The organism is Serratia silvae, assembly GCF_023282985.1.
Lineage (GTDB): Bacteria > Pseudomonadota > Gammaproteobacteria > Enterobacterales > Enterobacteriaceae > Chania > Chania silvae.
The window spans coordinates 114891-230233 of the sequence record NZ_JAGQDC010000002.1 but is presented as its reverse complement, the minus strand read 5'-3'; the positions used below and the strand labels follow the sequence as shown (position 1 = coordinate 230233).

The following is a 115343-nucleotide window of genomic DNA, read 5'->3' as shown; positions in this document are numbered from 1 at the left end:
AGTGAAAAACCAGCAGTTGGTCAACAGCAAAACCGGTAAACCCTTTACCTTTGAGCTGATGCTGTGGAGCGGCAGTAATTTTCAGTACGTACTGCCTTTCCAGCACAACCTGAAGCGGTTGGGGATTGATATGCAGATCCGTGAGATTGACGTCAGCCAATTCACCCGCCGCATGCGCGAACGTGACTTTGATATGATGCCGACAGTGTACCCTGCAATGCCTTTTCCCAGCACCTCACTACAAACCCGTTGGGATTCAGATTATATCACCTCGAGTTGGAATACCCCCGGCGTCAGCGATCCAGCTGTAGACGACCTAGTGCGTAAAATAGTTAAGCATCAAGGAGATGAAAAATCGTTGCTGTCCCTTGGCCGTGCGCTGGATCGGGTGTTGACCTGGAACATGTATATGCTGCCGATGTGGTACTCCAATCACGACCGTTACGCCTATTGGGACAAATTCTCTTCGCCAGCGGTACGCCCGGCCTATTCGATCGGGTTCGACAACTGGTGGTTCGACGTCAACAAGGCGGCACGCTTGCCGGCGCAACGGCAATAAGGAGCCTCAGGTGGCCGCTTATCTGATACGCAGATTACTGCTGGTGATCCCCACGCTGTGGGCAATCATCACCATTAACTTTTTCATTGTGCAAATCGCCCCCGGTGGGCCGGTCGATCAGGCCATTGCCTCTATTGAGATGGGGCAAACCAGCGGTTTTGGCGGTGGTGGCGCGGGTGAAGGCCTTGGGCATATGAAGGCTGGCGCGGGCAACGTGGCCGAAGGCCAATACCGTGGCTCACGCGGCCTGGATCCCGAAGTGATCGCCGAGATCACCAAACGCTATGGGTTCGACAAGCCGCTGCACGAACGCTATTTCACCATGCTGTGGAACTACATGCGCCTCGATTTCGGCGACAGCCTGTTCCGCGGTGCCTCAGTGATGCAGCTGATCGGCCAAAGCCTGCCAGTCTCCGCGTCCCTGGGGCTGTGGAGTACGCTGATCATCTATCTGGTGTCGATTCCCCTGGGGATCCGCAAGGCCATCCACAACGGCAACGCCTTTGACACCTGGAGCAGCACGCTGATTATCATCGGCTACGCCATTCCAGCGTTCCTGTTCGCCATTCTGATGATCGTGCTATTCGCCGGTGGTAGCTATCTGGACTGGTTCCCGCTGCGCGGGCTGGTTTCCAGCAATTTCGACACGCTGCCGTGGTACGGTAAAATCACCGATTATCTGTGGCACATTACCCTGCCAGTGCTGGCTACGGTGATCGGTGGCTTTGCCACCCTGACCATGCTGACCAAAAACTCGTTCCTTGATGAGATCCGTAAACAATACGTGGTCACTGCCCGTGCCAAAGGGCTGGACGAGAAGAAGATCCTGTACCGCCACGTGTTCCGTAACGCCATGCTGTTGGTGATCGCCGGTTTCCCGGCCACCTTTATCAGCGTGTTTTTCACCGGTTCGTTGCTGATCGAAGTGATGTTCTCGCTCAACGGCCTTGGGCTACTGGGCTACGATGCCACCCTGCAACGCGACTATCCGGTGATGTTCGGAACGCTCTACATATTTACCCTGATCGGCCTGCTGCTGAATATCATCAGCGATATCACCTATACCCTGGTCGATCCGCGCATTGATTTCGAGGCCCGTCAATGAGCCGCTTAAGCCCCATCAATCAGGCCCGCTGGGCACGTTTTCGCAGCAACCGCCGTGGTTACTGGTCGCTGTGGATTTTTCTGGTGGCCTTTGCGCTCAGCCTGGCCGCCAACCTGATCGCTAACGACCGGCCCTTGCTGGTGCGCTATGAAGGCCGCCTATATGTGCCCTTTATGGTCAACTACAGCGAAACGACCTTCGGTGGGGAACTGAATACCATCACCGATTTTCAGGATCCTTTTGTCATCAAGCAGATTGAGCAACACGGCTGGGCTATCTGGGCCCCAATCCGCTTTAGCTACAACACGATCAACTTTGCCACCGAAGTCCCCTTCCCGTCGCCACCGTCACGCCAGAACCTGCTGGGCACCGACAGTAACGGCAGCGATGTGCTGGCCCGGGTGCTGTACGGTTTCCGTATCTCGATGCTGTTTGGGCTGGCGCTAACGCTGTGTTCCAGCGTGATTGGTATCTGTGCAGGAGCGACGCAGGGCTATTACGGCGGCCGATTCGATCTTTGGGGGCAGCGGCTGATCGAGGTTTGGTCGGGGATGCCGACGCTGTTCCTGATCATCCTGCTGTCCAGCATCATCCAACCCAATTTCTGGTGGCTGTTGGGCATCACCATCCTGTTTGGCTGGATGAGCCTGGTGGGCGTAGTGCGTGCAGAATTCCTGCGTACCCGTAATTACGACTACATTCGTGCCGCCAGAGCGATGGGCGTGCCGGATCGCGTGATTATGTATCGCCATATGCTGCCTAACGCCATGGTCGCCACGCTGACCTTCCTGCCGTTTATTCTGTGTGGTTCGATTACCACCCTCACCTCTCTCGACTTCCTCGGCTTCGGCTTGCCGATCGGTTCGCCTTCGTTGGGTGAGCTACTTTTACAGGGCAAAAACAACCTGCAAGCACCGTGGTTAGGCATTACCGCCTTCCTGGTGCTGGCGGTGCTGCTCTCACTGTTAATCTTTATCGGCGAAGCGGTGCGCGACGCCTTCGACCCAAGCAAGGCGCATTAATATGACCACTCCTCTGCTCGCTATTCAGGATCTCAGCATCGCCTTCCGCCAGGGAGGCAGCTTGAATCAGGTGGTCAACGGCGTCTCGTTGCAGATTGAACAAGGGGAAACGCTGGCGTTGGTGGGTGAATCAGGCTCAGGCAAAAGCGTCACCGCCCTTTCCGTGCTGCGGCTATTGCCTTCCCCGCCAGTGGTGTATCCCGGTGGAGATATTCTGTTTAACGGCAACTCGCTGTTACACGCGCCAGAAGCCGAACTGCGCAAAGTGCGTGGCAACCAGATCTCGATGATTTTCCAGGAGCCGATGGTGTCGCTCAATCCACTGCACACCATCGAAAAGCAACTGGCCGAAGTGCTGATGCTCCACCGGGGCATGCGCCGTGACAGCGCCCGCGCCGAAATCATTCAATGTCTGGATCGGGTGGGAATACGTAACGCCAAAGGTCGTTTGAAGGATTATCCACATCAGCTCTCCGGTGGAGAACGTCAACGCGTGATGATCGCTATGGCGGTGCTGACCAAGCCCAAGCTGTTGATTGCCGACGAACCGACCACCGCGCTAGACGTGACCATCCAGGCGCAGATCCTGATGCTGCTGAAAGAATTAAAGCAGGAGTTGGGAATGGGGTTACTTTTCATCACCCACAACCTGAACATCGTTCGCCGGTTGGCAGATAACGTGGCGGTGATGCGCCAAGGATTGTGCGTAGAGCAAAATAGCCGTGACAGCCTGTTTAGCGCCCCCCAGCATGCCTATACCCGTCAGTTATTGGCTGCTGAAGACGTGGGCGAGCCTCTGCCGCTACCGGCTAGCGATAAGCCCATGCCACTGCTCAAAGTGGAAAACCTGCAGGTCAGCTTCCCGATCAAACGTGGCCTATTACGGCGCGTTGTCGATCAGAACTACGCGCTGAAAAATCTGAGCTTTGAGATACAGCCTGGAGAAAGCGTGGGCTTGGTGGGTGAATCGGGTTCCGGCAAGAGCACGACTGGTCTGGCGCTGCTGCGCTTGCTAAGTGCCAAAGGTGCAATCTGGTTTGATGGCCAACCGCTGCACCAGTTCAATAACCAGCAGATGTTGCCTTACCGCAGCCGAATGCAAATCGTGTTCCAGGATCCCTATTCCGCGCTGAACCCACGCCTGAACGTGCTGCAAATCATCGCTGAAGGGCTGGAGATCCACCAGCAATTGACCGCAGAGCAACGCGAACAGCGGGTGATTGAGGCGTTGGAGGAAGTCGGGTTGGATCCGGCCCTGCGCTACCGTTATCCCACAGAGTTTTCCGGTGGGCAGCGCCAGCGTATTGCCATTGCCCGCGCGCTGATCCTGCAGCCGCAGCTGTTGATCCTGGATGAACCGACGTCCTCGTTGGATAAATCGGTGCAGGCGCAAATCCTGACGCTGCTGAAATCACTTCAGCTCCGTCACCGGCTGGCCTATCTGTTCATCAGCCACGATTTGCAGGTGGTACGATCGTTGTGCCATCAGGTGATCGTACTGCGTCAGGGAGAAGTCGTGGAGCAAGGTGACTGCCAAACGATTTTCAACGCACCTGCTGCTGTCTATACGCAGCAGTTATTGCAGTTGGTTGATTAGCGGCATCATTCAGAAGGGGTACTGCGCGCTGAGCTGCTCGGCAATCGCCGCACCGACGTTTTTTAAGCGGCACATGGCAGCACTTTCATCACATTGATGAACGAACAGGCAAGGCTCGCCTTCCCATTCAACGATGGAACAGTTGACCTGGATCTCTTGCAGAGACAGGTTGAGCTGCTGCATGACCCGCCAGGCTTCACGCCCATCATGGCTGAGTAGCTTCAGGCCGATCAGATCGTTATCTTCGTCTATGCCGCTAAGCGGAATCGGTTCAACCTTGCTGCCGGTAAAACCTGATAGCCAACGATAACTTTGCGGCAAGCGATGCACTACCGAAAGCTGGAAACTATCCACATGAAATCCCTAGTATGAAAAGATGAAACACTTTTTACATCACAGGATGACTTAGTTATAGCCGGGATCATCCGACTTTGCCGCCCACAAATGTTGTTTTTAAGTAAAATTTGCAACAAACAATTAACCGCATCCTGCGCTTGCTGATATCACTCAGTTTTTTCCACCGTAGAAGGTTCTCTCACGGCGTTTTGCGACTCAGCTCGCATTTTTGCGTTATATGTAACCCTTTCCCGCCGCGATCTCAACATTTTTTTCTTGCAATGCAGTTACTTTACAATCGCTATAATTTTACATTGCGCAAACATATCGCTCAAATACCTAAAGCAGCTTAAATCAATAATCTTTTGATTTAAAACAATATTAGGCCAATTAACCGCGAAGAAAACGCCCCATCAGCCTGCGGGTTGCACCTTTGACAACCTGAGAAAATAATACCGCCATATTTAACAAAAAAACTACAGTTCGTTTGGTTGTCATTTAGTTAGTCTGCATATATTTAGCAACAAACTTAAACTTGCAAGAGGGGAAAACGAGGTCTGGTTGCGTTTGTCTCCCTCTCACCATTTGGGAGAGGGTCATAGTGAAGGGTAAATCAGGCAGGGTTATTACGAGGACGGCTGGCATAGAAATAGAACAACACCGCAACGATGCTGCACAACGCCATTGATGAAACCATCGGCCATGCGCTTTTGCCTGGGGCCATGGACAGTATTGCTCCGACCAGTGCGCCAATGCTGAAACGCAACGTCCCGGCCAGCGAAGAGGCGGTTCCCGCCATATGGGGGAAATCGTCCAGGATCACCGCCATCGCGTTAGACGAGATCATGGCGATACAACCGAGATAAACCGCCACCCCGAGCACCAATGCCCAGAAACCCAGTCCGCTGGCAGTGACGGCCAGCAACCATACGCCCATCGTCAATTGCACAAACAGCCCAAGACGGAACATTTTAACCGCCCCCAGGCGGCGCACATTGCGGCTATTGATCAGGGTCGTCAGGAACAGAAACACGATGTTCAGCGCAAAGTAATAGCCAAAATGCTGCGGTGAAACGTTATTCAGCTCGATATAAACAAACGGCCCGGCGCTGAGGAAAGAAAACATCCCGGCAAACGAGAAAGCACTGGCCAGCATATAGCTCAACACGCGCTTGTGGCGGAACAATGAGCCGAAATTCCTGAGCGTGGTGCGCAGATGGAATTTTTGCCGCCGCTCCTTAGGCAAAGTCTCCTTGATAAAGAACGCCACCAGTACCGAACCCAACAGTGCTGCCGCGCCCATGGTCCAGAAGATCGCGTGCCAGCTGAACCATAACAGCAGCACGCCACCGATCATCGGAGCCAGCAATGGCGCAATGGTCATCACCAGGATCACGAACGACATCATGCGTGAGAACTCGTCCTTGGTGAACATGTCACGCATCAGGGCGTTGATCACCACGCTTGCCGCCGCTGCGGCCAACCCATGCAGGAAGCGCAGATTGATCAGTTGCTCCACCGATTGGGCCATTGCACAGGCCCCACCCGCGATAGCAAAAATCAGCGTGCCCCACAGGATCACCGGTTTGCGACCGATGCTGTCGGACATCGGCCCATAGAACAGTTGGCCAACGGCAAAGCCTAGCATGTAGGCGCTGAGCGTCATCTGTACCCGGCCAGACTCCACGCCAAACTCCTGGGCGATTATCGGCATGCTGGGCAAGTACATGTCGATCGCCAACGGCATCAGCATCGACAGCAGGCCCAGAATAAAGATCAAGCCGAGGTGAGAGGTCCGGTTCTGTTGCACGTTCAACGACTCCTTGGTCGGTGGTAAAAATTAATCCAGCAGGTGCGGTGCGCCTACGCTGGCAATCTCTTCTTCGGTCAGCGGGCGGTATTCCCCCGGTGCCAAATCGTCATCCAACACAATGGCGCCAATGCGCTCACGGTGTAATTCGATGACCCGGTTACCCACGGCGGCAAACATGCGTTTCACCTGATGGTAACGCCCTTCGCTGATGGTAAGGCGCACCAGGGTATCTTCGATTTTTTCCAACTTCGCTGGCTTGGTCAGATTTTTTTCGTTATGCAGCTGCACGCCTTGCTCGAACTGCTGAGCGGTATCAGCGGCCAACGGATGTTCCAACGTCACCAGATAGGTTTTCTCACACTCGTGGCGCGGTGAGGTGATACGGTGCGACCACTGGCCGTCATCGGTCATCAGTACCAGGCCGGTGGTATCAATATCCAGCCGCCCTGCCGCATGCAGCTTGTACGCGACGGGTTCATCCAGGAAATAGAGCACGGTTGGATGATCCGGGTCGTCGGTCGAACACACATAACCCTGTGGCTTATTGAGCATGAAGTAACGTGGCCCGTTCAGCTGTGACAACACGTTGTCATCAAACCGCACTTCCTGTTCCGGAGCCAGCTTGAGCGCCCCGCTCTTGACCACTTCACCGTCTACGGTGACACGTTTTGCACGGAGTTCACGCGCTACCAGCGCACGGCTGATACCCAACTGCTGAGATAAAAACTTGTCCAGTCGCATTAAATCTGCTTTGCCTGTCGTTGTTATGATCGCATTGATCTGGTTGCTAAATATGACGCCCCGTTATCGCACCAGGTGCAAAAAACAGGTTCGAAGAGGATGTTCGCGTAGGGAAGCCGCTTAGTATAATGCCATAACAGGGGTAATTTCCATGCTTCTCGCACTGCGTAGCCGCAGAGGGCATAATAATAGAAATTTTTCCGCCGTCTGAGGAGCAAAATGTCACAATTTCAGTGGAGTGTTACAGCCCACTTCAGCGAGCGCTACTAACGCATGGCCTTTACCCTACGCCCGTACCAGTTGGAAGCGGTTGACGCCACCATCAAGCATTTCCGCCAGCATCCTGAACCGGCCCTGATCGTGCTACCAACCGGCGCTGGCAAAAGCCTGGTGATCGCCGAGTTGGCAAAACGCGCCCGTGGCCGGGTGTTAGTGCTGGCCCACGTCAAAGAGCTGGTGGCGCAAAACCACAGCAAATACTGCGCTTATGGCCTGGAGGCTGACATCTTCGCCGCCGGGCTACAGCAAAAAGAGAGCAGCGGCAAGGTGGTGTTCGGCAGCGTGCAATCGGTGGCACGTAATCTGTCGCTGTTCGACGGCGCATTTTCCCTGCTGATCGTCGACGAATGCCACCGCATCAGCGACGATGACGACAGCCAATACCAGCAAATTATTCAACATCTGCAAAAAACCAACCCGCAACTGCGCCTGCTTGGCCTGACGGCCACCCCTTATCGGCTAGGTAAAGGCTGGATTTATCAATATCACTACCACGGCATCACCCGTGGCGACGGCAACAGCCTGTTTCGCGACTGCATTTATGAACTGCCGTTGCGCTATATGATTAAACACGGCTTTCTGGTGCCGCCAGAACGGCTGGATATGCCGATCGTGCAGTACGATTTCAGCCGCCTGGAGGCCAGAAGCAACGGCTTGTTCAGCGAAGTGGATCTTAACCGCGAGCTGAAACAGCAAAACCGCATTACGCCACACATCATCAGCCAGATCGTCGAATACGCCGAAACCCGCAAAGGCGTGATGATTTTTGCCTCCACGGTGGAGCATGCCCGTGAAGTGCATGGGCTGTTGCCAAGCGGGGAAGCGGCGCTGGTCAGTGCCGAAACGCCGCCAGGCGAACGTGACGCGCTAATCGAAGCCTTCAAGCAACAGCAACTGCGCTACCTGGTCAACGTGGCGGTGCTGACGACGGGTTTCGATGCGCCGCATGTCGATCTGATCGCTATTTTGCGCCCCACCGAGTCCGTCAGCCTGTATCAGCAGATCGTCGGGCGCGGTTTACGGCTGGCCCCAGGCAAGACCGACTGCCTGATCCTGGACTATGCCGGCAATCCCCACGATTTGTTCACGCCGGAAGTGGGCGTTAGCAAACCCCACTCCGACAGCCAACCGGTACAGGTATTTTGCCCTGGCTGCGGTTTTGCCAACCTGTTTTGGGGCAAATGCACCGAGAACGGCGACATCATCGAGCACTACGGCCGTCGCTGTCAGGGCTGGCTGGAAGATGATGAGGGACATCGCGAGCAGTGTGACTACCGCTTCCGTTTCAAATGCTGCCCGCACTGCGGCGCAGAGAACGATATTGCGGCACGCCGCTGCCATCAGTGCCAGGAAGTATTGGTCGATCCGGACGATATGCTGAAGGCCGCATTGAAGCTGAAGGATGCGCTAGTCCTGCGCTGTGGCGGAATGGAACTGCAAAGCGGCAAGGACGACAAAGGGGAATGGCTGAAAGCCACCTATTATGACGAAGATGGCACCAGCACCAGCGAACGTTTCCGCCTGCAAACGCCCGCGCAACGCAAAGCCTTCGAGATGCTGTTCCTGCGCCCGCACCAACGGGCACCTGGCGTCCCCTTCGGTTGGCAAAACGCGGCGGACATTCTGGCTCAGCAGGCGCTGTTACGCCATCCCGATTTCGTCGTCGCGCGCAAACGCGGCCAGTTCTGGCAAATACGCGAAAAAGTTTTTGATTATCAGGGCCGCTTTCGCCGTGCCAATGAGCTGTATTAAGCCCGTGCGGCAGGTTTTCATTGCCCAGAGAGCGGCTTTCCGTTAAAATGCCGCCCGCTTTACCTGGGTTCGCCCAGTGTGAAAGCAGGTTATCGAGCCTGTTACTGGGTCGCCTGTAGCAGGGTAAATTTTCTTTTAAGAGAAAAAACAATGTTCACTATCAACGTACAAGTACGTAAAGACCAGGGTAAGGGTGCGAGCCGCCGCCTGCGTGCAGCAAACAAATTCCCAGCTATCATCTATGGTGGCGAAGAAGCTGCGATTGCTATCGAACTAGACCATGATTCTGTAAAGAACATGGAAGTTAAACCAGAATTCTACAGCGAAGCAGTAGTTTTGGTTGTCGACGGTAAAGAAACCAAAGTTAAGGTTCAGGCTGTACAGCGTCACCCGTTCAAGCCAAAACTGGCTCACATCGACTTCGTTCGCGTTTAATCGCCACGTTATCGATTTTCGGGACGCCGAAGTGAAAAACGCCGCAATTGCGGCGTTTTTTATTGGCTGTCATTCAGTGATGCTTACTTGCCGCCCGTGCGACGTTGCAACTGATCGCGCAGATTCGGTGGCGTACCTCTGATCGTCAGGGTATCGGTAGCCGCATCCCAGAAAATGCGCTCCCCCAGCAGCATCGCATCAAAGTTCAGGCTGATACCGCCGCCGCTGCCAGCAAATTTGGTCAGTTGGCGTAAGGTGCCGCGATCCGCCGGAAAACTATCCTCTAGCTCGTAACCCTGTTCACTGGAAAACTGCAGGAAATCCTTCTCGCCCACCGGGGCTATTTCTTTCGACAGCTCCTGCAACTCGATCTCTTCACCTGCCTGCAACTGCTCATTACAGTAGCTGTAAACCTGCTGACGTACCGTTTGGCGTTCATGTTTGCCTAGTTGGGCATCAGCACAGTAATCATCCACCGCCTGTAACAAGCCACGGTTTTGCGCTTTGGTGTCCAGCCCTTCCGCCGCCGCCAGGAAATCCATAAAGAAATCGGAAACCTTGCGCCCTACCCGCCCTTTGAGGAATGTCAGATAGCGAGTCGATTGCGGATTGGTTTCCCATTCGGTCAGATCGATACGCGCCACAATATCCGCATGGTTGATATCCAGATAGTGGGTGGTGCGGATATCCAACTCTTCATTGACGCGTGTACTGTTACAACTGTTCAGCACCGTGATCAACAAGTATTCCACCGCCAGATAACGGTAATGTGCGAACAGCACCACGCCACCGTCGGCAAACGGATATTTGGCCAGTTCGTCACGTAGACGGCCGGTGGCAGCACGGCTAAATGCGAGGAAGTCGTCATCACCCTTACGGCAGTTGCGCAACGCGTCCGCCAGTTCGCTCTGCTCGTTGAACAGACCGTAAGCCTTACTCTTGGCGCTGTAAACGCGATGCAGCTCTGCCATCATCTCTTCCACCGCCGCATTGGTGGTAAGAAGGGAATCGCGCAACACCACTTCCAGCGTCTGCTCATCGCGTTTTACCAACTGGTGCAGTGCAATCTGCTCGATATCCAGACTCATGATTATTCCTCCTGTTCTTTGAGCGCGTATTCAAGCACTGAAGAAGCCGAAAGACAACGGCCATGGCAATACCTTAACGAACTTCACGCTATAAAAGAGCGGAAAATCGCGGCTCTATACGTTAAGATATGGGACTTTGTCGAGCCTTGAGCACAATTTTTATGCCACAATCATCTCGTTATAGTGACGAACACGTTGAACAACTGCTCTCTGAGCTGGTCAACGTTCTGGAAAAACACCATACTCCCACCGATCTCTCTTTGATGGTGCTGGGCAACATGGTAACCAATTTGATCAACACCAGTATTGCTCCCGCACAGCGGAAGACACTGGCCAGATCGTTTGCTGAAGCCCTGCAGGCTTCTATCCATGAAGATAAAGCGCATTAATAATTACTTATGGTGACAAACCGTCAGCGTTATCGTGAAAAAGTCTCCCAGATGATTGGCTGGGGGCACTGGTTCGCCTTATTTAATATTCTGCTCAGTATCGGGTTGGGCAGTCGCTACCTGTTTGTTACCGACTGGCCGTCCTCACTGTTGGGGCGAGTCTATGCGTTGGTCAGCCTGATTGGGCAGTTCAGCTTTATTGTTTTTGCCGTCTACCTGCTGATCATCTTCCCGCTCACCTTTGTAGTGATGTCGCAGCGCCTGCTGCGATTTATTTCTGCGACGTTGGCCACCGCCGGGCTAACGTTGCTGCTGGTTGACGGCGAAGTCTTTACCCACTTCCACCTGCACCTGAATCCGGTGGTGTGGGAGTTGGTCGTCAACCCGGACCAGAGTGAACTGGCGCGCGACTGGCAGTTGGTGTTTATCGCCGTACCGGTGATATTCCTGATCGAAATGCTGTTTGCCACCTGGAGCTGGCAGAAACTGCGCAGCCTGAACCGGCGCAACTTCGGCAAGCCGCTGGCGGTGCTGTTCATCTGTTCGTTCTTTGCTTCGCACCTGATTTATATCTGGGCGGATGCCAATTTCTATCGGCCGATCACCATGCAGCGCGCCAACCTGCCGCTTTCTTACCCAATGACCGCTCGTAAGTTCCTGGAAAAGCACGGCCTGCTCGATCAGCAAGAATATGAGCGCCGCCTGATGCAACAGGGCAATCCAGAAGCGGCGGCCGTTGAATATCCGCTCAACAGCCTGAACTACAGCGATAAAGGCAGCGGCTACAACCTGCTGATGATCGTAGTGAACGGCGTGCGTACCCAGGATCTGGCGCAAGACATGCCCGGCCTGAGCCGCTTTGCCCAGGAAAATATCCGCTTCAGCGACCATTACAGCTCCGGTAACCATGCGGACACCGGCCTGTTTGGCCTGTTCTACGGTATTTCGCCTACCTATCTGGATGGTATTCTGGCCGGACGCAAACCGGCCGCGTTGATTAGCGCGCTGAGCGATCAAGGCTATCAGTTCGGCCTGTTCTCTTCAGACGGTTTCAACGCCAGGCTTTACCGCCAGGCGCTATTGACCGATTTCTCGCTACCGCCTGAACCGTTCGTACAAAGCGATGCCGCCACCACTCATCAGTGGCAGAGCTGGTTGGCCACTCAGAGCGGTAGTAGCCCTTGGTTCTCCTATATCAATTTCAGCGGAGCCAGGTTACCAGAGGGTGACAATAAGCTCGCACCTGAGGCCTTCACCCAACGTTATCGTACCGGCGCTAAAGACCTCGATGCGCAGATTGAGCAGGTGCTGGCTACGCTGAAAGAAAAAGGCCTGCTGGATAAAACCGTGGTGGTGATCACCGCCGAGCACGGCATAGAGTTCAACGATACCGGCAAAGGCAACTGGGGAGCGGGCAGCAGCTTTAACCGCAGCCAGTTGCAGGTTCCGTTGGTCATTCACTGGCCAGGCACGCCGGCACAAACCATCAATAAGCTGACCAATCATAACGATGTGATGCGCACGCTGATGCAACGTCTGCTGCATGTGAAAACACCGGCTAACGACTACTCGCAAGGCGAAGATCTGTTTGCCGCACAGCGTAAAAACAATTGGCTGGCCACCGGTGACGGCAGCCAGTTGGTGATCACCACGCCAACACAGACGCTGACATTGGATGTCAATGGCAACTACCGTGCCTACGATCAAGACGATAACGAGATCAAAGACGAGAAACCCCAGCTAGCCCTGCTGTTGCAGGTGCTGACCGATGTAAAACGCTTTATCGCCAACTAACTGCTTAAATCTAGAGCAATCGGTGAGGTAGCTGCTTGAATTTACATCTGAAAACGGTAGTATAGGGTTCTGCGTCGGCATGTAGCGCAGCCTGGTAGCGCACCGTCATGGGGTGTCGGGGGTCGGAGGTTCGAATCCTCTCATGCCGACCAACTATTTATAGAGAAACCAACCGCTTAGGGTTGGTTTTTTATTAACAAAACCTTCACATGGTAAAATGGTGGTAAAATTGCCGACAAGCCATCGCCTTTCAGCACTTAGGTTTCCCCTCTTGTTAGCCGTTAGATCGCCGTCTTAATTGCCGCTGTACGCTATTATTTCTCCCTGCACGGCTTTTACTCCCTGCTTAACGCCACACATCTTCTGCTCCTTATTCGGTTTCTATGGTCACAAAAAAGCCCCGGACTATGCCGAGGCTGGTTTTCTTGACTATTACTGTGGTAAAACCAGATGCCACCGATAATAGACACGCATGATGTTTATTTAATCGTAGATATAAAACATAGCATGACAAACAATGTTCGTTGGGACATTCGGATGCAGTAACTCCAAAGCCCTTACGCTAAAGTAAACTCTTTCAGTTTTGACAAGCTGTATGTTAAAACAAGCCAACCCAGGATAATTTATATATTCCCCGGTAACAGGATGTGACAGACTTCCACCGAGAGTTGTTTGAAAGGAAGTATCAGAGTGATTCAGAAAACCCGGGGAGCCAGAGGATGATACGATAATTTTTTTGCCAACATTTCGCACCGGGCTAGAAGCATCGGCTACGCAAACCTTGGACTCAAACCACGCTGATTTACCGGCCTTTACAGCCTCACTAACTTCTTTAGGTATGAAACCTTTTAAGGTATACCCATTCGCAACATCCATAGACTTGATAGTTTTGTAATAGTTTTGAAAAATCGCTTTCATAGTGAAATATCTCCTTTGTTGAATTTCACTACTAATTATATGGATATTCGCTTTTATTTCGCTCAATGCTCGTTGTGTGGTGAATAGCTAAACGAGTTACCTGAATTCCGTATTCCGCGGCCACTTAATCAGCCCCTCGATCCTTGAAGCACATATATCAAGCTCACTTGCAAGACCATAACGGCATCACTGAAAGTTTCCCCGGTGAACGGTGTCCGTCAAACTGCTGGAGGGTACACCTGGGCCGGTGCAGGCTTAGGTTTTTCTGTGCAAGATATCGATAGCAGAATCAGGCAAGCGCTGATTGCTACCGTCGCTATGCTCCAACGCCTGGCGTAACGTTCTGTTTTCAACGTCGGCCTTGTCTGCTGTTCAAGCTTTAACTGTTCGGTGGTGCGGCGCTCAGCACCAGCGGTATCTACCAACGCGGTGCTCGTTTCATCCCGATCCTTTAACGCCGCCGATCAGCACATCACCGCGCCACAATGAAACCAGGATCTCGCTGATGTCTGCCTAGCTATGAGGATTGTTTGGCATTCTTATTACCTCCCCTTGTCGGAGGCCTTGCCCGATCATCGGGTGATAAATGCTGCGGTAACACCAAATACTGATCTTCTCTGGGCAGTTGCCATTGGCTTTCGCTAAACCCGTGGCTAGCCATTTGACAGCCAGTTGCAGCGTTGGATTTCTTTGGCTGATACGTTCAGCGCCTGCCGTGCTGACCTGAAATAGTCGATCAGCGGCTTGAAGACGTTTTGCTTCAGCTTTGAGCACTTGGCAGTACGGCCGGTATCTTTTGGCTGGTATGGCCCAGCATAATGCCCCGCAAAGATGATCCGCTCGGTTGCCGGGAAGAAAGCATGTAAGCTCTCTTTGTTCTGGCACCTCCACGGCCCTGAGGGTTTAGCCCACACGATATGGCTCAACACGTCGAACCGATGGCGTACCAGCAGCTCAGTATCTGACGCTTAATTGTCTAATGCTTACAGATATCGCTTTCCCTCAATCCTCTAGCCAGCTCCTGGTTATGACCTTACCTCGGGGGAAAGTTCGGCAAAAACAAACCTCCTGTTTAGAAGATGACTGCTCTTGCCGTTGAGCTAATGGTGCATAATCAGCTCTGTGGGCAGGCCACCAGATAGAGATCGTGGACTGGCATACTCGCATCAAAACCACGCACTCTCTCTGGATCATCAATAGCTGGCTCAGCAAGTTGCTTGGCTACGTCGTCTACACTGACATCTTCAACATAAAAAGTCGCATCTGTCATTTTACTACAGTTAAAATAAGTCCCCATTAATACCATTTTCCCAGGGGTCGTATAGCTCTCTTGTTTATTGACCAGTGCCACAACGCCATCCGCTCGTTTAGCGACGACAACATAGTTGTCCTCTGAGCGATCAAAAACATAGGCATCATTTTCTGGGTAAGTCGACCATATAGTAGACTTTTCAGCAAACAACTCTGCCAAATTAATCGCTGTCTTTAGTGCATTTTTGTTATCAGCATTTTGGGCAACTGCCGAAGTCACCACACCGATGCAACCAACCGACAGCATACCTAAAAAGAGTAATGTTTTTTTCATGATATTAATTCCCTTTTGAAAAAGTTTAAATATGAAAGCTTAAATAATAACCTTATGACATGTAAAAAGAAGTATTGCACAACCGAGCATCTTTGCACTCAATTATGATGGGTGCATTCAAACGGGCGCACAAAGATCAATATGCATAATAAAAACCAACGTTTCATACCTTGACAAATAGTGTGTAATAGTAGTAGTGGCAGCAATAGAGCATACATCCCTCAAAATAGACCACGATAAAATTTTCCCCTCCCCCTCTTGCACTCACCCCGTCCCTTCGGTCAGAATAACTGTATACATAAACAGTAACGTTAGGGTTGGGCTATGTTCGTTGAATTGGTGTTTGATAAGCGTAATGTCGCAGGGATCCCTGGTGCCGATGAAATCATCAAGGCCGAGCTGACAAAACGGGTGCATCGCATCTTCCCGGATGCAGAGGTGAAGGTAAAACCCATGCAGGCCAACGGCCTCAACTCAGACGCCAGCAAAAGTGACCGCGAGAAATTAAACCGTATGCTGGAAGAGATGTTCGAAGAGTCTGACCAATGGCTGGCCACCGATATTTAAAGGGTCGTAAGGCGCGGTCATTTACTGCGCCGCATCATGGATGCCCAAAGACAAAAAACCCCAGCATCTCTACTGGGGTTTCTTATATGGTGCCGGCTACCGGAATCGAACTGGTGACCTACTGATTACAAGTCAGTTGCTCTACCTACTGAGCTAAGCCGGCGAAATCTGTCGGAAGTGCTACTGTTTCCGTGGAGCGCAATATAATACAGCCAGATTGGAACAATCAAGCATAATCAACAGATTATTTATCTTGTTGATTAAAAAACGGCTTATATGCCGAATTTCTCACCAATGGCCCGTTCTTCACAACTTAATGTCTGATTAAGATACTCGCAAAGATCCGCCAGAACCACTTGCCTTTCGGCTAATGGATGCTCCTTTCTCATCAACAACAAGACCAGTGCTGACCACGAAGCTGCCACCTCAACGCCCCGCTCTGGGTGCAAACTAAACTGCAGCACCGGTGGGGCTGTATATCCGCCGCCATGTGCATGAGCCGGCCAGCTTCGTACAGCAGCAGAAAGCATTTGCGTTCGGCTCCACTTTAAACTCTCTATGAAGCCATCAAATGATGGCCTCTTCATTGAGCGCCAGCAATGAGGGAGTGGTCTAGCCACCCACCAACACAGCGGCGTACCATTATCGGATAAAGGGAAACACACCTAAAAAATAAGCGCATTCCTATATTGCCTTGGTTTTTTCCCAACAAAAAACACGCAAAACAAACAACTGCCTATAGGCATTAATGCTGAAAATTTTGGTTTAATCCTCTAAGAGAAGCAGACTTAAAGTTAGATTTTTCCTAAGTAATTTCCCCAATCCATCTTGTGCAATTTAATTGATCTCAGTATCATGCGTTGATAAATTTCACGGCTAAAAACAGTGGGCGTTAATTAAAAAATTAAACCGCTCAGTTTTCTCTAGGTTGTAACCTGCTAACAAAAGGAAATTGTTTTATGAAAAACATCGTTAAATGGTGTGCTGCTCTTGCCGTCATCGCCACTCTGACCGGTTGTGTGCGTACCGCCCCAATACAACAAATCAACAGCACGGTCAGCACTGGTCATACCGAAGCACAAGTCAGAACTGCAATCCTGAAAGCAGGTGTGCAACGTGAATGGGTTATGACACAGGCTGGCCCTGGCGTCATTAATGGCCGCCTCCAGGCTCGCGATCATGTGGCTGAAATCCGCATCACCTATTCCGCAACAAGTTATTCCATCGACTACACCAGTAGCCTCAACCTGCTAGCCTCGGGTGGGAAAATTCATAAAAGCTACAACCGCTGGGTACACAATCTCGATAAAGATATCCAGTTAAATTTGTCGGCTGGTGCCGCGCTGTAATTTCCAACATTGATTAGATTATCGCCGGATACAAGCTGGCGTCGCTATTTTGTATCCGATTAAAGAGGCTGTACAACAAATGTATCAACAGGACACTCTCAGTGCACTTGATGCTATCACAGAGGCGCAACGGATTGCCTTTGCTCCAATGCTGTTTCAAACCGCCCTTTGTCTGCGTAATACGGGTGTATTAGCCTATCTGGATGAACAAGGAAAGCATGGCGCCCTGCTTGAGGACATCACTGCCAATAGCAGCATTAATGAATATGCCGTTAGTGTGCTGTTGGATATGGGGTTAAGTGGCCGTATTGTGACTCATCAAAACGGCTATTACTTCATTGCCAAAGTGGGGCACTTCCTACTCCACGATGCCATGACCCGTGTGAATATGGATTTCACGCAAGATGTTTGTTATCAGGGGCTGTTTTCTTTAGAACATGCGCTTAAGGAAGAGAAGCCCGCTGGTTTAAAAGTGTTTGGTGAATGGCCGACCATCTACCCTGCCTTATCGCAATTGCCCAAGGCTGCACGTGAAAGCTGGTTTGCTTTTGATCACTACTATTCAGATGCCGCATTTAATGCCGCACTACCCCATATATTTAACAATAAACCAACAACGCTTTATGATGTGGGCGGCAATACTGGAAAATGGGCGCTACGTTGTTGCCAGTACGATGATAACGTCAGCATTACCTTACTGGATCTGCCACAGCAAATTAGCCTGGCGCGTGAGAATGTCGAAAAAGCCGGGTTATCTCATCGCATAGATTTCCATGCGGTAGACATGCTAAGCGATGCACCGTTACCCAGTAGCGCAGATATCTGGTGGATGAGTCAGTTTCTTGACTGTTTTTCACCGGAGCAAATTATTACTATTCTGAAAAAAATCAAACGGGTGATGAAGCCTGACGCTCAGCTATGCATTATGGAGCTGTTCTGGGATGCGCAAAAATTTGAAGCGGCTTCGTTCAGCCTCAACGCCTCCTCACTCTATTTTACCTGCATGGCTAACGGTAACAGCCGCTTTTACAGCGCCGGTAAATTTTACAGTTTCCTCGAAACGGCAGGTTTCCGGGTAGAAAAACGCCTCGATAACCTTGGTATTGGACATACCTTGTTAGTATGCCGAAAGCAATAATGATGGGGCAGCGCTCATGCTACCTTGGAGATGACACAGTCCAAACCGAGTAACCGCGGAAGCACGTTGATGAATTTTGCATTGAACATCGTTGATTGGCAGGCCATGGCCCCCGGACTAAGCGACGCATCGCAATGGCGTCAATGGTCGCAGGAGCCCCATGGGATCATACCCTCAGCGCCGCAATCGAAGCTGACCGAACTTCCCATGATGACAGCACGCCGCCTGAGTTCAGGCAGTAGGCTGGCCGTGGAATGCGGTTTAGCCATGCTACGTCGTCAACCGGTGGATGCGGTCCTTTATACCAGTCGTCACGGTGAGTTGGAGCGTAATTACCGAATTTTGCAGGCCATAGCCACCCAGCAAGCGGTTTCCCCAACTGATTTCACCATGTCGGTACATAACTCAGCGGTGGGTCACTTGACCATCACGGCGCAAAATCCTCTGGTATCATCTTCACTTTCTGCTGGCCTAGACACCTTTCAGCAAGCGTTATGTGAGGTCGTGTGTTTACTCCAGGCGGGTTACCAGAGAGTATTAATGGTCGATTTTGATGGCTTGCTGCCCGAGTTTTACCACACCTACCTGCCAGAGCAGATGCCGACCTGGGCCTATGCGGTGGCGCTGGTGTTTGAACGCGGGAATACGTTAAGGTGCGAGAGCAAGCAGGAAGGCACAGGGGAAGAGCCCCTGCTACCGCAAAGTTTACAGTTTTTACAACACTACCTGGCCAAGGACCCAACGTTCGCCATTGCGGGTGAAAGGCTAAAGTGGTACTGGAGCCGTACATGAGCGGCCTATTCGCACATTTAAACTGGGCTTGGCGTCTGATAATGACCGGCTTTTGCTTTGTCCTGTTTGGCGTCGGCGGCCTGCTGCTATCGCTTGTCTGGTTTAATCTGCTGCTGGTACTGCAGCGCGATATTGCCAAGCGCCGCCGGGTAGCCCGGCGCAGTATTGCCGCCAGCTTCCGGCTGTTCTTATCGATAGCAAAAACGTTGGGTGTATTGGATTATCGCATCAAGGGGATTGATATATTACGCCAGGAGCGCGGTTGTTTGGTGGTCGCTAACCATCCGACACTGATTGATTACGTGCTTTTGGCATCCGTGATGCCCGAGACAGACTGCCTGGTAAAAAGCGCTCTGCTGCATAACCCCTTTGTGAGCGGAGTGATCCGGGCTGCGGATTATCTGGTCAATAGCCAGGCGGACACGCTACTTCCAGCCAGTCAGCAACGCCTGTCACAGGGCGACACCATACTTATTTTTCCAGAGGGAACGCGCACTCGCCCTGGTGAAAATATGACACTGCAGCGCGGTGCCGCCAATATTGCCGTACGATGCCGCCGTGACGTGCGTATAGCAGTGATCCACTGTAGCGAGCATCTGCTTGATAAACAGAGCAGATGGTATGACGTTCCACCCAGGAAACCCCTGTTCCAGGTAGAAGTACGTGAACGGGTACAGATAGAACATTTTTTTGATGCAGAATCGCAACAGCCAGCATTAGCCGCAAGGCAGCTAAACCGGCATCTTTTGCATCAGTTATCACCAGGCCTTATACCTTTGTCAGGAATTAATGATGCAAGCGCTCCACCTTGAAATTAAAAATCTCATAATAAATACACTGAATTTGGATGAACTGTCTGCGGACGATATCGACACCAATGCGGCGCTGTTTGGTGAAGGGCTTGGGCTGGACTCCATCGATGCTTTAGAGTTAGGGCTGATGGTGAAAAACCAGTATGGTGTCGTGCTTTCCGCCGAAAATGAAGAGATGCGCCAACATTTCTATTCAGTGGCAACACTGGCATCCTTTATCCAAGCTCAACGTGCCTGAGAAGAGCCCGCTATGACAGAACAACAAACCATTTATCAGGAAGTGTCCGCACTGCTGACCAAACTGTTCGATATCGACCCACAGGACATCAAACCTGAGGCCCGCTTGTATGAAGAGCTTGAGTTAGACAGTATCGATGCCGTTGACATGATCGTGCACCTGCAGAAGAAGACCGGGAAAAAAATCAAGCCGGAAACCTTTAAGCAGGTGCGTACCGTGCAAGATGTCGTTGATGCGGTAGAACAGCTATTGCAAGAAGCATAACCGTTTATGCGCGGCGCTCGATCCCTGAAAGGGATACAACTGGTGGCGGTACTTGCGCTACTGGCTTGGCCATTTCTTGTCTGGTTTGGCCTGACACGCAACAGCCTTCACTGGCTGCTGCCGATCATCGCCTTGTTGCTGGCCTTTCGCCTCTATCAGGTCAAAAGTCAGCGCGGCCCGATGCGCTATGTACTGCAAGCCGTGGCACTCGCGGGTCTCACATTATGCCTAATGAGCTATGTGCTAAAAACGCATCAGCTGCTGCTATTTTACCCAGTGGTAGTCAATCTGGTCATGCTCGGCGTATTTGGTAGTTCACTGTGGAGTTCGATGCCAATGGTGGAGCGCCTTGCCCGTTTGCAGGAGCCGGAGCTCCCTCTGTCAGGCGTGCGTTATACCCGCAAGGTCACCCAGATATGGTGTGTGTTTTTCATTCTGAACGGTTCGATGGCACTTTTCACCGTTCTGCTCGGTGATATTCGGTTATGGACGCTGTGGAACGGCATGATTGCCTATCTGTTGATGGGTGCACTGATGGCTGGCGAATGGCTGGTGCGTCGCAGGCGGATATTGCGAGACGCGGCATGAATCAGACACTCCCTCTGGCTCAGTGGCTGAGTGCTTCGCGTGCCAATGAAACCCCGATTGCCTGGCTTGATGGGCATATCTGGACGCTGGGGCAGCTGCGCCATGACGTAGCTGCACAGGTGAGCATCCTGCAACAACATGAGGGCGATCGCTGGGCGCTGTGTTTTGAAAACAGCTATCTGTTTATCGTCGGGCTATTGGCAACATTGCATGCGGGCAAAACACCCGTAGTTCCCGGGCATAGTCGTGTTTCTCTGCTGGAAGAACAACGGGCGCTGTTTAACGGCGTACTGACCGACCAGGCACTGGCCTGGAGCGGTTCGCTGATCCAGATCCAATCAACCGATCAAAGTAGCGAGAACCAGCCACCGCTACCCACTATCGATCCGGCCAGCCATATCGAACTATTTACCTCCGGCTCGACAGGGCAACCACGCCGCATCATAAAGCCCATTGCCAGCCTCGATCGCGAAGCCTCCTTACTGGCTGAACGTTTTGCCGACAGGCTCACCGGCTGCCATATTGTGGCCTCAGTGCCTCCGTTGCACCTTTACGGCCTCACCTTCCGTATCTTTTTACCCATGGCGCTAGGATTACCGCTGCATGCAGCAATGCTTCATTACACCGAGCAGTTGGCAACTCTGGCGAATCAACACCAATACGCCTTTATCAGCAGCCCGGCTTTTCTAAAACGCCTGGACCACCAGCTCACGCCACCTCCAGTGAATATGGTCATCTCCGCAGGGGGAGTGTTGCCTTGGGAAAGCGTTGCTCAGACCGCCAGTTGGTTAGGCGTCTGGCCAGACGAAATCTACGGTAGTACCGAGACTGGGATCCTCGCCTGGCGTCACCATCAGCAGCCTGATGTAACCTGGCAGCCCTTCCCTGGCGTGCGTATCATGGTTGACGCCGACGAGATCCGCGCTATCTCTCCGCTTATCAGCGATAGGCACGGCCTGCTCCTCGACGATATTTTGCAATTTGACGATAGCGGACGCTTCCAGATAACAGGCCGCCGCGACCGGGTGGTGAAAATTGAAGAGAAACGCATTTCACTTTGCGAGATCGAGCAACGGCTGCTGGAACTCGAAGGCGTACGCGAAGCCGCAGCGCTACCGGTAACACGCGGAGGGCGCCAAGGTATTGGCGCATTGCTGGTGCTTGAAGACCACGCTCGGCAGCAGTGGCAACAAATGGGCGGCAAAGCACTGGAAATATCATGGCGTCGTGCGCTGCGCCCGTGGCTGGAACCTGTCACTATCCCTCGTTACTGGCGTATCGTCGACGAGATGCCCGTCAACAGCATGAACAAGCGCGTCTATGCGCAATTACAGGAATTGTTTCATGAGACCCCATGAGATGGCTCGCCATCAGACGCAGCAGCAGGCCGAGATCGTGTTACGGCTGGACGCGGCTTCATTCTGGTTTAAAGGCCACTTCGCAGTACAGCCTCTGCTACCCGGCGTGACGCAACTAGACTGGGTGATGCACTACGCCACCTCACTACTGGTACCCGATTTTCGCTTTCACAGTATTCAAAGTGTCAAATTCCAACAGCCCTTATTGCCGGATAACATCGTCACGCTGACGCTTGACTGGCAGGAAGAGCGGCAAATCATGGTTTTCCGCTATCAACGCCATGATGGTGAGACTCGTAGCACAGCCAGCAGCGGGAAGATCCGATTATGTCGCTGAATAGCGCCACGTTTAACCCTTGTGTGGTGATCCCCTGCTATAACCACGGAGCCATGATGGCAAGCGTGCTCGCGCGCCTGCAACCCTTTGGCTTGGCCTGTCTGGTGGTGGACGATGGCAGCGATCAGGCCACCCAGCAGGAACTTGAGCGCCTAGCCACCATTCACGCGGATGTCACCTTAGTACGCCTTGCACACAATTCAGGAAAAGGCACGGCGGTTGTTCGCGGATTGGAAGAGGCTCAACGCAGAGGATTTAGCCATGCGATACAGGTCGATGCGGACGGCCAACATGCCATTGAAGATATTCCCAAGCTGATTGCCCTGGCACAGCTTCATCCCCAGGATTTAGTTTCCGGGCAACCGGTTTACGACGACTCCATACCAGCGTCGCGGCGCTATGGCCGCTGGGTAACTCACGTCTGGGTGTGGATTGAGACACTCTCTCTCCAGCTCAAAGACAGCATGTGCGGTTTCCGGGTTTACCCAATAGCTCCCACCCTGCAGTTGGCGCATAAAACGGCGCTAGGCAAACGCATGGACTTCGATACGGAAGTAATGGTTCGCCTCTACTGGCAAGGGAACACCAGTTACTTTGTGCCGACGCGCGTTACCTACCCCCAGGATGGGTTGTCACACTTTGATGCTTTGAAGGATAACGTGCGCATTTCACTGATGCATACCCGCCTTTTCTTCGGCATGTTGCCGCGCATCCCTACCCTGCTTTTTCGTCGCTCCAACCCACACTGGGCACGTCAGAAAGAAATCAAGGGGTTGTGGGGAATGCGCATCATGCTTGCTATCTGGCGCTTACTGGGTAGAAAGGCCATTGCTCCACTGCTCTATCCGGTGGTGGCGGTTTACTGGCTTGGCGCACATCAGGCCCGTCAGGCTTCACAAGCCTGGCTGAAGCGGGTACGCAACGAGTTGACTTCACGTTCGCTCCCCATTCCTGCGCATCTCAACAGCTATCACCATTTTTTACGTTTTGCAGATGCCATGCTGGATAAAATCGCCAGTTGGCGTGGGGAAATGCGGCTAGGGCAGGATGTTGTCTTCGCCCCCAATGCCGAAGCCACGCTGGATATTGGCTCCCCGCAAGGCAAATTGCTGCTGGCCTCCCATTTGGGAGATATCGAAGCTTGCCGGGCGTTGGCACAACTACAGGTGAGTAAAACCATCAATGCGCTGGTGTTCAACGACAACGCCCAGCGTTTCAAACAGATTATGGCGGAGATAGCGCCCCAGGCAGGGCTCAACCTGTTGCCCGTGACCGATATCGGCCCGGATACCGCCATATTGCTCAAAGACAAGCTGGATCGCGGCGAATGGGTGGCGATCGTTGGCGATCGCATCGCGGTCAAACCGCAGCGAGGAGATAGCTGCCGGGTTATCTGGAGCCGCTTTATGGGCCATCCTGCCCCATTCCCTCAAGGGCCGTTTATTCTGGCTTCGATATTGCGTTGCCCTGTGTTGCTGATCTATGCCCTGCGCCAGCAGGGAAAACTGCATTTGCACTGCGAGCCGTTTGCCGACCCTCTGCTGTTACCGCGGGCCGATCGTCAAGCTGCCTTGCAACAGGCGGTTGATCAGTATGCTGAGCGTCTTGAACACTACGCGTTGCAGGCACCGCTCGATTGGTTCAACTTTTTCAATTTTTGGCAACTGCCTGACCAACAGGCCAACACCACAGACAGGAGCAAAGGGTGCTAAACGATCCCTGTTTCACCAGCGAGATAGAACTGACCATTCCCTTTCATGATATTGATATGATGGGAGTCGTGTGGCACGGCAATTATTTCCGTTACTTTGAAATTGCCCGCGAAGCCCTGCTGAACCAATTCAACTACGGCTATCGGCAGATGAAAGAGTCGGGGTATGTTTGGCCAGTGGTGGATACCCGCGTGAAATACCGCGATACGCTGACCTTTGAACAGCGTATTCGCGTCCGCGCCACGCTGGAAGAATACGAAAATCGCCTGCGCATTGCCTACCAGATTTTTGACGCCGACAGCGGCAAACGCACCACAACCGGTTACACCATCCAGGTAGCGGTAGAGGAAAAAAGCCGTGAGATGTGCTTTGTCTGCCCGGACATACTGTTCGAACGCCTGGGGGTGCAGCCATGAAAGCCTGGCCTCTGCTGTTCCTGCTGATCAGTCCATGGGTCAATGCCATCACGTTGGATGAATTACAGCAGCGTTTTACCGAACAACCGGTAGTGCGAGCCCATTTTGCCCAGGCTCGAACCATTAAAGATCTGCCACAGCCACTGCGTTCTCAAGGCGAAATGGTGATCGCCCGCGATCAGGGTTTACTGTGGCAGCAGCAAACCCCCTTTGCCATGACGTTGATGCTCAACGACTCACGGATGGTGCAAATCATCAATAACCAGCAACCGCAGGTTATTACCGCACAAAACAACCCGCAGATGTTTCAGTTCAATCATCTGCTGCGTGCGCTATTCCAGGCCGATCGTCAGGTGCTGGAGAAAAACTTCCGCATTGATTTCCAGGAGCAAGGTGAGAGTCGCTGGACGCTATCCTTAACCCCACAGACCACCCCTCTGGATCGAATTTTTGCCACTATAGTGCTGAGTGGACAAACCTATCTGGAAACCATCCATTTAAACGATAAACAGGGCGATGTGACTGAAATCACTTTCTCTCAACACCGGCTGCTACCCGCAGCTTTGACCGATGAAGAGCGACAACGTTTTGCCGCCTACTAATGCCAAGCGCCTCGCGCTGTTATGGGGAGCCACATGCCTGATATTAGCTGGCGTGCTGCTTGCCCTATTGCCACAGGCCCGGATCAATAGCAGCGTGTTGGCGATGTTGCCCAAGCAGGCATTGGGTGCCATTCCTCCCGCGCTGAACGATGGTTTTATGCAGCGCCTGGACAAGCAGTTGGTCTGGCTGGTCAGCCCCGGTAAACAGGCAGACCCGCAGGTAGCGCAATACTGGCTCACCCAGTTGCAAAAATCCGGGATAGCAGAAACGGTGAAAGGCCCGATGGGCGCCGCAGACCAGCAAGCCTGGGGCGATTTTTTCTGGCAGCATCGTAATGGTCTGATCGACAGCGCAACGCGTGAACGCCTGCAAAACGGTGGCGAAGCCCAGGCACAGTGGATCCTATCCCAGCTCTATTCGGCATTCTCTGGCGTCAGCGGCAAAGAGTTACGCAACGATCCGCTAATGTTGATGCGCGGCTCACAGCTGGCTCTGGCCCAGAGCAGCCAGCGTTTGCGGCTGATGGACGGCTGGTTGGTTACTCAAGATGAACTGGGGAACTACTGGTATTTTCTGCATGGCGAATTGACGGGATCGTCATTTGATATGCAACAAACCCACCGCGTCGTCACTACGCTCGCCGCGCTGGAGGAGCAACTTACATCACGTTATCCCCAGGCCAAGCTCCTCTCGCGTGGGACGCTGTTTTACAGTGATTATGCCAGCCAACAGGCAAAACAGGACATATCTACGCTGGGGGTCGCCACCATCCTGGGCGTAATATTGCTGATCGTGGTAGTTTTCCGTTCGCTGCGCCCGCTGCTGCTGTGCCTGATTTCCGTTGGCATCGGCGCACTGGCCGGAACAGCGGCTACGTTGCTGCTCTTCGGTGAGCTTCACCTGATGACACTGGTGATGAGCATGAGCATCATTGGGATCTCTGCCGACTACACGCTTTACTACCTCACTGAACGCATGGTGCACGGTAACGAAATATCGCCATGGCAAAGTCTGCTCAAAGTGCGCAATGCTCTATTATTGGCGTTGCTGACTACCGTCGCGGCATATCTGATCATGATGCTTGCGCCCTTCCCTGGGATCCGGCAAATGGCGGTGTTTGCCGCTGTGGGCCTGAGCGCCTCATGCCTTACGGTGATCTTTTGGCATCCGTGGTTATGTCGCAATTTACCGGTACGCCCTATTCCTGCCGCGCTCTCCTTACTGCGCTGGCTTGCGGCCTGGCGGCATAGCCGCAAACTGTCGCTGGGGCTACCTGTCGTATTGGCTTTGGTTTCTCTTGCGGGGATAGCGACATTACGCGTCGATGATGATATTGCCCAGTTACAGGCGCTGCCGCAGGATATCCTGGCGCAGGAAAAAACCATTACACAGCTCACCGGGCAAAGCGTCGATCAAAAATGGTTTGTGGTCTACGGCAACACTCCTCAGCAAACCCTGGAGCGGCTTGAAGGCTTCACGCCGGCACTGGAACAGGCCCGTCAGACGGGTGTTATCAGCGCTTTTCGCACGATCCCGTTAAACTCGCTCGCACGCCAGAGACAGGATCTCGCCCTGTTGCAGGGAGCCGCTCCTACAGTCATTCGTGCATTGCAAAATACAGGGTTAACGGACGTCACACCCGATCTGCAAACCACACCTGCAACGTTGGAGGATTGGCTCAACAGTCCAGCCAGCGAAGGTTGGCGCTTAATGTGGTTGACGTTGCCCAATGGCAAAAGCGGCGTGCTGGTACCTGTAGAAGACGTTAACGACAGCACGGCTTTGAGCACACTAGCGGAAAAACAACCGGGCGTAGTGTGGGTAGATCGCAAGAGTACATTCAACGAATTATTCGCCCTCTATCGCACCATACTTACCGGCCTGCTGCTGGTCGCACTGGCGGTGATCGCTTGCAGTGCAGTGTTCCGTCTCGGTTGGCGTAAGGGATTAATCAGCCTGGTGCCTTCGCTGTTGTCGCTGAGCATCGGACTGGCCACCCTATCCTTTAGCGGACATGCGGTGAACCTATTTTCGCTACTGGCGCTGGTACTGGTGCTGGGGATCGGCATTAACTATACGCTGTTCTTTAGCAATCCACGCGGCACACCACTGACATCGTTGTTGGCGATCGCGCTGGCAATGATGACAACGTTGTTAACCCTGGGCATGCTGGTCTTTAGCAGCACTCAAGCTATCAGCAGTTTTGGGATTGTACTGGTCAGTGGGATCTTTACCGCTTTCTTGCTCTCCCCACTCGCCATGCCTGACCGTAAGCAGAGAAAAAAATGACAAATTGCGACTTCTGGCGCGCGGTTCCCCTGTTGGCCGTGCTATTGATTACCGGCTGTAGCCACTCATCGCATAATGAGGATGGCTCCCACCCGCAAGCCTGGCTTGAACCCGGCGTACGCGTCACGCTACCGGCTCCTGGTATCACTGAGAATATCCAGTCCCAGCAATTATTGACCGGCAGCTTTAACGGCAAAACCCAATCGTTGTTGGTCATTCTAAATGCGGATAGCAATGCACTCACCTTGGCCGGGCTGTCTTCGTTAGGTATCCGCTTATTTCTCGTTACCTATGACGATAAAGGCATTCATACCGAGCAGTCGATCGTGGTGCCACAACTGCCGCCAGCCAGTCAGGTATTGGCCGATGTGATGCTCGGCCACTGGCCGATTACCGCCTGGCAAGATCGGTTGCCGCAGGGCTGGACGCTAATCGATAAGGGCGACAAACGAGAATTACGCAACGCGGGCGGCAAACTGATAACGGAGATCACGTACCTGCAACGTAAAGATCGACGTGAACCTATCAGCATTGAGCAACACGCGTTTAAATACCACATCACCATTCAATATCTGGATGACTGATATGATTTACATTTCTGCTATCGGCATGATTAACGCTTTGGGCCAATCGACAGAAGAGATTGCAGCCAATCTAACCCAAGGAACAGCGCCCGGCATGCGCAAGCGTGAGCATTGGTTACAGAACCAACAGGACACGGTATTAGGCGGCGTCGACGGTGAATTACCCGCTATTCCAGACAGTTTTGCCGCACATCGCAGCCGCAATAACCAATTATTATTAGCCACTCTGTCGCAAATTCAGCCCGTGGTAGATGACGCGCTGCTTCGCTTTGGTGCCGACCGCATCGCCGTAGTGCTCGGTACCAGCACCTCTGGGCTGGATGAAGGCGATCGACATGTTAGCCATATCACTAACCATGAAGCGAGCCCGAGCTGGCAATATCCACAGCAGGAGCTGGGCGACCCGTCACGCTTCCTCGCCGCTTGGTTGGGCCTGAATGGCCCTGCGTTTACTCTTTCCACCGCGTGTTCTTCCAGTGCCCGCGCGATCATCAGCGGGCGCCGTCTTATTGAAGCTGGCCTGGCGGATATCGCGATTGTTGGCGGTGCCGATACCTTAAGCCGTATGCCTATCAACGGATTTAATAGCCTAGAGTCTCTTTCCACTACGCTTTGCCAACCGTTTGGCCGCGACCGCTGTGGGATCACCATTGGTGAAGGAGCCGCACTGATGGTACTGACCCGCGAGCCGCACCCCATCGCGCTACTGGGTGTGGGTGAGTCAAGCGATGCATACCATATTTCGGCACCACATCCGCAGGGTGCCGGTGCCTTGCGAGCCATCGAACAGGCATTGCAAGACGCTGGGCTTAACCCCGAAGAGGTGGGTTACATCAACCTGCATGGAACTGCCACCTTGCTCAACGATCAGATCGAATCCAAAGTGGTTCACGATCTGTTCGGTGAAAGCGTGCCCTGCAGCTCCACCAAACATTTAACCGGGCATACCCTGGGGGCTGCGGGCATCACCGAGGCGGCTCTCAGCGCACTTATTCTGCTCTACGACTTGCCACTGCCAGCGCAGGACTTCAGCCGTTCTCCGGCGGATCCGACATTACCGCCTTGTGGTTTACTGCATGCGGCTGAACCGCTGATGCGGCCGGTCATTCTGTCTAACTCTTTCGCCTTTGGCGGTAATAACGCCAGCATCCTGCTGGGGAGGATGGCATGAGCCATTACTTATCACCGGCGGAATATCTGCCACACGACGCCCCAATGCTGCTGTTGGCAGAGGTGATCAGCGTGACGGAAGACAGTGCACATTGCCGGGTTGAGGTCAGGAGCGACAGCGTGCTGGCGCCGTTCCTCAACGTGCAAGGCGAGCTGCCTGGTTGGTACGCACTGGAATTGATGGCGCAAACCATCGGCGTTTGGTCCGGTTGGCATCGTCATCAGCGAGGAGAACAGCGGATCGCCCTCGGTATGGTGCTTGGAGCCAGGGAATTGGTCTGTGCTGCGGGTTACCTACCAGCAGATGCAATGCTAGACATCCAAATCAAGCTGCTGATGCATGATGACCGTTTCGGGAGTTTTGACTGTGTTATTGGCGCGCAAGGTGACACGCTGGCCACAGGCCGCGTCAATACCTTTCAACCCACACCAGAAGAATCAACAATGCTTTTTAATCAGGGATCTACTGCATGAGTCGTTCAATTCTCATCACCGGAGCCAGCAAAGGTATCGGACGCGCTATTGCCAGCCAATTAGCCGCTGACGGTTTCATCGTTGGGATACACTATCACCAGGATGAAGCTGGCGCACAACAAACGCTGGCCGCAATTACCGCTGCCGGAGGACAAGGCCGCCTGCTCTGTTTCGACATTAGCAATCGTCAGCAGTGCCGGGAGGTCCTCGAGCAAGATCTGGCAGAGAATGGGGCATGGTACGGCATCGTCAGCAATGCCGGGATCGCACGCGATGCCGCCTTCCCTGCATTGAGCGATGATGATTGGGATGAGGTGATCCACACCAACCTGGACAGTTTCTACAACGTGATCCAGCCCTGCATCATGCCAATGATTGCCGAACGTCAAGGTGGCCGCATCCTTACACTGTCTTCCGTTTCTGGCATCATGGGGAATCGGGGCCAGGTGAACTACAGTGCGGCCAAGGCAGGGATTATTGGCGCAACCAAAGCGTTGGCGATCGAACTGGCAAAACGCAAGATCACCGTCAACTGCATTGCCCCTGGGCTGATCGATACCGGCATGATAAAAATGGAAGAGGCAGCGTTAAAGGAAGCTATGTCGATGATCCCGATGAAACGGATGGGCCAGGCGCAGGAAGTCGCTGGGCTTGCCAGCTATTTGATGTCAGATATAGCCGGTTACGTGACTCGTCAGGTCATTTCTATCAACGGAGGGATGCAATGATTCGTCGGGTAGTTATTACAGGTATGGGCGGTATTACCGCCTTCGGTGAAAACTGGCAGGCGGTATCCGCTCAATTGCTGGCCTATAAAAACGCCGTACGCCATATGCCTGAATGGCAAATCTATGACGGCCTGCACACCCTGCTGGGCGCCCCAATCGATGACTTCGTGCTGCCAGAACACTATACCCGTAAGCGCATACGCTCAATGGGGCGGGTGTCGCTAATGTCGACCCGCGCAACGGAATTGGCTCTGGAGCAGGCCGGGCTTATTGGCAACCCGGTGCTAACCAACGGCCAGACCGGTATCGCTTATGGCTCATCCACCGGCAGTACTGGCCCGGTGAGCGAATTCGCCACCATGCTGACCGAGAAGCACACCAATAACATCACGGGCACCACCTATGTGCAGATGATGCCTCATACTACCGCGGTCAATACCGGGTTATTCTTCGGCCTGCGCGGGCGTGTGATCCCGACATCCAGCGCCTGTACCTCAGGCAGCCAAGCCATTGGCTATGCCTGGGAGGCAATTCGCCACGGTTATCAGACCCTGATGGTTGCCGGTGGGGCAGAAGAACTGTGTCCTTCCGAGGCCGCCGTGTTCGACACGTTATTTGCCACCAGCCAACGTAATGATGAACCGCGTGCCACCCCTTCCCCATTTGATCAGAACCGCGATGGTTTGGTGATTGGTGAAGGTGCTTGTACGCTGATCCTTGAAGAGCTGGAGCATGCGAAAGCACGCGGCGCAACCATCTACGGGGAAATCGTCAGCTTTGCCACCAATTGTGATGCGGCACATATCACACAGCCGCAACGTGAAACCATGCAGATCTGCATGGAGCAGTCGTTGAGGATGGCCGGTCTGCAAGCGAGTGATATCGGCTATATTTCTGCCCACGGAACCGCCACCGATCGGGGAGATATTGCCGAAAGCCAGGCAACCGCCGCAATCTACGGTGATAGCGTGCCGATCTCGTCGTTGAAAAGTTACTTCGGCCACACCTTGGGGGCTTGTGGAGCACTGGAAGCCTGGTTGAGCCTGCAGATGATGCGTGAAGGCTGGTTCGCACCGACGCTAAATTTGCGTACCCCTGATGAACAATGCGGCGCACTTGATTACATCATGGGAGAAGCTCGTCATATCGACTGCGAGTTTCTGCAAACCAATAACTTTGCCTTTGGCGGTATCAACACCTCGATTGTTATCAAACGCTGGGCATAACCAAACCTAAACTGGGTACGCTGACTAGCGCCTCTAATCAAGATATAGGCGCTATTTTCAGCTTAAAAACTCCAGGGGATAAACATATTGACCGCGCCCGACACGGCGAGCCATGGACCAAAGGCTAACGGTTGATTAAGATCTTGTTTCGCCAACCCTCGCTGTATCAGCGTAAACAGCAGCCCACTGGCCGCAGCCACCAAAATCACCTGTGGCAATGCTTGCCAACCTAACCAGGCGCCTAACGCCGACAGTAATTTAAAATCACCATAGCCGAGAGCCTCTTTACCGGTTGCCAGCTTGAATAGCCAGAACACGCTCCATAGGCAGAGATAACCCGCCACTGCGCCAATCGTCGCCTGTTCCAACGAGGCAAAATGCCCCTGAATATTGAATAAAAGTCCGATCCACAGCAGTGGCAACGTCAGCACATCTGGCAACAGTTGTCTGTGATGGTCAATCACTGCCAGCGTCAGCAAAAAGGAGAGCAATATCCAAGCGCCCAGCAAGGGGAACCCTGGCGGGAATATAAGCGCCGTCAGCACAAACATCATAGCCGTTGCCACCTCAACCAGCGGATAGCGCCTTGGGATACGCTCACCACAGCAACGAGTCTTACCTTTTAACAACAGAAAACTCAGCAGGGGTATATTGTCCCTGACCGCAATAGGATGCTGGCAATGCGGGCAACAGGAATGCGGTAATAGCAGATCAAAGCGCGGTATGGATTCAGGTAAAGGCAGCGCCAGTTGCACGAGCGCCTCACGCTGCCATTGCTTTTCCAGCATCACCGGTAATCGATAAATCACCACGTTCAGAAAGCTACCCACTATGGCCCCAAATATCCCCACGACACACAGCCAGAGGAGGGGAAATGCAACAGTAAAATCCAGTAATAAACTCAAAAAAACCTCCCCACAGTCAGTCAAGTACCTACCCAACCCTTTTAAGACAGCCAAGTGCCGTTTAAAGCAACCGCCCCTGAACCTGCCAGACTATCTGCCCCTGATCGTTGGCCCTGCCTAACTGATTTATCAGTGGCCTCATCGCCTCAGGTAATACCGGCCCTCGTCGCACCTGACCGTTGAACTGATAGCGCCCGTCAAATCCGACGGTGCCACGCCCCGTCAGGCTCAGATGAGAGGAGTCTTGCTTCAACACCAACACCAGAGCCCCGCTTCCATCACAGCTCAATTGGCCTTGCACGTTGGCCAGTTCCAACGCCCCCAACGGGGTCGCCAACTGTGCGTGCTGCCAGTTGGCAACACCGCCGCCAAGACTCCGGCAACCAGCGGAACTGAATTCTCCTTGTTGCAACCGCAGTTGCAGCTCTCCCTGGGCGGTTATTGGCAAAGGCAACGACAACTGTTGCCGCACAACATCTGCAGGAACAGAGAGTTGCCACTCATGCAGTTGAAGATTCTGCCAACCACGCAGGATACCGGCTCCCTGCAAGCCTTGCGGATCCCATAGTTCAATCTTTAAGGCTGGTAGCCAAGAGGATAAAGTGAACTGCCAGTTTAGTTTTGCCAGCACAATGTTACGCCAGCTTAACTGGTGCAAACTGCCCTGCCACAGGGAACCTGAAAAGCCACCGACCTTCATATCTGCGGGTATAAAAGCCTGTAATACCCGTGCTGGCGCGTTTCCTCCCAGCAATAGGAGATAACAAGCCAACAAAAGCACGGCCTTTTTGGCTTTAGCGCCCATCGCTGCGCTCCAGCATCAGTTTGTTTACCGTCACCCATCCTGGTTTATCGGGACGTATCGCCACTTCAAGCGCCACAATGCGAACGCTATAACGCTTTTCCAACTGTGTGAGCCAAAGCATCAGGGCATTAAAATCGCCAGGTTCCAGCGTGACCGCCAGCCGCTCTCCCTGAGGCTGCATACGGGTAATGTTCATATTTTGAGCTGCAGCACTCTGTGCCACCCTGGCCGACAAGCTTAGGGAGGTCTCCTGTATGGGTTGTGTCTCCTGTTGGCGCAAGCGCGGAGCCTGTTGCAACATCCATTCCACCGTGTTTTGTTCACGGGCGATAGTACGCTGCCATTGGCTAGCCTGTTGTTGCCAGGGCAGCCACAGTGCGTAGTAGCACAAGCTCACGATAACCAATACGCCACAGCCCAATACCAATCCTCGTTCCCGAAGGCTGAGCTGTAGCCAGCGGTGCTTGAGTTCATTCATCCTTTATCCCCAGAGTCAGTCGGCCCTCTACCCCTGTTGGATTCTGCTTGATTTCGCCAGGTTGCACCTGATAACGCTGCCCGGCAGCAACCTGAAACTGTTCCAACGCCTGAAAAGAGGCCGCCTGTATATCGACTTTCAGCTCTTTACGGCCAGCGTCATAAGACAGCGCCTGGAACCGGATTGCCGAGTTCTCCGCCATCAGCTGTTGCAATTGGCGCATCTGTGCGACCACACCGGCTTGCTCGATAGGCTGTAATTGCTGCAAGTGCTGCTGCATCTGCACGCGCGGATTAACCACCTTTTTATCTGCCGGGAACAGCTGTTGGTAGATCCGCACACTTTCCTGCCGCCAGTGTTCAGCCTGTTGCCAAAGCCGGTAATGAGACAGCCCGGTGCTCACACACAGCAGCAGTAAATACCCCGTTAATGCCATCATCACGGTTCGCCAAGGGCGTAATCGTGCACGCCAGGGACTCGAGCGGGTGAATTCGCCCTGGCGCAGATCGGCTCCGCTATCGTGCACACCTTCTGCCGCCAGTTGCAGTAAATCCCGCGGTGGTTGAACACGCCATTCCGGAGGGCTAGCGGTTGATGCTGGTGGTGCGGAGTAGCTTTCAATTATCGGCGGTGCCCACACGGCCAAAAACTCCGATAACCAGGAGGATTCAACAATCATGCCGGCATGCTTTTCCCGGCGAAACAACCATTGATCATTGAGACTGACCGCACTCCAACCGTCGGCGGCCAAGGGTAACGCCAGCACGTCTGGCAACATTGCCTGCACCTGCCCCCCGAGACGTTCACAACGGGCAATCCACTGATGCATCAAGCTTTTATCAACTACCGCAACATCACACACATCACCACTTTGCTGCAAAATGGCAAAATGCAGCCGTTCAACATCCGTTGCCAGTTGCTCCTCCAGCATAAACGGCAACACTTGCAGACGCTGACGCCTGGCACGACGAGGCAGCGTCACACGATGGAAAACCAACTCGCTCGCAGGCACCAATACCCAGGCAGGATATCTGGCAAGCAGGCTCACCAATTGCTCATCGTTCTCCCCCCCTTGCTGATGGCCGTCTGCTGAAGCGAAATACCACCACACTGGCTGCGTTTCATCGCTGGGTAAGCGCAATATCAACCTGGCTTGTTCACGGGGCTTTCTGTTAGGCATCAAGGCTCCACCATCATGCTTAATCCATATTGCCGCTGTACCACCTGGAAACTGTTACCGGCTTTGCGCAACAGGCTGCGCTGGCTATAGTGAGTTTCCCCCATCAGCACGGTGAAGCTGGCTAAAAACAGCTCACTCTTTACCGTCAACAGCGGTCTGACCGTTGAGATATTGATGTCCTTCAGGGCAACCTGTGCCAAAAATGCCGTCGTACTGCTCCACCCTTCACGTGGACGCTGTTGTAACAATCGAGTCGCCATGGCTGAATCAAGCTCCTTGAGAAATAGCGCCGCCAGTAATGGCCCTTGAGACTCACTCAGGGTATTAACGTTTACCAACAGCGTCTGGGTTGGCAGCGCACAAACGTAAGGCAAAAGACGCCGATAAAGGCTGGCATCAACCCCAAAGATGGTGCGCAACTCGCTGACATCCTGCATGGGTTGATTGGCGGGCAAGTAAGCCACCACCTGGGCCATATAGACCTCATCTTCGGCCCCATCAATGCCCGGCTCCCTGTCACTGTCTATCCAGTCACGCAGTGCTGCGGTTATCTGCGCAGCACGCAGGGGATCTTCACCCAGGTTGGTTAACAACTGTCTAAAAACCAGGGTAGGATAAGGCAATGTCGACTGCATACCCTCACTGGCTGCCCCTTGATTAATGGCATTGAGATTAAAGCAGGCCTGACCATCAACAATCTGCCCAAACACCTCCCCGCCTTCAACGGGGAAACGGCGCTGTTCTTGCGCCCAGTTTTGCGCCAAATGCGTTTTATTAGGTGAGTCCAGCGCATCTCGTTGCAAAATTTTCACCGCCAGTGCCTCTGCCGAGCGGGCATACCATTTTGCCTGCTGGCGATCCAAATGAGCCGCTGTGCGCAGATAGGTGCGCCCGTTTCGCTCGGCAATGGTCGCTGCAATCGTCACCATCAGCGCCAGGATCAGCAGCACCACCAGCAGGGCAACGCCCTTTTGCCGCGCCCTCATTCTTGCCCCACCGCCGTGATCAAAAACAGACGGGTCAATTCACCCACGCCAGCAACCACTAATGTCACTTCAATCCCCTGCGGCAAAACCGACGCGTTGTCCCAACTTTCCCGCCACATCCCCTCGGCAAAAAAGCGCAGACGAAAGACACTCACCTCATTGAGCAAGACCTTGACCACCGGCGCTTCCCCAACGAGCGGATCCGCATGGGCATAGCTCAACCGCTCTAACTGCTGATGGCGCAGACGATATCCCACTGGTTGTAACTCGGCGCGGGGCAACATTCCCATCGGGTTTTGCCAACCGTTGCGCATGAAAGAGACGCCCCAGTCCTCACTTTGTAATTGATAGCGCGCCGCGGAAAACACGCGTTCATTCCCTCTGTGATGGCGAGGGATAATCTGACCGAAATCCCCTTCCAGCTGAACAAAGGCACGTTGAAGCTCAGCCAACCGCTGTGCCTTACGCTGCGAAATCTCATCATTGCGCATCACCCCCTGCAACACCTGGAAGGCGCTGATGCTCAACGCAGCAAAAATCGCCAATGCCAACAGCATCTCAAGCAACGTGAAGCCCCGCTGGCTACGGCAATTCATTCCCGCACCACGTAGCTGCGTAAAGAAACCACTGGCGCAGCGTCTTCTTTATGACGCCGCACCTCAACATCCAATGCCCGTAATTGACCCAGTTCGGTATCAACTCCCTGCCAGCGTAGAGACCATTCCTCGCCAGCATAGGTCACCGTGGTGCCGATCCAGCGCTTTTCCGGCCAGGTTTTATCAAGGTGTAACCTGACCTGTTGATTATCCGCCAACCAACTTGCCAGTATTTTTTCCTCCATACGGCCAATGCTGCCAGCCTGCTGTGCCGTGGTTTGCAGCACGGCTAACCCCGCCAAGGCGAAAACGATCAGTGCCACCAGCACTTCCAGCAACGTCATCCCTCTTTGGGAGGTCATTGTGCTGCTCCATTTGCTGACGAATCGATCACGCCTGCTGCATCTACCCGCAGCCATACCAATGGTTGGCTACCGGCCTCACTGAACACCAGCTCAAACGGTGTAATCTCCCCGCCAGGTAACAGCAGAATATCGGGTTCCGGTGGCGACTCTGCAGCACGCGGCCACTCCTGCCGATTGGGGAAATGCAGCTTGAGCCGGATATCATCAGGCATTTGGCTCCCTAACGCCGCCTGACGGGGTTGCCAATTCTGCCAGACGTAACCTTGCCAACTATCCGAGCCAGATACTGCCCCGCGTTTTTCAGCGGCCTGACGCCGTAGCATTTGAAATTGCCAGCCGTCTGGTCGAACCCTAATCCCCAGCAACTGGTCATTTTGCACCGCGGCATCCATGGCAAACGCCAACTGAGCCTGAAAACGTTTCAGCTGTAGCTGCGGGTTATTTTGTTGCATGGCCGGAAATGACATGATCACCAAACTGGCTGCACTCCCGATCAGCAGCACAACCAACATCATTTCCAACAACGTAAAGCCGCGTTGGCGCACTACTTCTTACCAATCGTCCAGTTACCGATATCATCCTCGGTGTCCGGTATGCCATCTGGGCCATAAGAGAAAACGTCTAACTGACCGTGTTGGCCCGGGCTAAGCAACTGATAATCTGCCCCCCAGGGATCTTGCGGTAAACGGCGAATATAGCCACCTTGGGGATAACTGCGCGGTTCCGGTTGTGCCGAGGGCTTGGTCACCAGTGCTTGCAACCCTTGTTCGGTGGTGGGATATCGACTGTTATCCAGCTTGTACATATCCAACGCGCTCTCCAGCGCGACAATATCGCTGACGACCTTCTGATGGTCCGCCTTCTCTTTATTTCCCATCAGATTAGGCACCACCAGACTCGCCAGGATGCCCAGGATCACAATCACCACCATAATTTCCAGCAGGGTAAAACCTCGCTGACGCTGTTGCCGCATTTTTCTCTCCGTTATTTGCAGATTGAATTTACATACTCATCAAGGTATTTAATTGCAGGATTGGCTGCAGGATCGCCAAAACGATAAACAGCACCACGCCCGCCATACTCACCACCAACAAGGGTTCAAAAAGCCCCAATGCCAATTGCATTTGGGCAGTAAACTCCCGATCCTGATTGTCTGCCGCACGTTCCAGCATGCTGTCCAGTTCCCCACTACGTTCACCGCTGGCGATCATGTGCCGCATCATCGGGGGAAACAGCGCAGTGATTTCCAGAGCCCGATGCAGGCTCCCCCCCTCGCGCACCGATTCCGTTGCCAATGACAACTGGCGGCGTGCATATTCATTGGTTAATACCTCTCCGCTGATGCGCATCGCTTGCAGCAATGGCACTGCGCTGGCATTGAGAATGCTCAACGTTCTGGCGTAACGGGCAGTATTGAGCCCTCGTGCGATGCGTCCGATCACCGGGAGGCGCAGCAACTGCCGATGAAAAGCAATGCGCCGCGCTTCTTGGCGCAGCAACAGACGCATCAGCATCGGCGCCAATAACATCAACAGCAGCACCCAAGGGCCAAAGGCTCGAACTCCGTCACTCAGCCCCATCAGCAAACGCGTTGAAAACGGAAGTGCCTGCTTCATGTGAATAAACTGTTCCACCACCTTGGGCACGACAGCGGAAAGTAAAATGGCGATCACGCTGATGGCTACCACCGTCAGCACGCAGGGGTAGATCATCGCCTGCAGGATACGAGCTCGCATTTGCTGGCGCTGCTCGGTGTAATCCGCCAACCGGTTCAGAACCAGATCCAGATGACCAGAGGCTTCACCTGCGGCCACCATCGCACAATACAGTCGCTCAAAACTGGTGGGATAACCGCTCATGGCCTCCGCCAAGGAATGCCCCTCCAGTACTTTGGTGCGCACTGCGGCCATCAGGCTGCGCTGACGGGGTTTTTCACTCTGTTTTGCCACGGCATCAAGCGCCTCCTCCAAGGGTAAGGAAGCGGCGACCAAGGTCGCCAGCTGACGAGTCAACAACGCCAGATCGGCACTGCTAATCCCCCGCCCCCAGGAAAAACGACGCCCGCTTTGGGCCTGCTGGCGCTCATCCTGCCCTTCGTCCAGGCTTACAGGGACCAATCCTTGTTCCCGTAAAAGTTGACGGGCGTGGCGGGCTGAATCCGCTTCCTGTACTCCCCGCCGTTTTTTACCGCGCTCGTCTAACGCCTGATAATGGAATAGAGCCATGTCATTCCTCTTCCAGAGACTGGCTTTCGGTCACGCGGATCACCTCTTCCCAGCTGGTCTCACCCGTCAACACTTTTTCCAATCCCCCCTGGCGCAGCGTCTTATATTCGTGACGTAATTGACGAGCAATCGTGAATTCACTCTCTCCCTGGTGGATCGCCGTACGCACTCGGTCATCAATCAGCAGCAGCTCATGAATACCAGTACGCCCACGGTAACCGGTAAAATTACACTGCGAACATCCTTTCGGCTGCCATAATGGGGTGCCGGGTAAAATCCCCATCTGATCGGCCAAGGCCGGATCGGCGGCGTAAGTTTGACGACAATCGGGGCAGAGTGTGCGAACCAGTCGCTGTGCCAACACGGCCAGTAATGAGGTGGAAAGCAAAAAAGGCTCGATGCCCATATCCTGCAGCCGCGATAAGGCCCCCAGCGCGCTGTTGGTGTGCAGCGTGGAGAGTACCAGGTGCCCCGTCAGTGATGCCTGAACCGCAATTTGAGCGGTTTCGCTGTCGCGGATCTCCCCAACCAGCACCACATCAGGATCCTGACGCAGAATGGCTCGCAAACCGCGAGCAAATGTCATATCTACCTTGGGGTTTACCTGCGTCTGGCCGATACCCTCGAGTTCATACTCGATCGGGTCTTCGACCGTCATGATATTGCGTTCGCTGGCATTGAGGCGGCTCAATGCTGCATAGAGGGTGGTGCTCTTACCCGAACCTGTAGGACCGGTGACGAGGATAATGCCATGTGGCCGCTGGATCAGTTCATCGATCTGCCGCTGATTATGCGAAGACATACCAAGCGCGGCGAGATCCAGACTGACGCTGTTTTTATCCAGTAAACGCAGAACAATTCGTTCACCATAATTAGACGGTAAGGTCGAAACCCGCACATCAATGGCTCGACCACCGATTCGCAGTGCCATGCGCCCATCTTGGGGGATCCGCTTTTCGGCAATATCCAGCCGTGCCATGACCTTGATACGTGATATCAATAAAGAGGCCAACCGCCGCTGAGGGCGCAGAATTTCACGCAATACACCATCAACCCGGAAACGGATCTGCAAATGGCGTTCATAGGTTTCAATGTGGATATCCGATGCTTTATCCTTGATGGCTTCAGTCAGCATCGCATTGATCAGGCGGATAATAGGGGCATCATCATCGGCATCCAGCAAATCGTCGCTGTCGGGTAGCTCTTCTGCCAAGGTATAAAAATCCATTTCATTGCCGATATCGGTCATCAAGCGTCGCGCCTCTTTCGAATCGCGCTGGTAGCTGATCACCAGTTGTTTCTCAAACTCTTCACCCGACACCGTACTGATAGTCAGCCCACACCCGGCAACCCTACGCGCTTCAAGCAATGCTGTGGCGGTGGTTTCCGCCAGACGGAGCACACGGCACCCAGCATGATCCCGCAACAGCAAAATGCGTTGCGCACGCGCATAGGCAAATGGCAACTGCGGGCGTAATTCACTCAGGCCCTCGGGGAGGCTGTTCATCGTCCCTCCGTTGAATAGAATGCGCTGATGGCGGCATTAACCTGGCGGAAAGTGGCACCATTTTGATCGGGTGGCAACTTCAATACCTCGTTGTTCAGCGTGGCTACGCTCCCTTGTTTGCCACGCTGCTGGTCTTGTTCCTGATTAAAAGCCTGATACTTTTCTGAGGAGGCACGGCGATACTGGTCACGATCCCGGATGATCGACGGGCGGATGAACAGCATCAGGTTGCGCTTGGAAACCTGTTTGCTGTTGGAGCGGAACAGATAGCCCAGCACCGGGATATCCCCCAGCACCGGAACCTTGTCCGTGCTGTCGCGAACGGTTTTATCCAGCAATCCACCCACCACCACGGTTTCGCCGCTGCCCACCAGCACCGCGTTATTGACCGTGCGGGTATTAAAGGTCGCCCCCAGATTAGCACTGCTGCTGGAAGCGGCATCAGCCACACTGGAAACCTCCTGCTCGATCTCCAGCAGCACGGAGTCCCCTTCGTTGATCTGCGGTTTGACCTTCAGCTTAATGCCGACGGTTTTACGCTCCACCGTGTTGAAGATATTATCGCCCGATGTCGTTTGCGAGCCGGAGAGGACAGGAACTTCCTGGCCGACATTGAACGTCGCCTCCATGTTGTCAAGCGTGACAATGCTCGGCGTCGCCAGAATGTCATTCTTGCTACTGCTGGAAAGCGCGGTCAGCAGCATTGCCCAATTGCCCTGATAAAAACCGGCAGCAATACCGTTAAAACTGCTGAGAGCGCTGGCCAGGGTACTATTCACCGTCCCGTCCTGATTGTATTGATTGGCGCCGGCAATCGCCGTGGTGATAGGCAAACCGGTATTGGTGAACTGCGTCACTCCGGCATTCTTGTTAGCCCACTGGATCCCCAGGTTCAAGCCATCGGCGTCTTGTACCTCTGCGATAATCGCCTCTACCAGTACCTGTGCACGGCGAATATCCAACTGGGCTATCACCTTTTCCAGATCTCGCATGACATCCGGGGCCGCCGTCAGTATCAGTGAATTGGTTTGCTCATGGGCTTTGATGGTGATGTCTTTACGCAGTGCTTCCGCCGGCTTGGCATTCTGTTGCTCACTTTGAATACTGGTACTGACGCCAGTCAACACCTCAACCAGATCGGTGGCTTTGGCATACTTCAGGTAAATCACTTTGGTATTGCCTTGTACGGCCTGCTCACGATCCAGTTGCTTGATCATGGCGATAATCCGCTGGCGGGAGTTGGGTTCTCCGCTGACCAAGACCGAGTTGGTTCGTTCATCCGCAACAAGATTGGCTACCATCAGGCTTGGCATCGCTGATTTGCTGGCATCCTTGGTTAATTCTGTAACCAGTTTGACGACCTCAGCAGCAGACGCATAGGCCAGCGGGACCGTTACCACACTACGGTCCCCCACCTTGTCAACCCGTTCAACAATCGCCATCAAACGTTTGATGACCGCCGCACGCCCGGTCATCAGCAACACGTTGGAAGGCTCATAATGCACAACACTGCCAGCCCCGGCGTTATCGTTCAATTGACGGAGTAACGGGGCAAGATCGCGAGCCGCCACGTTATTGACCGGCACGACGCGTGTCACCACTTCATCGCCCTCTCCCGGCTGGGCATCGCTGGCTACCGGCACCGCAGCGGTTTTCGCATCCTTGGAACGCACCACTTTCAACACGCCGTTACGCATATCCACCACGGCAAAGCCATAAACGTCCAGCACGCTGAGGAAGAACTGGTAATACTGTTCTTCATTGAGCATGTCATAACTGCGTACGGTGATAGTGCCGCGCACGGCAGGATCGATAATCACCGTTTTATTCAGATTCTTGCTGACCGTATTAATAAACTCCTGAATATCCGTACCCTTGAAGCTGGCAGAAAACTCGGCACTCCAGCCCTGCCGAGTACCAAGCAGCATCACCGCCAGTAGCACGATGCGTAAGCTCCTGATTATTTTTGCATTCAACAATTAGTCATCTCCAAGAGCAAAATAGATATCCTGTAACTGACCGCCACGCTCAACGGTAAGATTCAGTTCACTGAGTTCTGAAAGCTGTTTCAATGCCTGTTGAGCCTGCTGAGCATCGCGCAGATCCAGGCCATTAAGCGCTATGGCAAGATCGTTTTCATGCAGCCCGACCTTGCGGAATAACTCCCCTTCTTTGCCCGGATTGAGTCGATAGCCGATGAGTTTGTCATCCTCCATCACCGGTGAGATATTCAGGTAATTGAGAACGCTTTGCGGCTGCTTTTGCAGCTGTGCCTTGAGCTGCAACGCTGAGATTTTTTTTTCACTTTTAGCGGCTTCAGGTTGCTCGCTGAACAACAACAGCGATTCATAATTCCCCTGATAAGAGATAACGATACGATCGGCAAAAATTGACACAATTCGGGCGTCATAACCGGGCACACGTTCCCCCACGACAAGGCTGAACTGTTTGCTATCTTTAGCAATAATGGCGATGGAACGCTCTGAACTGGGGCTGGCGACAATGCCGGTCAGGTTTAGCTTGAGAGAAGAAGACGGTGCGTTACGCAGGGTTTGCTCAGAGACCGAATGCCCAGTGGCGGAAGATGAGGGTACCGAAGTACCAAAGAGGGTGAAGCGGTAACGTTCAGACTCACCTCCACCGTCCGTTTTTACAGGTATGAAGTCTGCTTTGGATAAGCGTACGGGGGACATTTCAGGGGGCAGAAGCCCGTGCCAGGTTAGCAAGGCGAGTTGATTGCAAATCAACAGCGACAGCACGCATAAGGCCCAACGCGGCGTTAACAGCTTGAAAGTAGCCTCTCGGCACACCGATAACATTACAGAAAATCGCATCTTGCCATCCTTTGCCTGCTTCTCTGTTTACGCCAGCTAGAAGTTCACCAATATCAGTCAATCGGTGGGCATATCGTTGAGGGCATTGCTGTATGAGAATATGTTAGGTTGTGACTGAAACCTTACAACTCAGTACCTCTGTCAGCCCTTACGTTTCTGAATACATCCTCTCAGAAACGTTTACTTTATACATACTCCCCTAAATAAGAAATCATTATTTTTACTTATCGAAATAATTTATCCTTATGTTTTTATAGTTATTTATTTCTTAATCTCGCTAGCATAAAAGCGGTTCAACCGGTTTTACCCCCCTCCTCTAAACTTCGCTTCCTCCTTCCACCTACGCCCCTTCTCCTCCTCATACGGGAGGATGCTCCTCCTCATCATGCAATATCTAATACCATCGATTTACACATTGATACCATTTTTTACTTTCTATAATGCAAGCCTGATAGGGAATTTAGAATGCTGAAAAATACCTGTAATGCCCTACTTTTCGGCTCGCTTGTCGTATTGAGCGGCTGTGATAATAATAACTCTTCAGACGTTAGCCCTGACACCAACAACCAAGAGCCGATTGCACGCCTGCCTGACATAGCCATACCTGGCGAAGCCGTCATGGCAGGTGAAAACCAGGCGGTAATTCATCTGGTCGATATTGCTGGTGTCACCAGCGGCTCCGCCGCTGATTACAGTACCAAGAACCTGTTTTTGTGGAATAACGACACCTGTGACGCCCTGGATAACCCCTCTGGGGACTGGAATGACACCAGCACAACACCGACAGGCAGCGACCGTTATGGCCCGTATTGGGTGCTACCACTGACCAAAACCACTGGATGCATCAACTTCATTCTGCGTGATGGCACCAATAAGCTGATTGATACGGATATGCGTTTATCGTTCAGTGATTTTCCGGACAGGACCGTTTCTACCCTTGCAGGTAGCAGCACGCTTTATGATACCCGTGCCGAAGCTTTCCGCGCGGCCTTCGGGGTGGCTCTGGCTGAAGCCCATTGGGTAGATAAACACACCCTGCTGTGGCCTGCCGGGGAAGGGAAACCTATCGTGCGTCTGTACTATAGCCACAGTGGCAAAGTGGCCGCCAACAGAGAAGGGAAATTTACCGATCGCTATATTTCTCTGACACCGACCAGCATCAGCCAGGAACTGGGTTCGCGTTTCCCTCACCTTTCGGGTTATACCGCCTTCAAGTTGCCGGATAATACAAAAGTAGACGAACTGCTTAGCGGCGAAACCATCGCCCTGGCCACCAATGAGGACGGCATTCTTATTTCAGCGACTCAGGTACAAACCGCTGGCGTTCTCGATGATCGCTTCTCAGCCGCAGCGGAAAACCTGGAATATGGTGCTCTGCTGACCGATTCTGGCGTCACTTTCCGCGTCTGGGCACCAACGGCTCAGCAGGCAGAACTGGTGATCTACAGTGCGGATAAAAAAGTCATTGGTAGCCATCCGATGACCAGAGATAACGATTCCGGTGCCTGGTCATATCAAGGCAGCCACGACCTTAAAGACGCTTTTTATCGTTACGCCCTGACCGTTTATCATCCGCAATCGCGCAAAGTGGAACAGTATGAAGTCACCGACCCTTACTCCCATAGCCTCTCCACGAACTCCGAATACAGCCAGGTCGTGGATCTCAATGACAGCGCGTTGAAACCTGAAGGCTGGGACAGCCTGACAATGCCACACCCACAGACCAGCCAGGCTGATATTGCCAAGATGGTCATCCATGAGTCGCATATCCGTGATCTTTCCGTCTGGGATCAGACCGTTCCTGAACAGGTACGGGGTAAATATCTGGCGTTGACTGCCAGTGACAGCAATATGGTGCAGCATCTCAGGCAGCTTGGACAAGCTGGCGTAACCCACATTGAATTGCTACCGGTGTTCGATCTGGCCACCGTTAATGAGTTCAACGACAAAGTGGCGGATCTCACCCATCCATTCAGTCGGCTTTGTGAACTGAACAGCGCCGTTAAGCAAAGCCGTTTTGCCAGCGACTGTGGGAGTTCAACCTCCATCGGTGATGTACTTGACGAACTGAAACAGAATGACAGCCAGGACAACCCGCAGGTGCAGGAACTGAATGGCTATGTGGCCCAGACTGACTCCTACAACTGGGGTTATGACCCGTTCCACTACACGGTGCCTGAAGGTTCTTACTCTACCAATCCCGAAGGCACTGCCCGCATCAAAGAGTTTCGTACCATGGTGCAGACCATCAAGCAGCAACTGGGCATGAACATCATCATGGACGTGGTTTATAACCACACCAATGCGGCTGGCCCAACGGAGCGTACCTCGGTGCTGGATAAAATCGTGCCCTGGTATTATCAACGTTTGAATGAAACTACGGGCAGTGTAGAGTCGGCCACCTGCTGTTCCGACTCGGCCCCCGAACACCGGATGTTTGCCAAACTGATTGAAGATTCTCTGGTGGTCTGGAGCCGAGACTACAAGATTGACGGATTCCGCTTTGACCTGATGGGCTATCATCCGAAAGCACAAATCCTGGCGGCCCGGGAGAAAGTAAAATCGGTGAACCCCAGCGTTTATTTCTTTGGTGAAGGTTGGAATTCTGGTCAGGAAGATCGCTTCGAAATCGCTTCGCAGATCACGTTAAAAGGCACCGGCATTGGCACATTCTCCGATCGGCTGCGTGATGCTGTTCGCGGAGGCGGCCCGTTTGACTCTGGTGATGCCTTGCGTCAAAACCAGGGGGTGGGTAACGGCGCTGGGGTATTGGCTAACGAATTAACCCAGCAAAATGAGGACACCGTGCGCCATCTGGCCGATCTGACACGTTTGGGCATGGCCGGCAACCTGGCTGAATTCCTGTTGATCGATAAAGACGGCTCCGTCAAGAAAGGCAACGAAATTGACTATAACGGGGCGATTGGGGGCTATGCCAACGATCCGACCGAAGTGGTCAACTATGTTTCCAAACACGACAACCAAACCTTATGGGATATGATCAGTTACAAAGCCGCACGTGAAGCCGATCTCACCACTCGCGTACGCATGCAGGCGGTGTCACTGGCCACTACGTTGTTGGGGCAAGGGCTGGCATTCGATCAACAAGGCTCAGAACTCTTGCGTTCCAAGTCATTTACCCGTGACTCATTTGATGCCGGGGACTGGTTTAACCGTGTGGATTACAGCTATCAAGACAACAACTTCAACGTTGGTATGCCACGCATCAGCGATGACGGTGATAACTACTCGCTGATCGCCAGCGTAAAAGATGCTGTTGCCACACCGGGGCAAACAGAGATCGCGCAGATGACCTCGTTCTATCAGGAACTCACCCAATTGCGCCAATCCTCGCCTCTGATTGCCTTGGGTAGTGGCCATGAAGTGATGAAGCGTGTCGATTTCCGTAACACGGGCGCAGAACAGCAACTGGGCTTACTGGTGATGACCATTGATGATGGGGTTCAGGCGGGCAACGATCTTGATCCACAAGCCGATGCGTTAGTCGTTATCATCAACGCAGCGCCGGAAGCCAGAACGCTTAATGACTTTACCGGTGAAAACCTCACCCTGAACGCGATCCAACAAAACCTAGGAGACCGATCACTCGCCTCCGGCATCAATATTACCGCAGAGGGCAGCGTTACAGTCCCAGCCTGGTCGGTGGCCTTGTTGGTCAAACAACAAGTCGCTGCTCAAGGTGCAGGTTTGCCTGTAAACAGTAAATAAAACGGTCCGTTTCGGGTCACCATCAGGTGGCCTGAAACGAGATGTTAAACCAACTGAATCACATCAATCCCGAATATAAGTACAATGCTATTGACCCAGGTTTTCTGTCAGGATATACCCTTCATACTTTGGCGTTGCCCTAGTATTGGCGACACGCCAATAAAACAACCTCTGGCTGTAGAAATCAGCGTTAATTAAAGGTTCAGGGATGTGAACAATAAATCGAGAGTAGAGCCAAAAGTCGGCGTTCAGCCCGCCAAGGGGCTGTTTATTCCCCGCTATCTGCTGCCAGTGTATGCATTGTTGTTAATAGCGATAGGTTGGTTTTCCGGACAGCACTGGCGTAACAACGAAGCTTTCGCTGCCCCCGCGTTGACTCAAGTTGTTCCCTCTGCCGCGGTAAAAACGGAGATGTCCAGGCATACGGTTGCCGACGCTGAGATAGAGACTGCGCACGATGAAAATAAACCGGCGCAACAAGTGGGATCAGATAAAAAAATCCCCCCCTCCTTAGCCAGTGATGAGTTAACCCCTTTAAGATACAGTGCACACGTTTACGCATCAGAAGATGAGAAGCGCAGCATCACACTGAACGGTCAGCGTTATCAGGAAGGAGACAGCCCGGCCCCCAACCTTACGATTGAGCAAATACAACAGGACGTGACTATCTTTAACTTCAATGGCGATGTGTTCACACTTGACGCATTAGCGGATTGGCCGGGCGGCAAGGTGGATAGAGAAAGCGCCGCCGAAGGATCAGAATAACTCTTACCGCTAGCCCGGACACTTGGCACAGGGCGTCAAGTTGGTGTCACTAACTGCTTCTTTCTGCACGCAGTTCGTCGGTAAAAGGTGCCAACAAGCTGTTAAAGCTGCTGCACTTGGTTTTCTCCGGCGTATTGTCTCTCATCAGACCTTGATAAATTTCCTCACTACGCTGCGGCAAAGCCCCGTAGCCAGTGCTATTCCAACCCCGTTGCTTGGCGACTTTGTAGGCAACCTTGTCAATGACCGCATCACTGGGTAAATCACTACGATTACACTTATATTTCAAATACTTGGTACTGGCAACTATCGAAGCCAGCTGTTCTATCTGTTCATTAAGGGCGACTGGATTCTTTTGCAGAGAAGAACGTGGTTGCTGACAACCCGCCGTTACCAGCAAAAACAACACAGGGACAAGACGAAAAACCAGATTTAACTGCATGATAATAATGATCTTATCTTGATTAAGTAGTTGCTATTTTAACAAATCACCCAGCACTGTCACTTGCTAGAGTGAAAAGTTTTCCTTATTGCGATCCCGCTTACAGATTCATTTTCAGGACTTTGCATTTTACTTCGTAGCCACACAAGCAGGGCACGGCACGATAGAATCAACGATATCTATGATTGAGCGGTGATTAATCCACGGCGTAAATGACTGACACTGAAAAATGGCTTCCACCCCTTTTTATTCAAGGTACTACATCGCCATATGAGTTAGCACTTATAGGACAGGCATAACAAAAACCCCAAGCTCTTACGAGCTTGGGGTCTGTATTTGGCGGAAGGACAGAGATTCGAACTCTGGGAGCTGTTACACTCGACGGTTTTCAAGACCGTTGCCTTAAACCACTCGGCCATCCTTCCAATGGGCGCAGATATTAACGGTACCGTTATGAAATGTCTATCGTTTTCGCGTAAAAAAATGCGTCAAAACGCTCGTTCGCTTAAATTTCAGGCCAATTGCGCTTAAAAAAACCAGAGCCCCGCATCAGCGAGGCTCTTTTCAGTCAATAAATAGGCGGTTATTTCGGTTGGGTATCGTACTCAGAACAGCTCTGATAGCCCTTGTTCATCACGTGGCCCGTGTCGTTGTAGCTGACAAAATAGGTCTGCACTTTGCCGTCCCGTGGTGCAACGGCATAGGTATCACAGGTCCCCTGCGCATAAACCAAGGTGGCAGAAGTCGATGGTGGCCCGGCAATTGCGCGCACTTGCTGTTTAGTCATCCCGACTTTTACATCGCTTACCACAGGCTCGTTCACATAGCTCGCGGCCCTGTCGTAAGTGGTACATCCAGTAAGTACGGTAAATACCGCCGCAGTGCATACGGCTAAAATCAATTTATTGGTCATAGTTTATCCTCTTAGCATGCTTATTGTTATCTAAGTGTAGAAGCGAAAAGGCTTTTCTACCAATAATGCTTTGTCTTCTAGTGCTAAACCACCACTCAACGACGACCAATGGGCAACTAATAATTAGCCCAGATGCCCGGCGTAACCAGTTCCAACAGGTGGCCATCTGGATCGCGGAAATAAATGCTCTCCGCGCCCTGTTCCCAACGCATACGCCCTTCTATCTCAACGCCGTGTTCGGCCAACTGCTGCTCCCACAGGGGTAACTGGGCCTTGCTCACGGCCAAACCAAGATGCTGTGGGCCACTGCCGTCATGAGGGGGAATATAACCTCCCGGATAATGAGCGCCGTTCAGCGAATCCCCGGCGACAAACAGCAGCAACACGCTTTGATCGGAGATGTTATAGGCCCGGAAGCGTTCATTCGCTACCATAGCTGGCAGTTGCAACACCTGCTGATAGAAGGCAGCGGCACGTTCGATATCGTTAACATACAGCACCGTCTCAATCACACGCTCAATCTTAAGTTCCATACCAACCTCCTGAATTATCAATTTATAAACAGGGTAGGCGTGTACAGACTCAGCAGAATAGCAATCAGTGCCGCGCGAAGATCAATCTGTGCGGCTGACTAACGGACAAAAAAAACGCGGCCCGAAGGCCGCGTGATCACATTCACAAAATTGCTTAGAACTGGTAAACCAGGCCTACAGCAACCACGTCGTCGGTATTGATACCGGCTTTGTCGGTAAATGTGTTGTCGTCCAGCAGGTTGATTTTGTAGTCAACGTAGGTGGACATGTTTTTGTTGAAGTAGTAGGTCGCACCCACATCAACATATTTCATCAGATCTTGATCGCCGTAACCGCCGCCGATGTCCTTGCCTTTAGACTGCAGGTAAGCCACGGAAGGACGCAGGCCGAAGTCGAACTGGTACTGCGCAACCACTTCGATGTTCTGTGCCTTGTTCGCGTAACCATACACAGAGCTATTGTTGCTGCCGAAGCGGGTCGCGTTGTAAGACTGGGTGTACATCGCTGCCAGGTAGACGTTGTTGGCGTCGTATTTCAGACCACCGCTATAGGCTTCGGCTTTGTCACCACGACCCAGGATGGGAGAGGTGCCGTTAGGACCGCCGTTCTGATCGTTGGTACGGTCAGAGCTGAAATAGGCCGCAGCGGCACTGATGCCATAACCCAGATCGTAGGAAGTAGACATGCCGTAACCGTCACCGTTCTGGTTCAGGACATCACGGCCATTGTTGCTTTCTTCACCGTTGCCGTTTTTACCCTGATACTGCAGGGCAAAGTTCAGGCCATCAACCAGACCGAAGAAGTTGTTGTTACGATAAGTCACAACACCGCTGGTACGTTGGAACAGGAAGTTGTCCGCGCCATAGGTATCGCCACCAAACTCAGGCAACACGTCGGTCCATGCGCCGATGTCATACATCACACCGTAGTTACGGCCGTAATCCAATGAGCCGTAATCGCCGAATTTCAGACCAGCGAAGCCCACACGGGTGAATGAGTCATTTTCGTCTTCAGTTTTGTTCAACTGAACCTGATATTCCCACTCACCATAACCGGTCAGCTGATCGTTGATCTGAGTTTCGCCACGCAGGCCAAAACGCATGTAAGACTTATCGCCGTCGGTTTTATCGTTGTCGGAAAAATAGTGAAGACCATCGATTTTACCGAACAAATCCAGTTTATTGCCGTCTTTGTTGTAGATTTCTGCTGCACCTGCTGTGCCTGCCATCAACAGAGCTGGGACGACCAGAGAGAGTACTCGAAGTTTCATCGTTATTATCCTCTTAATTATGTCGAGCTACGGCCACTGCTCTTCATGAGCATTATTAGCGCGACTGTGCATTACCATTCTGGTAACAAGGGCTATATTAATCCAGAAAGGAAATGATACCAAGTATCCGATAGTGTTTCACACCCATATTTAAAGGTTTCTAAATGTAAATTCCAGCGAACTTTAACAAAACATTACCGACAAAAGCAATAAAGCACCGAAAGATAAAAAAATAAATTAAACCTTATAAAACAAACAGATATACAAATATTTATAAAAATAAAGATAACAGTACAAAAGTATCCATTAATAAGCACATTGTGCCAAAAACCTTCTCCCACCTGGCGTTATAATCACCCCGCTATCATCATTATTTTCATTATTACCTTCATTATCCGTATGATAATTTTTGTAGTTACAACCGGCCTCTGGCCGGTTTTTTTATCCCCAAAACCGGCGCATTAATCGTTCCAATAAAGCATTTTATGCATAAGTTTAATTACAGAGAGATATCATAAACACTCTTAACTACCGCACTAATAGCTAAATTAACAGTGAAAAAACCGCCAGCAAATTAACCAATGAATAATTTACCGCCACTCATCGTTTAAATAACCCGCAACCACATACAAAATAATAATGAATCCCCCATCAATTCCCACGCTAATAAATTTATTACCTTGAGAAACTATTTCCCCTTCATCAGCGAGTGGCCTAAAACAGATTCTCCCCCTGATAGGCCACACCGTTGACGCGAATCCTTTCGACCCTGATCACAGATTGTGATAAAAACAGGGGTTCATTTAAGCCACTACCCAGAGCCGATCCCGATACCGACATGACAGTCACTTGCAACGAACAAAGTAAGCCCGGTGTGCCCGAGCAGAATGCCACCCGTCTGGCCTTTTTTATCGCTGGACTTGCGATGGCCACCTGGGCGCCGCTGGTGCCTTTTGCCAAAACACGTATCAATATAGATGACGGTTCATTAGGCCTGTTGCTCCTATGCATCGGGGTTGGATCGATCATGGCAATGCCGTTGACTGGTCTATTGACCGGCAAATTTGGCTGTCGTCGCGTGATCTTGTTGGCGGGGGTCGCCCTGTGCATCGATTTGCCGCTGCTGGTGCTGATGGATTCCACTCTGGGAATGGCATTAGCGTTACTGCTGTTCGGTGCGGCGATAGGTATGATTGACGTTGCCATGAACATTCAGGCCGTGGTGGTAGAACGCGCCAGCAATCGTGCCATGATGTCTGGCTTTCACGGTTTCTTCAGCGTTGGGGGGATCGCCGGTGCTGGTGGGGTCAGCGCTCTATTATGGCTGGGACTAGGCCCGCTGCAAGCCACTCTGATCGCCGTCGCCGCCATTCTGGCACTGTTGTTGATTGCCAGTAAAAACCTGCTGCGTGAAAGCGGCGGAGACAAAGAAGGCCCGATGTTCGTTCTGCCACGTGGCTGGGTGATGTTCATTGGCCTGCTGTGCTTTATCATGTTCCTGGCGGAAGGCTCAATGCTCGACTGGAGTGCGCTGTTCCTGACCACCCTGCGCGGGATGGATCATAACCAGGCTGGGTTGGGTTACGCTTTATTCTCCATTGCCATGACGATCGGCAGGCTAAATGGCGATCGAGTGGTGAATGCCTTGGGCAGATATCAGGTGCTGTTGCTGGGTAGCCTGTGTGCGGCCATCGGCCTGGCGCTAGCCATTGCCATAGACAGCGCCATAGCCTCTTTGATTGGTTTTATGCTGGTCGGCGTTGGGGCATCCAATGTGGTCCCTATTCTGTTTAGTGCTGCCGGGAACCAACGCGTCATGCCAGCCAACCTGGCCATCGCTTCGGTCACAACGGTGGGCTATGCCGGTATTCTGGCTGGCCCGGCAGTGATCGGGCTAATCGCCCAGATCTCCAGCCTGACGTTTGCCCTGGCCTGTGTCGCTGCATTACTGCTGATCGTCACTGCCAGCGCCAAAGCGGTCACTCGCTAATTTCAGGAATGCGTAGCCATGTTGCAAGATAGACAATTGACCATTAACTCCCGCTACATCACCCGCAGCTTCTGGCTGTTTATCGTCCTGCTGGCCGTGGCCATTGGGTTGTACAGTTACAACTACACCAACGCCTATCTGACGGAGAAAAAACATGCCGTCAGCACCATCGCCAGTGTGCTGCAAAAGCGTATCGACAGCTACCGCTCCCTGACCTACCAAATCTACGACAAATTCGGAAATACTGCGGCTCTTCCTATTGAAAGCCATCTGCAGGAAACCCGTCTGCGCCCGGATGTTTTTTACGTTGAGAAGCCGCGCAGCAAAACCGATGCGGTCATTTTTGGCAACCACGACAACGCCACGCTGGCTACCATTGCCAATATTTCGGACTTCCTGGATAACCGCTGGGGAACCGAGACCGAAAACTATGCGATGTATTTTCTCAACGGGCAAGATAACAGCCTAAGCCTGGTGACGACCCAATCGCTGAAAGAGCTGACCTCGCGGTTGAAAGAAAACTACCTGACCACTTCGGTGGCAGACCGTCGCACCGAAATGCTACAGCAGGCCAATATGCTGGACGAACGCGAGAGTTTTTCCGGCCTGCGCAAACAGCGTTTCCAGAACACCTATTCGTTTTCTATCCGCACCACCTTTAACCAGCCGGGGCATTTGGCCACGGTGATCGCCTTCGATCTGCCGATTAACGATATCATTCCGCTGAATATGGCCCGCGGCAACTTCCTGTTGCAGCCCGATGATGAAGAAATCGACGACAACGTAGTGCCAAGCGAAACGGCAATCAACGCCCAAGCCGCCTTGAAAGGTAGTTGGGTTGAATTCAGTGTTTCCTTGCCCAACTCGCCGTTGCAGTTGATTTACCGCGTTTCAGCTTTCAATCTGGCGATTGACCTGCTGCGCAATAACATCTGGTTACTGGCGGTCAATCTGCTGTTGCTGACGCTATCGATGGTGGGCATTTATTTCCTCCGCCAGCAATATATCCGCCCCAGCGAAAACATAGCCGCCGAGCTAGAGCTCCAACGTTCGCTCAACCAGGAAATTGTCGCCAGCCTGCCTTGCGGGCTGTTGGTTTATGACTTTGCCGATAACAGCGTAATTACCAGCAACAAGATCGCCGAGCACCTGATGCCGCACCTCAGCCTGTCCAAAATTGCCCATATGGCAGAGCAGCATCATGGTGTGATCCAGGCCACGGTCAACAACGAAGTCTATGAGATCCGCATCTTCCGCAGCCAACGAACGGCTGAAACCTATCTGTTCCTGCTCAACGATCAGGATAAAGAAGTGATGGTGAACAAACGGCTGCAACAGGCTCGCCGCGAATACGATAAAAACGTTCAGGCCCGTAAGTTGATGCTGCACAACCTGGGGATCGAGCTTAATCAGCCAGTGCGGCAAATGCATGAGCTGGCCGAGAGCCTCTACCAACTGTCAGATGCCAAGCAGCAGGCATTGCTCAAACAACTCAACCTGGCTTCTGCATCGGTATTGGATCTGATCGACAATATCACCCTGCTCACCAGGCTGGAGACACAGGATTGGCTGCCAGTACGTCAACCGTTCACCCCCTCTGCACTGCTGGATGAACTTCTGCTGGACGTTCTGCCAGCCATCAACCAGAAAGGGCTTGCGCTGTTCAGTCACGTTAATCTGGACGTCAACCAACAATATATTGGCGATGCAGGCGCACTGCGCAAAATCCTTTCATTGCTGCTGCGCTATGCCATCATCACCACCGCCTATGGCAAGATCACCCTGATGGTTGAACAGGAAGCCGATCGCCCTGAACACCTGGTATTTCATATCAATGACACTGGCGCTGGCATTTCCAATGAGGAAATCAGCAACCTGACCTACCCGTTCCTGAGTCAAACGCTGGTCGACCGCTTCGACCACGGTTCTGGGCTGACGTTTTTCCTGTGTAATCAGCTGTGCAAAAAACTCAATGGCCAATTGGATATCCGCAGCAAAATCGATATCGGTACCCGCTATACCATTCGTGTCACTATGGAGCAGGAGAAAACAGAGGAACAGACGACGGAGAAATTACTCGATGGGGTAACAGCGCTGCTGGATATCACCTCCGACGAGATCCGCCGCATCGTGACTCAGCTACTGACGAGCTACGGAGCCAACTGCATCGTAGCCGAGGAGCACAAAAACAGCCGCGATTACGATGTGCTGCTGACCGATAATCCGCAGCAGGCCAACGACTATACGTTGCTGCTAGCCAGCGATGAAGCTGGCTGGCAACAGCTTGATAAAGGCTATATTCGCGTCAACTATAACCTGCACAACGCCATGATCGACGCTATTCTGAGCTTGATAGAACACCAGATGGCGGCGCAAGAGCAGCAAGAAAATCCTGTAGAATCACTGACAGATAGCGTTCAAGTATATGAAAAACAATTGAGATCAAGTGATTACTATGGTTTGTTTATTGATACAGTACCCGACGATATCAAAAAACTGTATACTGAGGCGGGCAGCAGTGATTTTGCAGCGCTGTCTCAAACCGCACACCGCCTGAAGGGCGTGTTTGCTATGTTAAATCTGCTTCCCGGAAAGCTTCTGTGTGAATCGTTAGAACAGCACATCGCGGACGGTGATGCGCTCAAGATCGAGAATAACATCAGTCAGATTGATTTTTTCGTCAGTAGACTGTTGCAGCAAGGTAGCCAACAACATGAATAACCTGAACGTAATTATTGCCGATGACCATCCTATCGTACTGTTTGGCATCCGGAAGTCACTTGAGCAAATTGAGTGGGTGAATGTCGTTGGTGAGTTCGAGGACTCGACAGCACTGATCAACAATCTGTCCAAGCTGGACGCCAACGTACTGATCACCGATCTTTCGATGCCGGGTGACAAATATGGCGACGGTATTACGCTGATAAAATATATCAAACGCCACTATCCGCAATTGTCGATCATCGTTCTGACCATGAACAACAATCCGGCCATTCTCAGCGCAGTGTTGGATCTGGACATCGAAGGCATCGTACTAAAACAGGGTGCGCCTACTGATTTACCAAAAGCGCTGGCCGCATTGCAGAAAGGCAAGAAATTCACGCCAGAGAGCGTCTCGAAGCTGTTGGAGAAAATCAGTGCCAGCGGTTACGGTGACAAGCGCCTCTCCCCGAAAGAAAGTGAAGTGCTGCGTCTGTTCGCCGAAGGTTTCCTGGTGACCGAGATCGCCAAAAAACTGAACCGCAGCATCAAAACTATCAGTAGCCAGAAGAAATCGGCCATGATGAAACTGGGTGTTGATAACGATATCGCACTGCTTAACTATCTCTCTTCCGTCAGTATGACGCAATTGGATAAAGACTAAGGTTAAACGGGCACAGCTCATACGTAGTGAGTCCTGTCAGGGAATACCGGTCATCAAAAGGGCGCTCTTATGCGCCCTTTTGTGTTTATGCAGTTTCCGACTCCCCCCTATGCCACCGTACTCGTTGACTGTAATAGCCCAGCGACTGCTCCAACGTCTCCAACGTGACCGGTTTCGACAGGCAGTTATCCATCCCGGCCTCAAGACAGCGCTGTTTCTCTTCCGCCAGCGCATTAGCCGTAACGCCAATCACCGGGGCAGTGAAATTCGACCGACGCAGGCAACGTGTCAATTCATAGCCGTCCATATTCGGCATATTAACGTCGGTCAACACGATATCCACCACATTACGATCCAGCACGCCAAGCGCGTCGACACCGTCATTGGCGGTAATCACCTGATATCCCAACGATACCAGCTGATCGGACAGCAAGCGCCGGTTAATCGGGTGATCGTCCACCACCAGCAGGCGAATATCCCCGTTGTCGGCACTATTGGCCTTAACCGGTAACGGCAGTTGCACCAACGCCTTATCGCTTTCGGTAACCACGCCAAACAACCGGTTCAACAGCAGGATGACATCCCGTGGCGTGGAGGTACTATGCAGCCAGTAACCCGAGTGCGTTTCCAATGACGGCCCAATGTGCGCAATGGAGAACTCAATCTGTGCCAACAGCGGGGTGTCCACCTGCAAAGGATAATCGCTGAGTAGAACATCCCCTACCGCAGTTTGCTGCCCCTCATAACATAATACCGTGGCACCGTAGCCGCCAAGGATCGCCTGCAGATAGCTTTCCAACCGCTGATTACGAATTTGCAGCCACAGATTTTTGCCCTGCCAGGTATCGCTGGCCTGCGGCGTCGGGAACAATGCCCCAAACAGCGGAATACGAATGGTAAACAGGCTGCCGAGGCCAGGCTCGGACTCCACCGCAATATCACCATCCATCAGGTTGATCAGTTTTTCACAAATCGCCAGCCCAAGCCCAGTGCCCTGGAAATGGCGCTGCACCCCGCTGCCAACCTGGAAGAAGGGATCAAACAGGCGCAGGATTTCTTTTTCTGGAATGCCCACACCGGTATCGCGAACGCTGAACTCCAGATAGCTGTCACGGGTGCAGACCTGCAGGATGATACAGCCGGTATCGGTAAACTTGATGGCGTTATTCAACAGGTTAGATAACACCTGCTGCAAACGCACGGGATCGCCATTGATACGCTCAGGCACACCTTGTTCAATAAAACAGTACAAACCGAGCCGCTTTTTCACCACCAGCGGCAAGTAGTTACCCGCAATATGGGTAATGACTTCCAGACAAGAAAACTCACGTGGTTCTATCTTCAACTGCTCCGACTCAATCTTGGAGAAGTCCAGGATGTCGCTAATGATCTTCAACAACAGCCCCGAGGAGTTATTCATCGCATTGACCAGGCGATCAACCCCTTGCGGCAACGCCTTGGTCTGCAGCAGATCCAGGTTGCCGATGATCCCGTACAGCGGCGTGCGCAACTCATGGCTGACGGTGGCCAGGAACATCGATTTGGACTGGCTGGCCTGCTCAGCCGCCGCCGCCATTTCCTGCAGCGACTCTTCCATTTTGACGCGGGCGCTAACGTCAACCAGCACGCAGATAGCCACGTCCTCATTGCGGTAACGGGAATGAACAAAGCTGATTTGCAAGTTGTTGTTGTTACTGGTCATCACATCAACAAAGTTGACCTGCTGTTCGCAGATAATGCGGGTAATGCGATCACGATCCTCGTTGGTCAACAGGTTGATATAGTTATGCGCCAGTTCATTACTCAGAATATTGGTACCATCACTGATGCGCAGAATGCAGATGCCCACCGGCGCCGAAGCCACGATTTTGCGGTTGAACTGTTCATGTTCCTCCAACCGGAAGGCATTCTCCTCCGCAGGCAGGAACATCTTGCGTTCGAACAGCCACGCCAGGCTGAACAGCACCACGGCCGACAGCAGGTTAAGCAGCACCGCGTTGAGGATCAGCACCTTGAAACGCTCCACCACGCTCTTCACCGGCAATGAGTACACGATGCTGAGCGACGAAGGCGGCAGCGCCTTCTTCATGATCAGATCCTGGTAGCTGTCGACATAACCAAAATAGGTGTGTTCCTGCGGATAAACATTGAGCGAAGAGGCATAGCGCTCGCCATTGGCCAGTTGCAGCACCGATTCGTTGTTCTCATCCAGCAGATTAACCCCCACCGGCAAGTTGCTGGTGGTGACAAAGTCCTCCAGGCGGATCGTCTGTTCAATCCCCAGCAGCGCTTCAAGCTTGTTGCCGACATATACCGGCGTCATCACATACAGGTAACCTATATCAGGCCGCTGCTGGCTGGGGCTGATCCAGTAAAGGTTATTGTCTTTCTCCGCGCTGTTAGCGGCGTTACGGTATTTAAGGATGCGCTCATGCAGCGCCTTGAGCACGTTTTGCCGGTCGGTGATGCTGTTGCTGCTACCGAATTCCGTCATGCACAGGCTGTCACTGCCGATAAAAAACACCCGATTCAGGTCATAGGCCGCGACAAAGTTTTCTTTCCAGTATTGGATCAGACCGTTTAGCGAGGTGATCGAGTCACGGTAGTTGGAGTTCAGCGCACAGTTGGATTCCGAGTACAGCGGCTTCAGTTCCGTTGGAATGCTTTGGCCATTCATCATGCCGGTGAACAGCTCGAGGCTCCCGACCGTGCCGTTGAGCCGATTTTCCGCCATATACTTGATATCACGAATGATATCTGCCGAGTGGCGAATGTAGCCCTGAGCCAGGTCAAAGTTGAGATTATATTCCTGCCTGATATCGGATTCTTTCTCATGCACGATATCCAGGATATAAAACGTGGTCAGCAGTGCACCCAGCGACCACAGCATGAACGCCAGCACCCGAAACAGATAACGGGAAATTTTTAACGTGGTACGGAAAGAGGCTAAGTATTTCAAGCGGGTACCATGCCAGAGTAAAGGGTGACGAGCATAATCATAGCAAAACAACGATCCCGTGCAGTATCGACAAGTGATTGCAGTAATTAAACCATACAAGTGAAAAAGGGCCTAGCATCGCTGCCAAGCCCTTTTTATCCACCCAGATTTACGGCCAAGGCCGTACTACTTAGGCGTTCTCATCATCCAAATCGTCTACGGCGCCGGTATCCTCATCACCCTCATCGAGTGGTGTGGTATCTTCTTCCGCTTCTTCTGTACCTGATTCAAGGCTATCAAGCTCTTCATCTTCAACCGGTTCAGCGACGCGCTGCAGGCCGACGACGTTTTCGTCTTCCGCAGTACGGATCAGGGTGACACCCTGGGTGTTACGGCCAACCACGCTGACTTCCGCGACACGGGTACGCACCAGCGTGCCTGCATCGGTGATCATCATGATTTGATCGGTAGTTTCTACCTGAACAGCCCCAACTACCTGACCATTACGTTCGCTTACCTTGATGGAGATAACCCCTTGGGTCGCGCGCGATTTGGTCGGATATTCCGTTACCGCAGTACGCTTGCCGTAGCCGTTCTGAGTTACGGTCAGGATATCGCCTTCACCACGAGGAATAATCAGCGAGACCACGCGATCGCCATCACCGAGGTTGATACCGCGTACGCCGGTAGCGGTACGGCCCATCGAGCGCACCTGCCCTTCTGGGAAGCGCACCACTTTACCGTTGGCGGAGAACAGCATCACTTCATTGCTGCCGTCGGTCAGGTCAACACCAATCAGCTCGTCACCCTCGTTGAGGTTAACGGCGATGATGCCAGCGCTGCGTGGACGGCTGAACTCGGTCAATGCGGTTTTCTTCACGGTACCGCTGGCGGTAGCCATAAACACGTGGCGCCCTTCTTCGTATTCACGCACCGGTAGAATGGCGGTGATACGTTCGTTGGCTTCCAGCGGCAACAGGTTGACGATTGGCCGGCCACGGGCACCGCGGCTGGCTTCCGGCAGTTGATACACCTTCATCCAGTACAGACGACCACGGCTGGAGAAGCACAGGATCGTGTCGTGGGTGTTGGCCACCAGCAGACGATCGATAAAGTCTTCTTCTTTAATACGGGCGGCTGACTTGCCTTTACCACCACGACGCTGCGCTTCATAGTCGGTCAGAGGCTGATACTTCACGTAGCCCTGATGCGACAATGTCACGACCACATCTTCCTGGTTGATCAGGTCTTCGATGTTGATATCAGACGTGTTGGCGGTAATTTCGGTACGGCGTGCGTCACCAAACTGATCGCGCATCGCTTCCAGTTCTTCACGGATCACTTCCATCAAGCGGTCTGGGCTTTCCAGAATAAAGATCAGCTCGGCGATGATGTTCAGCAGCTCTTTATACTCGTCCAGCAGCTTCTCATGCTCCAGGCCGGTCAGTTTCTGCAAGCGCAGATCCAGGATCGCCTGAGCCTGTTGCTCGGTCAGGTAATATTTACCGTCACGGATGCCGAACTCTGGCTCCAGCCACTCTGGACGTGCGGCATTATCACCGGCACGTTCCAGCATCGCCCCAACGTTGCCCAGATCCCAAGGCTGCGCGATTAACGCAACTTTCGCTTCTGCCGGAGTCGGCGCGCGGCGGATCAGTTCAATAATCGGATCGATGTTGGCCAACGCAATGGCTAACGCTTCCAGGATATGGGCGCGATCGCGGGCTTTACGCAGTTCGAAAATGGTACGGCGGGTCACCACTTCACGGCGGTGGCGCACAAATGCACGCAGAATATCTTTCAGGTTCAGCAACTTTGGCTGGCCCTGATGCAGTGCCACCATGTTGATACCGAACGTTACCTGTAGCTGAGTCAGCGAATACAGGTTATTCAGTACCACTTCACCCACGGCGTCACGTTTGACTTCAATCACGATGCGCATACCGTCTTTATCAGACTCGTCACGCAGCGCGCTGATGCCTTCAACGCGTTTTTCTTTCACCAGCTCGGCAATTTTCTCGATCAGGCGCGCTTTGTTCACCTGATAAGGAATTTCATGCACGATGATGGTTTCGCGGCCGGTTTTAGCATCCGCCTCTACCTCGGCACGGGCGCGGATATACACTTTGCCACGGCCGGTACGGTAGGCTTCTTCGATACCACGACGGCCATTGATAATTGCCGCCGTCGGGAAGTCCGGGCCTGGAATGTGTTCCATCAGCCCTTCAATGCTGATGTTTTCATCCTCGATATAGGCCAGACAGCCATTGATAACTTCAGACAGGTTATGCGGCGGAATGTTGGTCGCCATGCCCACGGCGATACCGGACGCGCCGTTGACCAGCAGGTTCGGGATCTTGGTTGGCATAACGGCCGGGATCTGCTCGGTACCGTCATAGTTTGGCACGAAGTCGACGGTCTCTTTTTCCAGATCCGCCAGCAGTTCGTGGGCGATTTTCGACATGCGCACTTCGGTATAACGCATTGCTGCGGCGGAGTCGCCGTCCACAGAACCGAAGTTACCCTGGCCGTCCACCAACATGTAACGCAACGAAAACGGTTGGGCCATACGGACGATTGTGTCATACACCGCGCTGTCACCATGCGGGTGATACTTACCGATCACGTCCCCAACGACACGGGCCGATTTCTTGTAGGGTTTATTCCAGTCGTTACCCAGTACATTCATCGCGTACAGAACGCGGCGGTGCACCGGCTTCAGTCCATCACGAACATCTGGCAACGCACGGCCGACAATAACGGACATCGCGTAATCCAGATACGAGCTTTTCAGCTCTTCTTCGATATTTACCGGTGTGATTTCTCTGGCAAGGTCGCTCATGGAGCTGCTATCCCTCATACTGAATGATTCATCTGCCTTGGCATATTGCCAAAGGTGTAAAACTATATCACAAAGCGCGCTTTACGGGGAAATTACCGGCACTGTTTCGGCAAAACGTGCTGGCCTATGGGCGAAAAAAGCCCCGATAACAACTGCGCTGCGCCAAGCGTGTCGGAACATGTATAATCTGCATCATAAAAGAACCAGGAGCCAATAACGCCCATGAATGCTGAATCATCCCGTCACGCGCAAAACGTTGATCACCAGGAAATCGCCAAATTTGAAGCCGTCGCCTCGCGCTGGTGGGATCTGGAAGGTGAGTTCAAGCCGCTGCATCGCATCAATCCGCTGCGTCTGAATTATATCATGCAGCGCGCAGGAGGCATTTTTGACAAACAAGTGCTCGACGTTGGCTGTGGCGGCGGCATTTTGGCAGAGAGCATGGCACGTGAAGGTGCGTTGGTGACCGGGCTGGATATGGGGGCTGAACCGCTCCAGGTGGCGCGACTCCATGCGCTGGAAAGCGGTATGCAGGTAACCTACGTGCAAGAAACGGTAGAAAGTCATGCGCAGGCCCACCCACAACAGTATGACATCGTCACCTGTATGGAGATGCTCGAACACGTCCCCGATCCGGCTTCCGTAGTGCGCGCCTGTGCACATTTGGTCAAACCGGGCGGCCACGTGTTCTTCTCCACCATTAACCGCAATACCAAAGCCTGGCTGATGGCGGTCATCGGCGCCGAATACGTGCTCAAGATGGTGCCACAGGGCACCCATGATCATAAGAAGTTTATCCGCCCTTCTGAACTGATCGGCTGGGTCGACGGCACCGAGCTGCGTGAAAAACATATCATCGGCTTGCATTACAACCCGATCACCGACCATTTCAAACTGGGCCGCAACGTTGATGTGAACTACATGGTGCATACCCAGCATCAGGGCTAAACCCGCCGCAGCGCACCGGAAGCGATTTTTCCGTCCCCGGTGCAACTAAGCGTATAAGATAAATACCTATTTATTCGATTTCGATCAAAAAAGCCGATATAAGCCATTTTTAAGAATATAAAAGCAGATCAATATGCGGTTTTTTTCTAACGTTTAATAAAGCGGCAAACGATCAGGATTTTCACAAAAACAGTAAAATCTCATCGCGCTTGTTGACAACCTTGCCACCCCAGATAGGGCGCGCACTAGGAACGATTCGTAACATTTCACCCCCAAGTTATCCACAAGATCGGCAGGTTTTGTTCACTTGCAAACCCGCCATTTTATCACTATCTTGTTACTTCACCGATATAAACCCCCTATATATAGTGTTTACATACTGAGCAGAGCGACTACACTTTCTGCTTAGGGGAATCTCACGGACAGGTAAAAATGAACCAAAGCCTACTTGTAACTAAACGCGATGGCAGTAAAGAGCGCATCAACCTCGACAAAATCCACCGAGTCATCGACTGGGCCGCGGAAGGTTTAAACAACGTCTCGGTCTCTCAAGTAGAGTTACGTTCACACATTCAGTTTTATGACGGCATCAAAACCGCCGATATTCATGAAACCATCATCAAGGCCGCAGCCGATCTGATCTCCCGTGACGCCCCGGACTATCAGTATCTGGCCGCTCGCCTCGCCATCTTCCATCTGCGTAAAAAAGCTTACGGTCAGTTTGAACCACCGAAGCTGCTCGACCACGTCGCACGCATGGTAGATATGGGCAAATACGATAAACATCTGCTGGAAGACTACACCACTGAAGAGTTCGAGCAGATGGACTCCTTTATCGATCACTGGCGTGATATGAACTTCTCCTACGCTGCAGTGAAGCAGCTGGAAGGGAAATATCTGGTGCAGAACCGCGTCAGCGGCGAGATTTACGAGAGCGCCCAGTTCCTGTATATCCTGGTAGCCGCGTGCCTGTTCTCTAACTACCCACGCGCCACCCGTCTGGACTACATCAAACGTTTCTATGACGCGATCTCCACCTTCAAGATTTCACTGCCTACGCCAATCATGTCTGGCGTGCGCACCCCAACCCGCCAATTCAGCTCTTGCGTGCTGATCGAGTGTGGTGACAGCCTGGATTCCATCAACGCCACCTCCAGCGCCATTGTAAAATACGTTTCACAGCGTGCCGGTATCGGCATCAATGCTGGCCGTATTCGTGCATTGGGTAGCCCAATTCGTGGCGGTGAGGCCTTCCACACCGGCTGTATCCCGTTCTACAAGCACTTCCAGACCGCAGTGAAATCCTGCTCTCAGGGCGGTGTACGTGGTGGTGCAGCAACGCTGTTCTACCCAATGTGGCATCTGGAAGTTGAAAGCCTGCTGGTGCTGAAAAACAACCGTGGGGTTGAAGGCAACCGTGTCCGCCACATGGACTATGGCGTGCAACTCAACCGCCTGATGTATCAGCGTCTGATCAAGAATGAAGACATCACCCTGTTCAGCCCGTCTGACGTCCCAGGGCTGTACGACGCGTTCTTCGCCGATCAGGACGAGTTCGAGCGTCTGTACACCCTTTATGAGAAAGACGACAGCATTCGTCAGCAGCGAGTGAGAGCGGTAGAGCTGTTCTCACTGATGATGCAGGAACGTGCTTCTACCGGCCGTATCTACATTCAGAACGTCGACCACTGCAACACCCACAGCCCGTTCGATCCGCAGATCGCCCCAGTGCGCCAGTCAAACCTGTGCCTCGAAATCGCACTGCCGACCAAACCGTTGGATGACGTTAACGACGAAAACGGCGAAATCGCGCTGTGTACGCTGTCAGCATTCAACTTGGGTGCGATTGAGAGCCTGGACGATCTGGAAGAGCTAGCCACGCTGGCCGTGCGTGCGCTCGACGCCCTGCTGGATTATCAGGATTACCCGATCAAAGCCGCTCACCGTGGCGCGATGGGCCGCCGTACCTTGGGTATCGGTGTGATCAACTTCGCCTATTACCTGGCGAAGAACGGCGTACGCTATTCCGATGGCAGCGCCAATAACCTGACCCACAGAACCTTCGAAGCGATCCAGTACTACCTGTTGAAAGCCTCGAACCGTCTGGCTCAGGAGCAAGGAGCTTGCCCGTGGTTCAATGAAACCACCTATGCGCAGGGCATCTTGCCAATCGATACTTACAAGAAAGATTTAGACGCGATCTGTAGCGAACCTCTGCATTACGATTGGGAAAGCCTGCGTGAAGAGATCAAGGCGACCGGTCTGCGCAACTCAACGCTGTCTGCGTTGATGCCGTCGGAAACCTCGTCGCAAATCTCCAATGCCACCAACGGCATTGAGCCACCACGCGGCCATATCAGTATCAAAGCGTCCAAAGACGGCATTCTGCGCCAGGTCGTTCCTGAGTATGAGCGTCTGAAAAATGACTACGAACTGCTGTGGGAATTACCGAATAACGACGGTTACCTGCAACTGGTTGGCCTGATGCAGAAATTTATCGATCAGTCGATCTCGGCGAACACCAACTATGACCCAACCCGTTTCCCGGGTGGCAAAGTGCCAATGAAGCAGTTGTTGAAAGATCTGCTCACCACCTACAAGTTCGGTGTCAAAACGCTGTATTATCAGAACACCCGCGACGGTGCAGATGATATCCAGGAAGACATGCAGCCTGCTCAGGGCGGCGATGACGACTGTGAAGGCGGCGCCTGCAAGATCTAACATATGACACAGCGGGCCGGAACTCTTCCGGCCCCTTTAATTTTCAGCTCGGCACTAATGGATCCAAGCTCATGGCTTACACTACTTTTTCTCAAAACAAAAACAACCAGTTGCTTGAGCCGATGTTCTTCGGCCAGTCGGTCAACGTGGCGCGTTTCGACCAGCAAAAACATGAAATATTCGAAAAGCTGATCGAAAAGCAACTCTCCTTCTTCTGGCGTCCGGAAGAGGTTGATGTCGCGCGCGATCGTATCGACTATCAAGCGCTGCCGGAACACGAGAAACACATCTTCATCAGCAACCTGAAGTATCAGACGCTGCTCGATTCCATCCAGGGCCGCAGCCCTAACGTGGCGTTTCTGCCGCTGATCTCCATTCCGGAACTGGAAACCTGGATCGAAACCTGGTCATTCTCCGAGACCATCCATTCGCGTTCCTACACCCATATCATTCGTAACATCGTTAACGATCCATCGGTGGTGTTTGACGATATCGTCACCAACGAGGAGATCCTCAAGCGCGCAAAAGATATCTCCGGCTACTACGACGATCTGATCGAGATGACCAGTTACTATCATTTGCTGGGCGAAGGCACGCATCAGGTTAATGGTAAAACGGTGACCGTTAACCTGCGCGCCATCAAAAAGCAGCTGTATTTGTGCCTGATGAGCGTCAACGCGCTGGAGGCCATTCGTTTCTACGTTAGCTTCGCCTGTTCGTTTGCTTTCGCCGAGCGTGAGCTGATGGAAGGCAACGCCAAAATCATCAAGCTGATCGCCCGCGACGAAGCCCTGCACCTGACCGGTACGCAACATATCCTGAACCTGATGCGCTCGGGCGCCGATGACCCAGAGATGGCTGAAATCGCCGTGGAATGCCAGCAACAGTGCTATGACCTGTTCGTCCTGGCGGCACAGCAAGAGAAAGAGTGGGCCGAATATCTGTTCCGTGATGGCTCCATGATTGGCCTGAACAAAGACATCCTGTGCCAGTACGTGGAATACATTACCAATATCCGCATGCAGGCCGTCGGCCTGGGATCGCCATTCCCAACCCGTTCCAACCCAATCCCGTGGATCAACGCCTGGCTGGTGTCGGATAACGTGCAGGTGGCTCCGCAGGAAGTGGAAGTCAGCTCTTACCTGGTCGGCCAGATTGACTCTGAAGTCAACGCCGACGACCTGAGTGATTTCGAGCTGTAAGTGGCTGCACCAACCATCACGCTGCGTACCACCGGTACGCAGCTCTCCTGCCCCGAAGGTGAGAGATGCCTGCTCGACGTGCTTGAACTGCATGAGGTGGCGGTGGAATACCAATGCCGCTCCGGTTATTGCGGTGCCTGCCGAGTGAAATTACTGAAGGGTGAGGTCGCTTACCACCAGCAGCCGTTGGCATTTATCAATCACGGCGAGATCCTGCCTTGCTGCTGCATGCCTGCCGTGGATATTGAACTAGAAATCTAGGCTGCGCACAAAATCAGGCTGTGTCCCCCAATGGCATGTGAGCGCCACTGGCGGCCAATTGGGCACGTGGCAAGTCGTGAGTTTACAGGTACTGCAGGCTTAGGGTGGTGCCAGTATTAAAGTTGACGGCGTCTTTCAGCTCATCCACTACTTTAGGATCAATTGCAGCAGAAATCTTGATAACACCCGAGATATTAGTGGCTTCCTGTGGTGTGATACCGCTCCCCCAGCTATGGAGTACAGAGCCATCCTGATACAGCACATGATCGTCTAGCTCAGTGACTGCGTTCCAATGAACTCCGTTATCTTTGGAGAACATGAGCTCTGCGCTTTCTCCATCCAAGGTAGCGCTTGCCAGCATAGTGATAAAATAACCCATGTCTTGATCATCAAGCAGTCCCAGGGAAGCAATCTGTCCGTTATCAGTACGAATCGTTTTTTTAATCTCACTAATGTAGTTCGTAACGCCAAAAGGACTCTGGGCTGTAGGTAAGTTGTCAGCTTGTGCATATAATGCCGCTTTTACAGTAGAGTCGCATTGGATATTAAAGCTAATGAGCTTATAGCCTAAATGATATGCCATGTGGTTTTTAGCCTGTCTTGGCTGAGCGCTATCTGCCAAATTGCCGAAATCAGCTGAACCATCAACAGAGATGGAACAGGCGGCAGGAATGACAGCACCTTTCACCGTAATTTGGGCAGTTTCCGCCGCCATCGCAGAAAGAGAGCCGGCAGAGGCAACAAGAGCAAAGGACAGCACTGTCATTTTAAACACTTTCATTTAAATACCATTTTTAAAATTACCCAATATTAATTACAACTCCCCCTAGGTTCTGTGATAACAAAGCACAGCGAGTAAACATTGTCTGGCAGGCCACTGCCAGACAATATGCGGGGGGTTTACAGATAGTGCAGGCTTAAGGTAGTGCCGGTGTCAAAGCGGATGGCGTCGTTCATCTTGTCCACAATCTCAGGATAAACTGCAGCAGAGATAGTGATAACACCAGAGATATCGCTGGCTTCTTGCGGTGTGGTGTCTTTCCCCCAACCATGGAATACAGAACCATCCTGGTACATCACATGAGTGCGGGGTCCAGAGACTGCTTGCCAACTGCCGCCATTATCTTGAGAAAAGATAAGCTCGGCGTTTTTGCCATCCAAGGCGACACTTGCAAGCGCCACGGTAAAATAGCCGATGTCTTCACCATCAATGAGTGCCAGTGATGCAAGCTGTGCAGGCAATGACTGAAGTGTTTTCTCCGTATCACTAATATAGCTCGTAATACCGATAGTGCTCGGGCCTGTAGGTGGAGTATCTGCCTGTGCGGATAACGCCACTTTGGCGGCAGAGTTACAGTGGATATTAAAATTAATGGGCTTATAGCCTAAATGGTAGGCATTTTGCTCTTTAGGTTTTTCTTTCAGCTCGTTTTTTTTCAAATTGCCGAAGTCAGCTGTACCATCAACAGAGATGGAACAGGCTGAAGGGAATACCGCCCCTTTCACCGTAATTTGGGATGTTTCCGCTGCCATCGCAGACAGGGAACCGGCAGAGGTGGCGATGACAAGAGACAGCGCTGTAATTTTAAATACGTTCATTTCAGTACCATTATTCAGATTAACTAACATTGACCATCCCTAGATTGAATACCTCTTCCATAACCAAAACAGAGGCAATAACTAGTACTGCCGTGCCTCAAACCTCACTTGACCGCCCAGTTCCGTCAGATCACGGATCCGGCCCTCATCCCCCGATGCTGGAAAATCCAGGCGCAGTTGCAACGTCAGCAAATGAGTCTCCTTCCCGGCAACCGCGGGTGCGAGCGTAGTAAGCTGGCTACCAGGAGGCAGTAACACTGACGAGCCAGGTGATAGCTGCTTTTCGCCCTGCGACGCAGAACTCAGCCTCAGCCCGGTGTCTCCGCCATCATATTGTGCTGCCAGCAACGACAGTGTCATCCTGCCCATAGCACCAAAGTGAAAGTGTTGCCCCCCCTCATCCGGCGTACCGTCAATCAGCAAGGTGATTGGCCCCTCCCCCACACACTCAGCGACAACTGTCACCTCTTGCCGAGTAAACAGCGTTGCTGCGTTTGCAGTATGGCGTTGCTTGCCCAACTGTATCTCCGGGTGTGATACGACTACCTGACAGTTCTGTGCCATGCTGTACGGCGTGACAAACCACAGCAGGGTGATAAGGCTCAATCCCCGGATTAATGTGATGGTTTTCCGTTTCACACATCCACCTTTGTTATGCGATTAACTACATTTGGCGGTGATATTTTCATAAGCTCCCCCCTTTAGCGCTTTTTCCGGTACGGAATAGTGCAGGCTGCATTGCTGCTCCTGCCAACGCGCCACCAGCGGGCGTTTGTCATTCAGGTCGGTAAGAAACACGGTGCCGGCATCAACCGCCGTGGTCACATAGCTACCGTCTTGCGCGATAATGGCACTGCCTTTCGGCAGCGGCGAACCATCCATCAGCGTTACCGCCAACAGCCCATTGCGCGTCTGCTGCAAAAGAAAATGGGTATTGGTTACCGCCCCGTGACCCGCCACGATTTGCCGGTAGCCATTGCTAACATCAGTATTTTCTGGCAATTGTTCTGTGTTTAACTCTATTCGGCCCACGGCATAAGCAGGCAAACCCGGCACCACCGCTTTACCTCGCCAGTCGGTCCACACTTTTCCCTGTGGGGTGCTGATTTCAACCCCACCAACAGCGGGCTCCACCGCCACCACGCCGAAGGTGTCATTAATCTTATGCGGTGAGAACACCACGCCTTCCTGATGGACTACGATACCACCCGACAAAGTACCGGAGTAATTACGGGTATGGTCCGTCGCCGCGTAACCATATAGTCCAGCAGTGGTATAGTGCAGGTTGCCGTTAAGGCTACCTGACAGGCTGGTATCGCGTTCCTGTGTCATGCTGTGTTCTGCCGCCAATGACCAATTGCTGTTTTCCGTCAGGCCACCGCTCGTTTGCAGACCCGCTGCCGCTGAATCTGGCGTATGGCGATAATAGCTGCTGACCACCTGGCCACCCAGTGGAAAACTGAGGTTAACGAACAGGCTGTCGCGATCGGTATTGCTGCATCGGTAAGCGGCGTTGCAGTTGTGTAAACTCCGGCTCTGGCGTTGCCAGTTTACCGAGGCGGTCACAAAGCCAAAATTTCGGTTCCAGGTGGCCATCAGGCGCCGAGTATCCCCACTGTTACCCCCCTGACGAGTTTGGCTGGCAGAGAGCGAAATGTTGCCCAGCGTCGCTTGGTGCCAATTCATCCGCAATCCGGCGCTGGTGCGGCTGTAGGGACTATCGCTGGTAGAAACCGAGTCCGTCAGTTCCCGATAGCCTGGAGAATACACAGTGACATCACCACCAAATCCGAGATTCAGTGGGGCTTGCCAGTTCACCGAAGCGGTGCTCTTTGCCCCCTGTCGGCCATGGTTCTTATCCTGACTCAGCGCGGCGGACAAGCCCAAAGAGACTTCCTGACGCGGACTAACAGTGATCCCCACACCGCTGCCCTGATAGCCAGAAGCGATAATTGCCCCGCCCTCCAGCAATACCCGCTGAGAAAGCGCCCAGCCATCAGACAGGCTGGCCACCCAAGGCTGCTCATAGCCCTGGCTAACGCTATCCATACGCAAGCGCCCCAGCGCCAAAGACCAGGTGTCTGGGGCCTTTGGTACCAGACTGCGAAATGATGCCGCAGTGATTGTATAGGCTTCTTCCTGTCCATCTGGGGTTATCACCTTGAGTTGCAGATCACTGGTGCTGTTCAGTATAGGAAGCTCCGTTAGCGTAAAGGGCCCGGCAGGCACTAACGTGGAATAAATCAGGATACCGTTTTGGCGAACTTCTACCCGTGACTGATCCGCGTGAGCAATACCGCTCACTTGCGCACCTTCCCCCTGGTTGCTGAGCGCGGTCTGTGGTATCAGTTGCATCCCATCGATGGATGCTCCAGCCAGTAGATTATTGGAAAAGTTTATTTGCCCGGCCTGCAACAGTTGCTTTCTATCTACTAAAGTTTTCTGTGCGTACACATAAGCGTTGTCTAAGGTAAATCCACCTTCACTGCTCTGGCGCAGGTTATGCGCACCGCGCACCATCCAGTCACCCGCGTTAAAACCGCTTTCCAGATTTAGGTTACTGAAGCTTGAGTGATTACCGTACGACGAAAAATAGGAACGATAAGCGGAATAATTCAGCAGACCAGCCGCACCACCTTGCTGGAAATGCGTTAGGTCATTTTCCTTCTCCACCGCTTCCGGTGGCACCACAATATGCACTTCCTGAGTAGCTGGCAGCAGAGAAACCGTAGCGGTCGGCCAGACTTCGGTAAGCTGTGGGCAGGCATCTGCGCCTGCACTCTCCTGCCGCAGTGAGGAGTCGAATCGAATACCGGCAGACGCGAAGAACGATTCATCAGCACACATTTCACCACTGCGGCCAAAGGCCAACCTCTTCATGCCCCGTTGAGTGCCGTTTACCTCCAGATCCACTTCCGTGATACCTGGCGTAAAACGCCCTCCTTGCGCAAAGTAGGCAGCGGTAGATGGGTCAATACCCAGCGCTTTCAGCCGACTTTCACTGAAGTTGGTCAATTTGGCACCTTCTGCTGGTGCGGAGCAACCCCAGCAGATCAGCATAATGGCCGAGGTCAGTAATGAATGGCGGGCTGTCTTCATAGTGGTGAGAAATTATTTCCCGCTCAGAGGGGCAGTCTGTACACCAACACTAAACCCGTAACGAGTGACGGGGGAAAACTCCACCCGCTGTTGGCCGCTGATACGGACACCGGCAGGTGCGGTAACCATCAGGGTTTCTCCCGGCAGGATATAACTCTTGCTCAGGGACAGCACACTACCTGCGGGTTGCAGTTTGACCTGTGAGGTCAAACGCACCACATGACGGCCGGTATTAGTGACCTTCAGTTTGTTTGCGCTAACGGACCAGTCCAGATCGGTCCACATGTCACGTTTAGCACTCAGCCCCTTTGGCACGATAATCACCGGCAGATCCTGACGCACGCTCACAGACACCTGGCTGTTATCCGTGGTTCGTTCAGTCACACCTTCAAAATAAACGCGTTTGATATGTTCGCTCTGCAATGGAGTATCGGTGTTCAACACAAAGCGTACACGTTGGGACTGGCCTGGCTCCAAACGAGCCACTGGTTGGGTTACAACCAGGCGTGGAGCCGGATCGTCAGGTAACTCAACAATTTTGGTATACAACAGCACCGGAACATTTTCCGTGTTTTTAACATTAATGCTGCCGCCCTTCTGCGCTTCATCAATAATGACCGCTGAAGATTCCGGTAATACACCAGATGCACGTGACTGAGTAGAGAAGATGGCTAACGCGACCAGCAAAAAACCACACAGTACTAAATTTGATTTTAAATTTTTATGTCCAGAAAAAGACTTAAATTCAGGCAATAACTTATTGGATATTATTCGCTTAACGGAAAGAGAATAAGCAGGTAATTGAAAATGCATAACACACACCTCATAGAAAACAGTATTAATAAAAAACAACGGATAAACATTGTCTGGCAGACCACTGCCAGACAAGACACCGAGGGTTTACAGGTACTGTAGGCTTAGGGTGGTGTTAGTGCTAAAGCTGATAGTGTCTTTCATGTTCTCCACAATTGCAGGGGAAATTGCGGCAGAGATATTGATAACACCAGAGATATCGGTAGCGGCCTGAGGCGAAGTCTCTGTCCCCCAGCTATGTAATGCGGAGCCATCTTGATACATCAGATGCCCTTCTGCATTAGAAACCGCAGTCCAATTAACGCCACCATCTTTAGAGGAGATAAACTCAGCACTTTTGCTATCCAAGGTCGCACTTGCAAGCACAACGCTATAATAGCCCACCTCTTTATCTTCAACTAATCCCAGTGATGCAAGCTGACCAATATCGTTACGAATCGTTTTATCAGTATCACTGACATAGCTCACAACACTGGCAGTGAGCGAGGTAGTAACCGGGGTGTCGGCTTGTGCAGATAACGCTACTTTTGCTGATGAGTTACATTGGATATTAAAATTAACGGGCTTATAACCTAGCTGGTAAGCATTATGCTCTTTCTTTTTCCCTTTCAGCTCGCTTTCTGTCAAATTGCCGAAGTCAACTGAGCCGTCAACAGAGATAGAACAAGCGGTAGGAACGATAGATCCTTTCACCGTAATTTGAGCTGTTTCTGCAGCCATTGCTGAGAGGGAAGCAACAGAGGTTGCGAAGACAAGGGACAGCGCTGTCATTTTAAACAATTTCATTTAAGTACCATTTTTGAGATTAACCAACATTGACCATCCCTAGGCCGGACACTTCCTCCATGACTAACCAATAAATAAACATCTAATTCCGAATTTTGTTGTTTAGACGAAACAAAAAACTAAAAGGAAAAATTGAGGGGCAAGATGGTAATTCAACGGCCATGGCTTTTGGAAGACATAAATACAGGTAAATTTCTGTCGTTTGATAGGTAATAACTATAGATAATAAAAAGTTAATAAAAAAACGTAAATAATTAACTTATAATTTTTTAATTAACGTTAACAATCAACAAGATACAATCAAGCCCACCAAAAGAAGCACACACGATAATCCAACAAAAAAGAAACAATTAATCTGGGATATATCACCGCCATCAACAAGTTTCTCTCCGATAATGTCGACTATTCCCTGCTAGCCAGTTGTTAGACAGCTCAATTCTAACTAGCTCATTGATTTTAAAAACCAGCGCAGCATGCGGCGCCCCGACATGGTGATCCGGCGGAGATTTGCTGAATTGGTAGGGAACGCGCATATTCGAGCGTAGGGGCACTGCATGAGGAAACCCCTACGTTTTGAGCCTGTTGGGAAATGCTTCTACTCGATAATCTCCACAATTTCCAGCCAGCCGTTTTTGCCGCAAACCTGGCCACCATTCAGCCAACGGCGCAGCATATCCAGCGCCAGCATCGCGACCGATTCCTGACGTAAGCGCAGGCTATGACGCGTAGCGCGATAACTCACTGTCTGGCCAATTCCGCCCTTTGGCGTATGCAAGGCTACGCTAACCCGCTCCCCTTCCATGGCGCTAACCGCCAACGCTAACTGCGCGCCGGTAAGCTGAGCCAAAGACTGGGCTCGCGCCAGCAGCGTTGTCAGCGTCTCGGTGCAATGCGCAGGTAACAGTTCACCACCGGCCAGCGGGGCCGCTTCGCTCTGCAACTGCAAATTGATTAGCCCGGCGGTAAATTGCTCGCTCAGCGCCAACGTCAAGTTCTGCTGCTGTAAGCATTGCGTTAGCTCTGCCGGTAGCCCAGCCGTACCTTCAAAAATCGTATTGTCACCCGCGACCTGCCGTACTCGCTGCCAGGCTTGTTCCATCGCGGCACGCTGAACCTGTGGACCGGTCAACTTCAGTTCAATAATCGGGCTGGAAGAGCGATAACCCAACACTACGCCTGGCGGCAAAAGCATACCGTCCAATTCGGCGGCCAAGTCGCTTTCCGAAGTACCGAAGGTCGTTAGGCGAAGACACAACGGCGGCTCAGGCAGAGTAAAACCCTGGCGCAGGCGCGGCAGGATTTGCTCTTCTACCATCACTTTAAATTCGGAAGGCACGCCCGGCGTAAAGAACATACGGCACTTGTTCAGCGTTAAGGCAAAACCACAGGCGGTGCCAACGCGGTTATCCAGCATTTCCGCATTAGCCGGGATCCGTGCCTGTTTACGGTTGGAAGCCGCCATCGGACGGCCGCGTTCCGCAAAGTAGGCCTCCATACGGGCGATCCATTCAGGATGTTCGACTAGCTCAGTAGCGCAAGCCTTTGCTGCAGCCAACGCGCTGAGGTCATCGCTGGTTGGCCCCAGACCGCCATTAACGATCAACACGTCGGCAATATGGCTACGTTCCTGCAGGGTTTCGATCAGAGAGGAGAGGTTATCCCCCACCGTTTCGCGCCCGCTCATCGGTAAGCCTTGCTGGAACAGGTAATCTGCCAGCCAGGCGGCGTTAGTATCAATAATTTGCCCGTGCAGCACCTCATCACCGGTACTGAGCATCTCCACCCTTAACATTGATCTCTCCCTTGTGTTCAGAGCTCTCCACTATAGAAGCACGTAAACAACTTTTCACTACGCACCGAACGATATTGTTGTTTAAAGGCATTTTTTATTGCTTCCCCAACCCACCCATAACTGTAAATTTAAACGTACACCACACGTAACGCCGGTTTGACACAAAATTGGCAATCAACTATTCTGCCGCACTAAAAATAGGGCCACGAAAACGCCCCTAAATCATCCAATAGCAGAGAAAAACGTGAAGAATCGCACGCTGGGCAGTGTTTTTATCGTGGCAGGCACCACCATTGGTGCAGGGATGCTGGCTATGCCCCTGGCGGCGGCTGGCGTGGGATTTGGCGTAACGCTGGCACTGCTGGTCGGGCTGTGGTTATTGATGTGCTATACCGCGCTGTTGCTGGTGGAAGTTTATCAGCATGAGCAGGCGGACACCGGTCTGGGGACGCTGGCCAAACGTTATCTGGGCGGTGGTGGCCAGTGGCTTACCAGTTTCAGCATGATGTTCCTGATGTATGCGCTGACCGCAGCCTATATCAGCGGCGCTGGCGAACTGCTGGCTGTCAGCATCAGCCAGTGGACTTCTCAGGACTTCCCGACTTATCTCGGCGTGCTGCTGTTTACCCTGGTTGCTGGGGGCATCGTCTGCATCGGCACCCATTCAGTGGATCTGTTCAACCGTATTCTGTTTACCGCCAAGTCGATTTTCCTGATCGTCATGCTTGGCCTGATGATGCCGCACATCCAGCAGACCAACCTGCTGACGCTCCCGCTGGAGCAAGGGCTGGCGCTCTCGGCCATCCCGGTGATTTTCACTTCGTTTGGTTTCCACGGCAGCGTACCTAGCATCGTCAACTATATGGGCGGTAACATCCGCAAGCTGCGTTGGATCTTTATCATCGGCAGTGCCATCCCGTTAGTCGCTTATATCTTCTGGCAGTTGGCGACGCTGGGCAGCATCAGCTCCACCACCTTTGTCGGCATTCTGGCACAACAGGCCGGGCTGAACGGTTTACTGCAAGCGGTGCGTGACGTGGTTGCATCGCCTCATGTCGAGTTGGCAGTGCATCTGTTTGCCGATTTGGCGCTGGCAACCTCATTCCTGGGGGTTTCGCTCGGGTTGTTCGACTTCCTGGCCGATCTGTTCAAACGCCAGGATAACGTGCGGGGCCGTTTGCAGACCGGAGCCATCACCTTCCTGCCGCCATTGGCATTCGCACTGTTCTATCCGCGCGGTTTTGTGCTGGCACTCGGTTTCGCGGCAATCGCGCTGTCCGTACTCGCCCTGTTGCTGCCTTCGTTGCTGGTTTGGAAAACTCGTCGGCGGCATCAGGCCAGCTATCGAGTCTGGGGCGGGACGCCAGCATTGGCGTTGGTGTTTGTCTGTGGAGTAGCGGTGATCGCCATTCAGATCAGCATCGCCAGTGGCCTGTTACCAGCTATCGGCTAACAGAGATAAATGGGGGCCAAAAGCCCCCATCGCAGGCAGGGATCAGAAGCCCACACCCACACCGATATAAGGACCATCGGCTATCGTATTGTCGCGGTTGCCGTCTTTACCTTCGATGTTGATGTAACGATAACCGACATCCACATTGAACGGACGAACGTTTAAGCGCACGCCGCCATTGGCCTCGTTATAGGCTTTTGCCCCGCTGGTCATCGATTCAGGAGCGAAATAACCCTCACCATACAGGCTGAGGTAGCGGTTGATATCCCATTGTAGACCGCCTCCTAACGCCAATGCCCCGCCATCTTTGCCATCTTCCGGGCTAAGATAAATGGCCTTGCCGCCCACAGTGACACTCAAAGGCCCAACCGGCAGGCCGAAGCTCAAGCCCAGGCTCCCGATGTCACCATCATGATCGCTACGGATCCAGTTACCGCTGATCCCCAAGCCCACCGTCGAGCCCCCTAAGCCTACACCAAGGTTGGTGTAATGTTCCCCTGCCTCACCACTCACGCTGATCGCATTGGCAGAGCCAGCCACAAACAGCAAACCTGCTGCACACGCGACTAAAGTTTTGTTCATTATTGATCCTTTTCATTCTTCATCATCAGGGAGTGATGATGCCTGGCACCCGAAAAAATTGGGTGATGAGTGTAACCGAGTTATCATTAATTCCTGGCTAATTTAAAGCAATAAACTGTTAATTTTTCAATAAATTGTAAATAAATAAAAATCCCCCCCCCCTAAATTGCAACGATAAGCTCTACCTATTTGCCGAGGACTAAGAATAAGTCTACAACTAGTAGTACCTTTGATGGAGGTCAGCAGGACAGGCCTTTTCATTAGTTAATATGATGAAGATCTACAGCACCCGAAACTGAGCTATCAACTTAACTGCAACAGAGTAAGGAGCATATTGATGAGCAAGAAAGGATTAACTACCGCGGCTGGCGCACCCGTTGTTGATAATAATAACGTGATCACCGCCGGTAAGCGCGGCCCGATGCTACTTCAAGACGTTTGGTTCCTGGAAAAACTGGCCCACTTTGACCGAGAGGTGATCCCAGAGCGTCGTATGCACGCCAAGGGGTCCGGAGCTTACGGCACCTTTACCGTCACCCACGATATAACTCCGTACACCCGCGCAAAAATCTTCTCTGAGATTGGTAAGCAAACCGAAATGTTCGTCCGATTCTCTACCGTTGCCGGTGAGCGCGGGGCTGCCGACGCCGAACGTGATATCCGTGGCTTTGCCATGAAGTTCTATACCGAGGAAGGTAACTGGGATCTGGTCGGTAACGATACTCCCGTGTTCTACCTGCGCGATCCACTTAAATTCCCTGACCTGAACCACGTGGTAAAACGCGATCCGCACACCAACCTGCGCAATCCGGTGTACAAATGGGACTTCTTCTCCCATCTGCCTGAATCACTGCACCAGTTGACCATCGACTTCAGCGACCGTGGCCTGCCTAAATCCTACCGTCATATGCACGGTTTCGGCAGCCACACCTTCAGCTTTATCAATGCCAATAACGAGCGTTTCTGGGTCAAGTTCCACTTCCGCTGTGAGCAAGGCATCGAAAACCTGATGGACGATGAAGCAGAAGCCATCATCGCCAAAGATCGTGAAAGTTCGCAACGCGATCTGTTCGACTCCATCAAGAACGGTGACTTCCCGCGCTGGAAACTGCAAATCCAGATCATGCCAGAGCATGAAGCGTCACAAACCCCGTATAACCCGTTTGACCTGACCAAAGTCTGGCCGCACGGCGACTACCCGCTGATCGATGTCGGTTTCTTCGAGCTGAACCGCAACCCGGATAACTACTTCTCCGAAGTGGAACAAGTGGCCATGAACCCGGCCAACGTGGTGCCTGGCGTGAGCTTCTCACCGGATAAAATGTTGCAGGGCCGTCTGTTCTCCTATGGCGATGCACACCGCTACCGCCTGGGCGTCAACCATCACCAAATCCCGGTAAACGGTGCCAAATGCCCGTTCCATAACTATCACCGTGATGGGGCGATGCGTGTGGATGGTAACAGCGGCAACGGCGCAACCTATGAACCAAACAGCTTTGGGGTGTTCCAGGAGCAACCTGATTTCAGCGAACCGCCATTGAGTATCGAAGGTGCCGCCGATCACTGGAATCATCGTGAAGACGACGATTACTACAGCCAACCGCGTGCGCTGTTCAATCTGCTGAGTGCCGAGGAGCACCAACGTATGTTCACCCGCATCGCCGGTGAGCTGTCGCAGGTGCCAGAACAGATCCAACGCCGTCAGGTTGAGCTGTTCACCAAGGTACATCCCGATTACGGTAGCGGCGTTGCCAAGGCTCTGGGGCTGAAATAATCGGTTACACAAATAGCAAGGCCGCCTTCGGGCGGCCCCTTTTTCGCGACGCAACTCATTATGCCTGCAGTTGGCTGCTCGCCCACTTTTGTAGACGACGGCGCGAAATCTTGATACCGCCGTTTTTTAGCTCGTCGGGCAATGCCAATGCGGCAATCGGCCGCTGGAAGTTCGCCAGCCGGTCTTGCGCCCAGAGCATTAACTCTTCCAGCGTCAACTCGCCTTCCAGATCAACCACCGCTACCGGCCGTTGGCCAAACTCCGCATCGTCAACCGGCACGATAAACACCTGCAACACCTGTGGATGCGCGGCAAAAATACGTTCCACATCTTCCGGCTGAACGCCTTCCCCGCCGCTGAAGAACAGGTTATCCAACCGGCCAATAATACGCAGTTCGCCCTGCTCCATCGCACCACGATCGCGGGTATGGAACCATCCTTGCTCGTCGGTAATGGGCACTAGCTCGCCCCGCAGCCAATAACCCAGCGCCAGGCTGGTGGAGCGGATCCAGACTTCCTGATCCACCAGGCGTATTTCACGGCCAGGTAAAGGTGCCCCAACGCCAGGCAGTTCGTCGGCACGCTTGGCGCAAACCGTTGAAGCCAGCTCCGTCAAACCATAGCCGCACCAGCAGTGGATCCCTACCGCCTCAGCCTGTTGGGTGAGTGACACCGGGATCATCGCCCCACCAAGCAGCACTTCTTTTAGCGCATGTTTGGCCATCGGTTCAGACAGCAAACGCCAAAGTTGGGTTGGCACCAGCGAAGCATGGGTGCATCCCGCCAGCGCATCGGCCAAGGGTTGCATTTCGCGCACCACAAGCTGTGCCCCTACCGCCAGCCAGCGCCAGACAATGCCCTGACCAGACACGTGAAACAGCGGCAGCGAGAGCAGCCAGCTGTCCTGCGGCTGAAACTCCATCAGTTGCAACACGCCATCGGCGCTGGCAAGGTGGCCGGCATAGCTATGGGCGGCGGCTTTTGGCAAGCCGCTGGAGCCGGAAGTCAGCGTCAACGTTGCCAGTCTTTGTTCATCCCACGGCAACAGCTGCAAGTAGCACTCATCAACGCCCGGCGGCGACAAGACGATCGCGCCAGGGGGCAACTCAGGCAAACCATCCGGGCTGAAAGCAAAGTCGATATCCAGATCCGGTAGCAAAGCCGCCAGCATCGGCGTAGGCAGCGTCGGATTGAGTGGCAGCAGGCGCGCACCGCACTGCAAGAGCGCGAGATAGGCCAAAAGCAGCGGATAGCTGTTTTTCCCACACAGCAGCACACCGCTACCGGGTAATACCCCCTGGCGCTGAAAGTCGGCAGCCAGCACTTCCACCTGCCGTTGCAGCATCAGCCAACTGACCGGCTGTTGTTCAAAGATCACCGCGGTCGCCTGCGGGCGCTGTTTGGCCCAATGCCGCCACGGCCAATCACTCAACTGCGCCATACACACTCCAAGGTATCAATGCCCAATAGCGGCAAGGTGCTCTCTGGCCAGCAACGAATTAACTGGGCCTGCATCAGGTTCAACGTATCCAAACCCGGTACCGTCTGCGGCGTCAACCAATGCGCGACGCGTGCCAGCTGTGTCAAACCAAGGCTGGATTCAATACTGGAACTGATCACCGCCGCCAGCCCGGCCTGATGTGCCTGCATGACCAGCTCACGGCAGCGAGCCAGGCTCCCCACCAAGGTCGGCTTGATGACAATGGCCGCCACCCCCGGCTCCGCCTGCACGACAAAATCGGCTTCACGCACGCTTTCATCCCAGGCGATGGCAATCCCGGTTGCCTGGGCAAACTCCCGGGATTCGTCACGGGTTTTGCAGGGCTCTTCCAGAAACGCGATGCGATCACGCCACGCTGGATTGACGTATTTGGCAAAACCGTCCGCTTTGGCCCGGCTCCAACTGCGGTTGGCATCCAACCTTAGCTTTAGGTCAGGCAAGGCTTCCAGCAACACGTTGACGACCATGCCATCCCGCACCGCCTCATACAGCCCCACCTTCACCTTGGCCACTTTCTCCCCCGGCAGCGCGGCCAACATGTCGAACAGCTCGTCGGGATCGCCAGTGCACAGCGGTGCCTTGCGGTAGTCGGCCTGCGTTGGCAATTGCCCGGCCATTTCCGCCAGGGCACAGCTGGTACCGAAGGCCACCGAAGGCCACTCGTTTTCCGCTGGCGGTTCACCCGCCACCCATGCCTGCACCCAGGCCAATGTGGCCTGTTGCGCCTGGTCGAGTGTCTCCTGGCTGAACTCCGGCAAGGGGGCTATTTCCCCCCATCCTTGCTGCTCACCTTGTTGCAGGTGGATCAGCAAACCATCTCGGGTTTTCAGCCGCTGGTTGCGCAGCACTACGCCCGCCTCCATCGGCAGGCTATAGCGATAAATCGCAGCAACACGGGTTAATGCCGTCATTACGGGTTACGCTTGAATTTGCTGAAGTCAGGCTGGCGTTTTTCGATAAATGCGTTGCGCCCTTCCTGACCCTCATCGGTCATATAGAACAACATGGTGGCGTTACCCGCCAGCTCTTGCAGCCCGGCCTGACCATCGCAGTCGGCGTTCAGGGCGGCTTTCAGGCAGCGTAGGGCCATTGGGCTGTTCTGCAACATCTCACGGCACCAGCGCACGGTCTCTTTTTCCAGATCGGCCAACGGCACTACGGTGTTGACCAGGCCCATATCCAGCGCCGCAGCGGCGTCGTATTGGCGGCACAGGAACCAGATCTCACGGGCCTTCTTCTGGCCGACGATACGCGCCATGTAGGAAGCACCCCAGCCGCCGTCAAAGGAACCGACTTTCGGCCCCGTCTGGCCAAAGATGGCGTTATCGGCCGCAATGGTCAGATCGCACATCATATGCAGCACGTGACCGCCGCCGATGGAATATCCAGCCACCATCGCCACCACCGGTTTAGGGCAGGTGCGGATCTGGCGCTGGAAATCCAGCACGTTCAGGTGGTGCACGCCGCTGTCATCACGATAGCCGCCGTAGTCACCACGCACTTTCTGATCGCCACCGGAGCAGAAGGCTTTATCCCCGGCACCGGTAAGAATGATGGTGCCGATACCGTCGTCATAGCGCGCGTTCGACATCGCCTCGATCATTTCCTTCACCGTATGCGGGCGGAAGGCGTTACGCACCTGCGGGCGGTTGATGGTGATTTTGGCAATACCGTCGCTGGATTTGTGATACAGAATGTCTTCGAAATCACCCGAGCAGTCCTGCCAATCGATCGCGGCGTACAGTTGTTCTTCATTGGGATACAGCATGTTTGGTTCCTTTTTTAGCAAGAAATGCATCGAGCGCGGCGGCAAAATCTGCCGGATTGGCCAGATGAGCGTTATGACCCGCTTCTGGCACGGTTTGCAATGGCAAACCGGCATCACGCGCCAGCGCCTGAAACTTATGATCGTCGGCACCGCATAACACCATCACTGGCAGTGCCAACTGTTGTAATTGGGGCACCAACCAAGGCTGCCGCCCGAGTGAAGTGGCCTCCAGCATGTCGGCAATGGCCGGGCCATGATTATCGGCACGGGCGGCGATCAGCGCCTCGCGGTGTACCGGGCTGAGGTTGGCAAATACCGGTTGGAGATACCAATCGGCCAATACCGTTTTGATCCGTTCGGTGCGGAAACGCTTCGCCCAGGCGGCATCATGGGCACGCCTTTGGGCACGCAAATCTTCGTTCTCTAACCCTGGATTACCCCCTTCGATCACAATGCCTTGTAGCCCTTGCGCATCGCCGCAACAAGCATGGTACATGGCAATGCGCCCGCCGAGTGAGTAGCCCACCAGCCAGTAACGCTCAATATTATGCTGCTGCAGCGTGGCGGTGATTTGCCTGCTGACGTCAGCAAAATCCAGACAGGATTGACCGGCAGAATCGCCATGACCAGGCAAATCAATCGCCAGCGATGGCCACTGCTCACAACGCGAGGCGATCACCCGCCACTCATTGTTGTTCCCCAGCAGGCCATGCAGCCAGATCAACCATGGGCGTTGGCTTTCGCCCTGTTGTAACACGCGGGAAGCCAGCATCAGTTTGCCCCCATTTTTTGCACCAGATGTTGCAAGGTTTCTGCCCCATCGCTCGGCGGCACCTGCAACTCAATCAGCGTGGCACCGCTATGACGCCAGGCTTTTTCCACCGCCTGCTGCAACTGGCCCCAGTTTTCTGGGCAGGCATAGTCAAGCTGGAACATGGCCGCCGCATGGCTGAACTCCACGTCCTGTGGCATACAGTAAAACCGCTGGCGCTCCGGTTCCGGCGTTGGCAGCAGCGAGAAAATCTGCCCGCCATTGTTATTCACCACGATCAGCACAGTGGGTGCCGAACACTGGCGCAACAATGCCAGAGCGTTCAAATCGTAGAGTGCGGAGAGATCGCCTACCACGGCCAACGTAGGCTTGGCTGTGGCGCGCTGTACCCCAGCCGCAGTGGAGATTAAGCCGTCGATACCGCTGGCACCGCGATTGCTGAACACCGGATAACCGGCAGGCAGCTGGGTTAAGGCATCGATCAGGCGCACAATCAGGCTATTGCCGAGAAACAGCTGGCCGTTCTCCGGCAACAGCTCAGGCAGACGATGAGCCAGTTGTGCTTCACCAAACCGGTTAACCAGGTATTTTGACGTCGCATCAAGGGCATCATCTGCCAGCGCGGACAGATCGCCAGCCCAAGGTGAGCGAGGTTGCGCTGGGTGCAGATCGAGCCACTCTCCAACGGCAGAACGTATGCGGCGGCCACGATGATGTGCAGGATCGAGTCGCCCAGTCAGATCGTCGATCAGCCAGTACGCCTCAGGCTGACAGCGTTCCTGCCACTGTAGCAGGCGTTTGCCCGTCAGGCTGCTGCCAAACTGCACCACCAGTTGCGCGCTTGCCAACAAATCGCGAGCCTGGGGGTTAGCCAACCATAAATCAGCACAGGGCAGCGGTTGTCCCGTTTGCGAAAGGGCATCGCCGATCAACGGCCAACCGAGCATGCCCGCCCATTCGGCCAGTTGCACGCCCTCTTCCGCCTCCATCCGGCCAGCGATAATCACGCCGCGTTTCTGCCGCCAGAAAAACCAGTCCGGCTGCTTAATAACCTGATAGGGATCCATTTCACGCAGCCAAGGATGGGTATCCTGCCACCAGTCCCCTAACTCTGCCGACCACTGCTCATACAGCTGTTCATCTCCGCCATATAACGGCTCCGCAAACGGGCAGTTGATATGTAGGGCACCGTGCCGCAGGCGCGCCATCGCGCTGTCCAGAGTAGACACCAGCCAGCGAGCCGGAATATCCGGGCTTGGGCGCGGTAAATCGATGTTCAAGGTAGGGTGGCTCGAGTAGAGGCCGTTTTGGCGGATCGCCTGATTGGCACCGCAGTTAATCAACTCCGGCGGACGATCGGCGGTGAGAAACACCAACCGCTCCCCGGTTAACCCGGCCTCGATCAGGGCAGGATAGAGATTTGCTGCCGCAGTACCCGAGGTGACGATCACCGCCACCGGCTCACGCGTGGCTTTTGCCAGGCCGAGTGCTAAATGGCCCAGGCCCCGCTCATCGAAATGAGTATGACAGACAAAAGCACGGTTTGCGGCGGCAGCCAGCGTAAGAGGCGTTGAGCGCGAGCCCGGAGCGATACAGACATGCCGCACTCCATGGCGAACCAGCGTTTCCAGCAACAACGCCGCCCACCGGCGATTAAAAACACTTGTCGACATATTTCGCTCACAAGTAGTAAACAGAGGTTACGCACCGAGGCCTACCCAAACGAGGTAGCGAACCGGGGATCATAACTCTGAATTATATAAGTAATTATCTTTACGGCTTTTGCGCCAGCGCAAAAACGCCGTATTTCCCTGTGGCAGGTTTAACGTTCCTGACCCCTATTAAATCAATTCCGACTTTCAAAGCCTAAAAGGCAAAGCAATGACGAACAAAAAACAAACATATAAGACACAATAAGTTTACACACGAAGATCGGCCTGCTCAATGCGCCAGCCCAGAATGTTCTGGCTGCAATAGGGTACGTAAGCCCGCCGCCTTATTTTCGATCTCTTGCCACTCCTGCGCCGGATCGGAACCGGCCACAATCCCCGCCCCGGCATACAACTCTACCTGAGCATCCTCGATCTGGCAGGAACGCAGTGCAACGCAGAACTCAGCCTGTGCCGCAGAAAGATAACCCGCAGAGCCAGCATACCAACCGCGGGAAAAAGGCTCATACTGGCGGATAAACTCACGCGAGGCCTGGCGCGGCAGTCCGGCAACCGCAGCCGTCGGTTGGAGCCGTTGCAGGCAATCGGCATCATTACAATGGTTCAGTTGCCCTTCAATACGCCGCCGCAAATGCTGTACCTTGCGCAACCTCACCACTTCTGGTGGCAACACATCGACCGCTCTGGCACCGCCTTGCAAACGCTGACAGATATCATCAACCACCAGCAGGTTTTCCTGCTGGTTCTTGCTGTCTTGCAGCAACCACTGTGCCAGTGCCTGGGCTTGCCGCTCATCGGGATGGTTGGCAACAGTCCCCGCCAACGCCTCGGTCAACAGATGCTCCCCCTCACGCAGGTACAATCTTTCCGGGCTGGAGCCAAGAAATGCGGAATGTGCATCAAAGCGCAACATAAAGTGGTAGCATTGGTGATTCACTCTGCGGCTGGCGGCCATCATCGCAGGGGCAAACAACGGGCTCTCCAGCGTCAACACCGAGCTGCGCGCCAAAACCACCTTATCCATCTGCTGCCGATGTATCGCCTTCAGCGCATCGCGCAACATGGTTTCCCACCCGGAACGTTCCGGTTGATGCTGCACCGACAGCACTTTCACCTGTAAATTCTCGATCGGTTTTGCTACCAGCAGATTTTCAAGCCAGGCAAGCGCCACTTGGGCGTCATCACTCAATGCCTCTTCAGAAAACAGGTTGAGCGTCAGTTCACATTTGCCTTGGCGATTGAGAATTTCCAGGCGCGGCAAAAACAGCTGGGCGTCACCGTCGAAGGCAGTCAGCCCCCATAAACGGGCCGCAGGATAGGCATTCACGAATGCCTGCGCCATTAAAGGGTGTGAAAACTGCCGTAAAGCGCCACACACCGCCGCCTCCTGCCGCCCTTCGCGATGACGCCAGTAGAATTGAGGGAACAGCACCTGCGCCGCCAGCCACTCCAGCAGCAAATCGCTCAGATGGCCGGGAACCGTCACAGTGAGCTGCCGAAATCCGGCTTCACAGGGAAGATCGTGCCCAAGCTGCTGACGTAGCCGCCGCAGCAATCCCGAAAGTTGTTCCACTGCCACCCCATTAACCAAACGTTATGTGGGGAATTATACGGTAAATCACCCCTCACGGGCGGAAAAATAGCGTCTATTAACCAATACCTTGCGCCGCTAATTATTCATTAAAACTGAATTTTAAGATCAAAAAACAACCACACGCGCACGCGGAACTATACATAGAAGTCATGTTCCTGCCGCAGTGAAATCCTGTCATATCAAATCGATAGTCAAATCAGGATGTTCACAGCCTCCCAATGGTATTAACCCACTGTCCTTTGGGCCAGATGTAAGGAGCTTTTTGCGTGAAAGAAATACTTATTAATTGGTTAAAGAAAAAGCGCCGCTCTCCCAAAGTGGCCCGGTTACCATTACGGCATAACCGGGCTACAGCCGAAACACCTCCCGCCAGCAACATCAAGGCAGAGCTGTTTTCTGTCGACCAAATGGAGCGCTATGAAGAGGTAATCTGACCCTGGGCGAGCTTTGGGCGCTCGCCGCGTAGCGGTAGAAGTGGCTCAGGCGCAGGAAGAGCGCAGCCTGACCGAAGTCAGCCTGACTCCCGATGAGCTTAGCTTAGCCATCAACAACCCTTGGTCGTCGTCCCATGGTAGGACACGACCTGGATACACGCCATCGGAATGTTGATTAAAAAAGAGGCATGACAAGAAACTGACGCCCTTTCAGGCGTCGGTGGAGGCTTGTTCGGCCAGCGCTACAGAGGGGGATTTACGGCGTGCGGCCAGCCACAGGCCACTGTTTTTCATGGCGTAGCCAAACAATAGCCCAACCAGCAGTGAGACCGTGATCAATGGCCAGTTGCCGTCACCGGCGAAGGTGGCGCAGGCACCGATAAAAGTACCGGGAACAAAGCCAAACCATTGTTGTTTGGCCTGAATACACATCAGGAAGGCGACGATGCCAGTCAGCAGATAACCCAGAATGCTCCAGGCAGGTTCCAATGCGCTGCCGTGAATAATGACCATCGCCCAGAACACGCCGCTTAAACAAGTCAGTGTGCTGATTGCCAGGCCCTTGAGGCCACCTTGCGGACAGGCAAAATAGGCCGTACAGCCAAGAAAGCCCGCCCAACTGATTAGCCCAAGGCTGATGGCAACCCAGCCCCATAAGCCGGAGAGAATACCGGTGGTTACCGCAATGGCAAAAATGACGTTCATAATCCTGATCCGCTAAAAATAATCCACACAGTTTACGCGAAATCAGTCAATCAGATGTGATAAAAACCACACCAACAGTGCAAATTGATAGATTATAATCATAAAAATGAGAGATTAGTCACATAACCAGGGTGTTTTTCATTATCCAACGCGAAAAAACCGCTAGCAAGGTTCAGCTCGGGAAACCCACTCGCGTAGCCCATAGCCCCAACACCACGCAGACGATGGCAGTAACCAGGAATAGCAGGTTTACCGCCAGTTGTAGACTGGCATAATCGATGATGCTGCCAAGCAAAATGGGCACCCAGTTGGCAACATAAGCAATCACATAGAACAGTGAGATCAGCCGCGCATGGCTGGCTTTGGGTGAAATCAGGTTAACCAACGTCGCACTGCCGACAAAGATAGCGCCATAAGCATAACCGGCTATCGCCATCCCTGCCGCGGCCAGCCCCAGTGAATGGATATGAATGGCTTCGGCAAATACCACCACCGCCAACGCCTGCGCCAGGCAGCCAAACATCAACGAATGGCGCGCATTAACTTGACGGCTCAGGATCTGGCTGGCCCCGGCAATCAGCAGGTAGACCGCGATCACATAACCGAAACTGCTGCGGTTTTGCATACCCAACAGCGTTTCCGCCACGTTGGGGCCGATCGCCAGGATGCTGGCAGCCAGCGCCCAACAGACAAACAGTGCGCCAGCACACACGAAAAATCGACTCCCGGTTGCACGCAGGCCCGCAGCCAAGGTATTTTCCCCTGCCCCAGTACCCTCAGCCAAACTGACGCTAGCTTTGGCCACCACACGCGCAGGCCAGCTCAGCATAATCCCCAAAGCGGCAATCGCTGCCACCACCATGATGACCACAAACGGCATCGAAGTGGTATGAAAACCGGTCTGCAACGCTATACCGCTAAAGATCGGCCCCAATGCCAACCCAGCGGTAAAGGACAAGGTAGCGATTAGCGCCGCCTGCTTGCCACCGTCAGCGGGGCCAAAACGGACCAACGCAATATTTGCCGCACCGGTCAACGCCCCCGTGCCTACCCCGGCCAGCAAGCGAGCCATCAGCATCAGAGAAAATGAATCGGCCACGGCAAAAAGCAATGCCCCCAGCAACACCACCAGCAGCGCCGGGACGATCATGCTGCGTAAATCTTTCACCTTGCCAGCCAGGTTGCCCACGGCGAACAGGGAAATCAGCACGCCAGCGGCATAAGCCCCGTAGATCAGGGTCAGGCTGACCGAGGTCAGTGCCAGTTGCTGTTGGTACAAGGGATAAAGCGGCGTTGGCGCACTGCTGTTGAGCAGTGCCGACATCAAGGCCAGCGCAAGAAACAGCACAATGACTCCAGGCGAGGAGGCCGTATTGGCTCGCGTAGTTTTATCAACGGCTAAACCGTCAGACATGATTTTCTCCCTAAATACGCAGGCAAATCATCTCACCCGCAAAATATCAGGCGCTCATCATACCGTTCAGAGCTGGCCGCCCAAACCACCAACAATGCAGCACTATGATGCATTGTTGCAGGTGGCCCGCGGCGAAATCACACCGAAGCCGTTGATACCTTTTTAGCGGGTGCACGACGTAAAATGGCCAACGCGCCGGAAAGGATGATCAGCACCATGCCCGCCGCAGCGATAAACGACAGGGTCTGGGCAAAAATCAGGTAGCCGAGCAGCGTGGAGAAGATGATCGTGCTGTAGGAAAGAATACCGACGGTGACCGCATTGCCACCACCATAGGCGCGGGTCATGGTGATCTGCCCCAGGCTGCCGAATACACCGATAGCGCAGACGTACAACAGGCTGGTGGCATCCAACGCGGCGAATCCCACAATCGAACTCATCACCACACCAAACAAGGTACCGACCAGCGAGAAGTAAAACACCACACGCAGTTCAGGCTCCCCGGTACGCACCAGTTTACCGACGTTGAAATAGGCCAGCGCCGTCAGCAATCCAGACAACAGGCCAATCAAGGTGGCGGTATATTCCCCGTTCGGTACATCTGGACGCAACAAGATCAGGATGCCCACAAAGCCCAGCAGCACCGAGAACAGCAGCTTGCCAGTCAGTTGACCTCTGGCCGTGACGAAGGTGATCACCGATTGGAAAATCGGGTTGGTATAGCCCAACGTGGTTGCGGTGGCGATAGGCAGATGGATCAGCGCATAGAAGCCGCAATACATGGCCGCATTACCAATCGCGGCACGCTTCATGTGCAAGCCAAGGTGCCGGGTGCGAAAACCGATGTTTTTGATTTTTATCAACGCCGCTACGATGGCCACGTTGATCAATGAACGGTAAAAAATAATATCGAAGAAACCGACCTTGGCCGAAGCCAGTTTGATGCAGGCTCCCATCAGCGCGAAGAACACGCTGGCAGCGACCATCCATAAAGCAACCATGATTTCCCCAGAATGTGGCCCGACAAGACCACAAAATAATCTCTTGATCGGCGGTTTTAACCGTCAGAAATGAGCTAGTGGCATCGGCCAAGAATACCAGCATTTTCGCGCAATATGCATCGCCTGCTACAAATAAGCTTGCTCTACAACCTCACGTGGATGCATTTACCTGACGGTTACCAGATAATAACAATCTCAGCCGCCGCTGGCGGTCAAAATAGATCGGATGCCACCAAGGACACTGCACAATGAATTGGGATGATGCACGCTTCTTCCTGGCGGTGGCACGCTGCGGTACGTTACGCAAAGCCGCCCATGAACTTCACGTCGATCAAGCCACCGTTGGGCGGCGGATCACCGCTTTCGAACAGGCGTTGGGTTCAAAACTGTTTATCCGCACGCCAAAATCCTTCTCACTCAGCCCACTGGGTGAAGCCATGCTGGCAGAAGTGCTGGCGATGGAAAATTCGGTACAGGCTATCGGTCGTAAAGCCAGCAGTGGCGATCAAAGCCTGGCGGGTGAGGTGCGCATTGCCACCACCGATACCTTGGCCGAGGCCTTTGTGATCCCGGCGCTGAATCGGCTGCGCGAGAAATACCCGCATATCACCATCACGCTACTGACGGCGCTCAATATCTCCGACATCTCTTATCGCGGGGCCGATCTGGCTATCCGTGGCGCTCGCCCTGAATCTGATGAACTGGTCATCAAACGTCTGGCAACCATTGAGATGGGGTTATATGCCACGCAAGGCTACCTGGATCAACACGGAACGCCGGGTAAAGGCGACCATCTACGTGGCCACGATTTGCTGATGTTCCCGCGCGAACTGGTGCCGCGCCACTGGGACAACTTCGGCGGAGAGGCGTTGAATGAGCCAAACGTAGTGCTGCAATGCAACTCACAGCTGTTACTGCGTTCGGCAACGCGCAACGGGTTGGGCATCGGCCTGCTCTCTTGCTTCCTGGCCGATAGCGATCCCGATCTGGTGCGTATCCTCCCGGAGAATCAGGACTGGGTAGATATCTGGCTGGTGTTACATCCGGATCTGCAACACACAGCAAGAATACGCGCGGTAGTGCAAGAACTGGAAGTCTCGTTTAACAACGGCTCGCTCTAACCCACAAATAAACAAGGGCCGCCATTTGGCGACCCTTGTTGTCTAGCTCGAGTTCAATCAGAACATCGGCTGTGCCATCTGCACCAACGTAATCAGCGGTTGCGGGTAGATACCCAGCAACAGCACCAACGCGGCAGAGATCAGCACCACCACACCACCGGCGGTCAATGCCCAGTTGTTTGGCGTATCGCGAACCAGCGTTTCCGGCGCACTGAGGAACAGGCTGACGGTCACACGCAGGTAGTAGTACAAACCTATCGCACTACCCAGCACCACGGCACCGGTCAACCACCACAGGTGAGCACTGACGCCCATCGCAATCACGAAGAACTTACCGATAAAGCCCAGCGTCATCGGGATACCGGCCAGGGACAGCATCATCACCGTCATGACTGCTGACAGGATTGGCTTGTGCCAGAACAGGCCACGATAGGAGAACAGCGAGTCGGCATCCGGGCCACGGTACGGGCTGGACATCAGGCTAACCACACCGAAGGCACCCAGACTGCTGAACAGGTAACCCGCCAGATAAACCCCGGCGGTTTCCAGCGACAGCTGGTGGGTTTGCACCGCAACCAGCGCGACCAGCAGGTAGCCCAGGTGTGCGATCGAGGAGTAACCCAGCAGTCGCTTGATGTTGGTCTGGCTGATCGCCATCAGGTTACCGAACAGGATCGAGCAGACGGCGATGATCGACAACACCATCCGCAGCGCTTCGTTGTCGGTAGCCGGTGCGTACAGGAACAGACGCATCACGACGGCGAAGATCGCAATCTTGCTGGCGGTAGCCAGGAAGGTTGAGACCGGCGCAGGCGCCCCTTGATACACATCCGGCGTCCACAGTTGGAAAGGTACCAGGGAAAGTTTGAAGCCCAGACCGACGATCATCATGCCCATGCCTGCCAGGATCAGCGGCTGATGCATCATGTTCTCCTGCATGCTCTTGCCCAGGCCTGCCAGTGACAGGTCACCGGATTCGGCATACAGCAGCGCCATGCCGAACAGCAGGAAGCTGGAGGCCGCCGCAGACAGCACCATGTACTTGATGGCCGCTTCCAGCGAACGCTTCTGGCGATAGGCATACCCTATCAGACCAAACAGCGGCAGCGAGATCAGCTCAATACCCAGGAACAGTGAAGCCAGGTGGTTGGCGCTAGCCAGCAGAATGCCACCCATGGTAGCAATCAGCACCAGCAGGTAGAACTCTTCGCGGTTATCCGGGTACCCCACCAGCCATGGATAGGCGAAGGTACAGGTTGCCAGACTCGCCAGCACCACCAACCCGGTATAGAACATCGAGTAACCGTCAACCCGCACCAGCGGGGTGACGTCCATTGGGCCTACCTGGCCAACAAAGTAGAGTGAAAGCAGCGCCAGGTTAAGACCGATCACTGTCAGGGTGGCGTTGATAAAGTGGTCGCGTCGCCACGCAATGCACAGCATCACAACCACCACCGTCAATCCGACGATCAACAGCGGTAACAGTGCGATCAGTTGTTGAGGAGTTATTGTCATGGCGAATTACGGCCTTGTTGTTGAAATTGCTGAAACTGACGGACCAAACCAGTGTTGCACGTTGCTCATCGCCGCACTTGAGGTATCGAGGATTGGCTGAGGATAAAAGCCCAGCAACACCAGCAGTACCACCAACAGCAGAATGATAAACAGTTCACGTGCGGTCATGCCCGGCAACGGTTGATCAGATTTCGGGGTGCCGTAGTAGGCACGCTGCATCATGATCAACGAGTAAACCGAAGCAAACACCAGACCGAAGGTAGAAATCACGGTGATCACCGGCACGACCTGGAAGCTGCCGAACAGGATCATGAATTCACCGACGAAGTTACCGGTACCCGGCATCCCCAGGGTTGCCACCGCAAAGAACAGTGACAGCGCAGGCAGGTACTTGATACGTCCCCACAGGCCACCCATCTGACGCATATCGCGAGTGTGCAGACGTTCGTACAGCTGGCCACAGATGATGAACATACCGGCGGCAGACAAACCGTGAGCGATCATCTGGATCACCGCACCCTGGTAAGCCAATTGGCTACCGGTGTAGATGGCGATCAGCACGAAGCCCATATGGGAAACGGAGGTGTAGGCGATCAGACGTTTGATATCGGTCTGCGCGAACGCCATCCAGGCACCGTAGAAGATACCAATCACACCCAGCCACATGGCGATAGGGGCAAACTCAGCGGAAGCGTTCGGGAACAGCGGCAGGCTGAAACGCAGCAGGCCGTAGGCCGCCGTCTTCAGCAAGATCCCCGCCAGGTCGACAGAACCCGCCGTTGGTGCCTGGCTGTGCGCATCCGGCAACCAGCCGTGCAATGGCACCACTGGCATTTTCACCGCAAACGCGATGAAGAAGCCCAGCATCAACAGGTATTCAACGTTATGCGACATCGGGGTTTTCAGCAGATCTTCGTAGTTGAAGGTCCACACGCCGGTCGCATTGTAGTGCACAAATACCAGGCCCAGGATCGCAATCAGCATCACCAGACCACTGGCCTGGGTGTAGATGAAGAACTTGGTAGCTGCAGTGATACGGGTTTTGCCGTCCGATGCTTTATGACCCCACAAGGCGATCAGGAAGTACATCGGCACCAGCATCATTTCCCAGAAGAAGAAGAACAGGAACAGGTCGATGGCCAGGAACACGCCGATCACGCCGCCCAGGATCCACAACAGGTTCAGATGGAAGAAGCCCTGATACTTCTGGATTTCACGCCAGGAACAGAGGATCGCCAGCACGCCCAGGAAACCGGTCAGCACCACCATCAGCAGTGACAGGCCGTCCAGCGCCAGGTGAATGCTGATGCCAAAGCGCGGGATCCACGGCAGCATAAACTCAGACTGCCACTGCGGCATGCCCTGCGGTTTTATCAACGAATAGCCCCCCTGCAACCACAGTTGCAGAGAAAGCGCCAACGTCAGCCCCATTGCGATCAACGCTATCCAGCGCGGCGCCTTAGTACCGAAACGCTCGCACTGCCAGCACAGCAGACCGCCGATAAAGGGGATAAGAATTAGCCAAGGTAATAGCATGGCGTTTTGTGTCCCTTATTTCTACCGTTGTCTTTCACGCCGTGGCGTTGTTGGCTGCGTGCGCTTACCCCTGTCACTTACTTCAGTAAGCTCCTGGGGATTCACGCACTTGCCGCCTAGCCACAACGTGAAATTCATACGGTATAAAACATTGTACATAGCACCAGATTAATAAGCGCTCTGCCCGATAAATGCTTTATAGATTATTGGTTAAACCAAAATCAACAGCGCCAATACGACCACTGCACCCACACCCATAGACGCGATATACCAGCGGATCTGACCGTTCTCACTCACCGTCAGACCACGGTTCCCCCAGCGGGAGAACAGCGCAGGCAGGTTCATCAGCGAGTTCAGTGGATCGCTTTGCAGCAGTCTGGCGATGCCCAGATATGGCTTGACGAACACTTTGTCATACAGCCAGTCGAAGCCCCAGGCATGGAACCACCAGGTCGAGAAGAAACGACCCGGAGCGCTGTTCGCGATGCTGTTTACCAGGCGACGTTGGCCCAGCCACAGCGCAGCTGCCAGCAGGATCCCAACGATAGCGACCACGCCAGAGGCGATCTCCAACGTCAGAACGCTGCCGTGTGCCAGTTCGGTAGTTTCTGGCAGTACACCCTGCAACGGCGGCACAATCATCGCGCCGACGAAGGTGGACAGCACCATCAGAACCAACAGTGGCAGGTGGTGAGTAATCCCTTTGCCAGCATGCGCTTTGATTTTCTCTTCGCCGTGGAACACGATGAAGATCATGCGGAAGGTATACAATGAGGTCATGAATGCGCCAATCAGACCGGCAATCATCAGGTTGAAGTGGCCGTTCGCCATGGCGCCCGCCAGGATTTCATCCTTACTGAAGAAGCCCGCGGTGATGATAGGCAGAGCAGACAGCGCCGCGCCCCCCACCAGGAAGCAGACATACACCAGCGGAATGCTCTTGCGCAGGCCACCCATCTTGAAAATGTTCTGCTCATGATGACAGGCCAGGATCACCGAACCGGAGGACAGGAACAGCAGCGCCTTGAAGAACGCGTGGGTCATCAGGTGGAAGATGGCCGCATCCCATGCCTGTACGCCCAGCGCCAGGAACATGTAGCCAATCTGGCTCATGGTGGAGTAGGCAAGTACGCGTTTGATGTCGGTCTGTACCAGCGCGGCGAAGCCCGCCAGCAGCAGCGTAACGCCACCAATGATACCGACCAGATTCAGCACTTCCGGCGTCATCAGGAACAGGCCATGCATACGGGCAATCAGGTAGACGCCTGCGGTCACCATGGTTGCCGCGTGGATCAATGCAGACACCGGAGTTGGGCCAGCCATCGCATCTGCCAGCCAGGTTTGCAACGGCAACTGAGCCGATTTACCCACTGCGCCACCCAGTAACATCAGGGTTGCCCAGGTCAACGCCGTATCGCCAACCGCCAGTTTCTGCGGTGCCAGCACCATCAGTTCACGGATGTTCAGCGTACCCAGCTCGTGGTACAGAATGAACAGCGCAATGGCCAGGAACACGTCGCCCACGCGGGTAACGATGAAGGCTTTCATTGCCGCCGCGCCGTTGGCCGGATCTTTGTAGTAGAAACCGATCAACAGGTAGCTGCACAGGCCCACGCCTTCCCAACCCAGGTACATCAGCAGCAAGTTGTCTGCCAGTACCAATACCACCATGCTGGCGATAAACAGGTTAGTGTAAGCGAAGAAGCGGGAGTAGCCCTCTTCACCACGCATGTACCAGGAAGCATACATGTGGATCAGGAAGCCGACACCGGTCACCACCGACAGCATGGTCAGCGACAGGCCGTCCAGCACCAGAGTGACGCCAACGTTGAAGTCGCCAACGCTCATCCAATTCCACAGGCTTTGCTCATACAGCTGCACGCCAGCGGCCTTTTGGCCCAGGAAATCAATCGCCACATATACCGTGACCAGTGCCGCCAGGCCAATCGACCCCACGCCAACGGTAGCCGCAGTGTTTTCAGACCAGCGGCCACGGGAAAATGCCAACAGCAGGAACCCGATCAGCGGTAGCAGAATAGTTAAATATAATAGGTTCATCCGCGCATCTCACTGACAGTGTCAATATTCAGGGTATGACGACGACGGTAAAGCTGCAGCAGCAACGCCAGGCCGATACTGGCCTCGGCTGCCGCCAGACTGATTGCCAGGATGTACATCACCTGCCCGTCGGTCTGGCCCCAATAACTGCCCGCCACGATAAACGCCAACGCCGCAGCGTTGATCATCACTTCCAGACTGATCAGCATAAACAGCAGGTTACGACGGATCAGCAACCCGGTCAGCCCCAGGACGAACAGGATCGCCGCCAGGATCAGCCCATGTTGAAGAGGGATCATGCTTGCTCCTCCGATTTTCTTTTCGCCATTTCGCTGCTCGCCGGGCTATTACTCAACACGTCACCCGGTTTGTGCTCACGACCAATGTGGAAGGCAACGACCAGGCCCGCCAACAGCAGCATTGAAGCCAGTTCAACCGCCAGTACGTAAGGACCAAACAGGCTGATCCCGACCGCTTTGGCATCCACCATCTCGCCGCTGATGCCCTGGTCAGACACGCTGCGGATCGCCACGATCAGTACCACCAGCAGGGCCAGTGACAACAAACCAGGGCCAATCCAGACGGCAGGCTTCAGCCAGTCGCGCTCTTGCTGCTGCACCGCGTTGCCGAGGTTGAGCATCATGACCACGAACACGAACAGCACCATAATGGCACCGGCGTAGACGATGATCTCCAGAGCACCCGCAAAGTAGGCCCCCAGTGAGAAAAAGACTGCCGAGATCGCCAGTAAAGAGACGATCAGATACAGCAGCGCATGCACAGGATTGGTATGCGAGATAACGCGAATGGTCGCGACTATCGCAATGAACCCTGCCAGATAAAAGGCAATTTCCATGCTTGCTGGCTCCTTAAGGCAACAGACCTTTGACGTCGATCGGTTTGGCTTCGTTTTCGGCTTCGCCTTTGGCTTTGCCGTCAATCGCCATACCGGCCATCCGGTAGAAGTTATATTCCGGATATTTACCCGGCCCCGAGATCAACAGTTCTTCTTTTTCGTACACCAGATCCTGGCGCTTGAACTCACCCATTTCGAAATCCGGCGTCAGCTGGATCGCGGTGGTTGGGCAAGCCTCTTCACACAGGCCGCAGAAAATGCAGCGTGAGAAGTTGATGCGGAAAAACTCTGGATACCAGCGGCCATCTTTCTGCTCTGCTTTTTGCAGGGAGATACAGCCAACCGGACAGGCAACTGCACACAGGTTACAGGCCACGCAGCGTTCTTCACCGTCCGGATCGCGCGTCAGCACGATGCGGCCACGGTAGCGCGGCGGCAGGTAAACCGGTTCTTCCGGATACATCTGGGTTTCGCGTTTGGCGAAGGCGTGTAGGCCAATCATCCAAAGGCTGCGCACCTGGGTGCCGAAACCAACCACTAACTCTTTCAATGTCATGGTTTATTCACCCCTTATTGAGCGTTGTACAAAATGACCGCGGCGGTTGCCAGCAGGTTCAGCAGCGTCAACGGCAGGCAAATTTTCCAGCCGAATGACATCACCTGGTCATAACGCGGACGCGGCAACGAAGCACGGATCAGAATGAACATCACCATGAAGAAGGCCGTTTTCAGTGCGAACCAGATGAATGGCGGCAGGAATGGGCCCTGCCAACCGCCGAAGAACAACGTCACAATCAGGGCAGACACGGTCACGATACCGATGTATTCCCCCACGAAGAACAGACCGAATTTCATGCCGGAATATTCAATGTGGTAACCGTCGGCCAGTTCCTGCTCGGCTTCCGGCTGGTCAAATGGGTGGCGGTGACATACCGCCACACCGGCAATCGCAAAGGTAATGAAACCAAAGAATTGCGGAATGACGTTCCAGATGTGCGCCTGTGATTCAACAATCGCCTGCATGTTAAACGAGTCGGCTTGCGCCACCACGCCCAACACGGACAGACCGAGAAACACTTCGTAGCTCAGGGTTTGTGCCGAAGCACGCATCGCCCCTAACAGCGAGTATTTGTTGTTACTGGACCAGCCGGCGAACAGCACGGCATACACCGCCAGGCCAGCCATCATCAGGAAGAACAGAATACCGATGTTGAGATCGGCCACCGACCAGGTCGGGCTGACCGGTACGATGGCAAAGGCCAACAGCAGCGAGGTAAACGCGATCACCGGGGCCAGCGTAAAGATCATGCGGTCGGCGAAGGTCGGAACCCAGTCTTCTTTGAAGAACATTTTGATCATGTCGGCGACCAGCTGCAGCGAACCGCCCCAGCCGACACGGTTTGGCCCGTAACGGTTCTGGAACAGGCCCAGCAGACGGCGTTCGCCGAAGCTCATAAACGCCCCGCAGGTGACCACAACCAACAGGATCACCACCGCTTTCAACACGGCGATCAGGATGTCGATCACCTCAGGTGTCAACCAGCTCATAGTGCCGCCTCCCGCAGATTTTCAACCTTCGCACCCACCAGTACCGGCGGGATCCCTGGCAAGCCGAGCGGCAAACCAACCTGGCCTTGGCTCAGGGTTTCACTCAGGCGTACCGGCAAACGCAGCGTTTGGCCCGCACAGCTGAACTCGACCAAAGCACCAGCATTGACACCAAGCTGTGCGGCGTCGGCAACGTTAACCATCACGTAAGCCTGCGGCATACGTTGCTGGATCACATCGGAACGCTGTGACATTTCGTCACTGCCAAACAGGTGGTAATACGGTGCAACACGCCAACCATCGGCTTTAAACGCCGCAGGGATCGCGGTGAAGTAACCGAGGCTGCCCTCCCCTGCTTCGATCAGACGGATACCCGGATCGCCATGGCGCAGTTTGCCGCCCACTTCGGCTTGGAACTTGTTCCATGCCTGCGGTGAGTTCCAACCTGGTGCCCAGGCAAATGGGATCTGCTGACGGTCAGCCAGCGGGCTGTTGTTCCCTTCCATCGAGAAGGCGAACATGGTGTCTTTATCCTGCGGCTGACGCGGTTCATGCACGCTGATATCGGCACGCATCGCGGTGCGGCCACTGTAGCGGTGCGGTGAACGGGCCAGTTTCTGACCACGGATGCGGAAAGTAGCATCTGGCGCAGCTTCGACAATACCTTGCAACTGCGGCAATGCGGCTACGCAGGCGGCAATCACGTCATCGAGCTGAGTCCAGTCAACCTGGCGGCTGGTGTAGGTGGAGTGCAGCGAGTGCATCCAACGCCAGCTTTCCAACATCACGCTGTAGATATTTTTCTTGGCATCATCGTAATAAGCCGGGTCGTAGACCTGGAAGAAGCGCTGTGCGCGGCCTTCCTGGCTGACCAAGGTCCCATCGCTCTCTGCAAAACTGGCTGCAGACAGGATCAGGTTGGCTTTATCCATGATGGCGGTGCGCTGGTGATCGGCAACGATCAGGTTGCTGACCTTGGCCAATGCGGCATCCACTTTGGCCGCCGGGGCGTGACGATAGAGATCGTTCTCCATCACGATGGCGGTATCAGCGGAACCACTTTCCAGTTGCACCAGTGCCTCGTCCAGCGAACCACCACCGATCATCGCCAAGCCCATGCTGTTGGCAGCGGCGGCAACGAAGGTGATGCCAACATCGGCACCGCGACCTTTCAACGCCTTGGCAATGTTGGCCGCAGCTTCGATGATAGCTGTGCTACCCGCATTGCTGCCGGTGATGATCAATGGCTTCTGCGCACCGGCCAGGGCCTGTACGATCACGTCAATTTTCTTGTTCAGATCTTCGGCCAGATCGGTCACTGCCGGTGCAGACTCATCCAGCGCGTGGGCAATGGCGAAGCCTAAACGGGCTTGCTCATCCACCGGCGCACGGTAGTTCCAGGCGGCGATGTCGTCCAGACGGGTGTTATCGACGTTAGTGACGAACAGCGGGTGTTTGGCGTGCTGCCCGATGGTTTGCACCGCCGCAATCTGCCAATCGGCAACGCGGTGTGCCGCAGCCATCGCGCGGGCTTTACCTTTCACTGCCTGGCGTACCGACAGCGCGATACGAGCGCCGGTCTGGGTCAAATCTTCACCCAATACCAACACCGCGTCGTAGCTTTCGATTTCGCGCAGGTTAGGCGTATAAACGCCGCTGTTTTTCAACACGTTGAGCATCAGGTTCAGGCGCTGCTGTTCAGCCTGGTTGATGCCGGTATAGAAGTTCTCAGCACCGACCAGTTCACGCAACGCAAAGTTGCTTTCCAGGCTGGCACGCGGTGAACCGATACCGATGGTTTTGTTGGCCTGACGCAGAATATCTGCCGCGCCCTGCATCGCCTGCTCGGCGTTCAGGGTGATCCAGTCATTGCCACGCAGTTGCTGCGGCTGGCGAGGGCGATCTTTCTGGTTCACATAGCCATAACCAAAGCGGCCGCGGTCACACAGGAAATAGTGGTTTACGCTGCCGTTGTAACGGTTTTCGATACGACGCAGCTCGCCATAACGCTCACCCGGGCTGGTGTTACAGCCGATGCTGCACTGCTGGCAGATGCTTGGGGCAAACTGCATGTCCCACTTACGGTTGTAACGCTCGGAGTGGGTTTTGTCGGTGAATACGCCGGTTGGGCACACTTCTACCAGGTTACCGGAGAACTCGCTTTCCAGCGTGCCGCTTTCCGGACGACCGAAATAGACGTTGTCGTGCGCGCCGTACACACCGAAATCGGTGCCATCCGCGTAGTCTTTGTAGTAACGCACACAACGGTAACAGGCAATACAGCGGTTCATCTCGTGCGAGATAAATGGCCCCAGTTCCTGGTTGTTGTGGGTGCGCTTACTGAAGCGATATTTACGGAAGCTGTGGCCGGTCATTACTGTCATATCTTGCAGGTGACAGTTACCGCCCTCTTCACATACCGGACAGTCGTGCGGGTGGTTGGTCATCAACCACTCGACCACGCTCTCACGGAACTGTTTGGCTTCTGCGTCATCGATGGAAATAAAGGTCCCATCGGATGCCGGTGTCATACAGGACATCACCAAACGGCCACGCGTATCGTCCGCGTTTTGGTATTGCTTTACCGCACATTGGCGGCAAGCGCCGACGCTTCCAAGCGCCGGATGCCAGCAAAAGTAAGGAATATCGAGGCCGAGAGAGAGACACGCCTGCAACAGGTTGTCGGCTCCATCTACGTCGTATTCTTTGCCGTCTACATGAATCGTAGCCATAGTCAGCATGCTTCCAAGTGGCCTGCCCATAAGGCAGGCGTTAATCAAAAATTCTGGCCGTGTTTCGGGGTGCGCTCACCGCACCCAGGCAAAGCGGGATTACCAGCGTTGCTTCAACAAGTTGTTTGGCTGAATGCCGCCAACCGCCTGGAGATTGCCCAAATACTGTGGGGAAATCCCGGCTTCAAACTCTTCACGGAAATATTTAATCGCGCTTTGCAGTGGCTCTACGGCACCTGGCGCATGGGCGCAGAAGGTTTTACCTGGGCCGAGGGAGCGGCACAGCTGCTCGAGGGTTTCGATATCCCCCGGCTGGCCTTCACCTTTTTCCAAAGCACGCAGGATCTTCACGCTCCACGGCAAGCCGTCACGGCATGGTGTACACCAGCCACAGGACTCACGGGCAAAGAACTCTTCCAGGTTACGCACCAGGGGAACCATGCCGATTTCGTGATCCACCGCCATCGCCAGCGCCGTACCTAAACGGCTGCCCGCTTTACCGATGTGCTCGAAGTCCATTGGCAGATCCAGGTGATCGGCGGTCAGGAAATCGGTACCCGCCCCGCCCGGCTGCCAGGCTTTAAATTTCAGGCCATCACGCATGCCACCGGCGTAATCTTCCAGAATTTCACGCGCGGTAGTCCCAAACGGCAGCTCCCAGACGCCTGGGTTTTTCACCCGGCCAGAGAAGCCCATCAGTTTGGTACCCGCATCGTTACTCTTACCGGCGGAGATCCCTTTGTACCAGTCCACACCATGCTCGAGGATGGCAGGCACGTTACACAGGGTCTCTACGTTGTTCACGCAGGTCGGTTTGCCCCATACGCCCACGGAAGCTGGGAATGGTGGCTTGGAGCGCGGGTTGGCACGGCGGCCTTCCAGCGAGTTGATCAGCGCCGTTTCTTCACCACAGATGTAGCGGCCAGCGCCGGTGTGGACGAACAGCTCGAAGTCAAAGCCGCTGCCCATGATATTTTTACCCAGCAGGCCTGCTTCGGTAGCTTCCGCAATCGCACGGCGCAGATGCACTGCGGCCTCGACGTATTCGCCACGCAGGAAGATGTAACCCCGGTAGGCTTTCAACGCGAATGCCGAGATCAACATACCTTCCACCAACAGGTGTGGCAGTTGCTCCATCAGCAGACGGTCTTTATAGGTGCCCGGCTCCATTTCATCGGCGTTACACAGCAGGTAACGGATGTTCATGGATTCGTCTTTCGGCATCAGGCTCCACTTCAAACCGGTGGAGAAACCTGCACCACCACGGCCTTTCAGCCCGGCATCTTTCACCAGGGTGACGATGTCGTCGGCGGCCATGCCTTTCAGCGCTTTTTCCGCGCCCTGGTAACCGTTCTTGCTGCGATATTCATCCAGCCATACCGGCTGTTGGTCATCGCGCAAGCGCCAGGTCAGCGGGTGCATTTCGGCAGTACGTTTGATATCAATCATCATTTATACCGCTCCAACAGTTCGACCGCGTTTTCTGGCGTCAGGTGAGCATGAGTATCTTCATCGATCATCATGTTCGGGCCTTTGTCGCAGTTACCCAGGCAGCAGGTCGGCAGCAAGGTGAAACGACCGTCGAAAGTCGTCTGGCCCGGCTTGATGTTGAGTTTCTTTTCCAGCGCGGCCTGAATGCCCTGGTAGCCGTTGATATGACAAACTACGCTGTCACAGTAACGGATCACGTGACGTCCTACTGGCTGGCGGAAAATCTGGCTGTAGAACGTGGCCACGCCTTCTACGTCGCTGGCTGGGATGCCCAGCACTTCAGCGATGGCATAAATCGCTCCATCCGGAACCCAGCCACGCTGCTTCTGCACGATCTTCAGTGCTTCAATGGAGGCGGCGCGTGGATCCTCGTAATGGTGCTTTTCGTGCTCGATCGCATCACGCTCTTCCGCACTCAGCACAAATGCATCAGCGCCGCTCTGAGGAGCGGCTGCATTGGTGGCCTCAAGCGCATCGTGACTCACGTGAGTGTCTTTAAGATCATGCATAGTTAGCGGTCCACATCTGACATTACAAAATCGATACTACCCAGATAGACGATCAGGTCAGAGACCAGGCTGCCACGGATCACCGCAGGGATTTGCTGCAGGTGAGCATAGCTTGGCGTACGTATCCTGGTGCGATAGCTCATGGTGCTGCCGTCGCTGGTCAGGTAGTAGCTGTTGATCCCTTTCGTGGCTTCAACCATCTGGAATGATTCGTTGGCTGGCATCACCGGGCCCCAGGAAACCTGTAGGAAGTGGGTGATCAGCGTTTCAATATGTTGCAGCGTGCGCTCTTTCGGCGGTGGCGTAGTCAGCGGATGATCGGCCTTGAACGGGCCTTCCGGCATGTTGTTCAGGCACTGCTCAAGAATGCGCAGGCTCTGGCGCAACTCTTCCACTTTCAGCATCACGCGGGTATAGCAGTCGCTGTTGCCGTCGCCGACCGGAACTTCGAAATCGAAGTTTTCATAGCCGGAGTATGGACGCCATTTACGCACGTCAAACTCAACGCCGGTAGCACGCAGACCTGCACCGGTCACACCCCATTCCAACGCTTCTTTCGCATTGTAAGAAGCAACGCCGATAGAACGCCCTTTCAGAATGGTGTTTTGCAGCGCGGCTTTCACATAGGAATCGAGGCGCTTCGGCATCCAGTCCAGGAAGTCGCGCAGCAGGCGATCCCAGCCACGCGGCAGGTCGTGTGCCACACCACCAATACGGAACCAGGCCGGGTGCATACGGAAACCGGTAATCGCTTCCACCAGATCGTACACTTTCTGCCGATCGGTAAAGGCGAAGAACACCGGAGTCATGGCGCCCACGTCCTGAATAAAGGTACTGATGTACAGCAGGTGGCTATTGATACGGAACAGTTCAGACAGCATCACGCGGATGGTGTTGACACGATCCGGCACCACGATCCCGGCCAGCTTTTCCACCGCCAGTACGTAAGGCATTTCGTTTACGCAGCCGCCGAGGTATTCGATGCGGTCGGTATACGGGATAAAACTGTGCCATGACTGGCGTTCGCCCATTTTCTCTGCGCCGCGGTGGTGGTAACCCACGTCCGGCACACAGTCGACGATGTCTTCACCGTCCAGCTGCAGAATAATACGGAATGCACCGTGTGAAGACGGGTGGTTCGGGCCAAGGTTGAGGAACATGAAGTCCTCGTTCTCGGTGCCGCGTTTCATGCCCCACTCTTCCGGCTTGAACTTCAGCGACTCCATCTCCAGATCTTCTTTCTGTTTGGTCAACACAAAGGGATCAAATTCGGTGGCACGCGCCGGGTAGTCTTTACGCAGTGGATGGCCTTCCCAGGTCTGCGGCATCATGATGCGCGTCAGATGCGGGTGGCCGTCGAAGGTAATGCCGAACATTTCCCAGGTTTCGCGCTCATACCAGTTGGCATTCGGGAAAATCTTGGTTGCTGTGGGCACGTGCAGGTCTTTTTCAGACAGCGCCACTTTCAGCATGATGTCACGGTTACGTTCGACAGAAATCAGATGGTAGAAAACAGAGAAGTCCGCAGCAGGCAAGCCTTCACGGTGAGTACGAAGCCGTTCGTCCATGCCATGCAGGTCAAACAGCATGACGTATGGCTTCGGTTGTTTTCTTAAAAACGTCATGACTTCCAGCAACTGCTCAACTTTGACCCATACCACGGGCATTCCGGTACGGGTGGGCTGAACAGTAAAGGCTTCCGGCCCAAAACGGTTGCGCAGTTCGCCAATCACCGGATCATCGAGATGATCACGGGTATGCCATGCAGGCAGAGCTTCGTGCGTCGTTAAATCTGTCATAATTTTTTTCACCACACTAAAGGGTTATTTCGCCGCAAGTTCAACTTTTCGCTGTGTTAACCAATAGCGCACTAAGATGGACGTTAAATGAACGTCTTAAATCTCGTCAGGCGACCGAAGGTTGGTTACCGCAATACGCTCGGCGTGCTTACGTTCTTTTTCTGATGGCATATTGGCGCGGTACACGCCCTGATCGCCAACGACCCACGACAGCGGGCGACGTTCTTTGCCAATGGATTCCTGCAGCAGCAGCAGCGCCTGCATGTAAGCTTCCGGGCGCGGTGGGCAGCCAGGGATATACACGTCAACCGGCAGGAATTTATCCACGCCCTGGACGACCGAGTAAATATCGTACATGCCGCCGGAGTTGGCGCAGGAGCCCATAGAGATCACCCATTTAGGCTCCAGCATTTGGTCGTACAAGCGCTGAATTACCGGGGCCATCTTGGTAAAGCAGGTGCCGGCAACGACCATAAAGTCTGCCTGGCGTGGGGAGGCACGTAATACTTCCGCACCAAAACGCGCCACGTCGTGAACGGCGGTAAACGAGGTCACCATTTCCACATAACAGCACGAAAGGCCGAAGTTATACGGCCAAAGAGAGTTTTTACGCCCCCAGTTCACCATGTCATGCAAAGCATGTTCGAGTTTACCCATGTAAACCGTACGGTGAACCTGCTGCTCAAGGGGATCGCCAACGATCTCCTGTTTTTGCAGGGGATAACGGTCGTTCTCACCGTTCGGGTCTATGCGGGTGAGCGTATAGTCCATCTTAATGCCTCGCTGTTACTGCGGATGACTGTTGCTAGCGTTCTTGATGGTACTTGGCTTGCTCAAACGCTTGGAACGCGTTGGAGTCCAATCCAATGCGCCGATACGCACCAGATAAACCAGACCAGCCAATAACACCAAAATGAAAATGGCGGCTTCGATAAAGCCTACCCAACCGCTCTCACGAATCGAGACCGACCAGGCATACAGGTATAAGGCTTCAACATCGAAAATAACGAAGAACATGGCAACCAGGTAGAACTTGGCAGACAGACGCAAACGCGCCGTACCGACCGAGTCGACCCCTGATTCATAGGGAGTGTTTTTGGAGCGAGCCTGGGCTCTCCCACCCAAGAAGAACGCACCCAGCAGCATAAAGCCGCAGAGCCCGATAGCCATGATAAGAAATACGGCGAACGCCCAGTGATGAGCGATGACTTCAATGGTTGTTGACATACTCTATGCTTACTCATCAAAAGTGGCGTCGATCGCTCTGCTCTTGTAACTGGCAGTTAGTGCACCACATCGATTTAAGGGAAGGATAAATAACCACACAAACAGACTGCTTTTACAGAGAGTTAGGCAGTGTTTTACTGTGGGCTTTTTACTCCTTTCTATAACCTTTTGTCAACTTTGACAAAAGTATCCACACATTAATTTACATACGAAGCATTTAATTAACATATGATGCGCTTGGCTTAGGCTAAATCGTGTCAGTTGATTGCTCAACGGAAACAGATAGATATAAACCAACATGCACATTTCACTTTTACTATACCATTCTCTCAGGAATTCCCTGTTGTTCCACTCACTACCTAGGGGTATTTTTTTGATCCAGAACACGTTTTAGACAGAAATCCTCAAAAAAAGTGTGGCGGTTTAACAATTTTTGTCAATTTCAGGTAAAAAAACGTCAGCGTAAAATAGCAAAATAACCCTATCGACTCCAGGTATTTACTCGTTGTTATTACTGCATAAAAAACGAGCAATCCGGGGAGCTGAGGATTTTACCTGCTAGAAACCATGAAGAAATACCCATTTAGCATCGAATTCCCCCTCAACAGGCCGAAATTCATTATTTCCCTTTTTTGGAGCTAAAAAAAAACCTCCGCCGTAGCAGAGGTTTGTCACTTTCAATGCAACCAGCTTAGGGTAAAACGCTACTCTTCGCTATCCGACAGGCTGGAGCCTTCGTCAATCTCCGAAGATTCGCCGCCACCTAAGTGGTAAATCTCACTGCCGCTTTGCACGGCACTGAAGATCGCCATGGCAAGTTCATTTTCGCACTTCATGTCTTTGCACAGCGCATACTGAGTATCAGGAAGATGCGGTAAACCTTCCGCCGATCCCAGAACGCGCAGGTCTGGGCTCATCATCTCGATTGGCCGCACGGTGATCCCCAAACCTGCCCGGCACGCAGCGCGCACCGCAGAAAGCGTAGAGGCCACGTAAGCAATACGCCAAGGAATACCGGCAGCTTCAAGGTGCTTGATCGCCATCGCGCGAAACGGGCTTGGCTCATCCATCACCACCAGAGGGATCGGATCCCCTGCCTGGTAATGGTAATCCGCCGAGCAGTACCACAACGTTGGAGAGGTACGCAGAACGATGTGCGGATGCCCTTCGGTATCCACGGTAGTGATGGCCAGATCCACCTCGCCGTTCTTCAGCATGTCGATCATGAACGGGCTACGCTTCACCCGCACATCAATCGCCAACTTGGGATAGACCGAGGTCACGCGGTTTAGCAAGAAGGGCAGAATGGTATCGGCGGTATCATCAGAAGCACCGATAGTCAGAACGCCATTGATATTGTTGTACATCAAGGAGGCACAGGCTTCGTCGTTAAAGCGCAGGATTTTCCTGGCGTAGCCGAGAAGCTGGATACCGTGTTCGGTTAACAGCTTATTGCGCCCATGACGGGCGAACAACTCTTTGCCAACCAATTGCTCTAACCGCTGCATTTGTTGACTGACTGCGGACTGAGTACGACAAACGGCAACGGCAGCCGCCGCAAACGTATTCAAATCAGCAACAGCAACAAAGGTTCTTAGCAGATCGAGGTCGAGATTAAGTATCGGACGATTTGCACTTGTCATAGTGTTTTCTTCACTTTTTAAATTCTAATTTACAAACTACCCTGGTGTATTTCTAAGACGCAGCTGAAAAGGACATGCGCCACTTATGACAGTACCCCACTCATTAGAAGAGGGCAAAAAAATTACTTATGTTTCGTTATCTGCATCGCTTTTTATCCATGACCTATCTCAACGGCTTATTGATAGTGGTGAAAATTACGACGAAAAGTGCTAACCCTTATAAGATTTGATAATCCTATGGGATCAGACGCTCTCCTTCACCTCCCGGTTACCTCGATCTCTACTCGCCAGAGACCATGACAGTGTTGTTGTTTTCTGTACGAAATATTAACAACTCTCCGTATATTCAGCGATTCATCGATTAGGGAATTTAATAAATTCAAGCGGTAAGACTTTTGATTATTAAATTGCACCAACGATTACTTAAATAAAATTTAAGTTAATTGCTGAAGTGGACCTAATGTACTTGTACTTCAACTCAGTGTGGTATTGCCAGTACAAACAAGAAACCAGAATAATCCCATATTACTATGCTTAAGCGGCTTTGGTGTTTTTCTGACGTTTGGCGTCCCCCTTTACCGGTTAACTGATAAAAAACCCTTACGTGACACGCACTTTTGTCGGCATATAAACCTTAAAACAACGACACATTCAGATTTAAACACTAAAAAAACCACCAGTACAGACAGTTATTATCTTAAAACCCGATTTTTGCCGTTCGTTTTCACCAAAGCAGTGTATAACCCTTCAAAAGCCCGGCCTCCAGGAGTACATTGGACGGATTGCGGTGTTCCACGGTAGGAACGACCCTATCTTAGCAAAAGGCTCAACTTTCTATGTCCCCCATTGAGAAATCCAACAAACTGGACAACGTCTGTTATGACATTCGTGGCCCGGTACTCAAAGAAGCTAAACGTCTTGAAGAAGAAGGCAATAAAGTCCTCAAACTGAACATTGGCAACCCTGCCCCGTTCGGCTTTGAAGCCCCCGATGAAATTCTGGTCGACGTGATCCGCAATCTGCCAACGGCACAAGGCTACTGCGATTCCAAAGGACTTTACTCGGCACGCAAGGCGATCATGCAACACTATCAGGCGCGGAACATGCGTGACGTGACCGTTGAGGATATCTACATTGGCAATGGCGTTTCTGAGCTGATCGTGCAATCCATGCAAGCGCTGCTGAACATCGGTGATGAAATGTTGGTGCCTGCGCCAGACTATCCGCTGTGGACCGCCGCCGTGTCGCTTTCCAGCGGCAAGGCCGTGCACTACATGTGCGACGAAGAATCTGGCTGGTTCCCCGATCTGGACGATATTCGCAGCAAAATCACCCCACGCACTCGTGGCATAGTGATCATCAACCCTAATAACCCCACCGGTGCGGTCTACAGCAAAGAGCTGCTGGAACAGATCGTCGAGATCGCCCGCCAGCATGACCTGATCATCTTTGCCGACGAAATCTACGACAAGATCCTCTACGATGAGGCTGAGCATCACTCGATCGCTGCGTTGGCCCCGGATCTGCTGACTGTCACCTTTAACGGCTTGTCCAAAACCTACCGCGTTGCCGGTTTCCGTCAGGGTTGGATGGTACTCAACGGGCCGAAGAAGCATGCCAAAGGCTATATTGAAGGGCTGGAGATGCTGGCGTCCATGCGTCTGTGCGCCAACGTGCCCATGCAGCACGCGATCCAGACGGCGCTGGGGGGTTACCAGAGCATCAGCGAATTTATTCAGCCTGGTGGGCGCCTGTATGAACAACGCGACCGCACCTGGGAGCTGCTAAACCAGATCCCTGGCGTTTCCTGCGTGAAACCTCAAGGTGCGCTCTACATGTTCCCACGCATAGACGCCAAGCGCTTTAACATCCGCGACGACCAGAAGCTGGTGCTGGATCTGCTGTTGCAAGAGAAGGTGTTACTGGTGCAGGGCAGCGCGTTCAACTGGCCTTACCCAGACCACGTACGTATCGTTACCCTGCCCCGCGTGGATGAACTGGAAATGGCGGTGGGCAAACTGGGCCGCTTCCTGGAAACCTATCACCAGTAATTTTGCCGGGCGCGGTTCGCTGCGCCCGTTTCTCTGATTGGCACTGACGCAGTATACTGCGCTCCTACAGACCCAAAGAGAAAACACCATGAGCCAGAGCCACTTCTTTGCCCACCTGTCCCGTTTGAAACTGATTAGCCGCTGGCCACTGATGCGCAATGTGCGTACAGAAAACGTTTCCGAACACAGCTTGCAGGTCGCCTTTGTCGCCCATGCGCTGGCAGCAATCAAAAACCGCAAGTTTAACGGCAACCTGAATGCCGAACGCGTGGCGTTGTTGGCAATGTATCACGATGCCAGCGAAGTGCTGACCGGTGATATGCCCACGCCCATCAAATATTACAACCCGCAGATTGCCCACGAATACAAAAAAATCGAGAAGATTGCCCAGCAAAAACTGCTGGAAATGCTGCCGGAAGAGTTACAAAACGATTTCCGTTCGATCCTGGATGAACACCATCACAGCGAGGACGAAAAGCTGATCGTCAAACAGGCCGATGCGCTATGCGCTTACCTGAAGTGTCTGGAGGAGCTTTCGGCAGGGAATAATGAGTTCAAGCTGGCTAAAGCACGCCTGGAGAAGACGCTGCAACTGCGCCACAGCCCAGAAATGGATTATTTCATGCAGGTATTTATCCCAAGCTTCAGCCTGTCGCTGGATGAAATCAGCAGCGACTCACCAATGTAAACGTAACGTAGAGCCAGGTATCTTCGTACCTGGCAGGCTGAGGTAGCGACTTAATCGTAGTCTCAAGAAGAGATAAAGCGCCCTTTCTTAATCCTGATATAAAACGCAAACTGTGTGCTTAAAACGCATACAACCAAGGCACCAGGAGTACGCTGACAATCATCACCAGCACGGTGAACGGCACCCCAATTTTCAGAAAATCGCCAAACTTGTAGTTTCCTGGCCCCAACACCAGCGTATTGACCGGCGATGACACCGGCGTCATAAAGGCGGCGGAGGCGGCAATCGCGATAATCATGGCAAACGGATAAGGCGAAACGCCCATTTCACGGGCCGCGGCGATGGCAATCGGTGCCATCAATACCGCCGTGGCGGTGTTGGAGATAAACAGCCCTATGGTGGCACAAAGGACAAACAGACAGGCCAACATGACGTGCGGCCCGGCGTCACCGGCAACGTCCATCAACCCACGGACGATCAGATCTACCCCGCCCGTTTTCTGCAACGCTTGGGCAAAGGGCATCATACCGACGATCAAAATGATGCTCGGCCAATGGATCGCCTTATAGGCACTTTCCATATCGATACAGCGAAAGCGCCCCATCAACAGGCAAGCGATCAGCGCGGCAATCGGATTCGGGATCTCGTCGGTCAGCATCATCGCCACCATCAGCGCCAGACAGAAGAGCGCATGGGGTGCCTGGGTGATAGCCGGTGCCACTTCGTCCACTTCGGCGGGCAGGTTCAAGACGATAAAGTCATGGGTTTTGGCCTGCAACTGGCGGATCGCTTTCCAGTCGCCGATCACCAATAGAATGTCCCCCAGGCCCAGAGGTTCATCCACCAGCTTGCCTTGCAGAGTTTCACCATTGCGACGGATGCCGACCACGTTGAGATCGTAACGGCTACGGAAAGTGGCATCGCGCACACTTTTCCCTAGCAGGGCCGACTCAGGAATTAACGAAACTTCGGCCATGCCCACGTTGCGCGATTGTTCGGAGAAATATTCCCCCCGCAGCACCATCGGCTCAAGTTGTTGCTCACTACAGAACTGACGCAGATCGATATCGCAATCCGTCATGTCGATCAGCAGTACGTCCCCTTCGCGCAGTTCCGTGCTGCCAAAGGCGCTGATCATCACCCGGCGAAAACGCTTCCATCGCTCGATGCCGATCACGTTGGCGCTGTAACGCGCACGCAAATGCAGTTCATCCAGCGAACGGCCAATCAGTAGCGAACCGCTACGTACCGCCAAACGACGCGCACGCCCGGTGAGCTTATAGTCGCGGATTAAATCGCGGAAAGTCCGGCGCTCCCAAGCCGACTTGGTCTTGGTGCCGCCACTGTCGCCGAGCCAGCGGCGCGCAATCAGCATGTACCCCACGCCCAACAGCAACACCACCAGGCCAATTGGCGTGACGCCAAAGAAACCGAAACCGGCGATACCTTCACGCACCAATTCGCTGTTGACCACCATATTCGGCGGGGTGGCGACCAGCGTCATCATGCCGCTGATCAAACCGGCAAAGCTCAGTGGCATCATCAGCCGCCCCGGGGAGATTTTCATGCGCACCGCGACGCTGAGCACCACGGGGATGAAGATGGCCACCACTCCGGTCGAGCTCATAAAGGCCCCCAGTCCGGCGACGGTAAACATCAGCAGCATCAACATTTTGGTTTCACTGCTGCCCGCGACTCTCACCAACCAGTCGCCAACCTGATAGGCCACCCCGGTGCGCACTAGCCCTTCGCCAATGACGAACAGGGCAGCAATCAAAATCACGTTAGGATCGCTGAAGCCAGCCGTTGCCTCTTGTAGACTCAAGGTTCCACTGAGCACAAACGCGATGATCACCAACAATGCCACCACATCCATGCGTAGCTTATTGGTAGTAAACAGCACAATGGCTATTAACAGTAAACTCAAAACCCAAAGTAATTCGCTGTTCAAAACGGCCTCAATCTGCGGTGATCCCGGCATAAGAAATTAGCATAAAAAAACCCCGCCGATGCGGGGTCTAATCAAATTGGGGTAACAAAGTACAGATTAAGCAATAAGTTCGATGACTGCACCCTGTTCGGATCGGATTATCTTGAGCTGCTCCAATGAGGAGAGGATCAGATCCACCTGGTCCAGTTTCGGTGCGTCTGCCGGTGCATTTACCGCAATCACCTGGCAACCGGCAGCCAAACCGGAAAGGATCCCGGCAGGAGCATCTTCCACCACCACGCAGTCCTGCGGTGCCAGCCCAAGGCCTTTTGCCCCTAACAGATAGGCATCTGGATGCGGTTTACCCTGTTTGACCCGCTCACAGGTGATAAACACCTCAGGAAGCGGCAACCCACCGGCAAGACGGCGTGCATTAGCCACCGGCACGGAACCCGAGGTGACGATCGCCCAAGGTATCCCCAGCGCATTGATCCGCTCGAGCAGGGCCGCTGCACCTGGCAGGGCGTGGACGCCGTCGGTATCCTCGGCTTCCACCTGCTCAAGCAATGTGAACTCATGCTGCAGCTCCGCTTCGGTAGCATTCGGCATAAAATGGCGCAGCGAGGTGATCGCCTGTTTTCCGTGGATAAAGTCCAGCACCTCTTGCGGGCTAATGCCATGGCGTTCTGCCCAATGCGTCCAGGCTCGCTCTACCACCGGTAATGAATCAACTAACGTTCCATCAAGATCGAACAGAAAACCCTTACACTCCACGGGAAACCTCTCTACGTTTAATCAGGCATTGATGATTTGCGCAATCTCGACGGCGCTCAGATGATACTGGCGTGGGCAGGATAGCCAGATACTCAGCATGCGCTGGTATTTTTCCCACATTTTGGTTTGGGCGTTAAAACCGTGGCTGCCAGAATCGAAATGAGTATACCGCCCTTCCGTGTTCACCAGGAAACGCACATAGCTCAGGTAACGCGCTTCGGTTGCCGCATCAAAACCAAGGAATGCCAGGCGACGCGCATCCAGCCCCTGCCGATCCTTGAGGTTCTCCCAGGAAACCTGGAGAGCATGGTGCATTTCCATAATGTTGATGATGGTGCGGCACACCTCTTCGCTCATCTCACCAAAATCTCGATCCAGCTCGCGCATTTGCAAACCAAAACCACGCTCAATGATCGTCTGCAAGCGACGGTAGCGCTCCGCATTGTCCGGATCGAGCATGGTCATCATCTTGTATTGATTCGACAAAATCAGCCGTTGGGCGTGGGTCATTTCCATTTCATAGTCCTCAGTTCTGCAAATTAACCAGAGCATCGCATGACTTCAGCATGGCGTGGAATCACAACTGTACCTTTCTTTGATTTGAACCGGGTTTATACCCGTCGCCTTTCAAGTTGTAGCGTTGTTACCTGCACTCTTACTAAACGTAAGCTCCTGGGGATGAGTAAGCTTGGCGCCTAGCCACAACTTGAAATTCATAGGGTATAACTGTGCTAATCAATTGGTTCCAAGTGATGACAAGATCAATAGGGAGAAAATTAATGAGGTAATGGCAGGCCGGAAAGATCCGGCCGATTGATACTCAGAGATCGTCAAGGAAGGTTTTGTCCAACTGCTTGAAGGCACGTTTCAGCACGTCCGCCAACGCCTGGTAGGTGGGTGTCCCTTCAACGGGAGCAATCGCCTGCCCGGCTTCTGCCAGCTTGTTACGAACCTCATGGAACCATTGCAGCAAGGTTGGTGGTAGCGGTGTTACCGAACGGCGGCCCAGCCACCACAGCCCCTGCATCGGCAGGCTACAGGCAAACAGCGCGGTGGCAATCGCCGGGCCAAGTTGGCCGCCGAGCGCAATCTGCCAGGTTAGGGTAAAAATCGCCAACGGTGGCATAAAGCGAACAGCAAAGCGGGTAGCGCGCGCCACGCGATTCTCTGGGAAAAGCGGTGCCAGCCGTTTGTCTGCTGGCCAGGTTTTCATGTAATGCTGCCCGCGCTGGAATATCTGAAACCAGCTTA

Annotated in this window: 102 protein-coding genes, 3 tRNA genes and 1 pseudogene (2 of these 106 cut by a window edge); 43 read left to right on the top strand and 63 right to left on the bottom strand. The window is 53.4% G+C overall.

The window, feature by feature from the left end; genetic code table 11:
* The 4 genes in view from KAJ71_RS03140 to yejF are tightly spaced (at most 10 nt apart) and all read left to right on the top strand, a layout consistent with a single transcriptional unit that may run on beyond the window.
* Window positions 1-559 carry the end of an extracellular solute-binding protein gene (locus tag KAJ71_RS03140; RefSeq protein WP_248944339.1) on the top strand. It extends 1250 nt beyond the left edge of the window, so only the last 559 of its 1809 coding nucleotides appear in the window; its start codon lies off the left edge, out of view; its stop codon occupies window positions 557-559.
* Window positions 560-569: 10 nt separating this feature from the next.
* Entirely contained in the window at window positions 570-1664 is a 1095-nt protein-coding gene (locus tag KAJ71_RS03135) for a microcin C ABC transporter permease YejB (RefSeq protein ID WP_248944338.1), read from the top strand.
* Window positions 1661-2686, top strand: a complete 1026-nt coding sequence (locus tag KAJ71_RS03130; protein WP_248944337.1) for an ABC transporter permease — start codon at window positions 1661-1663, stop codon at window positions 2684-2686. The genes KAJ71_RS03135 and KAJ71_RS03130 overlap by 4 nt, the downstream gene beginning before the upstream one ends.
* A 1-nt stretch (window position 2687) precedes the next feature.
* Entirely contained in the window at window positions 2688-4283 is a 1596-nt protein-coding gene (gene yejF, locus KAJ71_RS03125; RefSeq protein WP_248944336.1) for a microcin C ABC transporter ATP-binding protein YejF, read from the top strand.
* A 9-nt stretch (window positions 4284-4292) separates the two neighbouring features.
* On the opposite strand, the gene KAJ71_RS03120 is transcribed toward yejF, so the two are convergent.
* From KAJ71_RS03120 to rsuA, 3 genes are all read right to left on the bottom strand, one after another.
* Window positions 4293-4637, bottom strand: coding sequence for a YejG family protein (locus KAJ71_RS03120; protein WP_021805874.1), 345 nt, complete (start codon window positions 4635-4637; stop codon window positions 4293-4295).
* Between the two features lie 595 nt (window positions 4638-5232).
* Window positions 5233-6429, bottom strand: a complete 1197-nt coding sequence (locus tag KAJ71_RS03115; RefSeq protein WP_024530608.1) for a Bcr/CflA family multidrug efflux MFS transporter — start codon at window positions 6427-6429, stop codon at window positions 5233-5235.
* Between the two features lie 30 nt (window positions 6430-6459).
* A complete protein-coding gene (gene rsuA / locus KAJ71_RS03110; RefSeq protein WP_248944335.1) occupies window positions 6460-7173 on the bottom strand; it encodes a 16S rRNA pseudouridine(516) synthase RsuA in 714 nt (237 codons plus the stop codon).
* 273 nt (window positions 7174-7446) lie between these two features.
* Here rsuA and radD point away from each other — a divergent pair, with 273 nt between their 5' ends.
* Together radD and rplY are read left to right on the top strand one after the other, a co-directional pair.
* On the top strand, window positions 7447-9204 hold the full coding sequence (radD, locus tag KAJ71_RS03105) for a DNA repair helicase RadD (protein WP_024530606.1): 1758 nt from the start codon (window positions 7447-7449) through the stop codon (window positions 9202-9204).
* 150 nt (window positions 9205-9354) lie between these two features.
* On the top strand, window positions 9355-9639 hold the full coding sequence (rplY, locus tag KAJ71_RS03100) for a 50S ribosomal protein L25 (protein WP_024486231.1): 285 nt from the start codon (window positions 9355-9357) through the stop codon (window positions 9637-9639).
* Window positions 9640-9722: 83 nt separating this feature from the next.
* Here rplY and yejK read toward each other — a convergent pair whose 3' ends face one another.
* Entirely contained in the window at window positions 9723-10727 is a 1005-nt protein-coding gene (yejK, locus tag KAJ71_RS03095) for a nucleoid-associated protein YejK (RefSeq protein ID WP_248944334.1), read from the bottom strand.
* 161 nt (window positions 10728-10888) lie between these two features.
* On the opposite strand from yejK, the gene KAJ71_RS03090 reads away from it, so the two are divergent.
* From KAJ71_RS03090 to KAJ71_RS03080, 3 genes are all read left to right on the top strand, one after another.
* On the top strand, window positions 10889-11116 hold the full coding sequence (locus tag KAJ71_RS03090) for a YejL family protein (protein ID WP_248944333.1): 228 nt from the start codon (window positions 10889-10891) through the stop codon (window positions 11114-11116).
* A 9-nt stretch (window positions 11117-11125) separates the two neighbouring features.
* Window positions 11126-12910, top strand: a complete 1785-nt coding sequence (gene yejM / locus KAJ71_RS03085; RefSeq protein ID WP_248944332.1) for an LPS biosynthesis-modulating metalloenzyme YejM — start codon at window positions 11126-11128, stop codon at window positions 12908-12910.
* A 75-nt stretch (window positions 12911-12985) separates the two neighbouring features.
* A tRNA-Pro gene (locus KAJ71_RS03080) sits at window positions 12986-13062 on the top strand.
* 331 nt (window positions 13063-13393) lie between these two features.
* Here KAJ71_RS03080 and KAJ71_RS03075 read toward each other — a convergent pair.
* From KAJ71_RS03075 to KAJ71_RS03065, 3 genes and pseudogenes are all read right to left on the bottom strand, one after another.
* Window positions 13394-13828 (bottom strand): hypothetical protein, encoded by a 435-nt coding sequence (locus KAJ71_RS03075; RefSeq protein ID WP_248944331.1) that lies wholly within the window; start codon window positions 13826-13828, stop codon window positions 13394-13396.
* A 604-nt stretch (window positions 13829-14432) separates the two neighbouring features.
* A pseudogene (locus KAJ71_RS03070) lies at window positions 14433-14781 on the bottom strand (site-specific DNA-methyltransferase); the annotation flags it as partial.
* A 161-nt stretch (window positions 14782-14942) separates the two neighbouring features.
* A complete protein-coding gene (locus KAJ71_RS03065; RefSeq protein WP_248944330.1) occupies window positions 14943-15413 on the bottom strand; it encodes a hypothetical protein in 471 nt (156 codons plus the stop codon).
* Window positions 15414-15737: 324 nt separating this feature from the next.
* On the opposite strand from KAJ71_RS03065, the gene KAJ71_RS03060 reads away from it, so the two are divergent.
* The gene (locus tag KAJ71_RS03060) at window positions 15738-15980 is read left to right on the top strand and encodes a DinI family protein (protein ID WP_021178442.1); all 243 of its coding nucleotides are present in this window, start codon (window positions 15738-15740) and stop codon (window positions 15978-15980) included.
* Between the two features lie 87 nt (window positions 15981-16067).
* On the opposite strand, the gene KAJ71_RS03055 is transcribed toward KAJ71_RS03060, so the two are convergent.
* Window positions 16068-16143, bottom strand: a tRNA-Thr gene (locus KAJ71_RS03055).
* A 796-nt stretch (window positions 16144-16939) separates the two neighbouring features.
* Here KAJ71_RS03055 and KAJ71_RS03045 point away from each other — a divergent pair.
* The 18 genes from KAJ71_RS03045 to KAJ71_RS02960 all read left to right on the top strand — a co-directional run bounded on the left by KAJ71_RS03045 (window position 16940) and on the right by KAJ71_RS02960 (window position 32058).
* Window positions 16940-17329, top strand: coding sequence for a lipoprotein (locus tag KAJ71_RS03045; RefSeq protein WP_248944329.1), 390 nt, complete (start codon window positions 16940-16942; stop codon window positions 17327-17329).
* A gap of 79 nt (window positions 17330-17408) precedes the next feature.
* Window positions 17409-18467: a methyltransferase gene (locus KAJ71_RS03040; protein WP_248944530.1), complete on the top strand. Its 1059-nt coding sequence runs from the start codon at window positions 17409-17411 to the stop codon at window positions 18465-18467.
* Between the two features lie 69 nt (window positions 18468-18536).
* On the top strand, window positions 18537-19259 hold the full coding sequence (locus KAJ71_RS03035) for a beta-ketoacyl synthase chain length factor (RefSeq protein WP_248944328.1): 723 nt from the start codon (window positions 18537-18539) through the stop codon (window positions 19257-19259).
* Entirely contained in the window at window positions 19256-20071 is an 816-nt protein-coding gene (locus tag KAJ71_RS03030) for a lysophospholipid acyltransferase family protein (protein ID WP_248944327.1), read from the top strand. Before KAJ71_RS03035 ends, KAJ71_RS03030 begins: the two co-directional genes overlap by 4 nt.
* Window positions 20052-20309, top strand: a complete 258-nt coding sequence (locus KAJ71_RS03025) for a phosphopantetheine-binding protein (RefSeq protein ID WP_248944529.1) — start codon at window positions 20052-20054, stop codon at window positions 20307-20309. Before KAJ71_RS03030 ends, KAJ71_RS03025 begins: the two co-directional genes overlap by 20 nt.
* A gap of 12 nt (window positions 20310-20321) precedes the next feature.
* Window positions 20322-20573, top strand: a complete 252-nt coding sequence (locus KAJ71_RS03020) for an acyl carrier protein (protein ID WP_059201238.1) — start codon at window positions 20322-20324, stop codon at window positions 20571-20573.
* A 6-nt stretch (window positions 20574-20579) separates the two neighbouring features.
* Window positions 20580-21161 (top strand): COG4648 family protein, encoded by a 582-nt coding sequence (locus KAJ71_RS03015; protein WP_248944326.1) that lies wholly within the window; start codon window positions 20580-20582, stop codon window positions 21159-21161.
* A complete protein-coding gene (locus KAJ71_RS03010; RefSeq protein ID WP_248944325.1) occupies window positions 21158-22519 on the top strand; it encodes an AMP-binding protein in 1362 nt (453 codons plus the stop codon). The genes KAJ71_RS03015 and KAJ71_RS03010 overlap by 4 nt, the downstream gene beginning before the upstream one ends.
* Window positions 22506-22856 carry an ApeI family dehydratase gene (locus KAJ71_RS03005; RefSeq protein WP_248944324.1) on the top strand — a complete coding sequence of 117 codons (351 nt, stop codon included), beginning with the start codon at window positions 22506-22508 and terminating at the stop codon, window positions 22854-22856. Before KAJ71_RS03010 ends, KAJ71_RS03005 begins: the two co-directional genes overlap by 14 nt.
* Window positions 22847-24568, top strand: coding sequence for a glycosyltransferase family 2 protein (locus tag KAJ71_RS03000; RefSeq protein WP_248944323.1), 1722 nt, complete (start codon window positions 22847-22849; stop codon window positions 24566-24568). The genes KAJ71_RS03005 and KAJ71_RS03000 overlap by 10 nt, the downstream gene beginning before the upstream one ends.
* Window positions 24562-24984 (top strand): acyl-CoA thioesterase, encoded by a 423-nt coding sequence (locus tag KAJ71_RS02995; RefSeq protein WP_248944322.1) that lies wholly within the window; start codon window positions 24562-24564, stop codon window positions 24982-24984. The genes KAJ71_RS03000 and KAJ71_RS02995 overlap by 7 nt, the downstream gene beginning before the upstream one ends.
* On the top strand, window positions 24981-25586 hold the full coding sequence (locus tag KAJ71_RS02990) for an outer membrane lipoprotein carrier protein LolA (protein WP_248944321.1): 606 nt from the start codon (window positions 24981-24983) through the stop codon (window positions 25584-25586). The genes KAJ71_RS02995 and KAJ71_RS02990 overlap by 4 nt, the downstream gene beginning before the upstream one ends.
* Complete coding sequence (locus tag KAJ71_RS02985) at window positions 25555-27876, top strand: MMPL family transporter (protein WP_248944320.1); 2322 nt, start codon at window positions 25555-25557, stop codon at window positions 27874-27876. The genes KAJ71_RS02990 and KAJ71_RS02985 overlap by 32 nt, the downstream gene beginning before the upstream one ends.
* Window positions 27873-28460: a DUF3261 domain-containing protein gene (locus KAJ71_RS02980; protein WP_248944319.1), complete on the top strand. Its 588-nt coding sequence runs from the start codon at window positions 27873-27875 to the stop codon at window positions 28458-28460. Before KAJ71_RS02985 ends, KAJ71_RS02980 begins: the two co-directional genes overlap by 4 nt.
* Before the next feature lies 1 nt (window position 28461).
* Window positions 28462-29631: a beta-ketoacyl-[acyl-carrier-protein] synthase family protein gene (locus KAJ71_RS02975; protein WP_248944318.1), complete on the top strand. Its 1170-nt coding sequence runs from the start codon at window positions 28462-28464 to the stop codon at window positions 29629-29631.
* The gene (locus KAJ71_RS02970) at window positions 29628-30104 is read left to right on the top strand and encodes a hotdog family protein (RefSeq protein ID WP_248944317.1); all 477 of its coding nucleotides are present in this window, start codon (window positions 29628-29630) and stop codon (window positions 30102-30104) included. The genes KAJ71_RS02975 and KAJ71_RS02970 overlap by 4 nt, the downstream gene beginning before the upstream one ends.
* Window positions 30101-30832 carry a 3-ketoacyl-ACP reductase FabG2 gene (locus tag KAJ71_RS02965; protein WP_248944316.1) on the top strand — a complete coding sequence of 244 codons (732 nt, stop codon included), beginning with the start codon at window positions 30101-30103 and terminating at the stop codon, window positions 30830-30832. The genes KAJ71_RS02970 and KAJ71_RS02965 overlap by 4 nt, the downstream gene beginning before the upstream one ends.
* A complete protein-coding gene (locus tag KAJ71_RS02960) occupies window positions 30829-32058 on the top strand; it encodes a beta-ketoacyl-ACP synthase (protein WP_248944315.1) in 1230 nt (409 codons plus the stop codon). Before KAJ71_RS02965 ends, KAJ71_RS02960 begins: the two co-directional genes overlap by 4 nt.
* 62 nt (window positions 32059-32120) lie before the next feature.
* On the opposite strand, the gene KAJ71_RS02955 is transcribed toward KAJ71_RS02960, so the two are convergent.
* The 13 genes from KAJ71_RS02955 to gspC form a co-directional block, all read right to left on the bottom strand.
* Window positions 32121-32963 carry a prepilin peptidase gene (locus KAJ71_RS02955; protein WP_248944314.1) on the bottom strand — a complete coding sequence of 281 codons (843 nt, stop codon included), beginning with the start codon at window positions 32961-32963 and terminating at the stop codon, window positions 32121-32123.
* A gap of 61 nt (window positions 32964-33024) precedes the next feature.
* Window positions 33025-33768, bottom strand: a complete 744-nt coding sequence (locus KAJ71_RS02950) for a type II secretion system protein N (protein ID WP_248944313.1) — start codon at window positions 33766-33768, stop codon at window positions 33025-33027.
* The gene (locus KAJ71_RS02945) at window positions 33758-34246 is read right to left on the bottom strand and encodes a type II secretion system protein M (RefSeq protein WP_248944312.1); all 489 of its coding nucleotides are present in this window, start codon (window positions 34244-34246) and stop codon (window positions 33758-33760) included. Before KAJ71_RS02945 ends, KAJ71_RS02950 begins: the two co-directional genes overlap by 11 nt.
* Window positions 34239-35426, bottom strand: coding sequence for a type II secretion system protein GspL (gspL, locus tag KAJ71_RS02940; RefSeq protein ID WP_248944311.1), 1188 nt, complete (start codon window positions 35424-35426; stop codon window positions 34239-34241). The genes KAJ71_RS02945 and gspL overlap by 8 nt, the downstream gene beginning before the upstream one ends.
* A complete protein-coding gene (gene gspK / locus KAJ71_RS02935; protein WP_248944310.1) occupies window positions 35426-36412 on the bottom strand; it encodes a type II secretion system minor pseudopilin GspK in 987 nt (328 codons plus the stop codon). The genes gspL and gspK overlap by 1 nt, the downstream gene beginning before the upstream one ends.
* Window positions 36409-37008 carry a type II secretion system minor pseudopilin GspJ gene (gene gspJ / locus KAJ71_RS02930; RefSeq protein ID WP_248944309.1) on the bottom strand — a complete coding sequence of 200 codons (600 nt, stop codon included), beginning with the start codon at window positions 37006-37008 and terminating at the stop codon, window positions 36409-36411. Before gspJ ends, gspK begins: the two co-directional genes overlap by 4 nt.
* Window positions 37005-37370: a type II secretion system minor pseudopilin GspI gene (gene gspI / locus KAJ71_RS02925; RefSeq protein ID WP_248944308.1), complete on the bottom strand. Its 366-nt coding sequence runs from the start codon at window positions 37368-37370 to the stop codon at window positions 37005-37007. Before gspI ends, gspJ begins: the two co-directional genes overlap by 4 nt.
* Window positions 37367-37918, bottom strand: a complete 552-nt coding sequence (gspH, locus tag KAJ71_RS02920; protein WP_248944307.1) for a type II secretion system minor pseudopilin GspH — start codon at window positions 37916-37918, stop codon at window positions 37367-37369. The genes gspI and gspH overlap by 4 nt, the downstream gene beginning before the upstream one ends.
* Window positions 37918-38346, bottom strand: coding sequence for a type II secretion system major pseudopilin GspG (gene gspG / locus KAJ71_RS02915; RefSeq protein WP_024530061.1), 429 nt, complete (start codon window positions 38344-38346; stop codon window positions 37918-37920). Before gspG ends, gspH begins: the two co-directional genes overlap by 1 nt.
* Window positions 38347-38374: 28 nt before the next feature.
* Complete coding sequence (gspF, locus tag KAJ71_RS02910; RefSeq protein WP_248944306.1) at window positions 38375-39598, bottom strand: type II secretion system inner membrane protein GspF; 1224 nt, start codon at window positions 39596-39598, stop codon at window positions 38375-38377.
* 1 nt (window position 39599) lies between these two features.
* On the bottom strand, window positions 39600-41105 hold the full coding sequence (gene gspE, locus KAJ71_RS02905) for a type II secretion system ATPase GspE (protein WP_248944305.1): 1506 nt from the start codon (window positions 41103-41105) through the stop codon (window positions 39600-39602).
* The gene (gene gspD, locus KAJ71_RS02900) at window positions 41102-43066 is read right to left on the bottom strand and encodes a type II secretion system secretin GspD (protein WP_248944528.1); all 1965 of its coding nucleotides are present in this window, start codon (window positions 43064-43066) and stop codon (window positions 41102-41104) included. The genes gspE and gspD overlap by 4 nt, the downstream gene beginning before the upstream one ends.
* A gap of 18 nt (window positions 43067-43084) precedes the next feature.
* The gene (gene gspC, locus KAJ71_RS02895) at window positions 43085-43939 is read right to left on the bottom strand and encodes a type II secretion system protein GspC (protein WP_248944304.1); all 855 of its coding nucleotides are present in this window, start codon (window positions 43937-43939) and stop codon (window positions 43085-43087) included.
* 465 nt (window positions 43940-44404) lie between these two features.
* Between gspC and pulA the strand changes: the two genes are divergently transcribed.
* Both pulA and gspB read left to right on the top strand, forming a co-directional pair.
* On the top strand, window positions 44405-47668 hold the full coding sequence (gene pulA / locus KAJ71_RS02890; RefSeq protein WP_248944303.1) for a pullulanase-type alpha-1,6-glucosidase: 3264 nt from the start codon (window positions 44405-44407) through the stop codon (window positions 47666-47668).
* A 210-nt stretch (window positions 47669-47878) separates the two neighbouring features.
* Window positions 47879-48433 carry a type II secretion system assembly factor GspB gene (gspB, locus tag KAJ71_RS02885; RefSeq protein WP_248944302.1) on the top strand — a complete coding sequence of 185 codons (555 nt, stop codon included), beginning with the start codon at window positions 47879-47881 and terminating at the stop codon, window positions 48431-48433.
* A 49-nt stretch (window positions 48434-48482) separates the two neighbouring features.
* Here the strand turns inward: gspB and gspS are convergent, their stop codons facing one another.
* The 5 genes from gspS to ompC all read right to left on the bottom strand — a co-directional run bounded on the left by gspS (window position 48483) and on the right by ompC (window position 51591).
* On the bottom strand, window positions 48483-48875 hold the full coding sequence (gspS, locus tag KAJ71_RS02880; RefSeq protein WP_248944301.1) for a type II secretion system pilot lipoprotein GspS: 393 nt from the start codon (window positions 48873-48875) through the stop codon (window positions 48483-48485).
* 337 nt (window positions 48876-49212) lie between these two features.
* Window positions 49213-49300 (bottom strand) — tRNA-Ser (locus tag KAJ71_RS02875).
* 158 nt (window positions 49301-49458) lie between these two features.
* Entirely contained in the window at window positions 49459-49788 is a 330-nt protein-coding gene (gene osmE, locus KAJ71_RS02870; RefSeq protein ID WP_248944300.1) for an osmotically-inducible lipoprotein OsmE, read from the bottom strand.
* Window positions 49789-49904: 116 nt separating this feature from the next.
* Window positions 49905-50321, bottom strand: a complete 417-nt coding sequence (locus KAJ71_RS02865; protein WP_248944299.1) for a VOC family protein — start codon at window positions 50319-50321, stop codon at window positions 49905-49907.
* A gap of 154 nt (window positions 50322-50475) precedes the next feature.
* On the bottom strand, window positions 50476-51591 hold the full coding sequence (gene ompC / locus KAJ71_RS02860; protein WP_248944298.1) for a porin OmpC: 1116 nt from the start codon (window positions 51589-51591) through the stop codon (window positions 50476-50478).
* Window positions 51592-52429: 838 nt separating this feature from the next.
* Here ompC and KAJ71_RS02855 point away from each other — a divergent pair.
* From KAJ71_RS02855 to rcsB, 3 genes are read left to right on the top strand one after another with little or no spacing between them, the layout of a single operon-like run.
* The gene (locus tag KAJ71_RS02855) at window positions 52430-53581 is read left to right on the top strand and encodes an MFS transporter (protein ID WP_248944297.1); all 1152 of its coding nucleotides are present in this window, start codon (window positions 52430-52432) and stop codon (window positions 53579-53581) included.
* Window positions 53582-53602: 21 nt separating this feature from the next.
* On the top strand, window positions 53603-56302 hold the full coding sequence (gene rcsD / locus KAJ71_RS02850; RefSeq protein ID WP_248944527.1) for a phosphotransferase RcsD: 2700 nt from the start codon (window positions 53603-53605) through the stop codon (window positions 56300-56302).
* Window positions 56295-56945 carry a response regulator transcription factor RcsB gene (gene rcsB, locus KAJ71_RS02845; protein WP_021178490.1) on the top strand — a complete coding sequence of 217 codons (651 nt, stop codon included), beginning with the start codon at window positions 56295-56297 and terminating at the stop codon, window positions 56943-56945. The genes rcsD and rcsB overlap by 8 nt, the downstream gene beginning before the upstream one ends.
* 85 nt (window positions 56946-57030) lie before the next feature.
* On the opposite strand, the gene rcsC is transcribed toward rcsB, so the two are convergent.
* Window positions 57031-59904 (bottom strand): two-component system sensor histidine kinase RcsC, encoded by a 2874-nt coding sequence (gene rcsC, locus KAJ71_RS02840; RefSeq protein ID WP_248944296.1) that lies wholly within the window; start codon window positions 59902-59904, stop codon window positions 57031-57033.
* 169 nt (window positions 59905-60073) lie between these two features.
* The gene (gene gyrA / locus KAJ71_RS02835) at window positions 60074-62725 is read right to left on the bottom strand and encodes a DNA topoisomerase (ATP-hydrolyzing) subunit A (RefSeq protein WP_248944295.1); all 2652 of its coding nucleotides are present in this window, start codon (window positions 62723-62725) and stop codon (window positions 60074-60076) included.
* 222 nt (window positions 62726-62947) lie between these two features.
* Between gyrA and ubiG the strand changes: the two genes are divergently transcribed.
* From ubiG to yfaE, 4 genes are all read left to right on the top strand, one after another.
* Window positions 62948-63673 carry a bifunctional 2-polyprenyl-6-hydroxyphenol methylase/3-demethylubiquinol 3-O-methyltransferase UbiG gene (ubiG, locus tag KAJ71_RS02830; RefSeq protein ID WP_248944294.1) on the top strand — a complete coding sequence of 242 codons (726 nt, stop codon included), beginning with the start codon at window positions 62948-62950 and terminating at the stop codon, window positions 63671-63673.
* A gap of 432 nt (window positions 63674-64105) precedes the next feature.
* Window positions 64106-66394: a class 1a ribonucleoside-diphosphate reductase subunit alpha gene (nrdA, locus tag KAJ71_RS02825; protein WP_248944293.1), complete on the top strand. Its 2289-nt coding sequence runs from the start codon at window positions 64106-64108 to the stop codon at window positions 66392-66394.
* Between the two features lie 71 nt (window positions 66395-66465).
* Window positions 66466-67596, top strand: coding sequence for a class Ia ribonucleoside-diphosphate reductase subunit beta (gene nrdB, locus KAJ71_RS02820; RefSeq protein WP_024485993.1), 1131 nt, complete (start codon window positions 66466-66468; stop codon window positions 67594-67596).
* Window positions 67597-67857: a class I ribonucleotide reductase maintenance protein YfaE gene (gene yfaE / locus KAJ71_RS02815; RefSeq protein ID WP_248944292.1), complete on the top strand. Its 261-nt coding sequence runs from the start codon at window positions 67597-67599 to the stop codon at window positions 67855-67857.
* 82 nt (window positions 67858-67939) lie between these two features.
* Here the strand turns inward: yfaE and KAJ71_RS02810 are convergent, their stop codons facing one another.
* The 7 genes from KAJ71_RS02810 to KAJ71_RS02780 all read right to left on the bottom strand — a co-directional run bounded on the left by KAJ71_RS02810 (window position 67940) and on the right by KAJ71_RS02780 (window position 75946).
* Complete coding sequence (locus KAJ71_RS02810; RefSeq protein ID WP_248944291.1) at window positions 67940-68638, bottom strand: DUF1120 domain-containing protein; 699 nt, start codon at window positions 68636-68638, stop codon at window positions 67940-67942.
* Window positions 68639-68757: 119 nt separating this feature from the next.
* A complete protein-coding gene (locus tag KAJ71_RS02805) occupies window positions 68758-69486 on the bottom strand; it encodes a DUF1120 domain-containing protein (protein ID WP_248944290.1) in 729 nt (242 codons plus the stop codon).
* A 51-nt stretch (window positions 69487-69537) separates the two neighbouring features.
* A complete protein-coding gene (locus KAJ71_RS02800) occupies window positions 69538-70095 on the bottom strand; it encodes a DUF1120 domain-containing protein (RefSeq protein WP_248944289.1) in 558 nt (185 codons plus the stop codon).
* A gap of 21 nt (window positions 70096-70116) precedes the next feature.
* Window positions 70117-72555, bottom strand: coding sequence for a fimbrial biogenesis usher protein (locus tag KAJ71_RS02795; RefSeq protein WP_248944288.1), 2439 nt, complete (start codon window positions 72553-72555; stop codon window positions 70117-70119).
* Between the two features lie 12 nt (window positions 72556-72567).
* A complete protein-coding gene (locus KAJ71_RS02790; protein WP_248944287.1) occupies window positions 72568-73368 on the bottom strand; it encodes a fimbria/pilus chaperone family protein in 801 nt (266 codons plus the stop codon).
* An 87-nt stretch (window positions 73369-73455) separates the two neighbouring features.
* Window positions 73456-74154, bottom strand: a complete 699-nt coding sequence (locus KAJ71_RS02785; protein ID WP_248944286.1) for a DUF1120 domain-containing protein — start codon at window positions 74152-74154, stop codon at window positions 73456-73458.
* 595 nt (window positions 74155-74749) lie between these two features.
* Window positions 74750-75946, bottom strand: coding sequence for a nicotinamide mononucleotide deamidase-related protein YfaY (locus KAJ71_RS02780; RefSeq protein ID WP_248944285.1), 1197 nt, complete (start codon window positions 75944-75946; stop codon window positions 74750-74752).
* Between the two features lie 244 nt (window positions 75947-76190).
* Between KAJ71_RS02780 and tyrP the strand changes: the two genes are divergently transcribed.
* Window positions 76191-77399, top strand: a complete 1209-nt coding sequence (tyrP, locus tag KAJ71_RS02775) for a tyrosine transporter TyrP (protein WP_021805972.1) — start codon at window positions 76191-76193, stop codon at window positions 77397-77399.
* Between the two features lie 42 nt (window positions 77400-77441).
* Here tyrP and KAJ71_RS02770 read toward each other — a convergent pair whose 3' ends face one another.
* On the bottom strand, window positions 77442-77981 hold the full coding sequence (locus KAJ71_RS02770) for a YfaZ family outer membrane protein (RefSeq protein ID WP_248944284.1): 540 nt from the start codon (window positions 77979-77981) through the stop codon (window positions 77442-77444).
* A 337-nt stretch (window positions 77982-78318) separates the two neighbouring features.
* Here KAJ71_RS02770 and katA point away from each other — a divergent pair, with 337 nt between their 5' ends.
* A complete protein-coding gene (katA, locus tag KAJ71_RS02765) occupies window positions 78319-79755 on the top strand; it encodes a catalase KatA (RefSeq protein WP_248944283.1) in 1437 nt (478 codons plus the stop codon).
* A 58-nt stretch (window positions 79756-79813) separates the two neighbouring features.
* On the opposite strand, the gene menE is transcribed toward katA, so the two are convergent.
* The 6 genes from menE to menF all read right to left on the bottom strand — a co-directional run bounded on the left by menE (window position 79814) and on the right by menF (window position 87039).
* Complete coding sequence (gene menE, locus KAJ71_RS02760; protein ID WP_248944282.1) at window positions 79814-81196, bottom strand: o-succinylbenzoate--CoA ligase; 1383 nt, start codon at window positions 81194-81196, stop codon at window positions 79814-79816.
* Complete coding sequence (menC, locus tag KAJ71_RS02755; protein WP_248944281.1) at window positions 81184-82167, bottom strand: o-succinylbenzoate synthase; 984 nt, start codon at window positions 82165-82167, stop codon at window positions 81184-81186. Before menC ends, menE begins: the two co-directional genes overlap by 13 nt.
* On the bottom strand, window positions 82167-83024 hold the full coding sequence (menB, locus tag KAJ71_RS02750; RefSeq protein ID WP_021805976.1) for a 1,4-dihydroxy-2-naphthoyl-CoA synthase: 858 nt from the start codon (window positions 83022-83024) through the stop codon (window positions 82167-82169). Before menB ends, menC begins: the two co-directional genes overlap by 1 nt.
* Window positions 83008-83796, bottom strand: coding sequence for a 2-succinyl-6-hydroxy-2,4-cyclohexadiene-1-carboxylate synthase (gene menH / locus KAJ71_RS02745; protein WP_248944280.1), 789 nt, complete (start codon window positions 83794-83796; stop codon window positions 83008-83010). The genes menB and menH overlap by 17 nt, the downstream gene beginning before the upstream one ends.
* A complete protein-coding gene (gene menD / locus KAJ71_RS02740) occupies window positions 83796-85469 on the bottom strand; it encodes a 2-succinyl-5-enolpyruvyl-6-hydroxy-3-cyclohexene-1-carboxylic-acid synthase (RefSeq protein WP_248944279.1) in 1674 nt (557 codons plus the stop codon). The genes menH and menD overlap by 1 nt, the downstream gene beginning before the upstream one ends.
* 268 nt (window positions 85470-85737) lie before the next feature.
* Window positions 85738-87039: an isochorismate synthase MenF gene (menF, locus tag KAJ71_RS02735; RefSeq protein ID WP_248944278.1), complete on the bottom strand. Its 1302-nt coding sequence runs from the start codon at window positions 87037-87039 to the stop codon at window positions 85738-85740.
* 287 nt (window positions 87040-87326) lie between these two features.
* Here menF and KAJ71_RS02730 point away from each other — a divergent pair, with 287 nt between their 5' ends.
* On the top strand, window positions 87327-87494 hold the full coding sequence (locus tag KAJ71_RS02730) for a hypothetical protein (protein ID WP_248944277.1): 168 nt from the start codon (window positions 87327-87329) through the stop codon (window positions 87492-87494).
* 210 nt (window positions 87495-87704) lie between these two features.
* Here KAJ71_RS02730 and KAJ71_RS02725 read toward each other — a convergent pair whose 3' ends face one another.
* The 3 genes from KAJ71_RS02725 to KAJ71_RS02715 form a co-directional block, all read right to left on the bottom strand.
* On the bottom strand, window positions 87705-88199 hold the full coding sequence (locus KAJ71_RS02725) for a DUF1097 domain-containing protein (protein ID WP_248944276.1): 495 nt from the start codon (window positions 88197-88199) through the stop codon (window positions 87705-87707).
* A gap of 172 nt (window positions 88200-88371) precedes the next feature.
* The gene (locus tag KAJ71_RS02720; protein WP_248944275.1) at window positions 88372-89613 is read right to left on the bottom strand and encodes an MFS transporter; all 1242 of its coding nucleotides are present in this window, start codon (window positions 89611-89613) and stop codon (window positions 88372-88374) included.
* 137 nt (window positions 89614-89750) lie between these two features.
* Window positions 89751-90614, bottom strand: a complete 864-nt coding sequence (locus KAJ71_RS02715) for a DMT family transporter (protein WP_248944274.1) — start codon at window positions 90612-90614, stop codon at window positions 89751-89753.
* Window positions 90615-90862: 248 nt separating this feature from the next.
* On the opposite strand from KAJ71_RS02715, the gene KAJ71_RS02710 reads away from it, so the two are divergent.
* Window positions 90863-91735, top strand: coding sequence for a LysR family transcriptional regulator (locus tag KAJ71_RS02710; RefSeq protein ID WP_248944273.1), 873 nt, complete (start codon window positions 90863-90865; stop codon window positions 91733-91735).
* A 57-nt stretch (window positions 91736-91792) separates the two neighbouring features.
* Here KAJ71_RS02710 and nuoN read toward each other — a convergent pair whose 3' ends face one another.
* From nuoN to lrhA, 14 genes are all read right to left on the bottom strand, one after another.
* Window positions 91793-93250 (bottom strand): NADH-quinone oxidoreductase subunit NuoN, encoded by a 1458-nt coding sequence (nuoN, locus tag KAJ71_RS02705; protein ID WP_248944272.1) that lies wholly within the window; start codon window positions 93248-93250, stop codon window positions 91793-91795.
* 6 nt (window positions 93251-93256) lie between these two features.
* Entirely contained in the window at window positions 93257-94786 is a 1530-nt protein-coding gene (gene nuoM, locus KAJ71_RS02700) for an NADH-quinone oxidoreductase subunit M (protein WP_248944271.1), read from the bottom strand.
* 210 nt (window positions 94787-94996) lie between these two features.
* On the bottom strand, window positions 94997-96844 hold the full coding sequence (nuoL, locus tag KAJ71_RS02695; RefSeq protein WP_248944270.1) for an NADH-quinone oxidoreductase subunit L: 1848 nt from the start codon (window positions 96842-96844) through the stop codon (window positions 94997-94999).
* Window positions 96841-97143, bottom strand: coding sequence for an NADH-quinone oxidoreductase subunit NuoK (gene nuoK, locus KAJ71_RS02690; protein WP_248944269.1), 303 nt, complete (start codon window positions 97141-97143; stop codon window positions 96841-96843). The genes nuoL and nuoK overlap by 4 nt, the downstream gene beginning before the upstream one ends.
* A complete protein-coding gene (gene nuoJ, locus KAJ71_RS02685) occupies window positions 97140-97700 on the bottom strand; it encodes an NADH-quinone oxidoreductase subunit J (protein ID WP_248944268.1) in 561 nt (186 codons plus the stop codon). The genes nuoK and nuoJ overlap by 4 nt, the downstream gene beginning before the upstream one ends.
* A 13-nt stretch (window positions 97701-97713) precedes the next feature.
* Window positions 97714-98256 (bottom strand): NADH-quinone oxidoreductase subunit NuoI, encoded by a 543-nt coding sequence (nuoI, locus tag KAJ71_RS02680; RefSeq protein ID WP_161739400.1) that lies wholly within the window; start codon window positions 98254-98256, stop codon window positions 97714-97716.
* Window positions 98257-98270: 14 nt separating this feature from the next.
* Window positions 98271-99248, bottom strand: coding sequence for an NADH-quinone oxidoreductase subunit NuoH (nuoH, locus tag KAJ71_RS02675; protein WP_021805990.1), 978 nt, complete (start codon window positions 99246-99248; stop codon window positions 98271-98273).
* Window positions 99245-101980 carry an NADH-quinone oxidoreductase subunit NuoG gene (gene nuoG / locus KAJ71_RS02670; protein WP_248944267.1) on the bottom strand — a complete coding sequence of 912 codons (2736 nt, stop codon included), beginning with the start codon at window positions 101978-101980 and terminating at the stop codon, window positions 99245-99247. Before nuoG ends, nuoH begins: the two co-directional genes overlap by 4 nt.
* A gap of 99 nt (window positions 101981-102079) precedes the next feature.
* Window positions 102080-103432 carry an NADH-quinone oxidoreductase subunit NuoF gene (gene nuoF, locus KAJ71_RS02665; RefSeq protein WP_248944266.1) on the bottom strand — a complete coding sequence of 451 codons (1353 nt, stop codon included), beginning with the start codon at window positions 103430-103432 and terminating at the stop codon, window positions 102080-102082.
* Window positions 103429-103980, bottom strand: coding sequence for an NADH-quinone oxidoreductase subunit NuoE (nuoE, locus tag KAJ71_RS02660; protein WP_021178523.1), 552 nt, complete (start codon window positions 103978-103980; stop codon window positions 103429-103431). The genes nuoF and nuoE overlap by 4 nt, the downstream gene beginning before the upstream one ends.
* A gap of 2 nt (window positions 103981-103982) precedes the next feature.
* Window positions 103983-105779, bottom strand: coding sequence for an NADH-quinone oxidoreductase subunit C/D (nuoC, locus tag KAJ71_RS02655; protein ID WP_283106623.1), 1797 nt, complete (start codon window positions 105777-105779; stop codon window positions 103983-103985).
* A gap of 96 nt (window positions 105780-105875) precedes the next feature.
* On the bottom strand, window positions 105876-106550 hold the full coding sequence (locus tag KAJ71_RS02650) for a NuoB/complex I 20 kDa subunit family protein (protein ID WP_248944265.1): 675 nt from the start codon (window positions 106548-106550) through the stop codon (window positions 105876-105878).
* Between the two features lie 15 nt (window positions 106551-106565).
* Entirely contained in the window at window positions 106566-107006 is a 441-nt protein-coding gene (locus tag KAJ71_RS02645) for an NADH-quinone oxidoreductase subunit A (protein ID WP_248944264.1), read from the bottom strand.
* Between the two features lie 704 nt (window positions 107007-107710).
* Window positions 107711-108649 (bottom strand): transcriptional regulator LrhA, encoded by a 939-nt coding sequence (gene lrhA, locus KAJ71_RS02640; protein WP_248944263.1) that lies wholly within the window; start codon window positions 108647-108649, stop codon window positions 107711-107713.
* An 836-nt stretch (window positions 108650-109485) separates the two neighbouring features.
* On the opposite strand from lrhA, the gene KAJ71_RS02635 reads away from it, so the two are divergent.
* Together KAJ71_RS02635 and yfbR are read left to right on the top strand one after the other, a co-directional pair.
* On the top strand, window positions 109486-110700 hold the full coding sequence (locus KAJ71_RS02635; protein WP_248944262.1) for a pyridoxal phosphate-dependent aminotransferase: 1215 nt from the start codon (window positions 109486-109488) through the stop codon (window positions 110698-110700).
* A gap of 88 nt (window positions 110701-110788) precedes the next feature.
* Complete coding sequence (yfbR, locus tag KAJ71_RS02630; RefSeq protein ID WP_021178529.1) at window positions 110789-111388, top strand: 5'-deoxynucleotidase; 600 nt, start codon at window positions 110789-110791, stop codon at window positions 111386-111388.
* A gap of 118 nt (window positions 111389-111506) precedes the next feature.
* Here the strand turns inward: yfbR and KAJ71_RS02625 are convergent, their stop codons facing one another.
* The 4 genes from KAJ71_RS02625 to yfbV all read right to left on the bottom strand — a co-directional run.
* Window positions 111507-113339, bottom strand: coding sequence for an SLC13 family permease (locus KAJ71_RS02625; protein WP_248944261.1), 1833 nt, complete (start codon window positions 113337-113339; stop codon window positions 111507-111509).
* 96 nt (window positions 113340-113435) lie between these two features.
* Window positions 113436-114092: a sugar phosphatase gene (locus KAJ71_RS02620; protein ID WP_248944260.1), complete on the bottom strand. Its 657-nt coding sequence runs from the start codon at window positions 114090-114092 to the stop codon at window positions 113436-113438.
* Between the two features lie 21 nt (window positions 114093-114113).
* Window positions 114114-114608 (bottom strand): YfbU family protein, encoded by a 495-nt coding sequence (locus KAJ71_RS02615; RefSeq protein ID WP_021178532.1) that lies wholly within the window; start codon window positions 114606-114608, stop codon window positions 114114-114116.
* Between the two features lie 304 nt (window positions 114609-114912).
* Window positions 114913-115343 carry the 3' portion of a terminus macrodomain insulation protein YfbV gene (gene yfbV, locus KAJ71_RS02610; protein WP_024485138.1) on the bottom strand. 25 nt of this gene lie beyond the right edge of the window, so 431 of the gene's 456 nt are visible here — the last part of the coding sequence; the start codon falls outside the window, past its right edge — the gene reads right to left on this strand; the stop codon is at window positions 114913-114915.

What these genes read in the sequence shown, in the direction of transcription:
- nuoG (WP_248944267.1), bottom strand. Translation starts at nt 101,980, where the DNA reads ATGGCTACGATTCATGTAGACGGCAAAGAATACGACGTAGATGGAGCC.
- ompC (WP_248944298.1), bottom strand. Translation starts at nt 51,591, where the DNA reads ATGAAACTTCGAGTACTCTCTCTGGTCGTCCCAGCTCTGTTGATGGCA.
- KAJ71_RS03015 (WP_248944326.1), top strand. Translation starts at nt 20,580, where the DNA reads ATGCGCGGCGCTCGATCCCTGAAAGGGATACAACTGGTGGCGGTACTT.
- KAJ71_RS03010 (WP_248944325.1), top strand. Translation starts at nt 21,158, where the DNA reads ATGAATCAGACACTCCCTCTGGCTCAGTGGCTGAGTGCTTCGCGTGCC.
- KAJ71_RS02770 (WP_248944284.1), bottom strand. Translation starts at nt 77,981, where the DNA reads ATGAACAAAACTTTAGTCGCGTGTGCAGCAGGTTTGCTGTTTGTGGCT.
- KAJ71_RS02950 (WP_248944313.1), bottom strand. Translation starts at nt 33,768, where the DNA reads ATGGGCGCTAAAGCCAAAAAGGCCGTGCTTTTGTTGGCTTGTTATCTC.
- nuoE (WP_021178523.1), bottom strand. Translation starts at nt 103,980, where the DNA reads ATGCATGATCTTAAAGACACTCACGTGAGTCACGATGCGCTTGAGGCC.
- nuoN (WP_248944272.1), bottom strand. Translation starts at nt 93,250, where the DNA reads ATGACAATAACTCCTCAACAACTGATCGCACTGTTACCGCTGTTGATC.
- KAJ71_RS02960 (WP_248944315.1), top strand. Translation starts at nt 30,829, where the DNA reads ATGATTCGTCGGGTAGTTATTACAGGTATGGGCGGTATTACCGCCTTC.
- yfbR (WP_021178529.1), top strand. Translation starts at nt 110,789, where the DNA reads ATGAGCCAGAGCCACTTCTTTGCCCACCTGTCCCGTTTGAAACTGATT.
- KAJ71_RS03035 (WP_248944328.1), top strand. Translation starts at nt 18,537, where the DNA reads ATGAATTTTGCATTGAACATCGTTGATTGGCAGGCCATGGCCCCCGGA.
- KAJ71_RS02645 (WP_248944264.1), bottom strand. Translation starts at nt 107,006, where the DNA reads ATGTCAACAACCATTGAAGTCATCGCTCATCACTGGGCGTTCGCCGTA.
- KAJ71_RS03065 (WP_248944330.1), bottom strand. Translation starts at nt 15,413, where the DNA reads ATGAAAAAAACATTACTCTTTTTAGGTATGCTGTCGGTTGGTTGCATC.
- KAJ71_RS03075 (WP_248944331.1), bottom strand. Translation starts at nt 13,828, where the DNA reads ATGAAAGCGATTTTTCAAAACTATTACAAAACTATCAAGTCTATGGAT.
- pulA (WP_248944303.1), top strand. Translation starts at nt 44,405, where the DNA reads ATGCTGAAAAATACCTGTAATGCCCTACTTTTCGGCTCGCTTGTCGTA.
- radD (WP_024530606.1), top strand. Translation starts at nt 7,447, where the DNA reads ATGGCCTTTACCCTACGCCCGTACCAGTTGGAAGCGGTTGACGCCACC.
- KAJ71_RS02975 (WP_248944318.1), top strand. Translation starts at nt 28,462, where the DNA reads ATGATTTACATTTCTGCTATCGGCATGATTAACGCTTTGGGCCAATCG.
- gyrA (WP_248944295.1), bottom strand. Translation starts at nt 62,725, where the DNA reads ATGAGCGACCTTGCCAGAGAAATCACACCGGTAAATATCGAAGAAGAG.
- rcsB (WP_021178490.1), top strand. Translation starts at nt 56,295, where the DNA reads ATGAATAACCTGAACGTAATTATTGCCGATGACCATCCTATCGTACTG.
- KAJ71_RS02970 (WP_248944317.1), top strand. Translation starts at nt 29,628, where the DNA reads ATGAGCCATTACTTATCACCGGCGGAATATCTGCCACACGACGCCCCA.
- yejF (WP_248944336.1), top strand. Translation starts at nt 2,688, where the DNA reads ATGACCACTCCTCTGCTCGCTATTCAGGATCTCAGCATCGCCTTCCGC.
- yejM (WP_248944332.1), top strand. Translation starts at nt 11,126, where the DNA reads ATGGTGACAAACCGTCAGCGTTATCGTGAAAAAGTCTCCCAGATGATT.
- nrdA (WP_248944293.1), top strand. Translation starts at nt 64,106, where the DNA reads ATGAACCAAAGCCTACTTGTAACTAAACGCGATGGCAGTAAAGAGCGC.
- nuoJ (WP_248944268.1), bottom strand. Translation starts at nt 97,700, where the DNA reads ATGGAAATTGCCTTTTATCTGGCAGGGTTCATTGCGATAGTCGCGACC.
- osmE (WP_248944300.1), bottom strand. Translation starts at nt 49,788, where the DNA reads ATGACCAATAAATTGATTTTAGCCGTATGCACTGCGGCGGTATTTACC.
- gspC (WP_248944304.1), bottom strand. Translation starts at nt 43,939, where the DNA reads ATGCGATTTTCTGTAATGTTATCGGTGTGCCGAGAGGCTACTTTCAAG.
- KAJ71_RS03040 (WP_248944530.1), top strand. Translation starts at nt 17,409, where the DNA reads ATGTATCAACAGGACACTCTCAGTGCACTTGATGCTATCACAGAGGCG.
- gspJ (WP_248944309.1), bottom strand. Translation starts at nt 37,008, where the DNA reads ATGAATTGCCGTAGCCAGCGGGGCTTCACGTTGCTTGAGATGCTGTTG.
- rplY (WP_024486231.1), top strand. Translation starts at nt 9,355, where the DNA reads ATGTTCACTATCAACGTACAAGTACGTAAAGACCAGGGTAAGGGTGCG.
- KAJ71_RS03045 (WP_248944329.1), top strand. Translation starts at nt 16,940, where the DNA reads ATGAAAAACATCGTTAAATGGTGTGCTGCTCTTGCCGTCATCGCCACT.
- menE (WP_248944282.1), bottom strand. Translation starts at nt 81,196, where the DNA reads ATGGCGCAGTTGAGTGATTGGCCGTGGCGGCATTGGGCCAAACAGCGC.
- menB (WP_021805976.1), bottom strand. Translation starts at nt 83,024, where the DNA reads ATGCTGTATCCCAATGAAGAACAACTGTACGCCGCGATCGATTGGCAG.
- KAJ71_RS02650 (WP_248944265.1), bottom strand. Translation starts at nt 106,550, where the DNA reads ATGGACTATACGCTCACCCGCATAGACCCGAACGGTGAGAACGACCGT.
- KAJ71_RS02790 (WP_248944287.1), bottom strand. Translation starts at nt 73,368, where the DNA reads ATGCATTTTCAATTACCTGCTTATTCTCTTTCCGTTAAGCGAATAATA.
- nuoK (WP_248944269.1), bottom strand. Translation starts at nt 97,143, where the DNA reads ATGATCCCTCTTCAACATGGGCTGATCCTGGCGGCGATCCTGTTCGTC.
- gspF (WP_248944306.1), bottom strand. Translation starts at nt 39,598, where the DNA reads ATGGCTCTATTCCATTATCAGGCGTTAGACGAGCGCGGTAAAAAACGG.
- menC (WP_248944281.1), bottom strand. Translation starts at nt 82,167, where the DNA reads ATGACGGCATTAACCCGTGTTGCTGCGATTTATCGCTATAGCCTGCCG.
- yejK (WP_248944334.1), bottom strand. Translation starts at nt 10,727, where the DNA reads ATGAGTCTGGATATCGAGCAGATTGCACTGCACCAGTTGGTAAAACGC.
- KAJ71_RS02725 (WP_248944276.1), bottom strand. Translation starts at nt 88,199, where the DNA reads ATGAACGTCATTTTTGCCATTGCGGTAACCACCGGTATTCTCTCCGGC.
- ubiG (WP_248944294.1), top strand. Translation starts at nt 62,948, where the DNA reads ATGAATGCTGAATCATCCCGTCACGCGCAAAACGTTGATCACCAGGAA.
- menH (WP_248944280.1), bottom strand. Translation starts at nt 83,796, where the DNA reads ATGCTGGCTTCCCGCGTGTTACAACAGGGCGAAAGCCAACGCCCATGG.
- lrhA (WP_248944263.1), bottom strand. Translation starts at nt 108,649, where the DNA reads ATGACAAGTGCAAATCGTCCGATACTTAATCTCGACCTCGATCTGCTA.
- KAJ71_RS02635 (WP_248944262.1), top strand. Translation starts at nt 109,486, where the DNA reads ATGTCCCCCATTGAGAAATCCAACAAACTGGACAACGTCTGTTATGAC.
- KAJ71_RS02710 (WP_248944273.1), top strand. Translation starts at nt 90,863, where the DNA reads ATGAATTGGGATGATGCACGCTTCTTCCTGGCGGTGGCACGCTGCGGT.
- nuoF (WP_248944266.1), bottom strand. Translation starts at nt 103,432, where the DNA reads ATGATGATTGATATCAAACGTACTGCCGAAATGCACCCGCTGACCTGG.
- nrdB (WP_024485993.1), top strand. Translation starts at nt 66,466, where the DNA reads ATGGCTTACACTACTTTTTCTCAAAACAAAAACAACCAGTTGCTTGAG.
- KAJ71_RS03025 (WP_248944529.1), top strand. Translation starts at nt 20,052, where the DNA reads ATGCAAGCGCTCCACCTTGAAATTAAAAATCTCATAATAAATACACTG.
- gspG (WP_024530061.1), bottom strand. Translation starts at nt 38,346, where the DNA reads ATGCGGCAACAGCGTCAGCGAGGTTTTACCCTGCTGGAAATTATGGTG.
- KAJ71_RS02990 (WP_248944321.1), top strand. Translation starts at nt 24,981, where the DNA reads ATGAAAGCCTGGCCTCTGCTGTTCCTGCTGATCAGTCCATGGGTCAAT.
- KAJ71_RS02795 (WP_248944288.1), bottom strand. Translation starts at nt 72,555, where the DNA reads ATGAAGACAGCCCGCCATTCATTACTGACCTCGGCCATTATGCTGATC.
- gspI (WP_248944308.1), bottom strand. Translation starts at nt 37,370, where the DNA reads ATGACCTCCCAAAGAGGGATGACGTTGCTGGAAGTGCTGGTGGCACTG.
- KAJ71_RS02865 (WP_248944299.1), bottom strand. Translation starts at nt 50,321, where the DNA reads ATGGAACTTAAGATTGAGCGTGTGATTGAGACGGTGCTGTATGTTAAC.
- menD (WP_248944279.1), bottom strand. Translation starts at nt 85,469, where the DNA reads ATGTCGACAAGTGTTTTTAATCGCCGGTGGGCGGCGTTGTTGCTGGAA.
- KAJ71_RS02855 (WP_248944297.1), top strand. Translation starts at nt 52,430, where the DNA reads ATGACAGTCACTTGCAACGAACAAAGTAAGCCCGGTGTGCCCGAGCAG.
- gspL (WP_248944311.1), bottom strand. Translation starts at nt 35,426, where the DNA reads ATGCCTAACAGAAAGCCCCGTGAACAAGCCAGGTTGATATTGCGCTTA.
- nuoI (WP_161739400.1), bottom strand. Translation starts at nt 98,256, where the DNA reads ATGACATTGAAAGAGTTAGTGGTTGGTTTCGGCACCCAGGTGCGCAGC.
- nuoL (WP_248944270.1), bottom strand. Translation starts at nt 96,844, where the DNA reads ATGAACCTATTATATTTAACTATTCTGCTACCGCTGATCGGGTTCCTG.
- gspS (WP_248944301.1), bottom strand. Translation starts at nt 48,875, where the DNA reads ATGCAGTTAAATCTGGTTTTTCGTCTTGTCCCTGTGTTGTTTTTGCTG.
- KAJ71_RS02780 (WP_248944285.1), bottom strand. Translation starts at nt 75,946, where the DNA reads ATGTTAAGGGTGGAGATGCTCAGTACCGGTGATGAGGTGCTGCACGGG.
- KAJ71_RS03090 (WP_248944333.1), top strand. Translation starts at nt 10,889, where the DNA reads ATGCCACAATCATCTCGTTATAGTGACGAACACGTTGAACAACTGCTC.
- KAJ71_RS02715 (WP_248944274.1), bottom strand. Translation starts at nt 90,614, where the DNA reads ATGGTTGCTTTATGGATGGTCGCTGCCAGCGTGTTCTTCGCGCTGATG.
- gspE (WP_248944305.1), bottom strand. Translation starts at nt 41,105, where the DNA reads ATGAACAGCCTCCCCGAGGGCCTGAGTGAATTACGCCCGCAGTTGCCA.
- KAJ71_RS02785 (WP_248944286.1), bottom strand. Translation starts at nt 74,154, where the DNA reads ATGAAATTGTTTAAAATGACAGCGCTGTCCCTTGTCTTCGCAACCTCT.
- KAJ71_RS02985 (WP_248944320.1), top strand. Translation starts at nt 25,555, where the DNA reads ATGAAGAGCGACAACGTTTTGCCGCCTACTAATGCCAAGCGCCTCGCG.
- KAJ71_RS02615 (WP_021178532.1), bottom strand. Translation starts at nt 114,608, where the DNA reads ATGGAAATGACCCACGCCCAACGGCTGATTTTGTCGAATCAATACAAG.
- katA (WP_248944283.1), top strand. Translation starts at nt 78,319, where the DNA reads ATGAGCAAGAAAGGATTAACTACCGCGGCTGGCGCACCCGTTGTTGAT.
- nuoM (WP_248944271.1), bottom strand. Translation starts at nt 94,786, where the DNA reads ATGCTATTACCTTGGCTAATTCTTATCCCCTTTATCGGCGGTCTGCTG.
- KAJ71_RS03000 (WP_248944323.1), top strand. Translation starts at nt 22,847, where the DNA reads ATGTCGCTGAATAGCGCCACGTTTAACCCTTGTGTGGTGATCCCCTGC.
- KAJ71_RS02810 (WP_248944291.1), bottom strand. Translation starts at nt 68,638, where the DNA reads ATGAAAGTGTTTAAAATGACAGTGCTGTCCTTTGCTCTTGTTGCCTCT.
- nuoH (WP_021805990.1), bottom strand. Translation starts at nt 99,248, where the DNA reads ATGAGCTGGTTGACACCTGAGGTGATCGACATCCTGATCGCCGTGTTG.
- KAJ71_RS03130 (WP_248944337.1), top strand. Translation starts at nt 1,661, where the DNA reads ATGAGCCGCTTAAGCCCCATCAATCAGGCCCGCTGGGCACGTTTTCGC.
- KAJ71_RS02720 (WP_248944275.1), bottom strand. Translation starts at nt 89,613, where the DNA reads ATGTCTGACGGTTTAGCCGTTGATAAAACTACGCGAGCCAATACGGCC.
- KAJ71_RS02965 (WP_248944316.1), top strand. Translation starts at nt 30,101, where the DNA reads ATGAGTCGTTCAATTCTCATCACCGGAGCCAGCAAAGGTATCGGACGC.
- KAJ71_RS02945 (WP_248944312.1), bottom strand. Translation starts at nt 34,246, where the DNA reads ATGAATGAACTCAAGCACCGCTGGCTACAGCTCAGCCTTCGGGAACGA.
- rsuA (WP_248944335.1), bottom strand. Translation starts at nt 7,173, where the DNA reads ATGCGACTGGACAAGTTTTTATCTCAGCAGTTGGGTATCAGCCGTGCG.
- gspK (WP_248944310.1), bottom strand. Translation starts at nt 36,412, where the DNA reads ATGAGGGCGCGGCAAAAGGGCGTTGCCCTGCTGGTGGTGCTGCTGATC.
- KAJ71_RS03030 (WP_248944327.1), top strand. Translation starts at nt 19,256, where the DNA reads ATGAGCGGCCTATTCGCACATTTAAACTGGGCTTGGCGTCTGATAATG.
- KAJ71_RS03060 (WP_021178442.1), top strand. Translation starts at nt 15,738, where the DNA reads ATGTTCGTTGAATTGGTGTTTGATAAGCGTAATGTCGCAGGGATCCCT.
- KAJ71_RS03005 (WP_248944324.1), top strand. Translation starts at nt 22,506, where the DNA reads ATGAGACCCCATGAGATGGCTCGCCATCAGACGCAGCAGCAGGCCGAG.
- KAJ71_RS02805 (WP_248944290.1), bottom strand. Translation starts at nt 69,486, where the DNA reads ATGTTAGTTAATCTGAATAATGGTACTGAAATGAACGTATTTAAAATT.
- KAJ71_RS02980 (WP_248944319.1), top strand. Translation starts at nt 27,873, where the DNA reads ATGACAAATTGCGACTTCTGGCGCGCGGTTCCCCTGTTGGCCGTGCTA.
- KAJ71_RS03020 (WP_059201238.1), top strand. Translation starts at nt 20,322, where the DNA reads ATGACAGAACAACAAACCATTTATCAGGAAGTGTCCGCACTGCTGACC.
- nuoC (WP_283106623.1), bottom strand. Translation starts at nt 105,779, where the DNA reads ATGACAGATTTAACGACGCACGAAGCTCTGCCTGCATGGCATACCCGT.